Source organism: Paraburkholderia fungorum, assembly GCF_046027215.1.
GTDB lineage: Bacteria > Pseudomonadota > Gammaproteobacteria > Burkholderiales > Burkholderiaceae > Paraburkholderia > Paraburkholderia fungorum_D.
The window spans coordinates 2930448-3045790 of record NZ_JAQQEN010000001.1 but is presented as its reverse complement, the minus strand read 5'-3'; the positions used below and the strand labels follow the sequence as shown (position 1 = coordinate 3045790).

Genomic DNA, 115343 nt, shown 5'->3' with positions numbered 1-115343 from the left:
TGTCGCTTATTGCGACAGCCTGGGCGAGAAGCCGTTTCGCGCCAAGCAACTGCAGCGCTGGATTCATCAATACAATGCTGCCGACTTCGACGGCATGACCGATCTGGCGAAGTCCTTGCGCGAAAAGCTCAAAGGCCGCGCAACGATTTCGATGCCTGGCATCGTCAGCGACAATATTTCCACCGACGGCACACGCAAGTGGCTGATCGACGTCGGTAACAGCAACGCGGTTGAGACTGTTTACATTCCCGAAGAAACGCGCGGCACGTTGTGCGTGTCGTCGCAGGCCGGGTGTGCGGTCAACTGCCGTTTCTGCTCGACCGGCAAACAGGGTTTCTCCCGCAATCTCACCACCGGCGAGATCATCGGTCAGTTGCGCATGGCCGAGTTTGCGCTGCGCGCGACGCGCGGCGGAGATGGTGGTCGCGCCACGGGTGGCGACGGCAAGGGCGAGCGGGTTGTCACGAACGTCGTGATGATGGGCATGGGCGAGCCGCTGCTGAACTACGACGCGGTAGTGCCGGCCATGCGCCTGATGCTCGACGATAACGCGTACGGTCTGTCGCGTCGGCGGGTCACGCTGTCCACCTCCGGCGTCGTGCCGATGATGGACCGGCTCGGCGCCGATCTGCCGGTCGCGCTGGCAGTGTCGCTGCATGCGCCGAGTGATCCGCTGCGCGACATGCTGGTGCCGCTGAACAAGAAGTATCCGCTGCGCGAACTGATGGCTGCTTGCCAGCGCTATCTGAAAGTCGCGCCGCGCGATTTCATTACCTTTGAATATTGCATGCTCGACGGCGTGAATGACAGTGAGGCGCAAGCACGCGAATTGCTCGCCGTCACGCGCGACGTGCCGTGCAAATTCAATCTGATTCCGTTCAATCCGTTCCCTGAGTCGGGTCTCATCCGCTCGAAGCCGGAGCAGATCAAGCGGTTTGCACAAGTGTTGATGGACGCGGGCGTCGTCACCACGGTGCGCAAAACACGCGGCGATGATATCGACGCTGCCTGCGGTCAGCTGGCCGGTGCGGTGAAAGACCGCACGCGTCTTGCTGAACGCACCGGGAAGGCAGGGAAAATTATCGAGGTTCGCGCCGTGTAATCGCGCGGGCGACAGGGCGCCGGCGTTCGGCGGGAATCTCGCCGAACGTGCAGAAACCCTGCAAGCCGCGGGCGGTTGAAAAGAAAGTTTGCAGAAGCGATCGGAAGCGGCACACAAGGCCGCACATTTTGTTATAAACGGTCTGCGATTTGAATCAGAGGCTTCGGCCCGGCGAGTCGCACAAGTGAAAAAGAATCGACGCGAAAGGATTTGGGATGAGTGAGCCGCAGCACCCGCAGCCGCAGGACGACACAAATGAAGGCCATCCGGCGCCGCTCGCACAGGCGGTGGTGCAGTCTGTTGCGCAGCCCGGCGTGGACTCGTTGGCGGCAGTAGGCGCGCGCTTGACCCAATTGCGCGAATCGAAAGGCTGGACGATCGACGACGTGTCGGCGCGCCTGAAGGTGTCCGCAACCAAGTTGCGCGCGCTCGAGTCGGGTGACATCAGCCACCTGCCGGACACCACGTTCGCGCTCGGCGTCATGCGCAGCTACGCGAAGATGCTCGGCGCCGATCCCATGCCGTTTACGCAGGCGCTGCGTCGTGAGAAGGGTGTACCCGCGCCGGATCTGTCGATGCCGGCGTCGTCGGGTAAGGATTTGCCGCGTGGCAAGGTGTCGTTGTCGCTTGGCGGCAGTGGTCAAAAGAGCCGCTCGTGGCTGTGGGGCGTGGCGGCAGTGATCGTTGCGGTGATCGCGCTTGCCATGTGGCATACCAATGGCGGTGATTCGTCGGCATGGCTGGCGCGGCTGAAGGCCAGTGCGAACGGTGCCGCGGGCAGCGTGACCGGCGCGTCGGGCGCCGTGGCGCAAGGTCAGCCGGCAGGTTCAGAGGCGGCAGTCGAAGACGCTGCGTCCGTGCCGGAAACGCAGGCGGTGGATAACGCAGCGTCGGCTACGCCGATGCCCGCGCCGCTGGCGACCGGTACGGCGCCGTCTTCCGCGCCGGCGGTCACGGCCGCAGCAGTCGCGCCGAAGGCCGGCTCGCAGGTCCAGGCGGCCGCGCAAGGCGCGAGCGCGCCGGCGGCCATGGTGGCTGCGACCGCGGCTAGCGCATCGGCGGCTGACGTAGCTGCGGGTGAGGCGATCGTCGCGCTGCGTGTCACACAGGACAGCTGGTTCAGCGTGCGTGGCAAGGATGGCAAGGAGATATTCTCCGGCCTCGTGCATGCGGGCGATACGAAGGAAGTGACGGGCGTGGCCCCTTTCAAGGTCACGCTGGGCAACAGGGCAGGTCTCGAGTCGCTTACGCTCGATGGTCAGCCGGTCGACCCGTCGAAATATTCGGCCGCCAAGGGTAATGTGGCACGCTTCGCGCTGCCTTGATACGGTATGCGCCGCGGCCAACCGGGCTGCGGCGCTTTTTCAATTCAGGCGCTACGTCTTTTGTGTGGCGCATGCGGCGTAAATGGGTTTTTCGATGCAATCCGAAGCTCAATCCCAATCTGGTAGCAAGATAGTTTCAAACGAGCCGGTGTTCGGCGGTCAGGCCGCGCGGCGCCAGTCGCACGCGGTGGATGTCCGTTGGGGCGGCCAGCTCGTCACGATCGGTGGCGATGCGCCTGTGCGCATCCAGTCGATGACCAACACGGATACTGCTGACGCGATCGGGACCGCGATCCAGATCAAGGAACTGGCGCAAGCCGGTTCGGAACTGGTGCGCATCACGGTGAACACGCCGGAGGCGGCCGCGGCCGTGCCTGCCGTGCGCGAGCAACTCGACCGCATGGGTGTGTCGGTGCCGCTGGTTGGCGATTTTCACTACAACGGCCATTTGTTGTTGCGCGATTACCCCGCGTGTGCGGAAGCATTGTCGAAGTATCGGATCAATCCGGGCAACGTCGGCCATGGCGCGAAACGCGACACGCAGTTCGCGCAAATGATCGAAGCGGCTGTGAAGTACGACAAGCCGGTGCGTATTGGTGTGAATTGGGGCAGCCTGGATCAGGACCTGCTCGCCAAGATGATGGACGAAAACGCCGCGCGTTCCGCGCCGTGGGAAGCGCAGAGCGTGATGTACGAAGCGCTGATCCAGTCGGCGATTGGTTCGGCGGAGCGTGCGGTCGAACTCGGCCTCGCGCGCAACAAGATCATTCTTTCGTGCAAGGTGAGCGGTGTGCAGGACCTGATCGCGGTGTATCGCGAACTGGCGCGCCGTTGCGAATTCGCGCTGCATCTGGGTCTCACTGAAGCAGGCATGGGCTCGAAAGGGATCGTCGCGTCAACGGCCGCGTTGTCGGTTTTGCTGCAGCAAGGCATCGGCGACACGATCCGTATCTCGCTGACGCCCGAACCGGGCGCGTCGCGCACGGGTGAAGTGATCGTCGGCCAGGAAATCCTGCAGACCATGGGCCTGCGTTCGTTCACGCCGATGGTGATCGCGTGTCCGGGTTGCGGCCGTACCACCAGCACGCTGTTCCAGGAGCTAGCCTCGCAAATCCAGACCTATCTGCGCACGCAGATGCCGGTTTGGCGCGACCAGTATCCTGGCGTCGAGAAAATGCACGTCGCCGTGATGGGCTGCATCGTGAACGGTCCGGGTGAGTCGAAGCAGGCGAATATCGGCATCAGCTTGCCGGGCTCGGGCGAGAATCCAGCCGCACCGGTGTTTATCGACGGCGAGAAGGTCAAGACGCTGCGCGGCGACAATATCGCGCAAGATTTCCAGCAAATCGTGAGTGACTACGTCGAACGCACCTATGGCCGCGCCGAAGCTGGGCTCGCCTAAAGCCGGCCGCGCCTAAAGCCGGCCGCGCCGAAGCCGGCTGCACCGAAGCACTCAACTCAATACCGTCAATCGAAGACAGATGACTGAACAGAAGAAAAAGCTCGAAAAGCTGTCCGGCGTGAAGGGCATGAACGACATCCTTCCGCAGGAAGCCGGGCTGTGGGAATTTTTCGAAACGACCGTCAAGTCGATGCTGCGTTCGTACGGATACCAGAATATTCGCACGCCGATCATCGAGCATACGCAGTTGTTCAAGCGCGGTATCGGCGAAGTGACCGATATCGTCGAAAAAGAGATGTACAGCTTTACCGACGCGTTGAACGGCGAAAATCTGACGATGCGCCCGGAAAACACGGCGGCGGTGGTGCGCGCGGCGATTGAACACAATATGCTGTACGACGGCCCAAAGCGCCTGTGGTACATCGGCCCGATGTTCCGTCACGAGCGTCCGCAGCGCGGCCGTTATCGGCAGTTCCATCAGGTCGGCGTCGAAGCACTGGGCTTTGCCGGCCCAGACGCGGACGCGGAAATCATCATGATGTGCCAGCGTCTGTGGGATGACCTTGGCCTGATTGGCATCAAGCTCGAGATCAATTCGCTGGGTCTCGCCGAGGAGCGCGCGGCACACCGCGTCGAGCTGATCGCCTACCTCGAAAAGCATGTCGACGTGCTCGACGAAGAAGCCAAACGCCGCCTCTACACGAATCCGCTGCGCGTGCTGGACACGAAGAACCCGGCCATGCAGGAAGTCGCGCAGAACGCGCCGAAGCTGATCGATTTTCTCGGCGAGGAATCGCGCGCGCACTTTGAAGGCCTGCAGCGCATTCTGAAGGCGAACAACATTCCGTTCACGATCAATCCGCGTCTCGTGCGTGGTCTCGATTATTACAATCTGACCGTGTTCGAGTGGGTCACGGACAAACTCGGCGCGCAGGGCACCGTGGCTGCAGGCGGCCGCTACGATCCGCTGATCGAGCAACTTGGCGGCAAGCCGACCGCGGCGTGCGGCTGGGCGATGGGTGTCGAACGTATCCTCGAATTGCTGAAAGAAGAGCAGCTCGTGCCGGAAGACGAAGGGTGCGACGTGTACGTGGTCCATCAGGGCGACGCGGCACGCGAGCAAGCCTTTATCATCGCCGAGCGTTTGCGCGATACGGGCCTCGACGTGATCCTGCATTGCAGCACGGACGGTCAAACGGCCAGCTTCAAATCGCAGATGAAACGTGCCGATGCAAGCGGTGCGGCATTCGCGGTGGTGCTGGGCGAGGACGAGATCGCCAACGGCACGGTCGGCGTGAAGCCGCTGCGCGATACCGGGGCGAACGGCGGTAAAAACGAGCAACATAACGTGCCCGCCGAAGACTTGACCGAATTTCTAATCAATGCGATGGTTGCAACCGCCGAAGACGGCGACGACTGATCGCGATGTCGTCGAGCCCACGGCTCGACACGCACACGTATCACGAAAGAGGAAATCGCCGGGCAATGAGTTACCACGACGAACAGGAATCAATTGAAAGTCTGAAGGCATGGTGGACGCAGTGGGGCAATGCAACCACGTGGATCGTGCTAGTGGCATTGGTGGCCGCAGCCAGCTGGAACGGCTGGAATTTCTGGCAACGCCGTCAGGCCGCAGAAGCCGCGGTGCTGTACGACCAGGTGCAGCAAGCCGTTGCCTCGGGCGACAAGGCGAAAATCACGCGCGTCGCCACCGACATGGAAGACAAGTTCAGCCGCACCGCGTACGCGCAGATGACCGCGCTGGGCGCCGCGAAGGCGCTGTATGCTGCGGGCGACGAAGCCGCTGCGAAGACCCAGTTGCAATGGACCATCGATCACGCGAAGGACGACGAGTTCAAGCAGATCGCCAAGCTGCGCCTCGCTTCGCTGCTGCTCGACGACAAAGCCTACGATCAGGGTCTGGCGCTGCTTGCCGAGCCGCAGTCCGATGCGTTCAAAGGCATCGTGGCAAACGGTCGCGGTGACCTGCTCGCCGCTCAGGGCAAGCGTGACGATGCGCGTGCGGCTTACAAGCTCGCACTCGACTCACTGTCGAAGAACGATAGCTCGGCACGCCAGTTGATTCAGTTCAAGCTGGACGCGTTGGGCGGCTGATTGCCACGGGCAATGCGCCGCACCCACGACCAACCGGTCTCCTTTAAATAATTTCCTGAATGCTTCGTCCACCGATGAATCTGCTGAAACGTTACGCTGTGCCCGTTGCCTGTGCGATGACTGTCCTCACGATGGCGGCTTGCTCATCCACGAAAGACGAGCGCCGCGTGCCCACGCCGCTCACCGAGTTCAAACCCGTGCTCGACGTGCAACAGGCGTGGAAGGCGAGCGTGGGCAAGGCAGGCCGCTACCTGTTCTCGCCGGTCGCCGTCGGCAACGCGGTGTACGCGGCTGGCGCGAACGGCTCGGTGGCGAAGATCGATGCGCAAACCGGCCAGGATATCTGGCGCGTGAAGCTGCACGATGACCTGTCTGCCGGTGTCGGCAGCGACGGCACGCTGACCGCGGTCGGCGGACTGAAGGGCGACGTCTACGTGCTGGGCGCGGACGGCAAGCAATTGTGGACGGCCAAGGCGCCGGGCGAAATCATCTCGCCGCCGCTGGTCGGCAATGGTCTGGTGGTCGTGCGCACGGTCGACGGTCAGATCGTCGCGTTCAATGCGCAAACTGGCGAGCAGAAGTGGAATTACCGCAACCGCGCGGTGCCGCTCAATCTGCGCGTGTCGTCGGGTATGACCTTCGCGGGCGACGCGGCGGTGCTGGCCGGCTTCCCGGGCGGCTCCTTCGCCGCGATCAATCTGCAAACCGGCGACAACTACTGGCAGACGCCGGTGTCATACCCGAAGGGCGTGACCGAAGTCGAGCGTATCAACGACGTGACGGGGCCGCCCACGCTAATCGGTTCGGAAACCTGCGCCGTGACCTTCCAGGGCCAGATTGGCTGTTTCGACGCCAACTCGGGTCGCGCGGTGTGGGAAAAGGCGTTCTCCAGCACGAGCGGTCTGGCGCAGGATGACCGCGCCGTGGTCGCGAGCGACGACTGGTCGGTGGTGTCGGCGTTCGACGTCAACAACGGTGCGCCGCTGTGGAAGAACGACAAGCTGAAGAACCGCGACCTCGGCGTGCCTTACATCCTGGGCCACGCCGCTGTGCTGGGCGACTACCAGGGGTTCGTGCACTTCCTGTCGCGCGACGACGGCACGCTCGTGGCTCGCGTGAAAACCGACGGCAGCGCGATTACGGCAGCCCCGGTGCTGGCTGGCGAAACGCTGGTCGTGCAAACGCATGACGGCGACCTGTACGGCTACCGCCCGCGCTAAGCGCGCAGCCTGGCTCGAAGTCAAGCGTGCAGGCCGGCTTTGCCGGCCGCGCGCGTTTTTTTACAGAAATAAATTCTGCCGGACTGGCTGGTCCGGCAAGTCGGATCAGAAGCGGCCCACGTGGCCATCGGTGGCTGCTTGCGGCGCCATCGTCGACGGTCATCGCAGAACGGCGTATCGAACTGGCGTGCGAACCGTCGAACAAGACAGACTGAACCTGGCGGCCCTTTGGCGCCGCGCGATACAGCCAAACCCCCGTCCGCCCGGATGCGCATATCGACGGCACATCCGGGGCTGGCCGAATTCGTGATAATTTTCGTCAAACGCTGCCGTGTAGCGGCCGCATGGCGTCGCTACGCGGGCGGTCGATTTCGATCCCGCGTTTCACCGTGAACAACATCTGATGAAACCCGTTATTGCCCTGGTTGGGCGCCCCAATGTGGGGAAATCCACGTTATTCAACCGGCTCACGCGTACACGTGACGCGCTGGTTGCCGACCTGCCCGGTCTCACCCGCGATCGCCATTACGGCGAGGGGCGCGCTGGCGACCGGCCGTATCTGGTCGTCGATACCGGCGGTTTCGAACCGGTCGCCAAAGACGGCATCCTGCACGAGATGGCGCGCCAGACGCGCCAGGCGGTCGAGGAATCCGACGTCGTCGTGTTCATCGTCGACGGCCGCAATGGTCTCGCGCCGCAGGACAAGTCCATCGCCGACTATCTGCGCAAGACCGGCCGGCCGATCTTCCTCGTCGTCAATAAAGCCGAGGGGATGAAGTACAGCGCGGTGGCGGCCGATTTCTACGAACTCGGACTTGGCGACCCGCGCGCTATTTCGGCCGCGCACGGCGACGGCGTCACCGAAATGATCAACGAGGCGCTCGGCGTCGCGTACGCGGGTCAGCCGGAAGAGGGCGACGAGGAGAAGGAAGCGCGTGGCGTGAAGATCGCGATCGTCGGCCGGCCGAACGTCGGCAAGTCGACCCTGATCAATGCGCTGGTTGGCGAAGAGCGCGTGATCGCGTTCGACATGCCGGGCACCACGCGCGATTCGATCTATGTCGATTTCGAGCGTCAGGGCAAGCCATATACGCTGATCGACACGGCCGGTTTGCGGCGTCGCGGCAAGGTGTTCGAAGCGATCGAGAAATTCTCGGTGGTGAAAACGCTGCAATCGATCTCGGACGCGAACGTCGTGATCCTGCTGCTCGACGCGCGCCAGGACATCTCGGAGCAGGACGCGCATATCGCCGGCTTCGTGGTGGAGCAGGGCCGCGCGCTGGTGGTGGGTGTGAACAAATGGGACGGTCTCGATTCGCATGTGCGCGAGCGCACCAAGGCGGACCTCGAGCGCAAACTAAAATTTCTCGACTTCGCCAAATTCCATTTCATTTCCGCCGCGGAAAAGACCGGCATCGGGCCGCTGATGCGCTCGGTCGACGACGCCTACGCCGCGGCAATGGCCAAGTTGCCGACGCCGAAGCTCACGCGCGCGCTGATCGACGCGGTGGAATTCCAGCAGCCGCGCCGACGCGGCCCGGTGCGTCCGAAATTGCGTTACGCGCACCAGGGTGGACAGAATCCGCCGATCATCGTGATTCACGGGAATGCACTCGATGCGATCACGGAAACGTACAAACGCTACCTCGAAAACCGCTTCCGGGAAACTTTCAAGCTAACAGGGACTCCATTGCGCATAGAGTTCAGATCGTCGACGAACCCTTACGCGGACAAAGGCTAGACTCAGGCTGAAACCCGCGTGTGTGCTGGGTTTGGCCGGAAGGCCCGTCCCTCGCGCAAGAATGAAAATCGGCTATAGTGTAGCGGTTGACGGCGGATCTCTTTTTCTTCGTCGTCAATTCAGTCAACCTGCAAAAAAATACGGAGTTTGCTATGAGCAACAAAGGGCAATTGTTACAAGACCCGTTTTTGAACGCACTGCGTAAAGAGCATGTGCCGGTGTCGATCTACTTGGTCAACGGCATCAAGCTTCAAGGGAACATTGAATCGTTCGACCAGTACGTCGTGTTGCTCCGGAATACGGTCACCCAGATGGTCTACAAGCACGCCATTTCCACGGTTGTGCCCGCCCGTCCGGTGAATTTCCACCCGGATTCCGAACAGTCCTAACCCCCGTCGCGGCCGGCGTAGCGTCGCCCGTTGGCGATTACTCCCGGCCGCCTCATTTTGATACCGTCCAATTTGATCAATGCAGCGCTTGTCGGCATCGACTTCGGTAAGATCGATTTCGAAGCCAGCCTAGAAGAACTCAGCCTGCTCGCGCAAAGCGCGGGCGCGAATCCCTTGGTCACCCTCACCGGGCGCCGGTCCAGTCCCGACGCCAAGATGTTCGTCGGCAGCGGCAAGGCCGAAGAACTGCGTCTGGCGTGTGAGGCGAACGACATCGAACTCGTTATTTTCAACCACGCTCTGGCGCCTGCGCAGCAGCGCAATCTGGAGCAGGCGCTTAATCGGCGCGTGGTCGATCGCACCAGTCTCATCCTCGATATTTTTGCGCAACGCGCACGTAGCCACGAAGGCAAGCTGCAGGTGGAACTCGCGCAGTTGCAGTACCTGTCCACGCGACTCATCCGCGCATGGACCCACCTGGAGCGGCAAAAAGGCGGTATCGGTTTGCGCGGTCCGGGTGAAACGCAGCTCGAAACCGACCGTCGACTGATCGGCGAACGCATCAAGGCGCTCAAGACACGGCTGGAAAAGCTGCGCCGTCAACACGGCACGCAGCGCCGCGCGCGCAGCCGCAACCAGACCATGTCCGTTTCGCTCGTCGGCTACACGAACGCGGGCAAATCCACGCTGTTCAACGCGCTGACCAAAGCTCAGGCGTACGCCGCCGACCAGCTGTTCGCCACGCTGGATACCACGTCGCGCCGCGTTTATCTCGGCGACGAAGCCGGCCAGGTGGTGGTGTCCGATACGGTGGGTTTCATCCGCGAATTGCCTCACCAGTTGGTGGCGGCTTTTCGTGCCACGCTCGAGGAAACCATTCACGCCGACCTGCTATTGCACGTCGTCGACGCGTCGAGCGCGGTGCGGCTCGATCAGATCGATCAGGTGAACGAGGTGTTGCACGCAATCGGTGCGGATACGATCCGCCAGGTACTGGTGTTCAACAAGATCGACGCGGTGCCTGAGTTGGCGGCCCGTGGCGACGCGGTCGAGCGGGACGAGTATGGTAATATTTCGCGCGTCTTTTTGAGCGCGCGCACGGGGCAAGGGCTGGACACATTGCGCGCTGCCATCGCTGAAATCGCTACTGCCGAACCTCTTCCCGACCCGTTGGTCGATCTGTCGGAAGAAGACCGGTCGGCGGCACCGCGCGACGATCGCAAGGTCCCCGACACGGGCACTGACCCGTTCCAATTGCACTGACCCGCTGTCTACTCTGGTGAACGAACACAGGTGAACGATTACAACGAGCGGAGTATCTGGTTGCGCATGCGCGCCATGCTTTCACTGAACGATCCGCGCTGGGGCCGGGGCGATGGCAATGGCAATGGCGACCGCCAACGGCCCAACGAACCCAAGCGCCCGCCGACCAAGGACGGTGAAGGTCCGCCCGATCTCGACGAGATGTGGCGCGAGTTCAACCGCCGTTTGAGCCGGGTGTTCGGCCGCAAGGGCGGCGGCGCGGGAGGCGGGCGGCCGGATAACGGCCGGGGCGCGCGTATTGGCGTGGGCATCGTGATCGGCGTGCTGATCGCCATCTATCTCGGCAGCGGCGTGTTCGTCGTGCAGGATGGCCAGGCTGGCGTCGTGATGCAATTCGGCAAGTATCGCTACACTGCGGGGCAGGGCGTGCACTGGCGTCTGCCATATCCGTTCGAAGCGCATGAGCTCGTCAATATCGGCCAGGTGCGTCAGGTCGAGATCGGTCGCAACAACGTGGTGCGGCTGGCGAACGTGAAAGATGCGTCGATGCTCACACGCGACGCCGATATCGTCGACGTGCGTTTTGCCGTGCAGTACCAGGTGCGCAAGCCGACCGACTACCTGTTCCGCAGCGTCGATCCCGATCAGAGTGTGATGCAGGCCGCGCAGGCTGCGGTGCGTAGCATTGTCGGTGCGCGCAGCACGAAAGATGTCCTCGATCAGGATCGCGAAGCAATTCGTCAGCAACTGACGGCGGCGATCCAGCAATCCCTGGATGAATACCAGTCCGGCCTCGCCGTGACCGGTGTGACGATCCAGGGCGTGCAGGTCCCCGATCAGGTGCAGGCCGCGTTCGACGATGCCGCCAAAGCGCGTCAGGACAACGAGCGCGCCAAACGCGAGGCGCAGGCCTATGCAGCCGGGCTGCTGCCGCGCGCGCAAGCCGACGTCGCGCGCCAGATCGACGAAGCGAAAACGTACAGCGACAAGACCGTGGCCCAGGCACAAGGCGACGCCGATCGCTTCAAGCAGGTCTACGCGCAGTACTCGAAAGCGCCCGCCGTGATTCGCGAGCGCATGTACCTGGACACCATGCAGCAGATCTATTCGAATACGACCAAGGTGTTTGTGGACAGCAAGAGCGGCAATAACGTGGTGTATCTACCGCTCGACAAACTGGTCGAGCAGACGCGCCAGCGCGTTGCTGACGCTGCTGCCGCTTCCGGTGCTGCCGTTACATCGGCTGCCGCTGTCCCGCAAGCCGCGAGCAGCGCCGCCGCCGCGTCTTCTGCCGCTGCTTCGGCACCCGCTGCGGTCGCGACGCCGGCCAGCCAGGCTGCAGCCAGCAGCGACGCAATCCGTTCGCGCGACTCCTTCCGCAACCGTATGCGTGAAGACGACGTTCAATAAGGAGCGCACATCATGAACAAGATCATTGCGCTCGTCGTCGCCGTAGTCATCGTGCTGTTTGCCGCGTCGTCGATGGTATTCGTGGTCGATCAGCGGCACATGGCCGTGCTGTCTTCACACGGCGACACCGCGCCCAGCCTGCTCGGACCGGGTCTGCACGTGAAGCTACCGCCGCCGCTGCAAACGGTGACGCTGGTCGATAACCGCATCCAGTCGCTCGACGCGCCGGATGAAGACCGCTACGTCACGTCGGATAAAACCGATCTGCTGGCCAATCCGGTCGTCAAATACCGCGTGACCGATCCGCTGAAGCTGCTCGCCGAAACCAAGGGCGACGTGCAAAGCCTGCCCGACCGGCTGGCGCTGCTCTCGCGCAGCGCGCTGGGTGACGCTTTCGCGAAATACACGTTGACCGATGCGCTCGCCAAACAGCAGGCCGTCGCCGACGAAGCGCGCGGCGCGATGGACAAGGGCGCGGCATCGCTTGGCGTATCGGTGCTCGACGTGCAACTGACGCGCGTCGATTTCCCGGCGGCAATGGCCGACTCCGTCTACAAGCGCATGATCGCCGCACGCGAGCAGATCGCGGCCGACGAACGCGCGAAGGGCACCGCCGAGGCCGACCAGATCAAGGCAGACGCCGTCGCCCAGCAACAGGCGGTTCTCGCGGATGGCTATCGTCAGGCGCAGACCATCAAGGGCGAAGGCGATGCCAAGGCAGCGGAAATCGCGGCCGAGGCATATGGCAGCGACCCGCAGTTCTACCAGTTTTATCAAAGCATGCAGGCCTACAGGAACACCTTCAAGCCAGGCGACGTGATCGTGGTCGACCCGAGCAACGAGTTCTTCCGCTTCATGCATAGCCCGACCGGCGGCGGCGCCCCGGACGCTTCCGCGGCACCGCGCAAACACTGATAACCGGAACGCCGCGGCATCCGCATCGCGGCACCTTCATTCGCATGGACATAGCCGGCTCGTTACTGCTTGCGATCGCTTTGATGCTGATTATCGAGGGGATGTTTCCCTTCGTTTTTCCGAGCGCCTGGCGCGACACGTTCCGTAAAATAGCGGAACGGCCGCCGCACCAGATCCGCGTCGGCGGGCTGGTTGTGATGGTGCTCGGGCTGATCCTGCTGTTCATCGTGACCTGACGGGTCACGCTGCGCTGGCTGCCGCTGAGCGATCGCCGGCGGCTGCGAGCAATCGGCGCTGCACCGCGAAGCGGCTGACGCCGAAGGGCAGTTCAGGCGCCTTCCGCTAGCCGCCAAAATCGAGTCGCCGCCCGCCATTCACACTCACTTACCGGCGCCCCCAGCCGCCGTGTTCAACGTCGTAGGACTGTATCGATGTCGACCTGGTTACTTCCCGAGAATATCGCCGACGTGTTGCCGTCGGAAGCCCGCAAGATCGAAGAGTTGCGGCGCCGTCTGCTGGACCGTTTTCGCTCGTACGGCTACGAAATGGTGATGCCGCCGTTGCTCGAGTATCTCGAGTCGCTGCTCACGGGTGGCGGGCACGATCTGAATCTGCGCACGTTCAAGCTCGTCGATCAGATGTCCGGGCGCACGCTCGGTCTGCGCGCCGACATTACGCCGCAGGTCGCGCGTATCGACGCACACCTGCTGAACCGTCAAGGCGTGACGCGTCTTTGCTATGCCGGCAATGTCGCGCATACGCGTCCGCGCGGTTTGCACGCCACGCGTGAACAGATCCAGATCGGCGCGGAAATCTACGGCCACGCCGGCCTCGAAGCGGATCTGGAAATCCAGCAATTGATGCTCGACGCGCTACGTCTGGCCGGTCTCGCGAAAGTGCGGCTCGATTTGTGTCATGCCGGCGTGCTCGCCGCGCTGATCGAAGCGGAGCCTGCTGCTGCAGAGCTGGGTCAATCGCTCTACGACGCGTTGGCCGGCAAGGATGTGCCGCGCCTCGTCGAGTTGACCGCCAGTCTCACGCCGGTCACGCGAGACGCATTGCGCTCGCTCCCCACGCTCTATGGTGACGCGTCGGTACTCGACGAAGCCCGTGCACGCTTGCCGAATGCACCGGCTATCGCCCGCGCGCTCGACGACCTCGCATTCCTCGCCAGCCAGGTGGACGGCGCCGAGGTGATGATCGACCTCGCCGATTTGCGCGGCTACGCTTATCACAGCGGTGTGATGTTTTCCGCGTATGTCGACGGGGTGCCGAACGCGGTGGCGCGTGGCGGCCGGTATGACCACGTTGGCCAGGCTTATGGCCGGGCACGGGCGGCAACCGGCTTCTCGCTCGATCTGCGTGAAGTGGCGCGCATCTCGCCGGTCGAAGCCCGCAGCAGCGCGATTCTCGCGCCGTGGCAGCATGACGAAGCCTTGCGTACCAGCGTCGCCGCACTGCGCAATGCGGGAGAAGTCGTGATCCAGGCGCTGCCCGGTCACGAGCACGATCTGGACGAGTTTGCCTGCGACCGCGTGTTGGTCGAGCGCAACGGCGCGTGGGTCGTCGAAGCACGTTCCTGAGCGTTCGTCGATGACCGCCTGAGGATTATCCCGCAGGCATTTCAGAAGGCGTCCAAAGTGTCGCCGGACCCGGCGCGGCCCCCGGCCGCGCTATTTTCGATAGTCCCACCATAACGTGCATACCGTTGAGCGGAAACGGAAAAATTCGGAAGGTTCCGCGAACATAGGTAGAATACGTTTTTAACCAGCTTACGAAACAACATGTCTGCCAGCGCAGTGAATGTGAACCCCGGGCGCAACGTCGTCGTCGTGGGGACCCAGTGGGGTGATGAAGGCAAGGGCAAGATCGTCGACTGGCTGACGGACCACGCTCAAGGCGTCGTTCGCTTCCAGGGCGGTCACAATGCCGGTCACACGCTTATCATCGGTGGCAAGAAAACCATCTTGCGTCTGATTCCGTCGGGCATCATGCATCCCGGCGTCGCGTGCTACATCGGCAATGGCGTCGTGTTGTCGCCGGAAGCGCTGTTCAAGGAAATTGGCGAGCTCGAAGCCGCCGGAGTCGATGTTCAGAATCGCCTCTTCATTTCCGAAGCCACCACCCTGATCCTGCCGTACCACATTGCCATCGACCAGGGCCGCGAAGCGCGCCGTGGCGCGAGCAAGATCGGCACCACCGGCCGTGGTATCGGCCCGGCCTACGAAGACAAGGTGGCGCGCCGCGGTTTGCGCGTGCAGGACCTGTTCGAGCCGGAAACCTTCGCCGAACGTCTGCGTGAGAATCTCGACTACCACAACTTCGTGCTGACACAGTATCTGGGCGTCGCAGCAGTCGACTTCCAGCAAACGCTCGACACGATGCTGAGCTACGCCGATCGTCTGAAGCCGATGGTGACCGACGTGTCGCGTCGTCTGTACGACGAAAACGCGGCCGGCAACAATCTGCTGTTCGAAGGCGCGCAAGGCACGCTGCTCGACATCGACCACGGCACCTATCCGTTCGTCACGTCGAGCAACTGCGTGGCGGGTGCGGCCACCGCGGGTGCGGGCGTCGGTCCGCAAAAGCTGAACTACATTCTCGGCATCACCAAGGCGTATTGCACGCGCGTGGGTTCGGGCCCGTTCCCGAGCGAACTGTACGACGCGGATAACGCCGCCCGTCAGGAAGCGATCGGCCTCGAACTGGCCAAAGTCGGCAAGGAATTCGGCTCGGTCACCGGCCGTCCGCGCCGCACCGGCTGGCTCGACGTCGCCGCGCTGCGCCGCTCGATCCAGATCAACGGCGTGTCGGGTCTGTGCATGACCAAGCTCGACGTGCTCGACGGCCTCGACGAAGTGAAGCTGTGCATCGGCTACACGGTCGACGGAAAAGATGTCGATCTGCTGCCGCGTGGCGCATCGGAAGTCGCGCGTTGCGTGCCGGTGTACGAAACCTTCGCGGGCTGGAAGGAAAGCACCGTCGGCATCAAGGAATGGGACAAACTGCCGGCGAATGCGCGTGCGTATCTGTCGCGTGTGCAGGAAGTTGCGGGCATTCCGATCGACATGGTGTCGACCGGTCCGGATCGTGACGAAACCATTCTGCTTCGTCATCCGTTCAAGGTTTAAGCCATGGTTCAAGGTGTACCCATGATTGCGATGAAAGATCCGCGCAACGACGACAAGAACCTGTGGGTCGGCTGGGACGAATACCACCGGCTTATCGAACTGCTGGCGCTGTCGGTGCATGAGTCGGGCTGGAAGTTCGACAAGATCCTGTGTCTGGCGCGCGGCGGTTTGCGCGTTGGCGATCAGCTCTCGCGCATTTACGATCTGCCGCTGGCCATTCTTGCCACCAGTTCTTATCGCGAAGCGGCCGGCACGGAGCAGGGCGAACTCGACATCGCGCAATACATCACGATGACGCGCGGCGAACTCCACGGCAACGTGTTGCTGGTCGACGACCTGGTCGATTCGGGTGTGACACTGGCGCGTGTGCAACAGCATCTGAAGGAACGCTATCCGGCCATCACGGCGGTGCGCTCGGCGGTGCTCTGGTACAAAGGCTGTTCGAAAGTGAAGCCCGACTACCACGTGCAGTATCTGCCCACGAACCCGTGGATTCATCAGCCGTTCGAGGAGTGGGACACGGTTCGTCCGCATAACCTCGGCGCGTGGATCAAGCGCGGTATGCAGCAGGAGCAGGCGTCGTCAGATAAGTGAGGCGCGCGGCGGTGTACGTACTAGGCCATATCCAGAAGACGGAGCCCGATTGGGCTCCGTTTTTTTGTGCACGCAGCGCGCATATTACGCTTCGCCTGCGCGGCACTCGCGTTGTCGCAGGAAGCCCCGATGCAGCAGACGCGCCCATATCGCAGTGCTACACTGCGCGGACCATCCACGTGGTGTATCCACAACAAGCCGGGCGGCGCTAGGCGGGCAGTTTAGAATAGCGGTCGTTTTTTCCGCTCAGGGAACGGATTTCCTCGCGTTTATGACAGATAACAATCACGTGCACAAACAGCCCCTGCCTTCCCTCGCGATTGCCGCGATCGGTGTGGTGTTCGGCGATATTGGCACGAGCCCGTTGTACTCGCTGAAAGAGGCCTTCAGTCCCTCGCACGGCATTCCGCTGACAGACCAATCCATTCTGGGTGTGATTTCGCTGTTGTTCTGGGCGATCGTGGTCGTGGTCGGCGTCAAGTATGTGTTGTTCGTGATGCGCGCGGACAACAACGGTGAAGGCGGTGTCCTTGCGCTCATGGCGCTGGCGCTGCGCTCTCTCGATCAGAAGTCGAAGATGGCCGGCTTGCTGATGATGCTCGGCATCTTCGGCGCGTGCATGTTCTATGGCGACGCGGTGATTACGCCCGCGATTTCGGTGATCTCGGCGGTCGAAGGTCTGGAGATCGCCGCACCCCACCTGTCGCATCTGGTCCTGCCGCTGACGATGGTGATCCTCGTCCTGCTGTTCTGGATTCAGCGGCACGGTACGGCCACGGTGGGCCGCCTGTTCGGTCCCATCATGGTGGTGTGGTTCATCGTGCTTGCCGCGCTAGGCCTCTGGCATATCGTGCAATCGCCGAATGTGATCAGCGCGTTGAATCCGTACTATGCGTACACCTTTATGGCCGCGCATGTGTTGCAGGCCTACGTGGTGCTGGGTTCCGTCGTGCTGGTGCTGACCGGCGCCGAAGCACTGTACGCCGACATGGGTCACTTCGGTGCGAAGCCTATCCGCATGGCGTGGTACTTCCTCGTGATGCCTTCGCTGGTGCTGAACTACTTCGGGCAGGGCGCGCTGCTGATGCACGACCCGAAAGCGATCGAAAACCCATTTTTTCTGCTGGCGCCGGACTGGGCGCTTCTGCCGCTCGTCGTGCTGTCCACGGTCGCAACCGTGATCGCGTCGCAGGCGGTGATTTCCGGTGCGTATTCGCTGACAAGCCAGGCGATCCAGCTCGGCTACGTGCCGCGTATGAAGATCCTGCACACGTCGGAACTGGCGATCGGTCAGATCTATGTGCCGGTGGTGAACTGGATGCTGCTCTTCATCATCCTGTGCATCGTGATCGCGTTCAAGAGCTCGGATAACCTCGCCGCCGCGTACGGTATCGCGGTGACCGCAACCATGGTGATCACCACGATCCTCGCCTGCGTCGTAATGGTGAAGGTGTGGAACTGGAACAAGTTCCTGGTGGCGCTGATCATCGGTGTCTTCATGACGGTCGACCTGGGCTTTTTCGGCGCCAACCTGCTCAAGGTGGCCGAAGGTGGCTGGTTGCCGCTCGGTATCGGCGCGTTGCTGTTCTTCCTGCTAATGACATGGTTCAAGGGCAGGATGATCGTCAAGGAACGCACGGCTGCGGACGGTATTCCGTTGATGCCGTTCCTGCAGGGGCTACTCGCGCATCCGCCGCACCGCGTGTCGGGTACGGCGATCTATCTGACCGGTAGCGATTCGCTCGTGCCGGTGAGCCTGCTGCACAACCTGAAGCACAACAAGGTGCTGCATGAGCGCACCATCTTTCTGACTTTCGTCACGCGCGATATTCCGTACGTGAACGATGCAGAACGTGTGACAGTGAAGGGTATCGACGGCGGCCTGTACCTCGTCAAGGCGGCGTACGGTTTCAACGAAACGCCGGACGTGAAGGCGGTGCTGCACGAAGTGGGCCGCACGAACGACATGACCTTCGAGCTGATGGACACGTCGTTCTTCCTCGCGCGCGAAACGGTGGTGCCGACGCAGTTGCCGGGCATGTCGGTGTGGCGCGAGCGGGTGTTCGCATGGATGCATCAGAACGCCGCGAAGCCGACCGACTTCTTCAGCATTCCGGCGAACCGGGTGGTGGAGTTGGGCACGAAGATCGAGATCTGACGGACCCCGTACCATGCGCGCCTTGCATTACCGCGGCGCGATAAAAAAGCCCGCGCAATTGCGTGGGCTTTTTGTTTTGTGCGCGGGCGCGTGAAATTTGGCGCGTGAGTCGATCACGCGCCAACAGCGTAACGCTTACTTCTGCTTGAGCTTGGCGAATGCGGCTGCCATTGCGCCGCCGGCTTCCGGCTCGCGCGAGCGCTGTGGCTGCGCACCGCGCCCACCGCCGCCAGAACGGCTGAAGCCGCCACGGTCCTGCTGGGCGCTGCCACCGCTACGCGGCGCTGCCGCTGCGCCGAATTCGTCGTCAAGACGCATGGTCAATGCAATGCGCTGGCGCTTCACGTCCACTTCAAGCACCTTCACCTTGACGATCTGGCCCGCCTTGACGACTTCGTGCGGGTCTTTGATGAACTTCGTCGACATGGCCGACACGTGCACCAGACCGTCCTGATGCACGCCGATGTCGATGAATGCGCCGAAGGCCGCCACGTTCGTCACGACGCCTTCGAGCACCATGCCCGGCGTCAGATCGCTGACCTTCTCGACACCTTCGCGGAAAGTCGCCATCTTGAACTCGGGGCGTGGATCGCGGCCCGGCTTCTCGAGTTCCAGCAGAATGTCGCGCACGGTCGGCAGGCCGAAACGTTCGTCGACGAATTCCGCCGGCGACAGGCCGCGCAGTGCGTCACGATTGCCGAGCACTTCACCGACATGCTTGCTGATCTTCGCGAGCATCCGCTCGACGACCGGATACGCTTCCGGGTGAACCGACGAACGGTCGAGCGGATTCTCGCCGTTGTTGATGCGCAGGAAGCCGGCGGCCTGCTCGAACGTCTTGTCGCCCAGACGCGGCACCTTGCGCAGATGCTCGCGCGATGGGAACGGGCCGTTCGCATCGCGATAGTCGACGATATTGCGCGCGAGCGTCGCGTTCAGACCCGACACGCGCGCGAGCAGCGCAACCGACGCCGTATTCGCATCCACACCCACCGCGTTCACGCAATCCTCAACCACCGCGTCGAGCGAGCGGGCCAGTTCGCGCTGATTCACGTCATGCTGATATTGGCCGACGCCGATCGCCTTCGGCTCGATCTTCACGAGTTCCGCAAGCGGATCCTGCAGACGTCGCGCGATCGACACGGCGCCGCGCAGCGACACGTCCATATCCGGAAATTCTTTCGCCGCGAGTTCTGAGGCCGAGTACACCGACGCGCCGGCTTCGGACACGACGATTTTCTGCAACTTGAACTCCGGGTGGCGCGCGATCAGGTCGCTCGCGAGCTTGTCCGTCTCACGCGACGCCGTGCCGTTGCCGATGCTGATCAGCTCAGCCTGCGTCTGCGCGCAGATGCGCGCCAGTTTCGCGATCGAGCCGTCCCAGTCGCGGCGCGGCTCGTGGGGATAAATCACGTCGGTGGCGAGCACCTTGCCGGTCCGGTCGACCACCGCGACTTTCACGCCGGTACGCATACCCGGATCGAGGCCGATTACGGCCTTCGGGCCGGCGGGAGCTGCCAGCAGCAGGTCTTTGAGATTGCGCGCGAATACGCGAATGGCTTCGTGCTCGGCTTCGTCGCGCAGATTCGTCAGCAGTTCGTTTTCGATGTGCGGCTGCACTTTCACGCGCCAGCACCAGCGGCACACGTCGGACAGCCACTTGTCGGCCGGGCGGTTCTGATTCGCGATGCCGAAGTGGCGCGCGATCAGCGCTTCGCCCGGATGCGGCACCTGCGCGTCGAGCTCTTCGCCAAGCCCGAGCTTGACCATCAGCACGCCCGCATTGCGGCCGCGGAACAGCGCCAGCGCGCGATGCGACGGCACGGTCTTGATGGTTTCCGCGTAGTCGTAGTAGTCGCGGAATTTCTCTTCTTCCGCGTTTTCCTTGCCTTCGACCACTTTCGACGACACCACGCCCTGGCTGAACAGGTAATCGCGCAGCTTGCCGAGCAGATCCGCGGTTTCGCCGAACTGTTCGGAGAGGATGTCGCGTGCGCCGTCGAGCGCGGCTTTGATATCGGCGACGCCCTTCTCGGCGTCCACGTAGGCGGCGGCTTCGGTTTGCGGGTCGAGCAGGGGATTGGCCAGCAGCGCGTCGGCGAGCGGCTGCAGGCCGGCTTCGCGGGCAATCTGCGCGCGCGTGCGGCGCTTCGGCTTATAGGGGAGGTACAGGTCTTCCAGCACCTGTTTGCTGTCCGCGCCTTCGATGGCGGTGCGCAGCTCGTCGGTGAGCTTGCCCTGTTCGTCGATGCTCGCGATGATCGTGGCGCGCCGGTCTTCCAGCTCGCGCAGATACAGCAGGCGCTCCTCGAGATTGCGCAGTTGCGTGTCGTCGAGATTGTCGGTCACTTCCTTCCGGTAGCGGGCGATGAACGGAACAGTCGCTCCTTCGTCGAGAAGTTGCACCGCGGCCGCGACCTGGCGCGGCTGGACGGACAGTTCGGCGGCGATGCGCTGTACGATCTTGAGTGCTACGGTTTCCGTCATAAGGTCTTGGTGTTCCTGCTACTCAATCAAAGGCCGCGCGCCAACGGCACGTGGGGCACGTCGGGGCACGCCGGGCGTGCGCGCTGCGACCAGGTTGCTGGAGCGGGGCATTTTGCCATAAATGCCAAAGGGCTCAACCGCAGGGTGATAGAATTTCGGGCATGTTCCGCTGACCCTCTACGACGTTGCCGATCTCCCTGTCCCTCAACCGCCTGGGCTTCCGTTTGGTCTCTCGCTTGTCACAATTGCCGCTATTTTCATCGCGTTTGCCGCTCACATCGCTCAAATCGGCGGCGCGGTTCGTGCCCAAGTCCGCTTTCGTGTCCAATGGGACGTCCTTCGTGTCGTGCATGATTGCTGCTCTGGTCGCCATATCCGTCCCGGCCGCGGCGCAGCAGGCCGTGGCGCCGGCCAGCAGCAGCGCCGTAGCGGGCCATCTCGCGCCGGTCGCCGCATCGGGTACGCAGGCTACAGACACGACGGGTACGGCAGGTACGGCAGGCACGGATAACTCGGGCAATGCCGACTCGCTAAACAACGCATTCGACGCACGGCAAAAAGTCCTGGACCAGCGCACTGAGGAAAATAACTACCGCTACGCCGTCGCCGAACACGACTGCTACAGCAAATTTCTGGTGAATTATTGTCTTGGCAAGGCGCGCGACAGCATGCGCGTGGTGCAGGCCGACATTCGCAAGGAGCAGCTCGCGCTCGACGGCGAGCAGCGCGCGCAGCGCGCCCGCGAGCGTGACGAGCAGGCGGCGCTCAAACGCGCGCAGGACGAGGCGAGCGCGCCGCAGCGTGCCGCCGAGGATGCGCGTAACGCGCAGGCTTACCAGGACAAGCAGCGTCAGCATCAGATCGATCAGGCTCAGCGTAACGCCGAAGCGCCGCAGCGCAGCGCCAATGCCCAGGCCTATCAGGACAAGCAGCGTCAGCATGCGATCGATCAGGCGCAGCGCGGAATTAGCGCGCCGCAAGCCGCGGCGAACCAGCAGGCGTACGATCAGAAGCAGGCCGACTTTCAGCGCAAGTTGGACGAGGCGCATCAGCAGGGCGCGCAAAAGGCCCAGGAACGCGTCGAGAAGCAGCAGAGCTTCCAGAAGAAGCAGGCCGACGCGGCGCAGCACAAGGCCGATGTCGAGGCACGTCAGAAGCAGGCGGCCGAGAAAGCCGAGCAGAAGCGTCAGGATCAGTTGAAACAGCAGCAACTCGAAGAACAGCAGAAGCAGCAGCAACAACAGCAGTAATGGCGCTGTGGCTGGCCTGGGTAGGCTGGTAGCAGTGCTGTAGTGCCGTAACGCGTTTTAAGCCGGACAGCAACCTCAGGCATCGGTCTGCACGACGCAGATGGTGCCGCTTACGAGAGGAGGCGAGCATGCGCGATCAACATCACGTCATCACTGCGGACACACTTCGCGACCGCATTCTGCAGCTGGAATCGGAGCATAGTGGGCTCGATCGTTTGATCGACCGAATGTCGGATGAGCCCGGCATCGACGACTTCGAGATTCAGCGCCTGAAAAAGCGCAAACTCAAAGTCAAGGACACCATCATCTTGCTGCAGTTGCAGCTCGAACCGGACGCACGCGCCTGAGTTCGCGGCCTGGCAGGCGCCGGGTCGCGCCGCGCGCGCCGGACTTTGCAGGAAACGCTTGCCTTGAATTCACCGCTTGAACCTTCATCCCGTGCCACGGCGGCCGACGACGCTTCAGTACTGGGCGTGCCGGCGCCGCGTGCTCCTTCGTCCGCGCTGAGCGCGGCGCTGAATCCACGCCGCGTCGCGGAGCTTGACGACATCTTCGCCGACAATGGGCTGCTCGCCCGGCAGATCGACGGCTATCGCTCGCGCGCTTCGCAGATCGAAATGTCGCGCGCCGTCGCCGCGGCCATGGAAGCATCGGGCCGTGCGATGCCCGAGCCCGCCATGTTCGAGGCGCACAAGCGCCCGGCGCGACGATTGCCGTCCGCGGGCGCGGCGGACGCCGCCGTTGAAGCTTCCGCTGCTGAGGAAGCGACCGGCCTCGACGGCAGCGAAAATACGCTGATCGTCGAGGCGGGTACGGGCACCGGCAAGACCTACGCCTATCTGGTGCCGGCCATGCTGTGGGGCGGCAAGGTGATCGTCTCAACCGGCACCAAGCACTTGCAGGATCAGCTCTTTCAGCGCGACATCCCGACCGTGCGCGACGCGCTCGCCGTGCCGGTCTCGGTGGCGATGCTCAAGGGCCGGGCGAACTATCTGTGCCATTACTACCTGCAGCGCACCGCGGATAACGGCCGACTGCCATCGCGCCAGGAAACCTCGTATTTGCAGGACATCATCCGCTTCGCCAAGATCACGCGCACCGGCGACAAGGCCGAGTTGGCGAGCGTGCCGGAAACGGCGGCGGTATGGTCGATGGTCACCTCGACACGCGAAAACTGTCTTGGTCAGGAGTGCCCACATTACAAGGAGTGCTTCGTGATGCACGCGCGCCGCGAGGCGCAGCAGGCCGACATCGTGGTGGTCAATCACCATCTGTTTTTCGCCGACATCATGTTGCGCGATACCGGCATGGCTGAACTGCTGCCCACGGCGAACACCGTTATTTTCGACGAAGCGCATCAATTGCCGGAGACGGCGACGCTGTTCTTCGGCGAGACCTTGTCGACTACGCAATTTCTCGAGCTTGCGCGCGATTCCGTGGCCGAAGGTCTGGGCCACGCGCGCGAAGCGGTCGACTGGGTGACGCTGGGCTCGACACTCGAACGCGCTGCACGCGACGTGCGACTCGCCTTCAAGGAAGACTCGGTGCGTCTGTCGATCGGCCAGTTGCCCGACGACCACCCATTGTTCCCCGCACTCGAAACGCTCGAGACTGAACTCGATGCATTGTCTTCCGCGTTGGCCGGTCAGGCCGAGCGCGCCGAATCGCTTGGTGCGTGTTTGCGTCGTGCGCGTGAACTGCAAGGCGTGCTCGCGGGCTGGACCACGCCGCCCACTGAGGCCGAACGCGAAGCCGCTGAGGCGAGCGCGGCCGAGGCCAGGGCCGAACGCGCCGATCCCAATGAAAAGGTCCGCTGGATCGAAGTTTTCTCACATACCGTGCAACTGCACGAGACGCCGCTATCGGTAGCGCCGATCTTCGCGAAGCAGCGCGCCGGCGTGCCGCGCGCGTGGATCTTCACGTCGGCGACGTTGTCCGTGCGCGGCGACTTCACGCACTACGCTGCGCAGATGGGCCTGAACGCGAAGCGCTCGATGACGCTGCCGAGTCCTTTCGACTATCCGACCCAAGGGCTTCTATACGTGCCGCGTAATCTGCCGCAGCCGTCATCGCCCATGTTCACCGACGCCGTGTTCGACGCCGCGTTGCCCGCGATCGAGGCGTCCGGCGGCGGGGTGTTCATGTTGTGCACGACGCTGCGCGCGGTCGACCGCATCTCAAACAAGTTACGCGACACGATCGAAGCGCGCGGCTGGGATTACCCGTTGCTCGTACAGGGCGATGCGAGCCGCACGGAATTGCTCGATCGGTTCCGCTCATATGGCAATGCCATTCTGGTGGGCAGTCAGAGCTTCTGGGAAGGCGTGGACGTGCGTGGTGATGCGTTGTCGCTGGTGGTGATCGACAAGCTGCCGTTTGCACCGCCGGACGACCCGGTGTTGTCAGCGCGGCTCGATGCGCTCACCAAGAAAGGCTTGAGCCCGTTTGCCGTTCATCAGCTGCCGCAGGCCGTGATTACGCTGAAGCAGGGCGCAGGCCGTCTGATTCGCGCTGAGACCGATCGCGGCGTGCTGATGATCTGCGACACACGTCTCGTCGACAAACCGTATGGGCGCCGTATATGGCAGAGCCTGCCGCCATTCAAACGCACACGTGAGATCGAAGTGGTGCGTGAGTTCTTCGAAGAGAACGCAACGCCGGCTCAATGAACGCTTCAATACGCGCCGTTATAAAAGCGGCGCTTAAATGACAAAACGCCACGGATGTGAATCCGTGGCGTTTTGCTTTACTGCCCGGGAAATCGGAGTGATTTCCCGATGCAGTTCTCGCCCAGAGGCGAACCCTATGCGACAGCTTACTGGCTTGCGCCCGAAGCCGGAGCTGCGGTAGCAGCATCGCTCGCAGCAGCAGCTGCGCCCGAAGCAGCGTCCGTAGCCGAAGCAGCAGCATCGCTCGCAGCAGTAGCCGCACCCGAAGCAGCAGCAGCCGAATCCGAAGCTGCAGCAGCCGGTGCCGAAGCAGCAGCTGCGTCGCTAGCCGGGGCAGCGGCTTGATCGTTGCTCTTGTTGCATGCAGCCAGTGCCACAGCTGCCAACAGGGATGCTACGAGGAGGGATTTCTTCATGATCACGTCCTTTTATGGTTAAAGGTAAGCAACAGCGCAAATAATACCGGTAATGTGCTCCAACACCGACCAAGGCCGCTGGTGGAGGCGCTCTTTTTTAGCGAGCGCGAATCTTCCCTACGGCTTGGGCGGAAATTATATGCACTTTCGTACTGACAGTCGATCAATCCGGGGTCAATACGTTGTCTTTCTCATACAAAATTTCACAGTACGGTATAACACGCAGGCAGAGTTACGCAAGCTCGCCCACTTGTATCCAGCCCGCACAATACCACTCGTGCAGCAGTGCTGTCACCGACGAATCGTGTGAGAGTGTTACAAAGCGTTTCGCACTCATACACCGGTGGTCAGCGAGATCAAACAACCATTTTTTTGCGCCTGAAAATGATGTTTTCTCTCCATTTACGAAGAAAAAACGGCGGTTGTACAACAAATTGGTTTTGCGGTCCAGCCGCACGCCCGACTTCGACGCCTGGCTAATGAAACGGGCCTCGTTGAGCGGTCGCTGCGGCGGATCGAAGACGACGCTCGGCTTGGGTTCGCTGAGATACGTACCAAGGAACGACGCAATGTCCTGCTCATTCCATTTGACACCAGCAAGGATCGCGCCAACCCGTTCGACGAGCGCCGCGGGCAACTCCGCCGGATGGTCCACGGCAGGCTGCTGCGGATCGCGGTAGAGCGCGTCAGGGCGCACCGCCGCGTCGCCGCGCTCGGCCAGATGGTAAAGGAACTGGCCGGTGAGTTCGCCGGCCGACGGCGCGCGAAAGCCGATCGAGCAGGTCATGCATTCGCCTTCCGCCACACCGTCGTGGGCGATATGCGGCGGCAGGTACAGCATGTCACCCGGCTCGAGCAGCCATTCCTCTTCGGCTTCGAAATGCTGTAACACTTTCAAAGGCAATCCCGGTTGGAGCGACAGATCCTTCTGCGCACCGATTCGCCAGCGGCGCTTGCCTTTTACTTGCAAAAGAAACACATCGTATGAATCGAAGTGGGGGCCAACGCCGCCGCCATCGGTCGCGTACGAAATCATCAGATCGTCCAGACGCGCATCCGGCACGAAGCGAAAGCGGTCGAGCAAGGCGCGCGCACGATCGTCGTGGAGATCGACGCCCTGTACCAGCAGCGTCCATGCGCGTTGCTTGACCGACGGCAGTTCGTCGGGCGCAAATGGGCCGTGCTCGAGCTGCCATTTGTTGCGAAAGTGCGTGATCAGACGCGCCTCGACTTCGTCCTGATCGGCCAGTTCGAAAAACTCGTCGCGCGAGAGCGGCGCCTCGATGTTCGGGATTGCCTGACGAATGAGAAGAGGCTTTTTCTGCCAGTACCGGCGCATGAATTGCGACGGCGTCAGATTGCCGAGCAGCGCTGTGGGTGTGTCCGGCGAAGGCGGGCGAACCGGCGTGGAAGCCGACGAAAAATTCCGAGCCGAAGCTGCGTCGGCCGGGTGGTCAGTGGGCCGCTTGGGCATCGTATAATGTGAGTTGTATTCTGGAGAATCGAATGAAAATCGCAAAGAACACCGTCGTGTCGGTCGCTTACAAGCTGTCGGATGCGCAGGGCAATCTGATTGAAGAAAGCGACGAGCCGATGGTCTATCTGCACGGCGGCTATGATGGCACGTTCCCCAAGATCGAGGAAGAGCTCGACGGCCATGAGGCCGGCTTCGAGACCCAGATCCAGCTCGAGCCGCAAGACGCATTCGGTGAGTACGACCCCGACCTCGTGAAGATCGAGCCGCGTAATCGCTTCCCGGAACCGCTCGAAGTCGGCATGCAATTCGAAGGCACGCCGGAAGAGGGCGATGAGGATCTCGATTCGCTCGTCTACGTGGTGACCGACGTTGCTGAAGACAAAGTTGTGCTCGACGGCAACCATCCGCTCGCGGGCATGGCGCTGCGTTTCGCACTGACGGTCAAAGACGTGCGTCCGGCCACTGAAGACGAAATCCAGCACGAACACGCGCATGGCGCTGACGGCCTGGAAGTCCTCGACGAAGACGACGACGAAGACGAAGAGGACAAGTCAGGGCCCACGCTGCACTGAGCTTGCGGGCGCGCTGGGATTAGCAGCCGCTCCCGGCGCGCCCGGTGTAACAGGCATCAATGCGCCTGGCGCGCGCGGCAGCGTGGTTGAAGCGGGCACATTCCCGTTTTCGTCCAACGGCGGTTGCGTCGGCGTTTGCAGTAACGGTGGCAGCTCAGACGCAGGGCCGAGCGCCGGCACCGCCGGCATCGATGCTGCGGGTTCTTCGCGCGGCGCCGCCGGCTGCGTCGTCGGCATCGGCATTTGCTTCGGCACGTCGCGCATACTCACGCGGAACGGCGGTTTCCTGCCGAGATCCGCTTCAATCTGAATCCACTGGTTAAGACGGTCATGCGGCGCGAACGCGACCCGCGTGAGGTTCGTCACCAGCATCCCTTTGTCATTGCGCAGCGGCTGATCGATCACGAAGCCGGCGCTCGCGCGTTCGTCGTCGCAATGAATCACCAGCACCGGCCCGCGAAAAATCTGCGCGAGTTTGACGAGGCTGCGTTTGAATTCCAGAAAGCCGTCGCGACGCGTGTTGCGCGTAAAACGCAGCCATGCAAAACGGTCGGGGCGTTCGAAACGCTCCGGATCGAAGTCGCCTTGAATGAACACGACAATCGTGCGCGCGTCGCGGCGTTTCGCATATTCGCCGGCGTGTTCGAGCCAGAACGCATTGGCGATCACGCGATCTTCGAATTCACCGTTGCGGCCGCCCGCAGTCAGATAGTGATTATTCGGACTCGGCGCGTTCAGGCCGACGAATACGGTATCGCCGACTTGCCAGCGCACGTTCTCGCGAAACGGACGAAAGCGCGACACTTCACTTTCACGCGTCAAGGCAAGCGGGTTCTGACCCATGGATGTCGGGTCTGCGAACAGGGTCTGGCGCAATTGGTCGAGCCGCTCGACCGGATCGAAACCGCCTGCTTCTGTTGTGCCACAGTCGGCCCAGTCGTGCTGGCCGGGAATAAAAAAGAGCGCAGGCCGGGCCGTTTCGAGGAGCGTGTGGCGGCGCTCGTACAAGACGTCACGACAGGCTTCTTTGGCGCCCTTCAGGTTGCCGTCGTAGACGATGAACGACACGTCACGGTCGCGGCTGATCGCGTCGATCAGCCGTTGCGTGGGGGCTTCGTCGGCGGGGCTTTGCAGGGTGCCGGCGATGACCGCGAACACATAGCGCGGCGCTTCGGCATGTGCGGCGGGCGCGAACCATCCGGCACCGCCCGTGAACGTCAGGGCAAGGCTCAGCGCCGCGCAAAGTGTGCGCGGGCGCTGCGAAGGTCTGTGTGCGTCAATGATGCGCATCCGGCGCGGCGGCCAGCTCGTGCAGTTCGTACAGCAGATCGAGCGCTTCGCGTGGACGCAGATCGTTCGGATCGATGGCGCGCAGACGCTCGACGAGCGCCTGTATGGCTGGCGACGCCGCAGCCGCATCTGCGCTGGACTCGCGTTCGTCGTCGGCGTCTTCGAGCAGCATCGGCAGGGGCGCGGCGAACAGATCGAGTTGCGGCGCGGGTTGCGCTGCCGATTGCTGTTCGAGATGCGCTAGATGCTTGCGTGCCGCGCGAATCACCGCGTTCGGCACACCAGCCAGTTGCGCGACCTGCAGGCCGTAACTCTGATTCGCCGGACCTTCGCTGACGGCGTGCAGGAACACGATGCCGTGCCCATGCTCGACCGCGGAGAGATGCACGTTGGCCGCATGCGGAAACTCGGCGGGCAACTGTGTCAGCTCGAAGTAGTGCGTCGCGAAGAGCGTATGGCAGCCGTTGTGCGAGAGCAGATGCCGTGCGATCGCCCAGGCCAGCGCGAGGCCGTCGAACGTAGACGTGCCGCGGCCAATCTCGTCCATCAGCACCAGACTTTGTGGCGTCGCGTCGTTCAGAATCGCGGCGGCTTCCGTCATTTCGACCATGAAGGTCGAACGGCCACCGGCCAGATCGTCGGCCGCGCCGATCCGCGTGAAGATGCGATCGATCGGCCCGAACGCCGCGCGCTGCGCCGGCACATAGCTGCCGACATACGCAAGCAGCGCGATCAGCGCGGTCTGCCGCATGAAGGTGGACTTACCGCCCATGTTCGGGCCGGTGATCAACAGCAGTTTGCGCTCGGGTGTAAGCGTACAGTCGTTGGCGATGAACTGCTCGACCTGCGCCTCGACAACCGGGTGCCGCCCCTGTTCGATTTCGATGCCGGCGGTGGGCGAGAACGTAGGCGCGACCCAGTCGAGCGCGCGGGCACGTTCGGCGAATGCGGCCAGCAGATCCAGTTCGGCAAGCGCCGCGGCGACTCGCTGGCAATCCGCGATAAACGGCAGTAGCGCCTGCAGCAACGCGTCGTACAGCGAGCGTTCGCGGGCCAGCGCGCGTTCCTGCGCGGACAGCGCCTTGTCTTCGAAAGTTTTCAGTTCCGGCGTGATGTAGCGCTCGGCGTTCTTCAGCGTTTGACGGCGGCGATAGTCGTCCGGCACCTTGTCGGTCTGGCCGCGCGTGACTTCGATATAGAAGCCATGCACCTTGTTGTATTCGACACGCAGATTGCCGATACCGGTGCGCGCCCGTTCGCGGGTTTCGAGGTCGATCAGGAACTGCCCGCAGTTCTCCGAAATATCTCGCAACTCGTCGAGTTCCGCATCGTAACCACGTGCAATCACGCCACCGTCGCGCACCATCGCGGCAGGCTCCTGCGCAACCGCGCGCCTCAGCAACTCGACGCAGCCCTGCGGCGGCTCCAGCGACGCATCGATGCGCGCAAGCGAATCCGCACTCGAGGAAACCACGGCGAGTTGCGTGCGCAGTTCGGGCAGGGCGATGAACGTATCGCGCAGGCTCGACAGATCGCGAGGGCGCGCCGACAGCAACGCCAGGCGCCCGGTAATCCGCTCGATGTCGGAAATCTGCCGCAACGCGCCGCGGAGCGTTTCGACGCTCGCGCCCGGCGGCGCGTCGAGCAAGGCGCCGATGGCCTGTTGACGAGCCTGCGCCACTGCGGATTCGCGCGGCGGATGATGCAGCCAGTGACGCAGCAAACGGCTGCCCATGGTCGTGCAGCAGGTGTCGAGCAGCGAACACAGCGTGGGCGATTCGGTGCCGCGCAGCGTTTCAGTGAGTTCGAGGTTGCGGCGGGTGGCGGGGTCGAGGCCGATATATTCGGACTCGTACTCCACCTTCAGACTGCGCACGTGGCGCAACTGCTGGCCTTGCGTGGCCGCCGCATACAGCAGCAAGGCGCCGGCCGCGCCGCATGCGGCAGTCAGCGAATGCGCGCCGAAACCGTTGAGGCCCGCCACCTCCAGCTGATCGCACAGGCGCTGCGTGCCCGACGCAATGTCGAAGTGCCAGACCGGCACGCGGGTGAGGGCACCGGCATTGACCGGCGGCGTCCAGCTCGCTGAATCAGTGGGGGTATCGGCCACCAGAATTTCCGCGGGGCGAATCCGTTCGAGCGCGGCCGCCACCTGATCGGGGGCGACTTCCGCGAGACGCAATGCACCGCTCGCCAGATTCAGCCACGCAAGTCCGACGCTCGTCGCGACGCCGCGGCGGTTGTGCGCCACGCACATTGCCAGCAGATAGACGTCGTTCTTGTCGGACAGGAGTGCGGCATCGGTCAGCGTGCCGGGTGTGACGACGCGCATCACCTTGCGCTCGACCGGTCCTTTCGAGGTGGCCGGATCGCCGATCTGTTCGCAAATCGCCACAGATTCGCCAAGCTTGACGAGCTTCGCCAGATACTGCTCGACCGCGTGATGTGGCACGCCCGCCATCTTGATTGGATTGCCCGCGGACGCGCCACGCTGTGTCAGCGTTAAATCGAGCAGGCGTGCAGCTTTTTCCGCATCCTCGAAGAAGAGTTCGTAGAAGTCGCCCATCCGGTAGAACACCAGGGTGCCCGGATGATCCGCCTTGATGCGCAGATATTGCTGCATCATCGGCGTGTGTTGTGCGACGTCATTGGCCGCTGCGGTTTGAATGCCCATCCTCGGTGTCTTCTTGCGTTAGCTGTTCAGGGCGTGAGTTTAACCTGCCGGCGCGGTGAGCGGACCCTGGCCGGACGGACGATCCGTCAGGCCAACCACCCGCCGTTGCACAAAGCCTTGCGCGGGCGCAGCCACGCTCATTCTTCGACGAGCGCCCGCATATCCATCGTGCGTTCGTTCACCGCGCTGCGCCGTTTGGCGAGCCACATCATGAATGTGATGAAACTGCCGAACACGACGATGATCCACTGCGCCGGCATCTTCGCGGTCAGCAGTAGCGCATACACGCCGAGCATCAGGAGCACGGCCAGATTCTGGTTGAAGTTCTGCACCGCGATCGAATGCCCCGCGGAGAGCAGGGTCGCGCCGCGATGCTGGAGAATCGCGTTCATCGGCACAATGAAAAAGCCGGATAGCGCGCCAAGCAGGATCATCAGCGGATAGGCGAGCAGGATATAGATCGGCGCGACGTACGTGCCGATGCGAATGCCCGCGCCGGCCGGAAACAGATCCTTGTTGTAGAACGCGACCGCGATCGCCACCGCGCCCGTGAGGATGCCGACCGGCAGTACACGCAGTGAACTGCGCAACGGGATCAATGCCGCCGCGGCCGCCGCGCCGACCGCGATGCCCAGCCCTGTCACGCCCTGCATGACGGCCGCCTTCGAGAGCGACAGCCCGAGGTTCACATTGGCCCATTTGAGCACCAGCAATTGCAAGGTGACCGCGCCGCCCCACATCAGCGTCGTGACCCACAGCGCGATCTGCGCGAGCTTGTCGGCCCACAGCACGTTGAAGCAGTGATAGAAATCACCGACCAGCTTCTTCGGCTCGCCGAGCAGGTTCGGATAGCGCGCACCGGTGTCGGGGATAAAGATGTTGATCGCGGCGGCGATCGCGTAGGTCACCATCACCGCGAACATCGCCAGATCGGCGGAGGAGCGGATCAGCGGCAGATGCGCGTGGGCGACGAACTTATCGGCGAAGGTGCTGATCAGCGCGCCGCCGACCATCGTGCCGACAATGGTCGACAGGACAGTGGCCGATTCGAGCCACGCGTTCGCCTTGACGAGTTTTTCCGCTGGCAGCAGTTCGGTGAGAATGCCGTATTTGGCCGGCGAATACGCGGCCGCGCCGAAGCCGACCACGCCGTACGCGATCATCGGGTGGACGCCGGCGATCATCATCAGGCAGCCGCTCGCTTTCAGCGCATTGGAAACAAACATCACGTGCCGCTTTTGCAGCGCATCGGCGAATGCGCCGACGAACGGCGCGAGCAACACGTAAGAAACAGTGAAAAAGATCTGCAGGAGCGGCGTGACCCACGCGGCCGAGCGGATCACCGAAAGCAGCGCGATGGCGGCGATCAGCAGGGCATTGTCCGCAAGCGACGAAATGAACTGCGCCGCGATGATTATGTAGAAGCCTTTTTTCATGAAGCGGATTGGAGGCTGCGCGGAAATCTTGCGCGGAAATCCTGCACAGAGCAGGGCGCGACAGAAACGCGCGAAACACACCCCGCGAAGCGGGCGCGCGCCGACGCGGCTTCCCGCTTTGTAGCACGAACGCCCACGGCATGCAGGCTTGCAAACGAAAAAGCGGCCGAAGCCGCTTTTTTCCTGCGCTGCACGCTCCGGCCCGATGAACGCTGGCCGCGGACCTTAAGCCGATTGCTGACGGGTACGGCTGTAACGCGACAGGATCGGGATCATCTGCGCGTACACCTTCGGATTGCCCGCGACAATTTCGCCAATGTGCAGGAAGTCCGAATCACCCGTGTAATTGCCGACCAGGCCGCCCGCTTCCGTGATCAGCAGGCTGCCCGCGGCGACGTCCCACGGATTCAGGCCTTGCTCGAAGAAGCCGTCCATGCGGCCGGCCGCGACGTTCGCCAGGTCGAGCGCGGCCGCGCCCGGGCGGCGCAGGCCCGCGCAGGCTTCGGTCATTTCAGCGAACTGGCGGCCGTATGCCTCGATGCCGTCTTTTTCGCGAAACGGGAAGCCGGTGCCGATCAGGCCATCGGCCAGACGGTCGCGCTTGGCCACGCGGATGCGGCGATCGTTCAGGAATGCGCCACGGCCGCGCGACGCGGTGAACAGGTCGTTGCGGGTCGGATCGTAGACCACGGCCTGGGTGATGATGCCCTTATGCGCGAGCGCGATGGACACGCAGTAATACTGGAAGCCGTGGATGAAGTTGGTGGTGCCGTCGAGCGGATCGATGATCCACTGATATTCGGATTCGTTATCCGACTTGCCGGATTCTTCGGCGAGGATCGCGTGGTCCGGGTAGGCCGTCTTCAGCGTATCGATGATCGCCGCTTCAGACGCTTTGTCGACCTCCGTGACGAAATCGTTGTGCTGTTTCTTGCTGACCTGGAGCAGATCGAGGTCGAGCGACGCGCGGTTGATGATCTGCGCTGCGCGGCGCGCGGCCTTCACAGCGATATTGAGCATGGGATGCATGAGACTGGATCCTTGTGCCGGGGCAGCACGGCTGCGAACCGGTAAATGAGCGCCTATCAAGCGAGCGCGAAAACAGCACGGAACGCACGCCCGGCAAAGGACTCGGTGCGCATTCCGCCGACGGAGACGAATTGGATAAGAACGAGCGCCCATGCAAAGCCGGGCGCGAATATTGGTATTTTACCTGAGTCCGGGCGGCTCGGGCAGCGCCTGCTACCGGGTGCCGGGTAGCGCTGCGCTCATGGCGTGGTTTTGCGGGCCATCCGTAAGCAATTCGAAGCCGGCGCGGGGTTGGCGCTACCATACGCGTTCTTTAGCTTGCCGGATTCCACCGTGGACCACACCCACCACTCTTCCGACCCCACCGTAGCGGAACTGCGCGGCGGCTTTACCTCGACGCGCTTTGTGCTCGTCGAACCGAGTCATCCTGGTAACGTTGGCGCCACGGCGCGGGCGTTGAAAACCATGGGCTTCTCGCGCCTGGTGCTGGTGTCGCCACGCATCCCGCACGTGCAAACCGACCCGGAAGCCATCGCGATGGCAAGCGGCGCGGACGATGTGCTGGCGTCCGCCCATGTCGTACCGACGCTCGCCGACGCGCTGAGCGGCGTGCATTGGTCGATCGCGCTGACGGCGCGGCTGCGCGAATACGGGCCGCCGCAGTTGACGCCGCGCGCGGCGGCGGGCGTCGCGCGCGAGCAGGCGGTGCATGGCGAGATCGCGCTGGTGTTCGGCAACGAGCGCACGGGGTTGTCGAACGAGGATGTCGAGCGTTGCAGCGCGCTGGCGCATATTCCGGCCAATCCGGCCTACAGTTCGCTCAATCTTGCGCAGGCCGTGCAGGTTCTGTCGTATGAGTTGCGCACGATGTATCTGTCGGCGACCGACGCCGCGCCCGCAGGGAGCCAGGTCGCGCAGGCCGGCGCAGGGCAGGGCGAGCCGGTCGGCGCGCGGGCGGCGAGCGACGAAATCGAAAGCATGTATGCGCATCTGGAAAGCGCGCTGGTCGCACTCGAGTTTCTCGACCCGGCTAACCCGAAGAAGCTCATGTCGCGTTTGCGGCGCCTGTTCGCGCGTTCCGGCCTGGAGCGGGAGGAAGTGAACATCGTGCGCGGTATCGCCAAGCATATTCTGCTGAAGACCCAACGCCCAGGCGGTGACGCCTCCTAGCGCGCACGGGGGCACGGTCGCAAGGCGGCGCTGGCACAGGCGCCCCGGCCTGACGACCTTGCCGGCAGCGTGGGCTTCCGGCAGGTTTTCCGCAATCGCCCTACAATCGCTCGAAACGTTCTAAGCAAAGCTGCCGGTCTGCTATGCGGCAGTCATACGCCGCGCGTGGTTTGCCGCGCCGGCGGTGTTCACTCCCACAATCACGTCCCTGCCATGTTCACGAGACTTCGCGAAGACATCGCCACGATCCGCGAGCGCGATCCCGCCGCCCGCAGCGCCTGGGAAGTCCTCACGTGCTACCCCGGTTTGCACGCGCTCGTGCTGCACCGGCTCGCGCATGCGTGCTGGCGCGCGAAGCGCCGCTGGCTGGCGCGCTTCATTTCGCAGATGGCGCGCTTCATGACCGGTATCGAAATCCATCCGGGCGCAACGGTGGGCCGCCGCGTGTTCATCGATCACGGCATGGGCGTCGTGATTGGAGAAACCGCGCAGATCGGCGACGACTGCACGATCTACCAGGGCGTGACGCTCGGCGGCACGTCGCTGACGCGCGGCGCCAAGCGGCATCCCACACTTGAGCGCGGCGTGATCGTCGGGGCGGGGGCGAAGGTGCTGGGCGGCTTTACGATTGGCGCGGAAGCGAAGATCGGCTCGAACGCGGTGGTCACCAAGCCAGTGCCGCCACGCGGTACGGCCGTGGGCAATCCGGCGCGGATCATTGTCCCGGCCGCGGCGGCCTCGGGTTCAGCCATGCCTCAGACAGACGCGAGCGGTGCGCCGCGCGACGCGAAACGCGCGACCGAACGCAGCGCGTTCTGCGCCTACGGCATTACGCCGAATGCGGACGATCCGGTATCGCTGGCGATTCATGGCCTGATCGATCATGCCGCCACGCAGTCGAAGCGCATCGACGAAATCGTCGATGCAATGGAGCGGCTGGGCACGAGTCTGGAGGGGCTGCAAGGCGCCGATGCGGCGTTGCTCGATCTGCGGCGTCTGTCGGCCGCGATTGCGGGCAAAATGGAAGGCGTGGCGGCGGAGCGGTGATGCGCCGAAGCGCGCTGGCTCAATCCAGCGGCAAGGCGCGAATCCCTTCGGCGTCGATGCGCAGATAACCGCCACGGCGCTCGCCGTGGTCGAGATCCCAATCCGGCAAGACCCAGCGCGTGCCCGCTGGCTCGCGATGGCGTGCCGGCCGGTGCGTATGTCCGTGAATGATGGTCGCCGTTTTCGACGACTTGAACAGCGCGGCCACGCCCTTGGGTGTCACGTCATACTTTGACGATACCGGGCGAGAGCGTCCTTGCTCGCTTTTCGAGCGCATGCGCTCCGCGAGCGCCTGACGCCAGCGAAACGGCCATGCGAGAAACAGCATCTGCGCGAAACGGCTGCGCGCGAAGCGCCGGAAGCGCTGATAGCCGCGATCCTCGGTGCATAGTCCATCGCCGTGTGCGAGCGCGATGCGCGTGCCGAACGCGGTGATCACGAATGGATCGGGCAGCCAGATTGCGCCGGCCGCCTTCATGAAGCGCTTGCCCAGCAGAAAATCGCGATTGCCGTGCATGATGTAAAGCGCGATGCCGCGCTCCGTCAGCGTGTGCAGCAGTGCTGTCATGCGCGCGACGAACGGATCCGTGAGCATGTCGTCGCCGATCCAGTACTCGAACAGGTCGCCGAGAATGAACACCGAATCGGCCTGCCCAGCGGTGACGCGCACGAAGTGCTCGAACGCGGCGACCGTGTGCGGGATCGCCTCGCTCAGATGAATATCGGAGAGGAAAAAAAACGGGCGTGCGGCGTGCGGGCGTTTGCCCTCGCCAGGCACGCCCGCGGCGACGCTTCGCAGCGGCGTTTCTTGCAGCATTGAAGGTGCCTGATGTCAGTTCAAACGAGTCGGCGTTTAGTCGACGATCACGGCTTTTTCGATCACGACGTCGTCGGCCGGCACGTCCTGATGGAAGCCCTTCGAACCGGTCTTCACTTTCTTGATCTTCTCGACGACGTCCATGCCTTCGACCACTTTGCCGAACACGGCGTAGCCCCAGCCCTGCGGGGTCGGCGACGAGTGGTTCAGAAAGTCGTTGTCCTTCACGTTGATGAAGAACTGTGCCGTGGCCGAATGCGGGTCGTTCGTGCGAGCCATGGCGACCGAACCGTTGACGTTCTTCAGACCGTTGTTCGCTTCGTTGGTGATGGCTTCAGCCGTCGCCTTCTGCTTCATGCCCGGCTCAAAACCGCCGCCCTGGATCATGAAGCCGTCGATCACGCGGTGGAATACCGTGTTGTCGTAGTGGCCGGCCTTCACGTAGTTAAGGAAATTCTCAACCGACTTCGGCGCCTTTTCAGCGTCCAGTTCGAGTTTGATGATGCCGTGGTTCGTATGCAGTTCAACCATGATGGAATCCTTTGATGAACGAGGTGGGTAAAAGGCGCGGCAGGTCGTCGGATGGAATGACGGCGGGCCGCGCCGGGCATTGATTGCCTGCTGTTTCGCTTGCCTGTTGTGTGCTGCTGATGGCTGTCGCGTATGCGTGCTGCTGATGTATGTCGCTTATGTACGTCGCTTATTTACGTTGCTTACTTGCCGACCACCGTTGCCGACTCGATCACGACCGACTTTTGCGGCACGTCGCTCATCGGGCCACGCGTGGTGGTGGGCGTGCCCTCGATCTTCTTCACGACGTCCATACCGCCCGTGACCTTGCCGAACACTGCGTAACCGTTGCCGTCCGGATTCGGGTAGTCGAGGCCGGCGTTGTCAACCGTGTTGATGAAGAACTGCGCGGTGGCCGAATTCGGATCGCTGGTGCGAGCCATGGCCAGCGTGCCGGCCGTGTTCTTCAGACCGTTACGGCTTTCGAGCGGAATCGGCGCGCGCGTGGGCTTCTCAGCGAAGCTCTGCGTGTAGCCGCCGCCCTGAATCATGAAGCCACGAATCACGCGATGGAAAATCGTGCCGTTGTACTGGCCGGATTTCACGTAGTCGAGGAAGTTGGCGACGGATTTCGGCGCCTTCTCAGGATACAACTCGACGCGGATGTCGCCTTCCGATGTCTTGAACAGGACGGACGGATGCGCGGCTTGCGTACCGGACTGGGCAAATGCGGAGGCGTTTGCGATCAGGGCGGCGCTGCCGAGCGCCAACATCAACCATTTCATGAAGATCCTCGGGGTTGGAAAAAACAGTGTGGCGAAAACTGGCGCAGCTTTACTTCGACGGCGCCATGTAGGGCGGCATGGCGAGCGAGCCGTTCGCCCCGCCGTACTGGAAGCTCGGCGTTTGCGTCATGTTCGAGGTGGCGCGTGTCGTGTAGTCGTCTACCGGCGCGGCAACGGCTTTTTTCACCGGCGCCTTCGTGGCGGGCGGCGAGATGACCTTCTGGATGTCCGCGAGGCGCTGCGAGGTCGTGGCGCTCGCTTTGCCAAGGCCTTGCGCGCGTAGGTAGGCCTCATTGGCCATGCGCAGATACAGATCGCCGAGATTTTCGTAAGCGAGCCCGTAGCCCGGATTCACCTTGGTCGCGGTTTCGAGCGCGGCGCGTGCTTCGGCGTAACGGCCGTGCTTCGCGTACAGCGCAGCCAGATTGTTATACGGCTCGGGCAGTTCGGGATACAGCTGCGTGAGTTCGGTGAATGCGGCAATCGCGTCGTCGTCGCGGTTCAGGTGGGCCAGCACCGCGCCGCGCTTGAATTTGGCTTGCGCGTCGCGCGGGTTCGAGGCAATGCGCGCGTCGAGTTGCGTGAGGGCGGCCTGCCAGTTTTTCTGCGCGATCGACGCGTCGATCTCCGGCGTGTTGTCGCGCACAGCGGGGCCTGACGGCAACGGGGCGGCTTTCTGCGCGTACGCGGCGGCGCCCGGGAAGACCGTGAGGGCGACAGCGAGGGTGACGCTGCTAAAGGCCGTCGCGGCGAGGGCCGCAGCGCTGCGCGCGCGACCGCTGGAAGGTTTCATAGGCTCGGGTCTGGATGTTATACTCCGAGCCATTCTAACAAAAGGTCTGCGCGTTCCGTCGAACCGCTGACTGTCTTTTCGCCACTCGTGGTCGTCTCCGCCTTGATCGCAGCCTGATCGCCGCACCAGGTGCGCCGGTTTTGCTGTATGCAACGCGCCCGCCGTCTGTTGAACGGGGCGCGGCGCGCATGAAACACATTGCGGATTTCTTTCGGCCCACGCACCGCTCTCTATGGAATCACTGCGCATCTACAACACGCTCGCGCGTGACAAGCAAACTTTCGTGCCGCTGCAAGAAGGCGTTGTGCGGATGTACGTCTGCGGGATGACCGTGTATGACTATTGTCACGTCGGTCATGCGCGGGTGATGGTCGTGTTCGATATCGTGCAACGGTGGTTGCGCACGCTAGGTTATGACGTGACCTACGTGCGCAATATCACGGATATTGATGACAAGATCATCCGGCGCGCAGTCGAGAACGGCGAAACGATCAAATCGCTGACCGATCGCTTCATCAAGGCGTTGCATGAAGACGCGGACGCGCTCGGCATCGAGCGGCCTGATCTCGAGCCGCGCGCCACGGATTTCATTGCGCAGATGCTCGGCATGATCGAGAAGCTCGAAGCGAATGGCTATGCCTACCAGGCGAGCGATGGCGACGTGAACTACGCGGTGCGCAAGTTCGCGAGCTACGGCAAGCTCTCGGGCAAGTCGCTCGAAGATCTGCGCGCGGGTGAGCGCGTGGCCGCTAACGACGCGAAGCAGGACCCGCTCGACTTCGTGCTGTGGAAACAGGCCAAGCCGGGCGAGCCGGCGGACACCGGCTGGGACTCGAAATACGGCCGCGGCCGTCCGGGCTGGCATATCGAATGCTCGGCCATGGGCTGCACGCTGCTCGGCGATCAGTTCGACATTCACGGCGGTGGTCAGGACCTGCAGTTTCCGCACCATGAGAACGAGATCGCGCAGAGTGAAGGTGCGACCGGTCAACCATTCGTGAATTACTGGATGCACAACGGCTACGTCCAGATCGACAATGAGAAGATGTCGAAGTCGTTGAACAACTTTTTTACGATTCGCGAAGTATTGGCGCAGTACGATGCCGAGGTCGTGCGCTTTTTCATCGCGCGCGCGCATTACCGTTCGCCGCTCAACTACAGCGACGTGCATATCGACGACGCTCGCAATGCGCTCACGCGTTTGTACACCGCGCTGAAGGACGTCACGCCGGATAGCGCGGAACTCGACTGGAACGAAGCGCATGCGGAGCGTTTTCAGGCTGCGATGAACGACGACTTCAACACCCCGGTTGCAGTATCGGTGTTGTTCGAGTTGGCAACAGAAGTGAACCGTACGCGCAGCCCCGCGCTGGCCCGTCAATTGCGCTCGCTTGGCGCTGTGATCGGACTGCTCGGCCGCGAGCCGCGTGCGTACCTGCAGCAGGCTGCGGGCAGCGCAGCACAAGGCGCGCTCGATACCGCCGCGATCGAGGCAAAGATCGCCGCGCGCGTGGCGGCCAAGCAGGCGAAGGACTATGCGGCAGCAGACCGGATCCGGGCCGAATTGCTCGAGGCCGGCGTTGCACTTGAAGACAAACCCGGCGGGTTGACTGAGTGGCGGCGCGTGTGAGCGCACCTCGTACTACCCTTTGATCGATTCGCCAGGCAGGAGGCAGGATGGCAACGGCCACGAAGACGCCGGCTAAACGAGCCACGTCTCAAACAAACGCGGCAGCCGCGGCAAAGTCGACCCGAACGTCGGCTCGCGCGGGTAGCGGCGCGGTAAAGAAAACATCGTCGAAAGCCGCCGGGGTGGCGGCCAAGACAGGCTTGGGCGCGGCGAAAAAAGCCGTGGTCAAGCGCGCGCTCAACGGTGCGTCGGCGCACGCGCCCGCAGCCAAGCGCGCGAAAACGCCGCGCGCGAAAAACAATGGCGCATTGCCCGCGGAACTCGCTGGCGACGTGCAGGAACTCGCACGCAGTACGCACGAAGGACACGAAGGCGAAGTCGTGCGCAAGACACGCGCATCGGCGAGCGCAGGCGGCGAAGCCGCCGGCGATGCCGACGCCGCCGTGCCGGTGCAGATCGCCGGTCTCACGCCTGAAGTCACGCGCCCGGCCTATTGGGACAAGGCCTGTGCCGACCTCGTCAAGCGCGACCGCATTCTCAAGAAGCTGATTCCGAAATTCGGTCCGGTGCATCTGCTGAGCCGCGGCGATCCGTTTGTCACGCTTGCGCGTTCGGTGGTCGGGCAGCAGATTTCGGTGGCGTCCGCGCAAGCGGTGTGGGCGAAAGTCGAGGCAGCGTGCCCGAAGCTCGTGCCGCAGCAGTTCATCAAACTCGGTCAGGAGAAGCTGACCGCGTGCGGGCTGTCCAAACGCAAGGCGGAATACGTGCTCGATCTCGCACAGCATTTCGTCTCCGGCGCGTTGCACGTCGGCAAGTGGACGTCGATGGAAGACGAGGCGGTGATCGCCGAACTCACGCAGATTCGCGGCATTGGCCGCTGGACCGCGGAAATGTTCCTGATCTTCAACCTGTCACGCCCGGACGTGCTACCGCTCGACGATCTCGGTCTGATCCGCGCAATCAGCGTCAATTACTTTAGTGGCGAACCGGTCACGCGCAGCGAAGCACGTGAAGTCGCGGCGAACTGGGAGCCGTGGCGCACTGTCGCTACCTGGTATATGTGGCGTAGTCTCGATCCGTTGCCGGTCGACTACTGAAAAAGGATGCCGTCTCGAAAAACTATCAATTTCTGGAAGTTGATAGTTGCGAGGGGGTTTTGACATCGGCGCGCGCGGTTAGAATACGCGCTGCCGGTAAGTCCAAGGATTACAACCAATGAAGACCACCTTTCTGGATTTCGAACAGCCGATCGCTGAACTCGAAGCGAAAATCGAAGAATTGCGCTTCGTGCAGGACGATTCGGCCGTCGATATTTCGGAAGAGATCGAGCGGCTGTCCAAGAAGAGTCAACAGCTCACTAAAGATCTATACGCGAACCTCACCCCGTGGCAGGTTTCGCAAATCGCCCGACACCCCCAACGCCCGTACACGTTCGATTACGTGAACGAGCTGTTCACCGATTTCCACGAACTGCACGGCGACCGCAACTATGCGGACGACCTGTCGATCGTCGGCGGCCTCGCGCGCTTCAATGGCCAGGCCTGCATGGTGATCGGCCATCAGAAGGGCCGTGACACGAAGGAACGCGCGCTGCGCAACTTCGGCATGCCGCGCCCGGAAGGCTATCGCAAGGCCGAGCGGCTGATGCGTCTCGCTGAGAAATTCGGCTTGCCGATTTTCACCTTCATCGATACGCCGGGTGCTTACCCAGGCATTGGTGCGGAAGAGCGTGGCCAGTCGGAAGCGATCGGCCGCAATCTGTACGTGATGGCTGAACTGAAGACGCCGCTGATCGCTACGATTATCGGCGAAGGCGGCTCGGGCGGCGCGCTGGCCATTGCGGTTGGCGACAGCGTGCTGATGCTGCAATTCTCGACCTATTCGGTGATTTCTCCGGAAGGTTGCGCGTCGATTCTGTGGAAGAGCGCCGCGAAAGCGCCGGAAGCGGCGGAAGCGCTTGGCCTGACCGCGCATCGTCTGAAGGCGCTCGGCCTGATCGACAAGATCGTCAACGAGCCGCTCGGCGGCGCGCATCGCGATCCGAAGGGCATGGCTGCCATGCTGCGCCGTGCGCTCGCCGACTCGCTGCGCCAGTTCCAGGGCATGAGCATCAACGACCTGCGTCAACGCCGTTTCGAACGGCTGATGTCGTACGGCAAGTTCAAGGAAACGACGCCGGGTGCCTGAGCCCGCGCGCGTTTTCTTTCGTCCATCAGCGCTCCGCGCGCTCGCGACGTGACCCCCACCGCCGATTCGCCCGCCGACCGCCGCGTTCTCGAGGCGGTCGGCGTGGCGCTGTCCGCGTTGCCTGCGCACGCGCGGCTTGCCGTGGCGTTTAGTGGCGGCGTCGATTCGAGCGTGTTGCTCGATGCGACGGTGCGTGTCGCCGGTGCGTCGCGTTGTGTCGCGCTGCATGTCCATCATGGGCTGAGCGCGCACGCCGACGAGTGGCTCGCGCACTGCGAGGCGTTTGCACAGGATCGTGGGGTCGAATTTGCGGCGCAGCGTGTCGACGTGTCGCGCGAGCAGGGCGTGAGTGTCGAAGCAGCCGCGCGCGACGCGCGCTATCGTGCGCTGGATACGATGTGCGCGGCACGCGACGTTCACACGCTCTGGCTTGCGCAGCATACGGACGATCAGGCGGAGACAGTGCTGTTGCAACTGCTGCGCGGCGCGGGCCTCGCGGGCCTTGCCGCGATGGCGCCCGAGTACTTGCCGGCGGGTGCGTCTGCGGTGCGTGTGCGGCCATTGCTTCATCTGCTGCGCGCACAACTCGAGCAATATGCGAGCGCCCGCCATCTGCGCTGGATCGACGACGAATCGAACGCTGACATTCGTTACGCGCGCAATGCATTGCGCCATGAAGTGACGCCGGCACTGGCCGTCCACTTTCCCGGGTTTCGCGACGCGCTTGCGCGCACGGCGGCGCACGCGGCGTCGGCGCAGCGCTTGCTCGATGAACTGGCGCGCATCGATATGGGCGTGGTCGGAAGGGATGAAGGCCGCGCGTTATCGCACGACGCACTGCTGATCCTCGATGACGATCGCGCACTCAACCTGCTGCGCTACTGGATGCGTGCGCTTGGTCTCGCAGCCGCATCGACCGCGCGACTCGTCGACGCGTTGCGCCAGTTACGCAAAATCGGCGAAACAGGCGAGGGCCATGCTCTGCGCATCGATCACGCGGGACAGGCATTGCGCAGCTATCGTGGCCTCGTGTACTGGGAAGCGGGCGATAGCAGCGAACCCGCCGATGAAACCTCGCTCACCGTGCGGGCAGTCAGCGAATTTGCGTGGCAGGGCGAAGCCATCTGGTGGTTGCCGCAATGGCGCGGCACGTTCGTATTCGCCGCTGTCGGCGCAGTGGCGGACATAAACGCGGCCCCTGAGCATCACGATTCGATTCCTGTCAGCGTGCTGCGCCGTGCATTGTTGAGTGTGCGTTCGCGCAGCGGTGGCGAACGCATGCGCATGAGCGTCGGACAAAACAGTCCGAGTCGTACGCTGAAAAATCTGTTCCAGGAACGCGGCATTCCTGCATGGAAACGCGACGTGCCGCTGCTCTACGTGGGTGACGAACTCCTGTTCGTGCCCTTGCTCGGCGTGAATCGCGCCGCGCTGAGCGAACCGGTGGATGCGGCCGAACCGCACGTCAGGATCCTCTGGCGCGCGGACCTGCTGATCGCCTGACCGACCGGCCGGACAAGCTCCTCGGCTACCCGATGAATCCCTGAAATAGGGCGCAAAGCCATAACAGACAAGCCTTTGCAGGCGCAAATGCGGTCATTCTGGCTTGTTTTTTTGCGCTCGATCGGGTACGTTAACTTGTTTGCCCGACCCGATTTCGCCGTCGCTTTTGTCAATTTTGTCGGTTTGCGCTCGTGATCCGTCGTTTCCGGTAAGCCACTAGCGATCATTCCCGGGCAAATCCGCGCGTATTACGCGCGCGCTGCATCTACGCCGCCACACACTTTGCTGCCGTTCACAAGACGTTGCGCTTCTGTGCTTTTGTGCGGTTGTCTCCAGCGCGCCAGCGCGGTTTCTCCTTCAGTTCAGAACGACAATGGCACTCATCGTACATAAATATGGCGGCACCTCGATGGGCTCGGTCGAGCGCATCAAGAACGTCGCCAAGCGCGTCGCGAAATGGCACAAGGCTGGCCACAAGATGGTCGTCGTGCCGTCGGCGATGTCCGGCGAAACCAACCGCTTGCTTGGTCTCGCGAAAGAAATCACGAGCCAGCCGAGCCCGCGCGAACTCGACATGATCGCCGCCACAGGCGAGCAGGTCAGCTCGGGTCTGCTCGCCATCGCGCTGCAGGAAGCCGGCGTCGAGGCGGTCAGCTATGCCGGCTGGCAAGTGCCGGTCAGAACGGATAGCGCGTTCACCAAAGCACGCATCAGCGAAATCGACGGCGAGCGCGTGCTGCGCGATCTCGAAGCGGGCAAAGTGGTGGTGATCACGGGCTTCCAGGGCATCGATCCTGAAGGCCACATCACCACGCTCGGCCGTGGCGGTTCGGATACGTCCGCGGTCGCGGTTGCCGCCGCGCTGAAAGCGGATGAGTGCCTGATTTATACCGACGTCGACGGCGTCTACACGACCGACCCGCGCGTGGTGGAAGAAGCGCGCCGCCTCGATCGCGTGACGTTCGAAGAAATGCTGGAAATGGCAAGCCTGGGTTCCAAGGTGCTGCAGATCCGTTCGGTGGAATTCGCCGGCAAATATCAGGTAAAGACGCGCGTGCTGTCGAGCCTGACCGATCCGCTCATCCCGCTCGACGCAGAAATGAAGTCGGGCACCCTGATTACTTTTGAAGAAGACGAGACCATGGAAAAAGCAGTCATCTCGGGTATCGCGTTTCAGCGCGATGAAGCTCGCATCGCCGTGATGGGTGTGCCCGACAAGCCGGGCATCGCGTATCAGATTCTCGGCCCGGTGGCGGACGCGAATATTGATGTCGACATGATCATCCAGAACCAGAGCGTCGAGGGCAAAACGGCCTTCACGTTCACGGTCGGCCGTGGCGACTATCAACGCGCCATGGACATCCTCACGGGTCAGGTGAAGGGCCACGTGCAGGCCGAGCAGGTGCTGGGCGATCCGAAGGTGTCGAAGGTCTCGGTGGTCGGTGTCGGCATGCGCTCGCACGTGGGTATTGCGAGCACGATGTTCCGCACGCTGTCGGAAGAGGGCATCAATATCCAGATGATCTCGACCTCCGAAATCAAGATTTCGGTGCTGATCGACGAGAAGTACATGGAGCTCGCCGTACGCGCGCTGCATAAGGCTTTCGAACTGGATCAGGTGTAACTGGCATTAAGCGGCGGGGCGTACAAGAGCGCTCCGTTCGTGCTTCATTCGTTTCTGTGCGGCCAAGGTGAACAAATTGCGTCGTCAATGACAAAACTGGCACAAAAAGTGTTCGCTAGACATTGACCTCTGCGGTTCGGGCCGCTATTATCTTGGCTTCGTCGCGCTGACTCCCTGCGCGACCGAAAGTTTGGGAGACGTGGCCGAGAGGTCGAAGGCACTCCCCTGCTAAGGGAGCATCTGGGCCAAAACCTGGATCGAGGGTTCGAATCCCTCCGTCTCCGCCAGCAATGGCGGCAAACCCCGCAGAGTTTAGGCTCTGTGGGGTTTTGTTTTTTCGGCGCCGATTTTGTGTTGCTGCGACGTGTGAAGCCACGCTTAGGTAGGTTGGTAGGCAGTCAGATCAGGTCACGCGAAATTTGCTTCTTAGTTGGGATGACGAAGTAAATTTTCTGGCGACGCAGAGCGCTCTCTCGAACGGCAGGCACGCTGGCCCGTTTCGTTACAGACGCGCCGGTTTTTCACCGAAAGTCCGCCTAATGTAACGAGACGTAACGCAACGGCCAGACGTGCGATGTTATGCATCAGTTATTACAAAGTTGAAATACGCGGGACGCTGCCTTGAGCTATATTTCGGCCACAACACATTCTTCAAAAGGGTGATCGATGAAGTCCGCTCGTCTTGTTCCACTTCTGATCGGGGTTTTCGCGTTGGGTGCGTCAGGTGCTGCAATGGCCGGTGGGGTCAATATTGGCGTCAACATCGGTATTCCCGCGCCGATTTACGTCGCGCCGGCACCGGTCTATGCACCGCCGCCGCCGCCCCCGCCACCGGTCGTCTATCAACCGGCGCCGGTGTACTACGGCGGCCCGGCGATCGTGATCGGCTGGCACGGCGACCGCTATTGGGACGGCCGCCGCTACTGGGCGCGTGACGACTGGTATCGTCATCACCCGCCGGGCCGCTACAATTACAGCCACGATCATTACGACAATCATCGCGGCTGGCATTAAGCCGTTCATGCCGTAGTGGTTGCGCGCGCAGAATCAAAAAACCGCCCGGAAAAGGGCGGTTTTTTATTGCCCGCGCATTGTCCACGTAAGACACGGCGGGCGAGGTCAGTCCGCTCGCCATGCACGCGAACGTCGTGCACCGGGAGGTGCGGATGGCGCGGATTTATTGGGTAGAATTCTCTCACCTTGCAATTGCCCACTGACCAACAAGGCCCCTATGACAACTGGCTCGCGATGGGTTCAAACGCCTCGTGCACTCCGGAACAGCGTGATTCACAGGCTCTCGCGTGTCGCTCTACCGGTGGTGCCGCGTTCATGGGGTGTGGCGCTTTCCATCGCACTGTGTGGCGCGTCGGCATTGCTTGCCGCACCTCAGGCCCATGCGGTCTATGCGATCGCGCAGTACGGCGAGCCGAAATATCCGGCGAATTTCAAGCACTTCGACTACGTCAACCCGGATGCGCCCAAGGGCGGCACGCTGGTGCTGGCCAATCCGAGCCGGCTCACCAGCTTCGACAAATTCAATCCGTTCACGCTGCGTGGCAACACCGCGCCCGGCATCGGCCTGCTGTTCGAAAGCCTGACCATTGGCAGCAGCGACGAAGTGGCGTCCGCCTACGGCCTGCTCGCCGATGACATCAATATCGCACCCGACGGTCTGTCGACCACCTTCCATATCAATCCCCGCGCGCGCTTTTCGAATGGCGATCCGGTCACGGCCGAAGACGTCAGGTTTTCGCTCGATACGCTGAAAAGCCCACAGGCCGCGCCGCAATTCGCGGCGATCTTCGGCGAGATCACGCGCGCTGTCGTGATTGATCCGCACACGATCCGCTTCGAGTTCCATCAGCGCAACCGCGAGTTGCCCTTGCTGGCGGGCAGCATGCCAGTGTTCTCGCACAAATGGGGAATGAAGCCGGACGGCAGCCGGATTCCCTTCGACCAGTTGGGCTTCGAGAAGCCGATCGGCAGCGGGCCTTACCTGATCGAACAGTACGACAACGGTCGCACGATTACCTTTCGACGCGACCCGAATTATTGGGGCTCGGCGTTGCCGGTACGGGTCGGCACCAATAACTTCGACCGCGTTGTCTACAAGCTGTATTCGGATAATGTCGCGCGGCTGGAAGCGTTCAAGGCGGGCGAATACGACGCGATGGTCGAATACGTGGCGCGCAACTGGGTGCGGCGCGACGTCGGCAAGAAGTTCGACAGCGGCGAGCTCATCAAACGTGAGTTCGCGCAACATAACGGCACCGGCATGCAGGGCTTCATGCTGAACCTGAGACGGCCGCTGTTTCAGGACGTGCGCGTGCGCAAGGCGCTTGATCTCGCGCTGGATTTCCAGTGGCTGGACCGCCAGTTGTTCTTCAACCAGTACACGCGTATCGACAGCTTCTTCGCCAACACGGATTTGCAGGCGAAGGGCCTGCCTTCAGCGGGCGAACTCGCGCTACTCGAGCCGTGGCGCGCGAAGCTCGATCCGGCCGTGTTCGGCCCGCCGCCGAAGCAGCCCGACACTGATCCGCCAGGCTCGCTGCGCGCCAATCTGCTGGAGGCGCGGGCGTTATTGCAGCAGGCTGGCTGGACCTATCGCGACGGCGCATTGCGAAACGCCAAAGGCGAGCCGTTCCGCTTCGAGATTCTGGACGATTCGGGTTCGGCCGCGCAGATGGAGCCGATTGTCGCAACCTACATTCGCAATCTGCAGAAGCTGGGCATCACCGCGACGTTTCGCGTGTCCGACTTCGCCGTTTATCAGAAGCGCCTGGATGCGTTCGACTTCGACACGACCACGATCCGCATGCCCGATGTGCAGGTGCCGGGTTCAGAGGAAATCGACCGCTTCGGCAGCAAGGCCGCGGACACCAACGGCTCGGACAACATGATCGGCCTGAGGTCTCCCGTCGTCGATGCGATCCTGAGCGCGCTCGTGCATGCGCAGACGCGCGAGCAACTGGTCGACGCCACGCACGCACTCGACCGCGTGCTGATGCATGGCTACTATGTGGTGCCGCACTGGTACAGCGCGACTCACCGGGTGGCGTTCAGGCGCGGCCTCGCGTGGCCGAAAACGCTGCCGCTGTACTATGCAGCGGAAGGCTGGATCACGTCGATGTGGTGGTTTGAGGCGCCGCAACCGCAACCGCAACCGCAACCGCAACCGCAACCGCAACCGCAACCGCAACCGCAACCGCAACCGCGCTAACGCGTCCATTCATTCACCGCCTCCGGAATTGCTGCCATGTGGAGCTATATCCTCAAACGCCTGCTGTTGATGATTCCGACCTTGCTCGGCGTCCTCACGCTGACGTTCGTCGTGATCCAGTTCGTCCCGGGCGGCCCGGTCGAGCAGATGCAGCACGAGTTGCGCAAAGGCGCGGAGAACGGCGCGCCGTTCGGCCTGCGCGCGCATAACGGCGTGGACGCGCAACAGATCGCGCAACTGAAGGCGCTGTACGGTTTCGACAAACCGCCGCTGGAACGCTATGGCCTGATGCTCAAACGTTTCGCGACGTTCGACCTCGGGCAGAGCTATTTTCGTCATCAGAGCGTGTGGGCGCTGATCGTCTCGAAGCTGCCGGTGTCGATCAGCATCGGCTTGTGGACTTTCTTTCTGACCTACCTGATATCGGTGCCGTTGGGCATCGCCAAAGCGGTGCGCAACGGTTCGCGCTTCGATATCGCAACCAGTCTTGTCGTGCTGGTCGGCTACGCCATTCCGGGCTTCGTGCTGGGCGTCCTGTTGCTCGTGCTGTTCGGCGGCGGCACCTTCCTGCAACTGTTTCCGCTGCGCAATCTGACCTCGGACAATTGGGCGCAGTTGAGCTTTATCGGCAAGATCCTGGATTACCTGTGGCACATCGCGTTGCCGATCACGGCCTCGGTGGTAGGCAGCTTCGCGGTCGTTACGATGCTGACGAAAAACGCCTTCCTCGACGAGATCCGCAAGCAGTACGTGCTGACCGCGCGTGCGAAAGGGTTGTCGGAAAAGCGCGTACTGTGGAAGCACGTGTTTCGCAACGCGCTGTTGCCGCTGATCGTGGGGTTTCCGGCGGCTTTTATCGGCGCGTTCTTTACCGGCAGTCTGCTGATCGAGACACTGTTTTCGCTCGACGGTCTCGGCCTGCTGTCGTATGAATCGGTGGTGCGGCGCGACTATCCAGTCGTGCTCGGCACCCTGTATCTGTTCACGCTGATCGGTCTCGCGACCAAGCTGATTTCCGATCTTTGCTATGTGTGGGTCGATCCCCGCATCCAATTCGAACAACTGGAGCGCTGATGAATCGAGCCCGTCTTCCAGCCGATGCGGCAGCGCGCACCGAACCGGTTCGCGCGTTCGTGTCGCCTTCGCCCGCGCGCCGCGTCTGGCAGCGTTTTCGCCAGCAGCGGCTGGGCTACTGGAGCCTGATCGTGTTCGTGGTCGCGTTTGCGGCGAGCCTTGCTGGCCCGCTGTGGTCGAACGACAGGCCACTCGTGGTGCAATACGACGGCCATCTGTATTTCCCGATGTTCAAGACCTACCCGGAGACCACCTTCGGCGGCGACTTTCCCACGCCCGCCGATTATCTCGACCCGTATGTCAAAGACCGCTTCCATGCGCCCGGCAATTTCGCGCTCTATCCGCCGAATCGGTACTACTACGACACGCTGAATTACTTTTCGACGGCGCCGAACCCGGCGCCGCCGTCGCGCGACAACTGGCTCGGCACGGACGACCGTGGCCGCGATCTGTTCGCGCGCCTGCTGTACGGCTTTCGGGTGTCAGTCGAATTCGCGCTGGTACTGACCTTGATCGGCACCGTGCTGGGGATCGCCGCGGGCGCCGTGCAAGGTTACTTCGGAGGCCGTATCGATATCGTCGGGCAGCGGCTGATCGAAATATGGAGCGCGCTGCCGGAGCTTTATCTGCTGATCATCTTCGCGTCGATCTTCGAGCCGGGCTTCATTCTGCTGATCGTGCTGTTGTCGCTATTCGGCTGGATCGGTTTATCCGACTACGTGCGCGCGGAATTTCTGCGCAATCGTAACCAGGACTACGTGCGCGCCGCGCGGGCAATGGGTCTGTCTAACTGGCAGATCATGTGGCGGCACGTATTGCCCAACAGCCTGACGCCGGTGATCACGTTCCTGCCGTTCCGCATGAGCGGAGCGATTCTCGCGCTGACGAGCCTCGACTTTCTCGGTCTGGGCGTGCCGTCGCCGACACCGAGCCTCGGCGAACTGCTCGCCCAGGGCAAAGCGAATCTCGACGCGTGGTGGATTTCGCTGTTTACCTTCGGCGTGCTGGTCGCCATGCTGTTGCTGCTGACTTTCATGGGCGATGCGCTGCGCAACGCGCTCGACACCCGCATCTCCGATGCGATGCGCGCCGGAGGCAATCAGTGACTTCAGAAACAAAAGAAGCCATGACGCCGCCGCTGCTGGAACTCGATCGTCTGCATGTGACTTTCGGCGACACGGTCGCCGTCAAGGACGTCACGCTCGCGATCGAACGCGGCGAGCGGGTCGCGCTGGTGGGCGAATCGGGCTCGGGCAAGAGCGTGACCGCGCTGTCGATCCTGCGTCTTTTGAGCGATGCGCAAGTGAGCGGGGCAATCCGTTTCGATGGCCAGGATCTGCTCGCGAAAAGCGAGCGCGAGATGCGCGGCCTGCGCGGCTCGGACATCGCGATGATCTTTCAGGAGCCGATGACAGCGCTCAATCCGCTCTATACGGTCGGGGACCAGATTGCGGAAACTATCGTCGTGCACGACGGCGTGCCGGCCAATGAGGCGCGCAAGCGCGCCGTAGCCCTGCTGGGACGCACCGGTATCACGGAGCCAGGCAAGCGGGTGAACAGCTATCCGCATCAGCTCTCGGGCGGGCAGCGGCAACGCGCGATGATCGCGATGGCGCTCGCGTGCCGTCCCCGCCTTCTGCTCGCGGACGAGCCGACCACCGCGCTCGACGTCACGATTCGCGCGCAGATCGTCGATCTGCTGCTGGAATTGCAGCGCGACGAAGCGAAAAAGCGTGGCATGGCCGTATTGCTGATCACGCACGATCTGAATCTGGTGCGCCACTTCGCCCAGCGTATCGCGGTGATGGAGCGGGGCGTGCTGGTCGAGAGCGGGCCGGTCGAGCAGGTCTTCGAGTCGCCACAGCATCCGTACACACAGCGGTTGCTGGCGAGCCGGCCGCAGCGCACGGTGGTGCCGGTGCTGCCGATTTCGCCGGTGCTGCTGGAAGCGCGCGACGTCTCGGTCGATTTCAAAACGAAGCTGCCGGGTATTGGCGGCTGGTTCCGCTCGGGGCGCTTCCGCGCGGTTGCGGACGCGACCGTTTCGGTGCGCCAGGGCGAGACCCTGGGGATCGTGGGGGAATCGGGGTCGGGCAAATCGACGCTCGCGATGGCGCTGCTCGGTCTGCAGCGCACCGTCCACGGCGAGATCGAGTTTCAGGGCAGGGCGCTCGGCAGCTACCGCGGCGTCGAACAGACGGCGCTGCGTTCGAACATGCAGGTGGTTTTTCAGGACCCGTTCAGTTCGCTCTCGCCGCGCCAGACGATCGAGCGGATCGTCGGCGAAGGGCTTGCCCTGCACCGCCCGCAGATGACGCCGCAGGCGCGCCGCGACAAGGTGATGTCGGTGTTACGGGAAGTCGGCCTCGACCGCACGGTGCTGTACCGCTATCCGCATGAGTTTTCCGGCGGCCAGCGTCAGCGGATTGCGATTGCGCGGGCGCTGGTCCTGGAACCGCGCATTCTGATCCTCGACGAGCCGACCAGCGCACTCGATGTCTCCATTCAGCAACAGGTGCTCAAGCTGCTCGCCGAATTGCAACAGAAGTACAACCTCGGCTTCGTTTTTATCAGTCACGACCTCGCTGTAATCGGCGCGATGGCACACCGCGTGGCGGTCATGCAAAACGGTTCTATTGTGGAAAGCGGGGAGGTCGAGCAGATTTTTGCGACGCCGTCACATCCTTACACTCGGAAGCTTCTAAAAGCGGCGCTTGACCATTGATTTTTCACCCTTTCACCAATTGGGTGCGTATCTCGATTGTATTTTTCTATTTGTTTTGACACATGAATACTTACTAGCTAGTATCGACCAAACTTTTTTCCGTAGACCCCTGATTTTTAGGCAAAAAATACCGACCAATGCAGCACAGAAACCTCACCCAGGCTTGCACGCGCGTCGTCGCCGGGATGTTCATTGGCGTCTTGATGGCAGCAGCTCCCGGCGCGTTCGCCGACGAAGTAAGCAGTTTTAATCAGAATGCCTCATTTTCGACCTCTAACGGGTCGAATGCCTTGTCCTCCTTGAATTCGCAAACCGCCGCCGCCGATAGCGACGGCGGCGCCAAATCGTTCCTCTCCGGCATGGCCGGAAAAGCGGGCGACGTGGTCGTCGGCGCGCTGAACATGATCGGCGTTCGCTACCGTTGGGGCGGCACTACGCCCGATTCGGGGCTCGATTGCAGCGGCTTTGTTCGCTACGTCTTCCAGGACACGCTCGGTATGGCGCTGCCGCGCCGTGCTGAGGAAATGAGCCGCGTCGGCGAAAAGGTGCGCGTGAGCGACCTGAAGCCGGGCGACCTGGTGTTCTTCAATACGATGCGCCGCACGTTCTCGCACGTCGGCATCTACATCGGCGACAACAAGTTCGTGCATTCGCCCTCCACGGGCAGCACGATTCGCGTCGACGATATGGATAGCGGCTACTGGGAAAAGCGCTTCACGGGTGCTCGCCGGATCGAAACGTCCTACCAGGACAGTCAGGATCTGAAGAAGCGCGTGAATGCGGCAATCGGCGGCAATCAGTAACTAGTCCGTTGCGCGCGTCGGCGATGCTGACGCGATAAAAAAGCCTGCTTCTTTCGAAGCGGGCTTTTTGCGTTGGGACGCGCGCCCGGCGCTGAGATCGTTTGGCAGGCAACGCGCCGGCAGTCGAGACAGCCGGCGCGGCCTGGCTGGGTTACACCGCCGCGCGGCTCGCGGCCAGCTTGCGTTGTAACTCCGGCATCATCTTCGCCACCGCTTCCTCGCCGGCCAGAATCGCCGCGTTGCGTTGGGAAAAATCGCTGCCGCTCATGGCCGCCAGATTCGGCCGGATCACGACGTCTGCGTATTTGTCGAGTTCGTAAGCCTTGATGGTCTGGCCCATGATCGTGAAGGTCTGCATCAGCACGTCGAACGAACTGGCGGTGAGGCCGCTTTCCGGGCGCTGCGAGATATCCACGGCGATCACGAAATCCGCGCCCATCTTGCGCGCGAACGAGGCCGGCACCGGGCTGACCAGGCCCCCGTCCACATATTCGTGGCCGCCGATCTTCACCGGTTCGAAAATCGACGGCACGCTGCATGACGCCCGCACTGCGATACCGGTATTGCCGCGCTGGAACAGGATCGGCTGACCGGTCTTCAGATCCGTGGCGACAACGCCGAGCGGCTTGACCATCTTCTCGATCGGGCGATTGTTGAGCGTCGTGTTCAGGTAGTTCTGCAGGGCGATGCCTTGCAGGAAGCCCCGGGTGCGAAACGGCATCGCCCAGTCGCTGATCGACGCCTCGTCCATGGTCAGCGCGAGCTTGTTTAGCGCGAAGCCGTTCATCCCCGATGCATACAGCGCGCCAACCACCGACCCCGCACTGGTTCCGGCCACCAAATCGACCTGGATATTGCGCGCTTCGAGCGCCTTGATCACGCCGATATGCGCGAATCCGCGCGCGGCGCCGCCGCCGAGCGCGAGCGCGACACGCATCGGCCGCTGCGGCTTGTCGAGCGGCGGCGTGGTGGACGCAGGCGTGGCCGCGACCCGCGTGTTGTCGCTTTTGCTACCTGTGGTCGTGCAGGCGGCGAGGACGGCGGAGGCGGCCGCCAGCGAAAAATGGCGGCGGGCAAGGCGAGGGGTGGACGGTTTCAATGAGTTCTCCAGCAACGGCAGGGCGACGCGCTTTGGCGTCGCCGAGTGGCCGCGATCAGGCGGATAGGCAAACGGGCAGCATCGCCGATGGCGCTTGCAACGCTCGCAACGCTTGCAACGCGTATTGCGCGTAATGCGGCGTGGCGCGCTGCGCTCCTATCCCTGGCCGCAACGCGCGCACATCATAAATCAAAGCTTCCGGCGTGCGGCGCGCGCGTAATGAAACGTTGCAGAAGGAATCCTCGGGCGCCGCGCAGCGCGTGCCGTGCGCCGCGGCTGGCCGTTTGGACGAGGGCAGGCAAGCCGCTGCCGGAAGGTATAATTCGGCTCTCGCATTTTCCTTTGCGTCCGTGCACGGCGTCCTGTGCTGCGCGGATGCAGCTCCGCTGCCGCGCTGTGTGGGCGATGTTTGCCGCTGCGCTGGCGCCCGTCTTCCGAGTAACGCTAATGACCACCTCCGTTCGTACCCGCTTCGCACCGAGTCCCACCGGCTTCATCCACCTCGGCAACATTCGCTCCGCGCTGTATCCGTGGGCGTTCGCGCGCAAGATGAAAGGGACCTTCGTGCTGCGAATCGAGGACACCGACGTCGAACGCTCGACCTCCGAATCCGTCGACGCCATTCTTGAAGGCATGGCGTGGCTCGGCCTGGACTTCGACGAAGGCCCGTTCTACCAGATGCAGCGCATGGACCGTTATCGCGAAGTGCTCAAGGAGATGCAGGACGCGGGGCTGGTGTACCCGTGCTACATGTCGACCGAAGAGCTGGATGCGCTGCGTGAGCGCCAACGTGAAGCGGGCGAGAAGCCTCGTTACGACGGCACGTGGCGCCCTGAGCCCGGCAAGGTCTTGCCGCAGCCGCCGGCGGGTGTGCAGCCCGTGCTGCGCTTCCGTAATCCGCTCACGGGTGTGGTGGCGTGGGACGACGCGGTGAAAGGCCGTATCGAGATCTCGAACGAGGAGCTCGACGACCTCGTGATCGCACGCCCGGACGGTACCCCGACCTACAACTTCTGCGTGGTGGTCGACGATCTGGATATGCGCATCACGCACGTGATTCGCGGTGACGACCACGTGAACAACACGCCGCGCCAGATCAACATTCTGCGTGCGCTCGGCGGTGAACCGCCGGTGTATGCGCACCTGCCGACCGTGCTGAACGAGCAGGGCGAGAAGATGAGCAAACGTCACGGCGCGATGAGCGTGACGGCGTATCGCGACGCTGGTTTTCTGCCGGAAGCGGTGGTCAACTATCTGGCGCGTCTGGGCTGGTCGCATGGCGACGCGGAGATTTTCACGCGTGAGCAGTTCGTCGAATGGTTCGATCTGGAGCACCTGGGCAAGTCGCCGGCGCAGTACGACCACGACAAGCTGAACTGGCTGAACGCGCATTACATCAAGGAAGCGGACAATGCACGTCTTGCGGAGCTTGCCAAGCCGTTCTTCGCGGAACTGGGCATCCATGACGCTGCGATCGCGCAAGGCGCGGAGCTGAGCGCGGTGGTGGGCTTGCTGAAGGACCGTGCGTCCACGGTGAGGGAGATCGCGGAGAACGCGGCGATGTTCTATCGCGAGCCGGCGCCGGAAGCGGATGCGCTGGCGCAGCACATTACCGAAGCCGTGCGTCCGGCGCTGGCCGATCTGGCCGCCGCGCTGAAGACCGTGGAGTGGACCAAGGAGGCGATCTCGGCCGCCCTGAAGGCAACGCTCGGCGCGCACAAGCTGAAGATGCCGCAACTGGCCATGCCGGTGCGTCTGCTTGTGGCGGGCACCACGCACACGCCTTCAATCGACAGCGTGTTGATGCTGTTTGGCCGCGATGTCGTTGTGAGCCGTATCGAGAAAGCGCTGGCCTAAACGCATTCGCGCGAGCCTTGAGAGGGTTTGCATGCGACTTGCAAAAAAGTCGCATGCAATTGCTCAAAGGGTATTTACAAAGCGGAAATTGGCCTCTAGAATCTCGTTTCTGTTCTGCAAGGGGGGTATAGCTCAGCTGGGAGAGCGCTTGCATGGCATGCAAGAGGTCAGCGGTTCGATCCCGCTTACCTCCACCATCAGAGCAGAGTGAAGTCGTTCCGAAGTCTGGAGCTTGTAGCAAAAAAGACTTCACAAACAGTTGTAACGTAGTTAAAATAGCGGTCTTCGCAGTTGACGAAACGGAATAACTGACAAGTTAGCGTGAGTTAGCAGCGAGTTAAAGACAGATCTGAAAAGATTATGTCCCCTTCGTCTAGAGGCCTAGGACATCACCCTTTCACGGTGAGTACAGGGGTTCGAATCCCCTAGGGGACGCCAAACATCAGCGTCGCTTTAGTGTTCGAGTTGCAGTATCGATCGGCAGTAAAGTAGCGCAGCTTGCAGAGAAAAAACCAACGCTCGCAAGTCAAGATGGGCAAACTGGAGTGGTAGTTCAGTTGGTTAGAATACCGGCCTGTCACGCCGGGGGTCGCGGGTTCGAGTCCCGTCCACTCCGCCAGACAAAGCCCGTTCATATGAACTTGAACGGGCTTTTTCATTAAAGGTGTAAGCGTACGTTGTCCCCTTCGTCTAGAGGCCTAGGACATCACCCTTTCACGGTGAGTACAGGGGTTCGAATCCCCTAGGGGACGCCAAGACATCGGCATCGTTCGGTCAGCAGTGTGAGCGGTGCGTTGGCTGGTCAAATGAGCAAAGCTCATCAGCCATGATGTAAAGATCTGGAGCGGTAGTTCAGTTGGTTAGAATACCGGCCTGTCACGCCGGGGGTCGCGGGTTCGAGTCCCGTCCGCTCCGCCAGATTGCTCGAAACGTTCTGTTCCACGCTAGCTGTTCAGAACTGTCCAAAAAGATAGCGCAGAGCCTTTAGTCGAAGGTTCTGCGTTCATCGCCTCCGAAGTAACCTACCCAGTCCATTCTGATTCGTCCTGTTTAGCCATAATATTTTTGCTGGCTTGAATAATGTCATTCGAGGCGCGCGCACGAGTCTGATCGCCTCGCGTGGACGCGCCCAGATCCGCGTGTTCCGGGCATTCCCACGCAGCTCGTACAAGGCCGAGAAATTCGGCTTCCGCTTCGGAGATATGCCCGTCCGCGTGAATGGCTTCCTTGCATAGCCAGATGACGTCACGCCGCATTTGCCAGTCCTGCACGTCGGCCGCTAGGTGCGCGACGATGACGGGATCGAGCCTGCATGCGTCCGCCCAATTCAGATAGGCGGCGGAAGTCAGGTCTTCACACAGCGTCTGCACGACGGCCAGAAACTGACGCGGTCGCAACGACAATCGCTGCTCGATGTCATGACGATCGAGCGCTTCAATCTCGTCCATTCCTACGTGTCCGTCCGCCAGCAAGCAGGCGGCGACGATGCGGGCTGCGGCTTCAGGGCTGTCGTGTCGATAGTGGCGCATATCGGTTCTCCTTTCTGTTGAACTTCACAGTTCGTGGTCGCGCGGTGCGAGGCTCGAATGCAGACTGAACGGATAGTCGCTGCTGTCGAGATGACGCATGCGGCGTTCGAGATCCGCGAGATCGGACGATGACGCCAGATACGCGTCGCGTGCTTCGTAGTGAGAAGGCGAGAACCACGACCCCAGTTTTTCGGAAAGTGCGGCAAACATGATGTGCTCCTTGGGTGGCGCGACGCATATCGGGCCGGCGGTCCGCATCGTCGCTTCAGTCCAATGCGTGCCAAACGCGTTTTCTGCGCCTGACTGGCGGTTCGAACCTGAACCTGTGCATCGACGGAACAAATCGTAGGCGCCGTGAATTAGAAAGAAATGAGGCACCTGTGCCGCATTTCACACACGAATCACGTTGTGATTCGCCGCGCGTTTCATACGACAACAGCCGCTCATTCTTTCCTCATTCTCAGCGACCAGAATGCATCTCAACCGATGCAGCCAATGCGCTGCGCCGGAGGTCAAGGAGAAGAACATGAAATGGATTCGCCAGGCGGCCCTCGCCGCCGCATTAAGCATCGGCCTCGTGGGTGTTGCCGAGGCTCACGTGTTCGTCGGCGTCGGAGTCGGCATCGGGGCGCCGGTGATGCCGGTGATGCCGATGGTGGCCGCGGTGCCCGTCGCACCCGTGCCGGTCTACGCACCGCCGCCTGCGCTCGCCTATTACGCGCCGCCGCCTCCCGTGTATACGCCGCCCGTGGTTGTCGGTTATTACGGACACCCGGGCTGGCGCTACCGGCACTACGGATATGGCTACGGCTATTGGCGCTAACGCAGGGCCCGAGCCAGGCACCGAATCAATCGCCATGAGCATGGCGACATGCCCGGACACCGGGCGTTCATCACCTGAATGGAGCATGCAGCATGAAGCACAGACGTCTGACGATGGTTGCCGCGGCCGCCGTCGCGCTTTCCCTGATCTCGGGCTGTGCGGTCGCCGACGACGGCTATTTCATGAGCCGTCATCCGAACATCGAAGCCGCCGACTTCAACGCGCAGCAAGCCATCGAACGGATGCGCGCGGCGCAACGTGCGAACGGCTACGACATGGGCGGCCACGCCGGACGCGCGATCCAGCTGATGCGGGACGCGCGCTACGAAATGCAGGCCGCAGCCGAAGCCGCGACCCGCTGATCACGGCCACCCGACTCGTCATTCCTGGCTAATTCTTCTTCTTTACAGTGAAGTCAAAGGCAGAGAACGGCCGACTTACCGAATGACCGAAAACACCGGGCGGTGCTTGAATCAGTTCTCCATCGCTCGTTACAAACGGTAGGCGCGCAGCAAAGAGCTGCGCGCCGTTGCCGTCGTTTCGACGCCAGAACGCGCCCGGTCACGGGTGTAGAATCGCTTCACAAAAAAGCCTGTCTCGCCCGTCTCTCGCGTTGCACCGAGTGTCCCGGCGTCCACGAAGCACCGTTGGACGAAACACTTTTTCTGCGCCTCCATGATCAAGTCTCTAAGAAACCAGCTTGTCCTCGCGCTTTGCGTGCTGGTCAGCATCGTCGGCGTGGTGCAGGGCGTCAGTTCGTATCAGTTGTCGAAAGCGGGCATGAGCGCGTTGCTCGACCTTCGGCTCGAACAGGTTGCCGGCCGTATGCGCGGCGGATTCGCGGATTCGCTGCCCGCCATTCCCGCGCGCGGCTCGCAACCGGAGCGCGACGTGGTCATTACGATCTGGAAGGACGATCAGGCCACGCCTTACCGCTCGACCGAACCGTCCCTGGCGCTGCCGCGCGAGGCCCCGGCGGGTTTCGTGACGAAAGCCGTTGGCGGCGAAGAGTGGCGCATCTATACACTGCGTGAGCCGTCCATGGTGATTCAGGTCGCGCAACGCTCGGCGGTGCGGCACGAGCTTGCGGAAGATCGTGCGGTCAATACGCTTTGGCCGATGATCGTACTCGTGCCGCTGGTGTGGATTGCCGTGCTGCTTGTCGTGCGCCGCTCGTTGCGCAAGCTGAACCGTTTGGGCGCGCAAGTGCAGGCGATCGACGTCAGTCATTTTCAGCAACTTTCGACGTCGGGCGTGCCGATCGAAATACGTCCTTTCATCAACTCGATCAATCTGATGATCGATCGGCTCGCACAATCGATCGAGTCCGAACGAAAGTTTATTTCCGACGCCGCGCACGAACTGCGCACGCCGCTCACCGCGCTTCAATTGCAGGCGGACAATCTGCAGCCGCATATCGCGCCCGGCAACCAGGAGCGCTTTTGCGAGTTGCGCAGCGGCATCACCCGCAGCGGCGGGCTGATCGCGCAACTGCTCAGGCTTGCGCGTGCCGACGCGGCGCTGCAGGCCGATACGCTGACGCGCGTCGATGTGCCCAAGGTGGTCGTCGACGCCGTGGCCGAAGTATTGCCGATCGCGATGAAGCGCGGCATCGATATCGGCGCCGACGAAATGGCCAGCGCGTTTGTCCGCGCGGCCGAAGCCGACGTCTGCAGTGCCGTGCGCAATCTGGTCAGCAACGCGATCCGCTACACGCCGGACGGCGGCAAGGTCGATCTGAGCGTGCAGGTACGCGACGACATGGTCTGGATCGACGTGACCGACACAGGGCCCGGCATTGCGGAAGAACTGCTGCCGCGGGTGTTCGACCGCTTTTTCAGGGCGAATACGCAGATCGAGGGCAGCGGTCTCGGACTGTCGATCGTTCAGGCGATCGCGAGTAAATATGGCGGCCTGGCGAGTCTTCGCAATCGTCATGACGGCTCGTCGGGGATCGTCGCGTCGGTCGGTTTTCCGGCAGCACCTTAGGCCGCATCGACTCACTTATTGCGTCCGCCTTTTGGGCGGTGGCCGCGACAGGCACGCGTCAGTTATGATGCGTTTCTGACCCGTGTCCGTGTAGCGGCTACACCAGCGGCCTCCGGCCTGGAACGGTTCCCCGTGTTCCGTTCCTCGCGCCGTGGCCAATCACACTATTCGTTGCTGTGGGAACGACATCATGCGAGTTCTACTGGTTGAAGACGACCTGCAGATCGGACAAAGCCTGTTGCGCGCGTTGCAGGACGCGGACTACAGCGTCGATTGGGTGCGCGACGGCAACGCCGGCAGCGCGGCGATCGCGGCCGCTGAATACACGGTCGTGCTACTGGATCTCGGGTTGCCGGGCATGAGCGGGATCGACTTGCTGAAGGCCTCGCGAGCGGCCGGCAACAAGGTGCCAGTCCTGATCCTGACCGCGCGCGACGACCTGGAGGCGCGCGTGCAAGGCCTCGACGTCGGCGCCGACGACTACGTCCTCAAGCCCTTCGACGTTCCCGAACTGCTTGCCCGCATTCGCGCGGTAATGCGCCGCAAGGCGGGCTATGCGGTGTCGCGCCTCGGCGACGATTCCCTCAATCTCGATCTCGACAAGCGCACGCTATGCTGCAATGGCGTGACGGCGGTGCTATCGGCGCGCGAATTCGCGTTGATGCTGGCGTTTCTCGAGCGCCCCGGCACGATCCTGTCGCGCGATCAGCTGGAAGACCGCTTATATGGCTGGGGTAAGGAAGTGGAGAGCAACGCGGTCGACGTGCTGATTCATTCGGTGCGCAAGAAGTTCGGGCAGTCGGTTATCCGCAATGTGCGCGGCCTCGGCTGGACCGTCATGCTGGGCGATTCCGCCAAGGCTTGAAGTCGTTTCCTTATACGCCTTTTCCTCTCTTCTCATCTCCTCGCATGTCCGCGTCGCGCGGGATGGCGCGGCGCCTACCGCGACTCATCAGTGGCGCGCAAATGAATCGATCGCCCGCGCGAGCGCGACCGGGTATTGATACATCATCGCGTGTCCTGCGTGCTTAACCAGCAGAAGCTGGGCGTGGGGCAATAAGCGCATGAGCGCCGCGGCGTTCTCTTTGGCGACGACGGCGTCGTCGGTACCCGACAGCACCAGCGTATCGACACGCACCGGGCGCAGCGCGTCGGCGGCTTTATCGTCCGTTTCCCACGCTTTCAGCGAGGCGGATTGACCATTCGTGACCACGCCGGAAATGGCCGGCGACTGGTAGCCGGCCGGCTTGAACATATCCTTGGCGAAACACCGCTCGGCGTCTTGCACGCTCGATGCCGGGAACAGAACGGCCATGACGTCGTTGAACGTGACGCCAGGCTTGCCGGCCAGTGTCGCCATGATCTGCGCCGGCACCGGCACACCGGTTCGGCCTGGCGCCAACGCGCTCATCAGCACCATCTTGCCGATCGCCTGAGGCTTGTCGATTGCGAGCTGCTGCACGATCGAGCCGCCCATCGACCACCCGAGCACTGTCGTGTGCGTCAACCCAAGCGTGTCGATCAATGCGGCCGTATCGCTTGCCATGTCGTGGATCGTGAAGCTCGACGCGTTGGGCATCGACCGTCCGATGCCACGGTTGTCGAAGACGATGACGTCATGATGTTTCGCGAGTTCGGCGAGGAAGGCTGCGTCCCATTCGGACATCGTCGCGCGATAGCCGGTGACGAGCAGAAGCGGGCTGCCGTGACCGAACCGGTAGTAAGCGAGCGGGCCGCGCGACGTGTCGGCGATCTGTTCGCGATGCTCCGCATAGATCGATGACGTAGCGGGCGGCGCCACGCACGCCGCTTCATGCGGATAGCTCGCGGTTCGCGCCTGAGCGGCGCTCGATAGTGCGGCACTCGACAGTGCGGCACACGCCAATGCAATCGCGAGTGCCGTGGATCCTGGCGACTTCTTCATGTGACGCTCCCTGAATCGATGATAGTCGACGTAACGCTTCAAGCGTATCGCTCGACTATGAGCGCCGAATGAGGACGACGAAGTCTGGAAAGACGCCGTTCGGAGACTGCCCAGCGGCGCTCATTCATTGCTAAGTTTCGCGACCGATCATGCAGTCAACACACAACTGATTGATGGAGGTATCCGAAATGGTCAAGCACGTCCTGGTTGCGGTTGGCGCGGATCTGAGCGAAGGGGCATTGTCGGCGGGCATCGCCCGGGCGCGTGACAATGGCGCGCGGCTTACCTTGTTGCACATCGTGGACGCGATGCCGTGGTGGGCGCTGGCGACGGGCGAGCATGGCTGCGGCGACCTGCTCGTCGCGCTCGATCAGCATGAGCGCGAAGTTGAACAGCACTGCAAGGATGCAATCGAACGCGCCGCGCTCGACACGCCCGCGCAAACCGTTATCTTGCCGCTGCGAGACATGAGTATCGGCCGCGCAATCGCCAATGCGGCGAACGACCTCGACGCCGATCTCATTGTGATCGGTGCCGGACAGGAATCGAGCTGGTGCTTCTGGAAGCAGCGGACCAGCGACGCCGTTGCGCGTTGCACGAGCCGTGCGGTAATGGTTGCGACGACCTCGGAGCCCGCGAAGCAGGAGCGTACCCGTCAACAACCGGCGATTCGTACTCACGCAAGCCCATGACCGGCCGCGTATTACGCGGTGATCAACGTCAGGCCGACGGGTAACGAACCACCGAACCCGCGCCCCCGTATCGGTATCATTGCGAGGGCGCGGACGGCCTCAACGATGCTCGGAAACGAACTTCGTATTCAGATACGCCTCTAGCGCCTCGCTTCCGCCTTCCGATCCATATCCGGAATCCTTGATTCCACCAAACGGCGTTTCGGGCATTCCAAGTCCGTGGTGATTGATCGAGATCATGCCGCTTTCGATATCGTCGCCGAGCGACGCCACCGTGGCCGCCGAGCTCGTGTATGCATACGCAGCCAGGCCGAAGGGCAGGCGGTTGGCTTCGGCGATGGCTTCGTCGTAGGTGCGGAAAGTCGAGATGGCCGCGATCGGGCCGAAAGGCTCTTCGTTCATGATGCGGGCGGATTGCGGCACATCGATCAACAAGGTCGGCTCGAAGAAGTAGCCTTCGCGTCCCCATCGTTTGCCGCCCGTGGCGATCCTCGCGCCTTGCGCGAGCGCATCGGCGACGAGTTGCTCCATCGCGTGCAGACGCCGCTCGTTGGCAAGCGCGCCCATCTGTACGCCGTCATGCAGGCCGTTGCCAACGCGGATGGCTTGAGCCGCGATAACAAAGTGTTCAACGAACTCGTCGCTCACACCCTGTTCGACGATGAAGCGCGTCGGCGAAATGCACACCTGACCCGCGTTGCGAAATTTTGCGGCCGCAAGCAGTTGCGCGGCGCGCGGCACATTGCCATTGGCGAAGACCAGTGCGGGCGCATGACCGCCGAGTTCCATGGTGGCCCGCTTCATATGCACGCCTGCTTTCGCCGCTAGCAGCTTGCCGACCGCCGTCGAACCCGTGAACGATATCTTGCGGATGGCGGGGTGGCCGATCAGGTGGTTCGATATGTCGGCAGGTACACCGAACACGAGGTTGAGCACGCCGGCCGGCAAGCCGGCATCGGCAAACGCGCGAACCAGCGCGGCGCAACTTGCCGGTGTTTCCTCGGGGCCTTTCAACACGACGGAGCAGCCGGCCGCCAGCGCGGCGGAAATCTTGCGCACGGCCTGATTGATCGGGAAATTCCACGGCGTGAATGCGGCGACAGGGCCGACAGGTTCGCGCGTGACGATCTGCCGGACCATGTCGGCACGCGACGGAATCACGCGGCCATAGGTACGGCGCGCTTCCTCGGCAAACCATTCGATGACGTCCGCGGCAGCCAGCGTTTCGGTGCGTGACTCGGCAAGCGGCTTGCCCTGTTCCATGGTCATGACGACGGCGATGTGTTCGGCACGTTCGCGCATCAGCTGTGCCGCGCGGCGCATGAGTGCGCTGCGTTCAAACGCCGGGACCTTGCGCCAGATCCTGAAGCCGCGCAATGCGGCCTCGGCTGCCTCGTCAAGGTCGCTCGCTTGCGCCATCGACACATGACCGATTTCGATCTCCGTTGCGGGATTGACCACAGGCAGCATGCGCGAGGTGGTGCGCCAGGTGTTGTCGATGAAGAGTTGGGTATCGGAATAGGAAGGCGAGGCGCTCATTGAATGTTCACGTAGGTAGAAATAGAAAGGCCGGCGTGCGGTCGAGTTACCCGGCAGTCGCAATCTCGCGGCGCAGTGACGCGATATCGGGTGTGATACCGATGCCCGGTGCTTCGCCAAGACGCACGCGTCCGCCGACAGGTTTTTCGATCGGCCCCGATAACAGGGAACGCAGTGGGTTGGGATTGGCATCGACTTCGAGCAGACCGCGTCCGCCGCTGTCGCCCGCTGCAGCGAGCAGATGCGCCGACGCAAGCAGACCCACTCCCGCGCCGAGGTAATGCGGGCAATACGTGAGGCCCACCGCCTGCACCGCTTGCGTAACGGGCCAGTTGCCGGAAATGCCACCCCACTTGGCGGCGTCGGGTTGAATCACGCTCAGTGCGCCGCTGGCGATGCCAGCCTTGAACGCGGCGTCGTTCGCAAAGTTTTCGCCTGCCGCGAGCGGGGTGGCGATCCGCGCACTCAATGTCTGCCACTCGGTGATGGGGCGGTCGCAGCGCAGCGGCTCTTCGAGCCATCCGGGACGATAGCTGTCGAGCAGCTCGGCCATCGACAGTGCGGTGTCGAGATCCCACGCCTGATTGGCGTCGACCATCAGGCGGTGTTCCGGGCCGATGATCTCGCGCAGTACCTTCAGATTGTCCTCATCGCGCTGCCGTCCGAAGCCAACTTTCAGCTTGAAGGTGTCGAAGCCGCGCGCGAGGTGATCGGCCACGATCAATTCCGCGCCCGTCGGATTCAGGCCGCTTGCATAGACACCAATCTCGTCGCGCGTGCCACCCAGCAGTCGCCAGAGCGGCAGACCGGCGCGCCGGGCCTGCAGATCCCATAACGCGAGGTCGATGCCCGCGATGGCCTGTGCGATGGGGCCATGCTCGCCGGATTGCAGTGCGAGAACGGCCGTACGTTGTGTCAAATGTTCGAACATCGCGGCGGGATGCCCGACGAGCTGTCCTTCGAGCAGTGGGGCAAATACGGTCTGCACCAGCGCCGCGCGATGCTCGGCTCCGCAAGAAGGGAAGTTGCACCACACTTCGCCCCAGCCGGACGTGCCATCACGGGCGACGACCTCGACGAACAGCGCAGGGCGATCACGCATGACGCCAAACGAAGTCTGAACGGGTGTTGCGATCGGGCAGCGCAAAACGTAGGCCTCGACCCGCTCGATGGCGATGGGCGAGAGGTTCGGGTGGTCGTGCTGAGGGTAGGGCATCACTATATTTTCACGGGTCGTCGGACCGGTCGCAAACGTCGCAGCCGACATAAGGTTGTAAAGTATGGTTTATAATACTTTATAAGTTCGATCAACTTCAACATCAAATGTGGATCGGGCGAGATGGGGTACCGGCGTAAGATTCGGTTTTGTTCGTCCACAGCGCGTTAATCATGCGGTCATCCACATCCAGTCCGATCCCGCTCTACCTGCAGATTGCCGATGCCATGCGCGACCGCATTGCGCGCGGCATATGGCGCGACGGCGAACTGATCCCGACTCTCGAACAGATTGCTGCCGAATTCAGCGTGGCGCGCGTGACGGCCCGCCAGGCAGTGCAAATGCTGACGAAGGATGGCGCGTTGACGCCCATGCGAGGCCGCGGCACCTTCGTCAGCGCGCCGGCCGCGTCACTCCGATCCGTGCATGTGGTGACGAGCCTCGATGCGCTGGCCGATACCTATCGCGCGAGCACCCCCGAGTTGCTGACGATCGACGAAAACAGCCGGATGCCGCCGATCCGCGAAAGCGACGGCGCACTCGCTCGCGCGTACACCTACATGAAGCGCGTGCATTCGACCGGCAGCGAACCGTATTGCGTGATTGCGCTGTATCTGGACGAGCGGATTTTTGCGCGGGCGCGCGCGCGTTTTCGCAAGGAAACGGTCATTCCGATCCTGATGGAGATGAAGCCGAAGCCAATGAGCCGGGCCCATCAAACGCTGACTATCGGCACCGCCGACGCCGATACCGCGCATCTCCTGCGGATCCCCGTCGATTCGCCGGTCGCGCGCGTGCAGCGTGTGTTCAACGACGCGAACGGTGTCGTCGTCTACTACGCGGATGTGATCTATCGCGGCGATGCGGTCAAACTGGAAATGGACATGGGCGTGTGAACCGCACACGTCCTAATTGAAAGTGACGTAAGAGAGGAGCCCGAATCATGCAAACCTTCGAATGTGTATTGCCCGCTGCCGCCGCGCTCGGCGAATGTCCGCGCTGGGACGAGCGCCGAGCGAAGCTCTGGTGGGTCGATATTCAGGCCCCGGCGCTGCATTGCTTCGATCCTGCGACCGGGCAGGACACCGCGATTCCGACGCCCGAAAACATTGCGTGCTTTTCGCTGACCGAAGACGGCGGTTTTGTCGCCGGCATGCGCACGGGCATCTTTCTGCTCGATGCAAACGGGCAGGTGGTGCGCAAGCTCTGCGCGAATCCCGAGAATCCTGCGACCAGCCGCTTCAACGACGGCCGCTGTGACGCGCGTGGCCGCTTCTGGCTCGGTACGCTCGATGAGCCGAAGGCAGCCAGTGCGGCGGCGCTGTATCGCTACGCAAACGGCGCGCTGACAACGATCGACACGGGCCTGCTCACGTCGAACGGCATGGCGTTCAGTCCGGACTACCGGTGGTGTTATCACTCGGATACGCCGCGCTTCACGATCTACCGGCATGCGTACGATATCGAAACCGGCGAGGCCGGGCCGCGTGAGGACTGGGTCAAGTTCGAGCCGACGCTGACGGATCGCGGGCGTCCCGATGGCGCCTCGGTGGATAGCGAAGGGTACTACTGGTCGGCGTTGTATGAAGGCGGGCGGGTGGTTCGCATCTCACCGGAAGGCAAGGTGGTCGAGGCGTTTGAACTGCCCGCGCGCTGCCCGACCATGTGCACGTTCGGCGGCGACGACCTGCGCACGCTCTATGTCACCACCGCGCGCCAGGGCCGTCCCGCCAGCGAGATCGAACAGTATCCGCAATCGGGCGGCGTATTTGCGATGCGCGTGCCCGTGCCGGGGCTTGTCGAGAAACGCAGTGCGCCTGCCCCATCCGAATGAGCGTCACGCGCTTTCGCGCTGGACGATTTCATACGACAGCAGCGTGTTGCGTTCAATCGTATCGGCTGGCATGTCCTCGTCGAGCATGCGCAGCAATTCGATCACGCGCAACGCAGCGATCTTGCCCATTTCATAGCGCGGCGGCCGCACGGTCGTCAACGACGGCACGAGCTTATCGGCGATCGACAGATCGCCAAAGCCCATTACGGCGCAGGTCTGCGGGATTGCAATCTTCTGTCGCAGGCCGTGGAGCAGCGCGCCAGCGGCAAGGTTGTCGTTCGGAAAGATGATGGCTTCGGCCGGATTGCGGCCGCTCGTGAGCGTCTGGAACGCTTCAATGCCCGCGTCCAGCGGGATCTCGGATTGGGGGCGGAACGTGACGGGCGGCAGATCCAGCTCGCGCATCGCCGCTTCGTAGCCGTGTGCACGGTCGTTTGCGCCCACGTCGTCGGCGCGATGCGGATGCACGAACACGATGCGGCGATAACCGCGCTCGTAAAGATAGCGCGTGCTGTCCCGGCCCACCGCCGGATTCGAGAACCCCACCTGAATATGCTGCGGTTTGGCCTTGTGCGCCCATGTCTCGACGACCGGGATGCGGGCGTTCGCGAGCAGTTCGGTGGTTTTGCGCGAGCGCTTCTGCCCGGTGAGGATGATCGCCGCGGGCGCCCAGCCGATGAACGCGCGGACGGCCGCTTCCTCCTCTTCCGTCGAATAGTTGCTCGACGCAAGCAATAACTGGTACCCGAACGGACGCAAGGTGTCCGTCACGGCCTGAATGGTCTCCGCATACACGCCGCCTGCGATGTGCGGAATCACCATGCCGATCGAGCGGCCGCGCGCGGAAGCGAGCGAGCCCGCAAATACGTTGCGAACGTAGCCCGTCTGTTCGATGGCGGCGCTGATGCGCTTTTGCATGTCGGGACTGACGCTGTCCTTGCTGTTGAAGTATCGCGAGACCGACATCGCCGAGACGTTCGCCAGTTCTGCGACGTAATGCAGTGTGGTGCGACCGGACCCGCGCCGCTTGCGGACTGACTGACTCATGACCAGGGAAATCCTTAACGAGGTTTGGTTGACTTGGAATTAGCGCTAACTAATACTATCGCAAAGTAGCGCTAACATAAACGTAACAAGGACTCGACGATGTTCGCCGGGTCTCTTCAATCGAAGCAGGTCACAAGTGAAGAAAGAGCGAAAGCGTCTCGAAGATCTCCGTAGCCAGCGATGGCTCGCGCCCGACAACACCCGTTCGTTTGCTCACCGGCAGCGGCTGCAGCAGATGGGCTTACGGCGCGAAGAATTCATGTCGCGCCCCGTGATTGCAATCATCAATACGTGGAGCGATCTCTCGCCATGCCACGCGCATTTGCGCGAACGGGCGGAAGCGGTCAAGCGCGGCATTCTCCAGGCGGGCGGCATGCCGTTCGAGTTGCCGGCCATGTCGCTCGGCGAGGTGCTCGTCAAGCCGACGACGATGATCTACCGCAATTTCCTCGCGATGGAGGTTGAGGAACTGCTGCGTTCACTGCCCATCGACGGTGCCGTGCTGCTGGGAGGGTGCGACAAGACGGTCCCAGGCCTGCTGATGGGCGCGCTGAGTGCTGACCTGCCGTGTATTTTCGTGCCGGCAGGGCCGATGCTCAACGACCGGTATCGTGGCGAGAAAGTCGGCGCGGGCACGCATACGCGCAAGTTCTGGGACGAACGGCAGTCGGGACATCTGAGCGGGCGCGAGTGGATCGCACTGGAATCGCACATGTCGCGCACGCCTGGCACCTGCAACACAATGGGCACCGCGAGCACGATGACGTTGATCGCGGAAGCCATGGGCTTCACGTTGCCTAACGCGGCGAGCATCCCGGCAATGGATTCGGCGCATACGCGCATGGCGTCGAAAAGCGGCGCGCGTGTCGTCGACATGGTGTGGGAAGACCTGAAGCCCTCCACGTTCTTCAACGAAAAGACCGTCGCTAATGGAGTCGCCGCCTATATGGCGATCGGTGGCTCGACGAACGCCGCTATCCATCTGATCGCGATTGCGGGGCGGGGCAATGTGCCACTCACGCTCGACGATATCCAGCGGCTTGGCGCGGGCGTGCCGGTGCTGGCCAACGTGCTGCCGTCAGGCTCCAGCCTGATGGAAGACTTCTACTATGCAGGCGGCCTTCTGGCCCTGCTACAGCGCATTCACGACCGACTCTCGCTGGAATGCATGACGGTGAACGGCCATACGCTCGGCGACAACCTCGAAGGCGCGCTATGCGAGGACGACGACGTCGTTCGCCCGCTCTCGCAGCCCGTCAGCGCGGCACGCGCGCTTGCCGTGCTGCGCGGCAATCTCGCGCCGTCAGGCGCCGTGATCAAGCCGAGCGCCGCGAGCGAGCATTTTCTCAAACACAGTGGCCGCGCGCTGGTATTCGATTCCATGGCGGACCTGAATACGCGCATCGACGACCCCGATCTGGACGTCGACGAAAACACGGTACTCGTGCTGCGCAACGGCGGTCCGCTTGGCGGGCCGGGCATGCCGGAATGGGGCAATCTGCCGATTCCTAAAAAGCTGCTGAACAAAGGCGTGCGCGACATGGTGCGCATTTCGGATTCGCGCATGAGCGGCACGCACTACGGCACATGCGTGCTGCACGTAGCACCTGAGGCGGCAGTCGGCGGTCCGCTCGCCCTGATCCGCACCGGCGATGTGATCGAACTGGACGTCGCCGCCGGACGGCTGGACGTGCGTCTTTCCGACGAGGAACTGGCGCAGCGGCGCGCTCAGTGGCAGCCGGCCGTGAAAATGCCCCCGCGCGGCTACACGAAGATCTTTCTCGAACACGTCACCCAGGCAAACGAAGGGTGCGACTTTGATTTTCTGGCGGGCTGGCACGAGCCAGTCGAGCCCTCGATCTACTAATAGCAGAGGTTTCACGATGAGCAAGCACCCACCCGAAGTGAACGCGTTTCTGGCGTTGCTCGATCGCTCCACGCCGCCACTCGGTACCTGGTTGATGGCGGGCACGGCGAGCAATGCGGAGGCGCTTGGCCATGCCGGCTTCGACTGGCTACTGATCGATATGGAGCACGGCCCCATCGATTTTCGCGACGCATGGCAGATGCTGCAGGCCGTCGATTGCACGCCGGCCGTGCCTATCGTGCGCGTGGCGGGAAGCGACGATCCCGTGCTCGTCAAGCGGGCACTCGATCTAGGCGCGCGTACGTTGATGTTTCCGTACGTGCAGAGCGCCGACGAGGCGCGCCGGATCGTTGCGTCGGCGAAGTACCCGCCGCTCGGACAGCGGGGTTTTGCGGGCGTGCATCGCGCGAGCCGCTATGGCACGTTCAGCGATTACAGCAAGTTCGCCAACGAGCTCACTACATGTATCGTGCAGCTTGAAACACCCGAGGCCATTGAAAACCTCGAAGAAATTGCTGCAGTGGAGGGTGTCGACGCGTTGTTCATCGGCCCGGGTGATCTGTCCGCGGCGCTGGGCAGTATCGGCAACCTGCAGGACGAACGCGTGCAGGCGTTAATGCGATCGGCGGCGCAGCGTGCCCGCGCGGTCGGCATACCCATCGGTACCCTTGGCCCGACGCCGGAGATGGTCAAGGGTTTCGTCGAGATGGGCTACGACTACGTGGCCGTCGGCTCCGATCTCGTGTTCATGATGCAGCAGGCGAAGTCGGTGCTCGCCCGCATGAAGGGACACACCGACACGACGCCGATGGCGGTGGCCTACTGATGAGCACGATCTATTCTTCGCTGGAGAACACGGTTGTGTTCGTCTCGGGCGGCGCGTCGGGAATCGGCGCAACATTCGTGGATGCGTTCGTTGCGCAACGGGCGCGTGTCGCGTTCTGCGATCTCGATGAAGCGGCCGGTCTCGCCTTGTGCGAGCGATATCCGGCGGCATCGCGTCCGTGGTTCGCGCGTTGCGACATTCGCGATGTAGAGGCTTACAGGCAGACGCTCGACGCGGCCGCCGAGGCGCTTGGACCGATCCGCGTACTCGTCAACAACGCGGGTCGCGACGACCGGTGCGCGCTGCAGGATCTGACGCCCGAACGCTGGGAAGACATGATCCGCACGAATCTCACGCATCACGTGTTCGCGGCGCAGCGCGTCGCGCCAGCAATGGCCCGTGAAGGCGGCGGCTCGATCATCAACCTGGGTTCGATTTCGTGGTTGCGCGGGCGGCCTAATCTGATTGCCTATACGGCGGCGAAGGCGGCGATCAGCGGCATTTCGCGCACGCTCGCGCGCGAGTTGGGCGGCGACAACATTCGTGTCAACGCGGTGTTGCCAGGCCCCGTACTCACCGCGCGGCAAGAGGCGCTATGGTTCGATTCGGCTGACGCGAAGCGCTTCGTCGAATTACAGTGTCTGAAATTCCCGGTCCAGACGAAGCATATCGCCGACATGGTGCTGTTTCTTGCGTCGGACCAGTCGGCGGCCGTTACGGGTCAGAACATGATTGTGGACGCCGGCCTCGCGCAGGTGTCGGTGGTTGGATAGCGAGCAGGTTGCGGGACGGATAAGCGTAGTGTCCCCAATGCTTCTTTTCTGGAGGAGACCATTGCAGGTGCGGACCGCGCCTGGCGCGAGTAGAAAACTGCAGTTGCAGCGCATTTCAGGGGCGACGAGCCCACAAATAACATACGAGCGAGACAACAGATGGATACCGAAACGCTAGCTTATTTCCCGGCGAGGTCGCGCAGTCGCGCGCGAATTGCCTATCTATTCGGCGCCCTTGGCGGCATTCTTTTTGGCTATGACAGCGGGGTGATCGCAGGAGCGTTGCTGTTTATCCGCAAGGACATGACGCTCAATGCGCATCTGCAGGGCATGGTGGTGGGCGGACTGCTGCTCGGCGCGATGATCGGCGCGTTCGGCACAGGGCGGCTTGCGGATCGCCATGGTCCACGCAAGATGCTGATCGGCGCGGGTGTGATGTTCATTGTAACGTCGGTTCTGTCCGCGCTTGCGCCCGATCCGATGACGCTGATCATCGCGCGGGTGCTGATCGGCATTACGATCGGCGTATCGACCGTGCAGGTGCCGCTCTATCTGTCCGAAATTGCGCCGAAGCATATTCGTGGCGGACTTGCGTCGATGAATCAGTTGGCGATCGCGACGGGCATTCTGATTTCGTATGTGCTGTGCTATCTGCTGTCAGCACATGGACAATGGCGCTGGATGCTGGGTCTCGCGGCTGTGCCGTCCATCTTTCTGACAATCGGCATGATCTTTCAGCCGGACTCGCCGCGTTGGCTCGTGCGTCAGGGCCGCGTTAGCGAAGCGCGCCGTGTGCTGGAAATTACGAACACGCCGGAGGATGCCGCCGAATCGTTGCGCGAGATTCAACAGGCTAACGACACCTCGACCACGGTCCGTCTGATCGACGTGCTGAAATCGAAAGCACTCCGTCCGACACTGATCAGTGTGTTTGGATTGGCCATGCTGCAGCAGGCACTGGGTATCAACACAATCGTCTACTACGCGCCCACGATTCTGCGCGCAGCGGGCTTTGGTGAATCGGCGGCGTTGCTGAACAGCGTGGGGCTCGGGGTATTGTCGATCATCATGACGATCTTTGCGGCACGCGTGGTCGATCGTGTCGGCCGCCGGCCGCTTCTGATCGGCGGTGCGCTCGTAATGGCGCTGAGCATGGCTACGCTGGGTTGCGTATTCCATTTCGGCGGGCCGGCTACTGCAAGTGGCAGCGTTATCGCTGTAGCTGCGCTGGCCGTTTTCAAAGGCGCTTTCTCATTCAGCTGGGGCCCGCTTGTCTGGGTGATGATGCCGGAACTACTGCCGATGCGGATTCGCGCACGCACGATGTCTGCCGCCGCGCTTGCCATGTTCCTGGTGAATTTTATCGTCGCATCGACCTTTCCCGCCTTGCTCGAGATGGGCGCTTCGTCCGCGTTTGCCGTATTTTCGGGTTTCTGCCTGGTAGCATTCATGTTCGCGCTCTATCGTCTCAGGGAAACAGCAGGACTGAGTCTCGAACAGATCGAAAAAGAGGCGTGCTGATGGCTATCACACTCGTTCGGCATTCCGGATGCAATAGCGATACCTGAACCCTGACGTTTTTTTACGGCGATGTTTGGTAGCGCTACCTTAACAGTCGTCGTGCAAGAGTGAATTTCAAATGAGGTGCCGGCCGCAAAGCCGGCCCGACCAAAAAATAGCGATGGAGATTTTTTTGTGAACGCAAAGATTAGACTGTTTGCGGGTGTATCGGCACTGTGTGTCAGCGCTGTGCCGGGCATCACACATGCACAAAGCAGTGTCACGCTCTACGGCGTGATCGACAATGGTGTCGCCTACTCGAACAGCCAGACCTCACTGGGCTCGACGAGCGGAGGCGCGCACAACGTACAGCTCTCGCCGGGCCTGTGGGAAGGCAGCAAATTCGGCATGCGCGGAAGCGAGGACCTGGGTGGCGGCCTGTCCGCTATCTTCAACCTGATGTCGCGTTTCAATTCTGGAAATGGCAATGCGCAGTTTGCGGGTGCGATGTTCGCTCAACAGGCATGGGTGGGGTTGAAGGACCAGACCTACGGTAGCTTGACGCTGGGCCGCCAATATATGTCCTACTACTGGATGATCGCGCCGTATTCGCCGACCAACCGACTGACGGGCTTCTCCGGCGCCCACCCTGGAGACCTCGACAATTTCGATACGGACTACAAGACGAACAACACCGCCTTGTATACGACGCCGGACATCCACGGATTCACGGCCAGCGCTTCGTACGCGCTCGGTGGCACGCCAGGAAGCCTCAATACGGGTTCAAGCTGGAGTGCCGGTGCGAAATATCAAATGGGTCCGTTCGGAATCGGCGCCGGGTTTGAACGCTTCAACAGTTCAACGCTGGGCGGGGGAGCATGGGGCGCGAATTCCACCGCCACAAACAATGGCCAACAGGGGGTCTCGGCCGTCACAAATGGATACCAGACAGCCGCGGCGCAAAACCGCTTCGCTGTGACGGGGGGGTATGCCTTTACGCCTAACCTCGATCTTTCAGTGTCCTATTCAAACGTTCAGTACATTCCGGGAACTGGATCGGCATTCAAGTCGCAAGCAGTATGGAATACGTTTGGCGCAGTGGTGCACTACCGCGTGGGAGCGGAATGGGACTTCGCCGGTGGCTACAGCTACACGCGTGCAAGCAAGGCAAATGGAATCACGAGCGGCGCGCAGTATCAGCAAGGCTCGCTGGCGGAATACTATAGCCTCTCCAAGCGGACGGGTCTCTACATGGTGCAGGCCTATCAGAGAGCGAATGGACAAACTCTGGGTTCGAACGGCGTTGCCATCATTTCCGCGACGCCCTCCATTGGTGACGGATTCAATTCATCGCCGTCGTCGTCGCGCAGCATGGTGACGGTAGCGGGGGGCATCATTCACCGTTTCTGATTGCGACTGGTCAGCATAGCCGCCGCTGTGAACGCCCTGTTTGCTCCGGTACGCTGCGTACCCGTTTCACGGCGGCTTGTTGCAAGCTCGTTCGTTGCCAGGTTTGCAGGCGCAATCCTGGCTCGGCATCAGGCTAAGCTGACACTCTGCATTGCATAACACTGAACTGAACTGAAGTGCGCATTGGCACTTGCGTTGAGTGAAAGGCATGAGCGCATGAGCATGCGTTGCTCACTTTGACCTAATTCTCCGCGCTTACTATAGCTTTCATGGGCCACGGAGCCTCCGACCCAGATCGAAGCTAAATGTCCGCAGGAGAGTCATCATGAACACACTTTTTCGCTCCACACTACTCGCCGCCGTGTTTGTCTTGCCGACGGTGGCGTTTGCCGAACCGGTCGTGAATGTCACTGAGACGCAAGTTGAGACGATCGCGTATGAGGTTGTCGGTCCGGATTCCGCGCAGGTCCATACCAACCCGGCCCGCAATCATGTTGGCACGTACGCGGGCACGCTTTCCGCCACCGATCTGAATCCCGCAGCTAACGTGGGCTTGAAGTCGATTTACGTCGGTCACTAACGCGAGTCATTGCGAAGTGCGCTCCCAGGAGCGCACTTCGATTCTGTGTGATCGACGCGCGATCTTTAGTCGTCTGATCCAGGCATTTTCCTTCTTCGTTGCACCCAGGGAAACCCGTAGGCTTTTTCGTTTGACTTCATGGGAGCGCTAACAGAAACTTGCGTTAGCGCTAACTGATTGCCCGGTTACCCCGGGCAGGTTGGTTCCCACCCATTTCGAAACAGGTCAACGTGAAGAAGCGTCCCGAAGATCCCCGCAGCCCACTAACAGGGCGCGCGATTCCATGAAATTCCTCTCCCACGTTTCTGTCGGCCGCAAACTGCAGATCGTTTTGGCCGTTGCTCTGGGAAGTCTGCTGCTCGTCGGTCTATTTGCTGCGGGTCAAATCGCGCGTATTGCCTCCAACACAGAAGCGATAAGCGGGCGGTGGATGCCCGCGGCCCTCGACGCACAGCGAATTGCCGACCTCGCAGCAACGGTGCGCAACAAGGAGTTTGCTTATATCCTCGTGCGCTACGATCAACGCGATCAGATCCTGCCGGTATTGCAAAAGAGCATCGCCGATCTGTCCTCGCAATTGACGGCGTTCGGCACACGGCAATTCGCCGGCAACGAGCGCAGGATGTACGAGGACGTCATGGCCGAATGGCGCCACTATCTGGCGCTTGATGCTGCGATTCAGGACGAAGTTGACAATGCCTCGCCGAATGCGGCGCGCGCAATCATCATGCAGGACAGCGCGAAGAGCTTCGAGCGCCTGTCGGCAGCGCTGAGCGATTTGTCGAAAGCAAGCCAGACCGCTGCCACGAGCGCGGGAGACGATGCGACGAAGGCGGCCAACCGCTCAATGGTCATGATTGTCTCTGCCGCTGTGCTCGCGGGGGTAATCGCAGCGACGCTGATGACGATCGTGTCGCGTGCGATCACGGCGCCGCTCGATGAAGCCATGAATTTCGCTCAGGCCGTTGCGCGCGGCGACCTGACGTTGCACATAGACGTCCGCGGCAACGATGAAGTGGCACAGCTGATCAGATCACTAACCGAAATGTCTGGACACCTGAGCAAGCTGATATCGGAGGTGCGCGAAGGGGTGGAGTCGGTCAATGTCGCATCCGGAGAGATAGCGGCCGGCAACGTCGATCTAAGCACGCGGACAGAAACGGTCGCGTTCAGCGTGCAGCAGACCGCTGCTTACATGAACCAGCTCGGCAAGGCTGCGGCGCAGTCGGTCGCCACAGCGTCGCAAGTCAATGAACTTTCGCAACAGGCTTTTGTGGCGGCAGAACGGGGCGGCGAGGTGGTCTCGCATGTTGTCACCAGCATGGAGGGGATTACGGCATCGTCGAACAAGATCCGGGACATCATTGGGGTTATCGACGGCATTGCGTTTCAGACCAACATCCTCGCGCTGAACGCGGCAGTCGAAGCGGCGCGCGCAGGCGAACAGGGCCGGGGTTTCGCGGTGGTCGCGAGCGAAGTCCGCGGACTCGCGCAGCGCGTAGCGGCGGCCGCCAAAGAGATCAAGGACCTGATCGAATTCTCCGTCAAGAGTGTCGATGCAGGCGGGCGCTTCGTCGACGAGGCGAGGACATCGATGACGGAAATCATCGGCGCGATTCGCCATGTCAGTACCCTGATCGCCGAAATCACGTCGTCGTCGCAGGTCCAGCAACGGGACATGGAGCAGGTCCTCGAGGCTGTCGAGCACATCGACCAGACTACGCAGCAAAACGCAGCGCTCGTGGAAGAATCGGCCTCGGCCGCCTCGTCGTTGCGTGACCAGGCGGACAAACTCGCCGCACTCGTGGCCATTTTCAGTGTGCGGACGGCATGAAGCGCTTCCACCTTGTACTTGTCGTCACCGCCGTTCTGCTGGTTTGGAACGCGTGGGTTCCGCGCGCATTCGCGCAAACGACCGATGCCGCGAAGCCCAGATTGGGCGTGGTGATGGCCAGATTTGACGACAACTTCCAGACGCTGCTGCGTGAGGCCGTCTCGAAAGAGGCACGCAAGCGGGGATGGAAGCCAGTGTTCGGCGACGGGCAATCGGATCAGGCGCACCAGAATCAACTGGTTGCCTCGATGATCGCGAATGACCACGTAGCCGCGCTTGTCGTTGTACCGGTGACCGGGGCCGGGACATCGGAAATGACAGAAAAGGCGCGCGTTGGGGGCGTGCCGCTTGTCTATCTGAATCGCAAGCCGACGACAGAAGCCATCGACAAGGGGCTGGGTTACGTGGGCTCGAAAGATATCGTTGCCGGGCGTCTGCAAGGCGAATACGTGACGCAGCAGTTGGGCGGTAAAGGCAACGTGGCAATCCTGATTGGGCGCGTTGCGACGTCCGCGGCAGTGGAGCGCACACAAGGACTCAAGGACGTGTTGTCGCGTCAGCCGGGGATGCATATCGTCGCAGAGGACGTAGGCGATTGGTCAAGGGCGCGGGCGCTCGACATCACCAAGGCATGGCTCGCAGAAGGCAAGACGATCGATGCACTGGTTGCCAATAACGACGAAATGGCAATCGGGGCGATCATCGCGCTGCGCAAGGCAGGCCGAAATCCAGCCAGCATTTTCATCATGGGCGTGGACGCCACGCCTGACGGACTCGCGCAAATGGACAAAGGCGCCATGAAAGCGACGGTCTATCAGGACGCGGCGGAACAAGGGCAGTCAGCGGTGGATTTAGCGATCCGTATGAAAGCGGGCGAGACGTTGTCGGACACGATCGACGTTCCGTTCAAATTGATTACGCCGCAGAACTACAAGCTGCTCCTGGCCTACTGAATGTGAAACGAAGTGTTCGTCGCGTCGCACCGGTCGTGTTCGGCGGGTGAGAAGTGACGCTATAGCCAGCCGGGTTGGGCAGCTAATTGTGGAGTAGTTGATCAACGCACTGTGTAAGCAATCGCCTATAGGAGGTATTCATGCGTCTTAAGTCCATATCAAACACAATTGCCACGGTGGCAGTCTGCAACCTCGCAGCATGGTGTGGTTCGAGCTATGCGGCGACGTACTACGTGAGTTCAATCGGTAACGATGCGAACAACGGGACGTCAGCCAATACACCATGGCTGACACTGGCGCAGGTCAATCGCGGCGCTTTCAACCCGGGAGATCAGATCCTCTTTCGTTGTGGCGATACGTTTTCCGGTCAACTACTCGTATCCCGATCGGGTAGTCCGGGAAATCCCATCACCTTCTCGTCCTACAATCCCGGCCCGGGGGCTTGCACCCTTCCTGTTCTCGCAGGCGCGACCGGGCAAGCGAAAATGCTCCAGTCGGCCGTCCTTGTTCAGGACCAGGACAACCTGGTATTCACGAACCTTCACATCAGCAACAACAACACGGGTATCGCCGGGGCGGGCACGACGAATATATTCGGAATTCGGGTTGCGAATACTGGATTGCGAAATCTTTCCTACTACCGGTTCCAGAATCTGCTTGTCGACCAGGTGACGAACTATGCGTGGAATACCACTCTTGATGCCATTTATACGGCGGGCATCGGTGTAGTTGACACTTCGTCGCAATACCAGATCAGCGATATTGTCGTCAGTGGCAGTACCTTCACGAACAACGGCAGATACGGCGCGGTCTTCGGGGACATCTCAGCGGTCCCCAACTACAATATTAGTACTCCGGTCCTCGGGATTCAGAACGCCAGTTTTATCAATAACACCTGCACGAACAATGGCGGAAGCTGCTTGATGGGACAGCGGGTAAACAATCTTCTTATTCAAGGGAACAGCATTACGAATTCCGGAGCGGCGACACCTGTCAATACGACAGCCGCTGTCAACATGTTTAATCGCGGTAGCGGCGCATGGTTCGTTGGCAGTCAGCACGTAGCGGTTGAAAGTAATTTTGTGTCGGGATCTTATGGGGCGCTGGGCGACTCCTCGAATATTCACGTCGATGCAGCGAATAGCGATGTGGTCATTGAATACAACACCTATTACGGCGATTCAGGTGCCGGCTTCGAGGTGCTGGGTGGGAATCATCATGTGATTTACCGGTTCAACTACAGCGCAAACGACGGGCAGCGGAGCGCTGGGTCGGGCGTCATCTATTCGAGCACCTATGTTCCGGCGACGATGGGTACTATTGGCAACGCCAACAGCGACGACGTGTGGATCTATAACAACGCGTTCGTCGCGAACAGCACAGCCAGTCAGGCGATCTCGATTGCGGCGACCAATATGAGGATCTACAACAATATCTTCGCTTCCTTCGGCGCCCCACAGATTTCGCTTACAAGCGGCAGTTTGCCCGCCTCGTGGTCGAACAACGTCTTCTACGGCGCGGCCGCCTCTGCCTATCAGAACGACCACTACGCAATCCTTCAGGATCCGAAATTCGTCAACGAATCCGCTTCCGCATTCACGGCTACGCCGTCCTATGTGAACAACTTCAAGTTGCTCTCGGGTAGTCCGGCATTGTCATCCGCTTACATGGGATTCGCTCAACCGGTATTCCAGGCCGCGGGAACAGGCATCTTTGCCAATATCGCGCCGACTGCGACCAACGGTTTCTTCGGTCAACCCATTCAACTTTCTACATGGAACGTTGGCCCGTATCAGTGGACCGGCGAGTAACGGCACCGAACGACGCCGAACGGCGCCGCAGCGGGTGCGATGATCTTCATCGACCCGCGCGGGCCAGTTTTATCTCATCACACGCCGAAGTCGCGCGGCCATTGCGTCGATCCCATCGGGCACCGTCACGGCGCGTCCGAGCATCGCGGAGGTTGCCGTGCGCACCGTATCGGAAATCTCCCCATAGCGGTCCGATACGGGGCGTGCTCGCGCCGATTCGAGGACGGGCTTTGCAGACGTGAACCAGGGCGCCGACTGCAGCACGGCCTCGTCCTGAAAGACGCCCGGGTTAGCGGGCATCATCGCCGCCTTGACGGCAAGAAACTTCGAGACCTCGGGCGTCGCCATCCACCGCACCAGCGCCACTGCCTCCTTCTTATGCGTCGAGTACGCGGACACGGCCCATTGCCAGCCGCCAGCGCACGTATCGGTGCTGCCCCCAGCCATCGCGGGAATCGGCATGATGCCGACCTTGTCCTTCACTGCGGAATCGGGCTCCTGGAAGTGGCTCCACACCATGCCCCAGCTGACGGCGAATAGCGCCTTGCCGCTTCTGAAATCGGTTGTGGTGTCCTGGGTCTTCACCTCCGCGACGTTCTTCTTGACGACACCCTGGTCAACCAGATTGAGCCACATGTTCATGCCTTTCTCGGCGGCCGGCTTGTCGAGTGTGAGGCGGCCGCTCGCGTCGATCAAATCCTTGCCCTGGCTCCAGTACGGCGTGAGGAACGTACACACGGCGCCTTCGATCGGCGCACCCTGGATCGACAGTCCCTGTAGCGAAGCGTCGCGCTCACCCGCGAGCACGGTCTTCGCCTCCGACGCAAGCTGATCCCAGGTCTTCGGTTCGGGCAGGTGATACTTGGCGAGCAGGTCTTTGCGGTAGTACATGAACTGCGCATCCGCATAGGCTGGGAGCGACGTAATTTTCCCATCGACGACGCTCGCTTTCGCGTAGGCCGGCATATAGGATTTCATGATGGTCGTCGCATCGCTGCCCAGATACTTGTCCAGCGGTTCGATCCATTGCGCGTGCATATACTGCGCGGGATTCACGATATCAATCATCATCACATCGAGGCTGGAGTCGCGCGCGGACAGCACCGTGGAGAGGTATGCCCGCTGAAGCTCCGAGGTACTGCCGCCGGACTCGATCACGACCTTCACACCGGGCGTCTTCTGCTCGAACTGATCGAACATCTTGCGCATCAGGTCCGGGCGGTTGGCGCCGCCTACGTAGACGTGAAGCGTGGTATCGGCCATCGCGCCCTGCGCGAAAAGTGCCGCGACAGCGACGCATAGCGCCTTGCAATGTCTCGTTTTCACCTTGTCTCCTTTTCGTCTGTTCGTGTTTTTCGTCTCTTCGTCTCTTCGTCTCTTCGTCTTCTATCGATCGATGCTCGCCGGCAGCGACAGCAGATACTCTTCCCAGCGGCTTCCCTGCAACACAAAAACCGGCGGCTCGCCGAGTTCGGCACGGACTTCGACGCGCTCGCCGCCTGCAAACACTGCTCCCGACCACAAATGGATCCAGTGGGCGCCGGCGGGCAGATACGGATGCCAGGTACGGACATCGACGGTATGCACGGGCGCCACCAGCAGCGATTCGCCATACAGGTACTGGTCCTGGATGTCGTAAGTGTTGCGGTCGTCCGCATGGTGTAGAAACAAGGGGCGCTGCAGCGGCAAGCCGCGTTGTGCCGCTGCTTCGACCAGCTCGCGCACATACGGCGACAGGGCAACGTGCAGGCGCGTCATGCGCGCGAGATGCTGCAGCACGTCGACATCCTGATAGAACTGGAAGTTCTGCTCGGGCCGGTTGCCTTCGTGGGTGCGCATCATCGGGGTGAACGCGGCCATTTCGGCCCAGCGCTGAAATACCTCGGCCGTGCGCGTGTTGCCGAAGAGACTCGTATAGCCGCCAATATCGCTGTGATGATACGCGTTGCCGAGAAGCCCGGCGGAGAGTGCGGCGCAGATCACCGTTTGCAAACCGTCGTGACGGCTGAAATCGACCGACTGGTCGCCTGCCCACAGCATGGGGCAGTGCGACTGCACGCCGGTATAGCCCGAGCGCATGAAGAAGACGACCTCTCCGGTTTTACCCGCTGACGCGACCGCCTGCGCATTCGCCTCGGCCCACTGCGAAGGGAACGCATTGTGTGCCAGCATCGGATCCGCGCCGCTCGCGAGTTGCGCATCGACCGGCAGATACTCGCCGAAATCGGCCATCCAGCCGTCGTGGCCCTGATCCAGCATTTCGCGCACCAGAATCCGTTCGCTGAACCAGCGCGCGGCGGCGGGATTCGTGAAGTCCACGGTCGCGCACATGAACTCGCCGAAGTCGACGAGTTGCGTGGCGCCGCTCCTGTCGCGCACGAGATAGCCGAGTTCGCGGGCTTCCCTGAACAGCTTTCCGTCCTCACAGAGGTAAGGGTTCGCGTAGCCCATGAAACGGATGCCCGCGCCGTGCAACGCCTGCACCCAGCGCGCGTGATCCGGATAGCGCTCTTCGTTCCAATGCCAGTCCCAGAAGAGCCGCGTGCCGAACGATGTCATGCGCACCCCGGCCCAGTCCTCGCACCACAATGCGCTCACCTGCACGCCGTGTTCGAGCGCGAGCGCAAGCACGTGATCGGCATGACGGCGGCCGTTTTTCAGACCAAGCACCGCGCCCTGATGCAGCCATTCCGGCAGACGCGGCTGGCGGCCAAAGCGCGTCGACAAGTGCTCGACCAGCGTCGGGAAGTCATCCGCCAGCGTGAACTCCAGTTGTTCGGGTACGGCCCAGAAATGCAACTCGTGATACTCCGCGCGACGAAAATCGAAGTCGGCATAAGCGGTGGTCTGCGCATGCAACGCGTAGCGGAGCGAGGACACGAAAGTGGGTTGCGGATAGTAGGTCTTGTAGTAGTCGCCCCCGCCGCCGCCCGCGATTTCGGCCTGCCAGGTGATGTGGGTCGACTTGTCCCGTCCGACGCCCGGCTCCGAGGTCCAGAGCGGAAAATGCCGTCCGCGCAGATTGAAGTAGGAGAACTGCTCACCGCAGCCCCACACGTATTCATCGGCCTCTGCGGGTACGCGCCACCAGAGACGGTTGATACGCGCATCGTGCGACTGAAGGCGCAGGTGCACGCCTGTCTCGACGCGTAATATCTCGACGCTCAGAACGACCGGACCGTCCGCGGTCACCGAGAAATCGATGCACTCGCAACCATTGCGCCGCTGCAGCCGCGCGGCGCGCAGGGCGATCTTCTCCTCGAGATCGTCGCGCAGGTCGGCGTGACCCTTGCGCGTCTTCACGATTCCGGTACCCATGCCGATAAAGCAGCAAGGGCGGGTCTCCTGATGACTGAGCAATACCCGGCCTCCTGCCTTGAGGGTCAGGATCCCGTGTTCGAACTCCAGTGTCATTGCTGCGCTCCCGTCGTGGCGGGCTGGCCGGCGAGGCCTGGCCCATTGGGCAAGTTATGGCGCGTGTCTGGCATGACGCCACGCGCCTCGTTGTTGGAACAGGCGGTCCAGGTCTCGCGTAGCCAGCGCGCACAGGCCACGCTGTCGTCAAACAGCGAATAGCGTGAACCCGCGCCGTAGTCGTGAAACGGCAGGATTTCCGTGCTGATGTGGCCGAGCCGGCTCGACGGCGCGCGTGCGTGATGGGCAAGCAGCGTGCGCATCACATGCTTCCATGGTTCGAGTGCCGCTTCGTCCCAGGCGCTGTGCCAGGCGTCGGCGGGCGGGCGGCGAAACGGATACTGGATGCCGCGCCCTGGCCGGCCGTCGGGGCCGCTGCTCCACACGTTGACGGGATTGTTCGGCACGGCGGGGCGCGCATGCGCATGCCCGACGAGATTGCCGCTGATCCAGCGGTGGATCACGCTGTGTTTGTCAAAGGGATCGAGCCGCACGCGGCCCGCCTGCACGTCGGCGAGCATGCCTTGCACCTGTTGCTCGCCGGTATTGCCGATCTTGAAGATGACGTGCGACGCATCGAGCGTCATGTTGAACGGCACACCTTCGCGTTCCACGAGACGAGCCACTTCCTCAACGCGCCCGAAGTGCTCGGACCACATATCAACATGCACCTCGAAGCACGGCGTCACGCCCACTTTCGCACCCACTTCCGCGGCGTGCAGGTAGGCGGCCGCGACGCGGGCATTCGACACCGGCACGCCATTCGCATCGAGATGCCGCAACTGGATGTTCTGCACCTTCGCGCCGAGTTCGCCGCCGATGCGTAAATGCCAATCCAGCAGAGGCTCGTCGCGTTCGAGCGTATAGAAGAATCCGCCTGCCCGGATCGGCAGCTTGTAGCGCTCGCTCATCCGCAGATGAAGGTCGAGCTCATGCGGCGGCGGCGAGCGTTCGTAGTAGTCGAACACGCCTGCCTCGCTGACCATGCGAAAGCGGGTCTCGAGATCGAACGTATCGGCGTCGGTGTGCACCACGCTGTTGCCTGTGATGCCGATGAGAAGAGTGGCGGCGTTTGTCATGCATGCATGATCGCCGCTCGGCCGATCACGCGCTGCACGGATCGTGCTGAGGTGTCCTCACTTGCCGCTATGCCGCGTTATCGCCCAGCAGTTCGCGCGGCGTCACGCCGGTGGCGTCATAGAGTACGCGGGCAAATTGCGCATAGCTGCCGAAGCCCGCGTCGAACGCGGCTTGCGTCAGATTGCGGCAGCCGCCGAGTTGCAACTGTTCCTGAAAGCGCCGCAACCGGACATGGTTGCGATGGGCGGAGACGGAGCGCTCGACCTGTTCGGCGAACAGGTGGCTCAGGCGGCTCGGGCTCAGGTGAACCACTTGCGCGAGTTTGGGCAGTGGGGTCGACGGATCCGCATCGAGCAAGGCAAGTGCCTTGATGATGGCGGGATGCATCGGACGGCCGGCGCGGCCATTGTGCGCCTCCGTGATGCGGGCCGCGGCGTCGAACCACCAGGCGAGCCCATTGGCATGATGAGCCGGATCGTCTTCGCACTCGGTCAGCGATCGCAGCACTGAGGTCAGGTGGGTGCGCTCGCTTTCGCGCAGCCGATGCGGACGGGCAAACTGCTCGCGCTCGTGCGCGGAAGCCGGCACGCGTTGCGTGCGCGACGTGAGAAACCCGGGTCGGCCGAGGATCACCCACAGTGACATGTCGTCGCTCGCATCGATCAGCATGTGCGGCTGCTCGGGAAAGAGCCACAGCAAATCACCGCGCGTCAGGTTCTGGATGCGGTCGTCCACCAGATAACGGCAGGTGCCCGACTCGACCAGATTCGCCTCGATCTCGACGTGGCTGTGCGGACTGGTGCGGCGTTTGTAGCGCGGCTGGGCCGCGGGGCTCAACCAGCACATTCCGGATAGCGTGGCAGGGATGATGTCGATCTGAGCCATTTACCGAGTCCTCATTTTGTCCTAACAACAGCCAGATATGCTGTGCAGGGTTCATGGCGTGCGGGCCGATCTTGCGGCCCAACGCGGCGCCTGCGTGCGAGCCGCCATTGTTTGGGGGCGCCAGGTTTTCTGTCAAGAAGGGGAGTACGCGGATAGCGGCGCGACGAAACTCCGCCAGTCTCATGGCGATACGGGTACACCCTGAACTAGCACGAAATGCAGAAACGTCGGTTTGATCGGCAGAGATCGCGGCGAACGTTGAGCCTAATCTGAAGGCTCTTTGACGACAGGAGCGAGAAGATGCTCAGCCAGGATCAGATCGACAGTTTCAGGAAGAAGGGCTATTGCGTAATCGAAAATGCGATGTCGCAGCAGGAACTGGAGGGAGCTCGCGAGGCAGCCGACGCCCTCGTGGAAGCGGCAGTGAAGGGTCGGCCGTATCCGCCGTCCTTCCTGCGGGAAGGACAGGCGTACAGCGCCATCAGCAAGGGAAACCGGCACTTCTTTTCGAATCGCTGCGAGATCTTTCCCGCGCTCGAGCGCTTTATCAAAGGACAGATGATGGCGGAACTCGCCTCCGATCTGCTGGGGCCGAAGGTGTACCTGTTCAATGAACAGATCGTGGTGAAAGCGCCGCAGCATGGCGACAGTTTCGCCTGGCACCAGGATTCAGGCTATGTGCCGTTTGCGCATCAGCCGTACCTCACGGTGTGGTGCGCACTCGATCAGTCGATACGGGACAATGGCACGCTGTTCGTGATTCCGCGTGACATCTCTCAGGATCTCGCGGTGTCGAAACACGAGTGGGACTCGAACGGCGCCAATCTGGTGGGCTTTCGCGGCGACGAAGAAGGCGAGGTGATCGAAGTGCCGGCCGGCGCGGCGGTGGCGTTTTCCAGCCTCATGATGCACCGCACGGGCGCGAACCGCACTGCGCATCCGCGCCGCGCGCTGGTTTGCCAGTACACCGCCGAGCCATTGCTGCGTCCCGAAACAGGCCGGCCACATAACCGGGCCGTGCCGATGCCGTGCGCGGCCGGAACCGTGGATGCCTGAAGCACAGTGATCGCGTGAACGGAGGCACCGCCGCTTATGAACCGTAATCCGCCGCCGATGCCGGATTGGTTGGACGTGGCAGTCGGGCGAGTCGCCGGCGCTCGGCCTTGCGTGCCTCCCGGTCTGCGTCTTCGCTGTTGGCAGTCCGCACGGCTGAGGCGCCGTTCGGCGCAGCCGGCAAGCTTGTGGTGTTGTCGGCAAATGCGGCGGAGGCGGCGAGACCGAGCGCTGCCAATAGCACGCAAGAGGGAATGAGACGTTGTCTCGTAGTCATTTTGTGGGACTCCTTCTGGTAAAAGCCGATTTGAGCGGAGCGGCTCTTCGGACTTGTGTCGATTTATTAATCAGGTTAGCAATTTTCGTTATGCAAAGGCAAGGACGGGCTGTATGGGCGGGTGTAAAAGACTATTTCGATTCTTGAGCCTAATCAGATAGTTAGATTTGCCTGCATTAGCTGATGTGAATGATAAGACTTTAAATATTTTTTAGAGCGGAAGGTTATTGCGGCAAATCTTCCCGGTAATCGGATGCGAATGATCGGCAACACAATCCAAGTGACGGAGGGCGCGGCGCGCGCAAACCTCCTGGGAGACGGCTGTATGAAGGCATGGGTGGGTATCGATCTGAGTGGCACGTCGGTCAGCGTCGCGCCGTTGTCGGAGCTAGGGGACGTGCGGCCTGAATCAGCGCGTGCCGCGTGCCGGGCTCGTCATCCCTTTTTGATTTGCACACGGTGAGCCGCTTGGACAAGAAACTCGTACGACTCGAATCGTTGCGCAGTCAACGCTGGTTTGCTCCGGACGACATGCGTTCCTTCGCGCACCGGCAGCGTCTTCAGCAAATGGGGTTGCGGCGCGAGGAATTCATGGCGCGGCCGGTCATCGCCATCGTCAATACGTGGAGCGATCTGTCGCCGTGTCATAGCCATCTGCGCGAAACGGCAGAAGCCGTGAAGCGCGGGATCCTGCAGGCCGGCGGCTTGCCGTTCGAGTTACCGGCGATGTCGCTCGGCGAAGTCATGGTGAAGCCGACCACCATGCTGTATCGCAACTTTCTCGCGATGGAAGTCGAAGAACTGCTGCGCTCGCTTCCGGTCGACGGCGCGGTGCTGCTCGGCGGATGCGACAAGACCACGCCGGGCCTGCTGATGGGCGCATTGAGCGCAGACCTCCCGTGCATTTTCGTGCCTGCGGGACCGATGCTCAACGACCGCTACCGTGGCGTGCCGGTCGGCGCCGGAACACACACGAAGCTGTTCTGGGACGAATATCAGGCCGGCAATCTGCCGCAGACCGAATGGGTGGCGCTCGAAGCACGGATGACGCGTACGCCCGGCACGTGCAACACCATGGGTACGGCCAGCACAATGACTTCGATTGCGGAGGCGATGGGATTCGTTTTGCCGGGGGCGAGCAGCATTCCGGCGATGGATTCCGCGCATACCCGCATGGCGTCGGCAAGCGGGGCGCGCATCGTCGAGATGGTCTGGGAGGATCTGCGGCCGTCTACCTTCTTCGACGCGCATGCGGTTGAAAACGGCATTGTCGCGTACATGGCGCTGGGTGGCTCGACCAACGCGGCGATCCATCTGATCGCCATCGCTGGAAGGGGAGGCATCCCGCTTACGCTCGACGACCTCGCGCGCAAAGGCGAGGGCATTCCCGTGCTGGCCAACCTGTTTCCATCAGGCGACCGTCTGATGGAAGACCTCTATTACGCCGGCGGCCTGCCTGCTCTGTTGCTGCAGGTTCGCGACCTGTTGAATCTGGATTGCCGGACGGTCAACGGCCTGACGCTCGGCGAGAACCTGCAACACGCGCGTTGCATGGACGCGGAGACGGTGCGTCCGCGCGACAACCCGGTTACGTCCGCCGGCGCACTGGCGGTGCTGCACGGCAACCTCGCGCCGTCTGGCGCCGTCATCAAGCCCAGCGCCGCGAGCGAGAAGTTCCTCAAGCACGCGGGGCCGGCGCTGGTGTTCGATTCGATGGCGGAGATGAACGCGCGCATTCATGACGAGGCGCTCGATGTCACCGAAAACACCGTGCTGGTGCTGCGCAACGGCGGCCCGCTCGGTGCGCCCGGCATGCCGGAGTGGGGCAATCTGCCGATCCCGCGCAAGCTGCTGGCCGCGGGCGTGCGCGACATGGTCCGGCTTTCGGATGCGCGCATGAGCGGCACGCACTACGGAACCTGTGTCCTGCACATCGCGCCCGAGGCGGCGGCGGGCGGCCCGCTCGCGCTCATCAGAACCGGCGACATCGTGGAACTCGATGTGGCGGCGGGGCGCCTCGACATGCGCGTCAGCGAGGCCGAACTGGCACGGCGCCGCGCGGTATGGCAGCCCGCCGCACAGAGGGTCAGACGCGGCTATACGCGGATCTTTCTGGAGCATGTCACGCAGGCGCATGAAGGCTGCGACTTCGACTTTCTGATGGGGCGCGAAGCCCCGGTCGAACCAACCATTTTTTAAGGAACCAGCGGCATGGATAAAACCAGCACACACACGGACCTGAATAGTTTCAGGCGTGCCCTCGCGGCAGATGGCGTGCCGTTGGGCACCTGGCTGATGTCGGGGACGGCCAGCACCGCCGAGGCGCTCGGCCGCGCGGGCTTCGACTGGCTGCTGATCGACATGGAGCATGTGCCGATCGAATTCCGTGACACGTGGCAACTGCTGCAGGCGGTCGGCTGCACGCCGGCCACGGCCATCGTGCGACTGGCGGCGAACGATCCCGTGCTGGCCAAGCGCGCACTCGACATGGGCGCGCAGACCCTGATGTTTCCCTTCGTCGAAACCGCGGACGATGCGCGGCGCGCGGTGGCATCGACGAAATACCCGCCGCTGGGCACCCGGGGTTATGCCGCGATGCACCGTGCGAGCGGCTACGGCACGCAGGCCTCGTATAGCACCGAGGCAAATGAAACGACTGCGTGCATCGTGCAACTGGAAACCCCGGCGGCCATCGAACGGCTCGAACTGATTGCCGCGGTGCCGGGTGTCGATGCATTGTTCGTCGGCCCGGGCGACCTGTCCGCTGCCATGGGCAAGATCGGCAACCTGAAAGACGAAGCGGTGCAGGCGCTGATTCACGAGGCCGCGCAACGCGCGCGCCGTATCGGCATGCCGATCGGCATCGTGGGACCGACGCCGGAGATGGTCGATTCATTCGTGCGTGCCGGCTACGACTATGTCGCGATCGCGTCGGATATGGGAATGATGATGCGGCAGGCGGCGGCGTGGCTCGCGGCGATCAAGGGGCGTGCGGCGAGTACCGAAAGCGTTGGGCCGTATTGAGTGTTGCAGGCAGCACAACATTGATTCGCGTCCACGAGATGCGGACGCGCAATAAATTGCATGGGACCAGAGTAAGCGCTAAAGCGCTAACTCTGGTCGACAGGAGACATTTATGGCGACAGTGACCTTTAACCGTGTGGTCAAGGCGTATGACGGCAACGCGGCGGTATTGCACGACATTAATCTCGATGTGAAGAACGGCGAGTTCGTTGTTTTCGTCGGACCATCAGGCTGCGGGAAGTCGACACTGATGCGCATGCTCGCGGGGCTGGAAACGGTCACGCAGGGCGAGATCATGATCGACGGCAAGCGCGTGGATGGTCTCGCGCCGCGCGAACGCGAAATCGCCATGGTGTTCCAGGACTACGCGCTCTACCCGCACAAATCAGTCTACGAAAACATGGCATTCGGTTTGCGTCTGCGTAAAACGCCAAAACCCGAAATCGACTCACGCGTCAAAGCGGCAGCGAAACTGCTGCAACTCGATCATCTGCTCGAGCGCAAGCCGCGCAATCTGTCGGGCGGTCAGCGGCAGCGCGTGGCGATGGGCCGCGCGATCGTGCGCAATGCGAAGGTCTTTCTGTTCGACGAACCGCTGTCGAATCTCGACGCCAAGCTGCGCAATGAGATGCGCGTCGAGATCAAGAAGCTGCACCGGCGGCTGGGCGCGACGATGATTTACGTCACGCACGATCAGGTCGAGGCCATGACGCTCGCTGACCGCATCGCGGTTCTGTCAGCCGGCCGGGTCGTGCAATACGGCACTCCCGACGAAATCTATAACGCGCCGCGCACCACTTTTGTGGCGGGCTTTACCGGCTCACCCGCGATGAACCTGCTGGAGTTGGACATCGATCGGACGCGCGCGCGCGGCCAGGGTATCGACATCGAAATACCCACCGACGTACTGGCAAAACTGAAGCCAGGCGAGCGGCGCCTGACACTTGGCGTGCGGCCTGAATGCCTGCAGCACGCAGCTAACGCCGAGGCAGCCGCACAGGGCGGCGCGTGTCCGATCCGCTCGCGCGTGGTTGTGAACGAGCCCCTCGGCGCCGAGACACTGTGCACGCTGGATCTCGGCGGCCAGCCGCTGGTGGCGCGACTTGCCGCGGATGTCCGCTTGCCGCCCGGCGCCGAAGCCTGGCTTTCCGTGAAGCACGAGAAGACCCACTGGTTCGATGCGCAAACGGGCGCGTCCCTTCAGCATGCGGGGGCGCGATGAACAGCGTCAGCGTCACCGAGAAACACGCGCAGCCGGAACAGCGACGCTCGCGCTGGTTCGACCCGTCGGAAACGCAGCTCGCCGTCATCCTGCTCGCACCTGCCGCGTTGCTGTTGGGACTGATCGTCGTGTATCCGATCGGCAAGTTGCTGTACAACAGCTTCTTCGACATCCGCCTCTCGGGCGGCCTCGCGCCGAGTTTTACCGGTTTGCGCAACTACGCGGACGCATTGCACGATCCGGACTTCTGGAACGCGACGAAGAATACGTTGCTCGTTACGGTGATCACCGTGCCCGGCGCCTTCCTCGTCGGCCTGCCACTGGCGCTCCTCGCGAACCTGCCCTATCGGGTGCGCTGGCCGATCCGCCTCGCCTTGCTGTTGCCCTGGGCGTTGCCGCTGGCGTTCTCTGGTCTCATCTTCGCGTGGTTCTTCAATACGGACCACGGCATCGTCAACGATGTGCTGGTGAGGCTCGGCTTCGAGCCGGTGATGTTCCTGCTGAGTCCCGGCTGGGCATTCGCCGCAGTGTGCCTGACGACGGTCTGGAAAACCTCGTCTTTCGTGGCGCTGATTCTGCTCGCCGGGCTGCAGACGATCCCGCGCTCGCTATACGAAGCCGCGGAGGTCGACGGGGCAACCCGGCTGCAGAAGTTCTTTCACATCACGTTGCCGATGCTGGTGCCCTCGATCGTCGTGGCGATGATCTTCCGCACCATCAGCGCGCTGCAAACCTTCGACATTCCCTACACGATGGCGCACGGCGGTCCGGGGAACAGTACGACGACGCTGGCGATGCTGATCAATTCCACCATGATCGACTATCTCGACGTGGGCTATGGCGCGGCGCTGGCTGTGTTCATGTTCGCGATTTCGCTGGCGATCAGCGTGGTGTATCTCAAGTTCGTGCGAGGGGAGGGCAGAAAATGAATCAGCTACAGGGACTGTTTAGCGGCGCGAGATTGCGCTGGATCGCGGCTGCAGTGGTGGTGTTCAACGGATTTTTTCCGGCCGTATGGATTCTGCTGACCTCGTTCAAGAGCGAGGCGGAACTGGCACACACGCCGATCACCTATTTGCCGCATCACGCCACGCTCGCCAACTACGTGCACGCTTTCACGGATCAGCCGCTGCTGGTGTTTCTCGCCAACAGTTTCGTCGTGGCCTTCTGCTCGACGGCGATCGCGGTGATGGTGGCGGCGTGCGCGGCCTACGCGATCGCGCGCCTGAAACTGAAGTATCGCGGGTTGATCCTCTCGCTGATCATCGCGTCTTCGATGTTCCCACTCGTCACGTTGCTCGTGCCGCTGTTCGAGATCATGCGCACGCTGGGGCTGCTCAACACCTACCTCGCACTGATCATCCCCTATAGCGTACTCAGTTTGCCCGTCTGCACGCTCGTGCTGGTGAGCTTCTTCCAGGCGATCCCTGAGGATCTGGAAAGCGCCGCGTTGCTCGATGGTTGCACACGCATCGGTGCGCTGTTTCGCATCGTGCTGCCGCTGTCGGCGCCGGGCGTGTTCACGGCGGCGATCCTCGCGTTTGTGAACTCGTGGGACGAATTCCTGCTGGCGCTTTCGCTCAACTCGGCGCCGGCGTTTCGCACGCTCCCTGTGGGCATCACGCTTTACCAGGGCGAGTTCAGATTTCCGTGGCCATTGATCTCCGCTGCGCTCGTGGTCGCCATCGTGCCGGTGGCGGCGCTAATGGCGATCTTCCAGGAGCGGGTGATTGGCGGGCTCACCGCCGGAGGGTTGAAAGGATGAGCGCGACGCGGCACTACACGCTCTATCCGAGCCTGCATCGGAAGGCCGTCTTTGTCTCGGGTGGGGCATCCGGGATCGGCGCGGCACTGGTGGACGCTTTCGTTCAGCAGGGTGCGCGGGTGGCCTTCTGCGATATCGACGAAGCGGCCGGCGCAGCGCTGTGCGATACCTATCCCGTAGAGCGGCGTCCTTTCTTTGCGCGCTGCGACGTGCGCGACATCGCAGCGTTGCAGCAGGTGCTGGACCGCGCGGCTGACGTGACCGGCCCCATCCGCGTGCTGGTCAACAACGCGGCGCGCGACGATCGTCATGCGCTCGCGGATCTCAGCGAGGCGCGCTGGAATGAACTGCTGGCGGTGAACCTCACGCACCACGTGTTCGCTACGCAACGGGTTGCCCCGGGCATGGCCGGCGCGGGAGGCGGCGCGATCATCAACCTGGGGTCGATCTCCTGGCTGCGCGGACGGCCCAACCTGATCGGCTATACGGCCTCGAAGGCTGCCATCAGTGGCATCACGCGCACGCTGGCACGCGAGCTCGGTGAACTCAACATCCGGGTCAACGCGGTTTTGCCCGGTGCGGTCGTGACGGAGCGGCAACAGCGGCTGTGGCGCGACGCCAGTGCGGACCAGGCCTTTATCGAATCCCAATGCCTGAAGTTTCGTGTCGAGCCGCATCACGTGGCCAGCATGGTGCTGTTTCTGGCGAGCGAGGAATCCGCCGCGATTACCGGACAGAACCTGCTCGTCGACGCGGGGCTTGCGCAGACTTCGGTGGTTGGATGATACGGATAACCAGGCAATAGGGTGACGGAGACCTTCGGACTCGGGGCAATACCACGAGAGAGAAGAGGGCCGGCAGTACCGGTATCGACCTGTGCGGCAGCGCAGGCGAACCATGGCGGGTGGTTCAACGGCTGTGGCGAAAAAATCAGTACTTTTTCTCCCGACCGGTAGCGCTACCCTAAAACAGCAATGCGTGACAGGAGACATCGAATGAAACAGCACCCGCTGGGGCGTGCCGCGTTGGGGATGGGTTTGATGGTGTTTGCCGGGGCGAGCCATGCGCAGTCCTCGGTGACGATCTACGGCATTATCGACGCCGCAGTTCAGTACGTGAAATACGATCGCAACGTGAGTCCGGTTGCCCAGGCTGCCACGGGCAACCTGCAGGCATCGCGCTGGGGCTTTCGCGGCACCGAGGACCTCGGTGGCGGATACACCGCGAACTTCATGATGGAGACAAGCTTCAACACCTACACGGGTGCGGGTGGCGGGGCGACCTTGTGGACCCGCGGCGCTTCGGTCGGTTTGGGAAGCAAACAGTACGGTAACGTCGATTTCGGCTACATGTACCTGCCGATCTACTGGACCTACCTCGGCTCCGACGTCGGCACGTATGGGCTGGCCACCTATTCGGCCATCATTAACCTGGAGCATACGTACACGCTCGGCAAATCGGGCACGGGTGGCTTCTATCCGAATTCGGTGCGGTACCGGACGCCCAATTTCTACGGCCTGTCCTCGGAAATCGGCTACTCGTTCGGCGCGCAGAACGCGACCGGACAAACCGCCGCTGGCCGCAACATCGGCTTTAACGTCATCTACTCGCGCAGCAGCCTCTGGCTGGCGTACGGTTTCAATCATGACCAGTACTACGCCAACACAACCACGCTGTCAGCCTCAGCCCAGATTACCCACGTTCTGAGTGCCACATACAACTTTGGCCCGGTGATTCTCGGCGGCAACTATGTCTACACGAAGACCACCGACGGGACCAATTTCTTCGCCTCGGCGGAAATGGTCAACGCGAAGATTCCCGTCGGCCCTGGCGACGTGAACATCGGCGTGGCACGGCGCATCGAAAACAAAGACGCAAGGGCGATGGCCTACGACCTTGGCTATGTGTACTACTTCACCAAGCGGACGCAACTCTATGCGTACGCCGCGTACATCCAGAACAATTCGAAGTCGACGCAAGGCTTCGGGCTGCTGAATTCGAATTTCACGACGATTACGCCGGGCTTCAAACCGTGGGCCTTTACCGCGGGTCTGCGCACGTCGTTCTAAGTTGTTCGAGGCTGGTTTTCCGGGCCGGAACTTCATATTATTAAGTAAGGATTCCATATGAAAAGGGTAGTGATAAGCGAGTTCATGGACACCGCCGCAGTAGACAGGTTGCGAGATGAATTCGAAGTCCAGTACGACCCATCACTGGTCGATACGCCCGCGGCACTGCGCGAGGCGCTGGGGGATGCGCATGCGCTGATCGTGCGCAATCGCACTCAGGTGAGCGCCGCGTTGCTGGATGGCGCTCCCCGCTTGCTCGCAGTCGGCCGGCTCGGTGTCGGGCTGGACAATATCGATCTCGATGCATGCGCGGCCCGCGGCATGTCGGTTCATCCCGCCACGGGAGCCAACGCGCAGGCCGTGGCCGAGTACGTGATCGCGACAGCACTGATGTTGCTGCGTGGCGCCTATTCCTCGAGCGCGGAGGTGGCGAACGGAAGCTGGCCACGCACTGCGCTTTCGAACGGCCGCGAGTTGGCGGGCGCCACGCTCGCCGTGATCGGCTTCGGCGGCATCGGACAACTTGTAGCGCGCCTCGCGCGTGGCATGGGCATGCAGGTAGTCGGCCACGATCCGCAACTGGCGCAGGACGCGCCCTGCTGGCGCGAAACGGGGGCGCGGCCTGTCTCGCTGGACGACGCGTTGCGGGCGGCCGATGTGATCACGCTGCATGTCCCGTTGTTGCCGACAACGCGCAATCTGCTCGACGGTGCGCGGCTTGCCACGCTCAGGAAGGGCGCGGTGGTGATCAATACGGCACGCGGCGGCATTGTCGACGAAGCCGCACTGGCGGCGGCGTTGCACGCCGGGCACATCGCCGGCGCCGCGCTCGACGTGTTCGCCGATGAGCCGCTTGCCGCGGGTTCACCACTCGCTAACGCGCCCAATCTGATTCTGACGCCGCATATCGCGGGCTTGACCGTGCAGTCGAACGAGCGCGTCAGTTCGCTCGTTGCGGCGCGCGTTAAAGCGGCGCTGTGTGCTGCGGAACCCGTGTTGGCCGAGCGGGAGGAACGCGGGTAGTCGAGCGGGAGTCGACGCGTGGCGCGTCAAAGCGGAACTCGTCATGCCCGGGGCTCACCATACCAAGCCTCGGGCAGGTTGCTTCAGGGAACACCACCGTCGTAAGTCTGCGTCGGCAACGTGGACGCCCCAAGGTACTCATGCTTCGCCGTATTGGCACTCGAAGTGCGCAGTTCAACGGGCACATGCTGATACGAATACGCGACGCGCCGGATTTCGAGCAGCGGCGTGCCGACCGGGACGCCCAGCAACGGGGCCAGCGTGTGATCGGTCAGACGGGCACGCAGGCGCTCTTCGATGCCGGTGACGTAGACGTTAAAGACGTCCTGATAGAAGTTGTAGAGCGTGTTCGGCCGGTCGCGCAGTGCGTCTTCGCTCAAGCCTTGAAAGCGCGCTTCGGGCACGACGATGCGATCGATCATCACGACTTCGCCATCCAGTGCGAGGCTGTTCGAAAACCTGTAGACGCCTGCGCCGGGAGCAATGGCGAGGAGTCGCGCGACGCTGGGTGACGCCTTTGTCTGTTCGAACGATAACAGCTCGACGGTGGGATAACGTTTGTCACCCCCGACGCCGACGATACGAAAGAAGCGGAAGAAATGCCGGTCACGTTGATGATGAGCCACGAAGGTGCCGAGGCCTTGATGCCGCACGAGAACATTTTCGGCGACGAGTTCGTCGATCGCCTTGCGCACGGTGCCCACCGAGATGCCGAATCGCTCTGCAAGGCGCCGCTCGGACGGAATGGCCTCGCCGCCTTTCCACTCCTGCGCGGCAAGCGCTGCAAGCAGTGCGTGCTTGACTTCCTTGTAGCGCTTACCACCGATGCCGAGGCTGTCTATTGTCATCTCTGCCGCGCTCCCCGTCGCCGTATGCCATTGAAGGCTCGTGACGAAGAATTTTACGGCATATGGTTCATCTATAACATATAGATGAGTTATTTATTGCGTATGAGAAACCACGTTCTCACTACAAAGGTTGATCGTGTGACGATGACGGCCCCACGTACTCATAGCTCGCGGTATTGACATGCGAAACACGCCACTCGACAGGCATCTGATGATACGAGTAAGCAACACGCCGAACCTCGAGAAGCGGCGTGCCTTGCTCCACGCCGAGGAACTTCGCTTCGCCGGCGTTGGCGGTGGCAACGCGCAAGCGCTCTTCGGTGCCTACCACATTGATCTGGAAAGCGTCCTGATAGAAGTTGTACAAGGTACTGGGCCGCTCGCGCAGCATGTTTTCCGTCAGGCCGGGGAAGCGCGATTCGAGCACCGTGATGGTGTCGATCATGACTGTCTCGTCATGCAACGCAAGACGGTTGACGAACGTGAAGACCCGCGCGCCGGTTTCGACACCCAGCACAGCGGCCATCTCACGCGTGGCTTTAGCTTTGCGGAACGAGACGAGATTGACGGTGGGGTAGGTCTTTTCGCCGTCCTGGCGGACAACGCGGAAGAAACGGAAAAAATGCCGGTCGCGTTGATGTTGCGCGACGAAGGTGCCGAGCCCCTGGTGGCGCACGAGGATGTTCTCGGCCACCAGTTCGTCGATGGCCTTGCGCAACGTGCCGATCGACACGCCGAAGCGCTCGGCGAGACGTTTTTCAGAAGGAATCGTCTCACCGCCTTTCCACTCCTGCGCCGAAAGTGCAGCGAGCAGAGCCTGCTTGACCTCCTTGTAGCGCGTGCCGCCAATGCCCGGTGCGCCAGCTGTCTGCGCCTGTGATCCCGCTGCCGTGGTCTGCATAACTTCGTCCTCGATGAATGAATTGCCTGTCTGGAATTCTACTTCATCCGATTCATCCAAGACATATAGATGATATGGTTGACATGAATGTGTTGGATGCCTAAGATGTTTTCAGGTGCTGAAGGAAACCGTTGTTGCCAAACCCACAGGAGACGATCGATGAGTCATACCGCAGCAGGCGCGCCTCAGCAGTCCGGCGCAGGAGCATCCTCAAAGCCGGAGGAAGCGCGCAGAACCATTCATATCGTGATGCACGAGGCGAAGGACACCGTAGGCGTGGCAGTCGTCGAAGGAATCAGGGCGGGCACGCAGTTGAGCGCGTGGATCATGGATGACGACGAGATCATCACGGTCTCGGCGAAGCAGGACATACCGATTGGCCACAAGGTGGCGCTGCGCGACATGGCGGTCGGAGAGACGGTCTACAAATACGGGGTGGATATCGGCAAGGTGGTCGCGCCGATCAAGGCCGGCGAGCACGCTCATGTGCACAACATCAAGACCAAGCGCTGGTAGCCGGCGCAGGCCGATCCATGCGGACAACACGCTGCGCGCCACGGGTGCGCGGCAACCCCGAATCCTAGCCATACACGAGAACACACCATGAGCGTGATTGACCAGAACACTTCTTTCCGCGGCTACCGTCGCGCGAACGGCCGCGTCGGCGTGCGCAACCATGTGATCATTCTGCCCGTCGACGACCTGTCGAACGCCGCGGCACAGGCCGTGGAGAACAACATCAAGGGGACCATGGCGCTGCCCCACCCATACGGCCGCTTGCAGTTCGGCGCCGACCTCGATCTGCATTTCAGCACCTTGATCGGCGCGGGCTGCAACCCGAATGTCGCGGCGGTCATCGTCATCGGCATCGAGGAAGGCTGGACCAAGCGCGTGGTCGACGGCATCGCGAAGTCGGGCAAGCCGGTCATGGGTTTCGGTATCGAACTGCACGGAGACCACGACACCATCCTGCGCGCTTCGCGAGCAGCGAAAGAGCTGGTGCAATACGCCACTTCGCTCGAGCGCGAAACCTGTTCGATCGCGGAGTTGTGGGTCTCGACAAAATGCGGCGAGTCGGACACCACCTCGGGCTGCGGCGCCAATCCGACGGTGGGCAACGCATTCGACAAACTCTATGAACTCGGCACAACCCTCGTATTCGGCGAAACGTCGGAGCTCACGGGCGGCGAGCAGATCGTGGCGGCGCGCTGCGCCAACGACCAGGTGCGCGAGCGCTTCCAGTTCATGTTCGATCGTTATCAGGCGATGATCAACCGCTGGAAGACCGACGACCTGTCGGAATCGCAGCCCACCAAGGGCAATATTGCAGGCGGCCTCACCACCATCGAAGAGAAGGCGCTGGGCAATATCCAGAAGATCGGCAAGACGTGCCGCGTCGACGGCGTGCTCGACAAGGCCGAACAGCCTGGCGGTCCGGGACTGTGGTTTATGGATTCTTCGTCGGCGGCGGCTGAAATGGTGACCCTGTGCGCGGCCTCCGGGTTTGCGGTGCACTTCTTCCCCACCGGACAGGGCAATGTGATTGGCAACGCGATCGTGCCAGTGATCAAGATCTGCGCGAATCCGCGCACGGTGCGGACCATGGGCGAACATATCGACGTAGACGTGTCCGGGCTGCTGCAGCGCGAACAGAATCTCGACCAGGCGGGCGACAAGCTGCTCGAAACCATGCTTGCAACGGCCAATGGACGTTGGACCGCTGCTGAAGCGCTCGGTCATCGGGAATTCGTCCTGACGCGGTTGTTCGAGAGCGCCTGAACGCCGCCGTTTTCTCCTGTTAGCACGCACGGGTTGTGTGCCGGTGCGCCGGTGCGCCGGATTCGCGCGGTCGTCCGGCAAACCGATTACATGAAAGGAATTGCATCCATGACGCTCGTTTCAACCGCCGAGTTGCACGTGCTCGCCACGCGCGCACTGCGTCGGGCAGGCACCACTTCGGAGACGGCGACTGCCACGGCGAACGCACTCGTTTACGCCGACGCACGCGGGCTGGCGTCGCACGGCGTGTCGCGTCTGCCTATGTATCTCGCGCAGTTGCGCAACGGCCGCGTGAGTCCCACGGCGCAGGCCTTCATCGCGAGTTCGCGTCACGCGGCAGTTCTGATCGATGCGGACGACGGACTGGCGTTTCCCGCGTGCGAGCTGGCCGTGCAGACGCTCATCGGGCGTGCCCGGGAACATGGCAGCGCGGTCGCGAGCGTGCGCCACAGCCACCACTTCGGGGTCGGTGCGTATCACCTGGAGGCGCTTGGCAGAGCAGGTCTCGTGGGTCTGGCCTTCAGCAATTCACCGGCCGCCATGCCCGCATTTGGCGGACGTCGTGCGCTGTTCGGCACCAATCCGATTGGCGCGGTGTTTCCGCGCCGCTCGGGCGAGCCGCTGATGATCGACCTGTCGCTCTCGAACGTAGCGCGCGGCAAGATCATGGTGGCTGCGCGCGAAGGTAAGCCGATCCCCGAGGGCTGGGCCACGGCGCGCGACGGCTCGCCGACCACCGACGCGCGAGTCGCGCTCGACGGCATGATGCTGCCCGTCGGCGGCGCCAAGGGCGCCATGCTGGCATTGACGGTCGAATTGCTGGCGGCCGCGCTGGCGGGCGCCAATTTTGGCTATGAGGCGGGCTCCTTCCTCACGGAGGAGGGGGACAAGTCGCGCGTCGGCCATCTTTTCTGGGCGGTCGATCCGGGCGCGTTGGCAGGCAGCGATGTCTACCTTGCACGTGTCGAAGCCCTGATCGCGATCATGCTCGAGGACCCCGATGTGCGCTTGCCCGGGCAACGGCGGGAGTCGCTTGCGCAACAGGCTGAGCGTGACGGGATCGAGGTGTCTGACGTGCTGCTGGATCAACTTCAGGTGTTGGCGGGTTGAGAGTTCGCTTTATTAACATAGGAGACTTGAATGAAAATAATCGCTCGGAATGGATGGATTGTTGCCTGCCTGCTCGCAACGGCGACGATTGCACACGCGCAATCCGGCGGCAGCGCGGCTACGACCACGGCAGCGTCGGCGCCTGTGGCGAGCGCTTCACCGGTAAGTGCGAAGGCGCAGCGCGCGGCTAATCGCCAGCTCGCGAAAAATGTACGGCAGGCACTGGCGCGGAAAAAGAATCTGAATATCGTCAACGTGACGGTTCGGGCGAAGCAAGGTGCCGTGACGCTGCAAGGGTCGATGCCGGATAGCAGCCAGATCGAGCAGGCCGCGAAGGTGGCGAGCGCAGTGAGTGGCGTCGCCAGCGTCAGGAACGATCTGACGACAATCCGTCAGGCTCAGTGAGCCTGACAGCCAACGCATGCGCGAGACATCACAGCGATGACCACCAATCGAAACGTTATTCTCGCGATCGACGAAGGGACGTCCGGCACGCGCGCGGCAGTGGTGGCCGCCTGCGGGCAGGTCTCCTGCCTCGCGTATGAGCCGCTGCGGGTCGACAGTCCACGGCCGGGCGTCGTCGAGCAGGACGCGAACAGCATTCTTGAGAAAACGATCGCCGTGTGCCGTGCGACGCTCGCGCGCGCGGCCACCGAGCAACTGAATGTGGTTGCGCTCGCCATCGCGACGCAACGCGCGACCGCCGTGTTGTGGGATACCCGCACCGGACGCGCGCTCGTGCCCGCGATGGTCTGGCAGGACACGCGCCACGCAGGCGAACTGAACCGGCTCGGCGAAGCGTGGGACCGCACGCTGATTGAGCGGGTGGGCCGTCCGGCCGGCGTGCGCTCGCCTTATCTGTGGGCCGCCCATCATCTGCAAACGACGCCCGCGGTGATTCTCGCGAATCGCGAACGCCGTCTCGCGTTCGGCACCATCGACACCTGGTTGCTGTGGCATCTCTCCACCGAACGCGTATGCGTGACGACGCCCACCAACGCCACCTCCGCGAGCGCGTATCTGCTCGACGAACACCGCTATTGTCTCGACTGGATCGACGCGCTCGGTTTTCCGCAGAGACTGCTACCGGAACTTCGTCAGGATGCCGATGAATTCGGCCGTACACGTGCGGATGTACTCGGCATCGACGTGCCGATTCTTGCCTGCGCGGGCGACCAGCTCGCGGGTGCGGTCGGGCTCGGTTGCCTGGATCGCGGCCAGTCGATGTGCGTGCACGGCACGGGCAGCTTCGTCGATCTGCTGGTCGGCACGCAAGTCCCCCGCGCGACGGAAACCTCGCACGCCGGCACCTTGACCATGACCGCGCGGCGCCAGCACGACGTGTCGCACTTTTCACTCGAAACCTTCGTGGCAACGACCGGCTCCGCATTGAACTGGATCTGCGAGAAGCTGCACTGGTTCGACGATGCCACGCAAATCAGCGCGCTCGCCGCGACGCTCGATTCGTCGCGCGGCGCCACCTTCCTGCCCGCCTTGACCGGCTTGCGGGTTCCGCAATTGCAGCCCAACGCGCGTGCCTCGTTAAGCGGCATTTCTATTGCGACGACGCAAGCTGAAATCGCCTACGCGATTCTCGAAGGCATCGCGCACTCGGTCGCCTTGTGTATCGACGCGAACCAGGCGATCGCGGATGTCACGGCCTCCGAACTGGTGGTCGGCGGCGGACTCTCCGGCAGCGACACGCTGCTGCAGATCCAGGCCGACCTGAGCGGCATGCCGGTGCGTCGCATGCATGAAAGCGATCGCGCGAGTCTGCGCGGCGCCGCCTTTCTCGCGGGGTCGTCGGGCCTGCTGTGGGACTCGCTGCAACACGCACGCACGACGACCGTCACCGACGCGGTGTTCGAACCGTCGGCGCGATCCGCGGCGCGTGAGCAGCGGCGTGCGTCATGGCATGCAAGGGTCGAGGCGGAACTCGCCCACGCAAGTGCATTCGATAATGGTTGTGGGGACTGATACATGTTGTTTATTCCATCCAGAAAGACCTCGAAAGAACGCGCCGAGATGACCGGCACCGAGCCTTTGCGCATGGTGCGCGCCGAGCAGCTCGACCGGCTCGCCAGCGAGGCATTCGATATCGTGATCGTGGGGGGCGGCGTCACCGGCGCGTATGCGGCACTCGACGCGAGCCTGCGCGGCTATCGCGTGGCGCTGCTGGAAAAGAACGATTTCGCCTCGGGCACATCGTCGAAGTCGTCGAAGATGGTGCACGGCGGCTTGCGTTATATCGAGCAGGGCAATCTCGGACTGGTACGTCACTCGCTGCTGGAGCGGCAGCGTCTACGGCGAAATGCCCGGCATCTGGTGCAACGCCTGCCATTTCTGTTTCCCGTCATGGAGAAGGACGGCGTGTTCGACAAGCGCGTCGCCAAGGCCTTCGAGAGTCTGCTCTGGGCCTATGACATCGCCGGTGGCTGGCGCGAAGGCATCCTGCACCAGAAGCTGAGCAAGGCCGAAGTTCTGTCGCACTGCCCAACGTTCAATGAAGAGAACCTCACCGGCGGCTTCATGTATTTCGACGCCCGCGTGGACGACGCGCGCCTCACGCTGAATCTCGCCCGCACGGCGGCGTTTCATGGTGCGTGCGCCCTGAATCATGCGAAAGCCATCGAAATCACGCGCAATGGGCATGGCAGTGTCGACGGCGTCATCGTGCAGGCGGACCAGCGCGAAATACGTGTGCGTGCGGGCGTGGTGATCATGGCCACCGGCGTGTGGCTGCGCGACTGGACCGGCCGCAAGAAGGACGACCCGGCGGCGTTGCAGATTCGTCCCGCGAAAGGCGTGCACGTCGCGATTCCATGGCTGAAGGTTCGCAACGACTGCACGGTGACGATTCCCGTGCCGGGCCGCAGCCGTCGCGCGACCATCACGCGCTGGGGCAACGTCTCCTATCTCGGCACCACCGACGAAGACTACCGCGGCAACCTCGATGACGTGTGCTGCACGCGCCAGGAACTCGACTTCCTGATTGAAGGCGCGCGTTCCGCCCTGAAAACCGATTTGCGGGCCGAAGACGCGGTGGGCAGCATCGCCGGTTGCCGGCCGCTGGTCGGGCCGCCCGGCGGAAAGACGCTGGAAATGAAGCGCAATCATGAGATCCATATTGCGCCCGACGGCCTTGTCACGATCGTCGGCGGCAAGCTGACGACCTCGCGGCACATGGCCGAACAGACCATCGACGCCGCGCAAAAGGTGATCGGCAAGCGCGCGAAATGCCGCACGAAGTCCGCGTATCTGCTCGGCGCGGCGGGTTACGACTCGCAGGCGATCGTCGCGTCGGGTGGTTTGTCGGCGCAACTGGGCGAGCGCTACGGCACGGAGGCGCGTTTCGTCACCGACATTCTGGAAAGCGATGCGAGCTTGCTGAAGCCGATCGTCGAAGGCCTGCCGTACACCGAAGCCGAAGTCCTTTACGCCGTCAGACACGAACTCGCGTGCAGCGTCGACGACGTGCTGTCGCGCCGCATCCGCGCACGTCTGATGGCGCGCGATGCTTCGGCGCGCGCCGCCGCGCGCGTCGGCGAAATTTTACAGACGGAGCTCGGCTTGTCCGGGGCAGTCGTCGCCAGCCAGGTGAGCGACTACGTCGCCGCCGTCGAACATGAAAAGTCCGTTCTTATGGGAGAAACCGAATGATCAGCAAGGAAGCCGTCAAGCGTGGCTACAACCGTGGCAACTATGTGGTCGGCGCGCATACGCCACCGGCTTATGCGGCGGCGCTCAAGGACACGACGGGGCAGGCCGGTCTGCAACGCGATCCGGTCAAGGTGAGCGCGCAACAGATCGACGCGCTGCGCGCCGTAGCCGATGACGTGCTCACGCTCGCCCCGGACGTGGTGGCCTGGACGCGCGACTGGTGGGCCGGTTCGATGATGACTGAAACCGCCGGCAAGCCGGCCACCCCGCATGCGGTGATCGTGCGCGTGTCCAAGGTGGAACAGATTCAGGCGGTCATGCGCATCGCCAACGCGGCGTCGATCCCAGTGACCGTCTCCGCGGGCCGCAGCAACGTGACGGGAGCGGCCCTGCCGGTGCGCGGCGGGATCGTGCTGGACGTGTGCGAGCTGAATCGATTGATCGGCTTCGACAAGGAAAGCCAGATCGTGGAAGTCGAAGCGGGCATGTTCGGCGACATCTTCGAAGAAACGATTCAGCGCGACTACGGCATGACGATGGGCCACTGGCCGTCGTCGTATGCGATCAGCACGGTCGGCGGGTGGGTGGCGTGCCGCGGCGCGGGGCAACTGTCGACGCGCTACGGCAAGATCGAGGATATGGTGTTCGGCATGGACGTGGTGCTCGCCGACGGCAGTCTCGTCAGCGTGGGCGGTTATTCGCGCGCGGCGCTCGGCCCGGATCTGCAGCAGCTGTTCGTCGGCTCGGAGGGTACGCTCGGCGTGATCGTGCGCGTGCGTTTGAAGCTGCATCGCCTGCCGGACTACGGCCGTGCGATTGCTTATGGCTTTAAGACATTTGCGATCGGCCTCGAAGCGTGCCGCCAGATCATGCAGCGCGGCGCGAATCCGGCCGCCTTGCGTCTGTACGACGAACTCGAAAGCGGCGTGCAGTTCGGGCTGCCGGAATCGAACGTCCTGCTGGTCGCCGACGAAGGCGCGCGCGAAATCGTCGAAGCAGTGCTCACGATCAGCGAACGCGTCTGCGCGGAACTGGGCGAGCGCCTCGACGATAAGGTCATCTTCGAGAAGTGGCTCGACACGCGCTACCTCACGGGGAAGAGCGCGGAAGGTTTCAAGCGCAGCCCGGGCTTTGTGGCCGACACGCTGGAAATGGCGGGGCCGTGGAAAGACCTGCCGGGCATCTATACGGACGTGGTCAATGCGATCAACGCGGTGCCCGGCACGCTCGCCGGTTCGGCGCACCAGTCGCACGCGTATGTGGACGGCGCATGCCTTTACTTCTCGCTACGCGGCGAAGTCGAAGTGGAGAATCGCGCGAAGTGGTACCGCGCCGCGTGGGATGCCGCGAACGCCGTGCTCATCAAATACAACGCAGCGTTGAGCCACCATCATGGTGTCGGCTTGTTGCGCGCGCCGTATATGAGCGAATCGCTCGGTAGCGCATTTCCCGTTCTACAGGCCGTCAAGCGCACGCTCGACCCGAAGAACATTCTCAACCCCGGCAAACTTGGCCTGAGTGACGCGCAGGCTCAGGACGCGCAGCGGTAATCACACGGATTGGCCACCTGGGGCGCGCGCCACGCGCCCCGATTCCATTCGTACCGCTTCAGTCCGTGGCAGGCAGGTCCATCTTTACCGGACGGCAGATACATCAACGCAACGTGCGCCGGCACGACGCGAAGACCTCATGTCGGTCCTGTCCGCCGCGATCTGGATGGGCTTGCTGGAACAGCGCACCACGTCCAATGCCACGTCTTCACTCAACCAGCGCCACCGGAACGCACTCCGTTGGCCGAGAAGGATCAGGTCTGCACCCGTCTCGTCGGCAACGCTAGCAATCGCGGCACCCATTGTCATCCCGGAGGTTGGCAGCGTCAGCATGCGGACTTCCGCTGGATGCGTCTGACTGGCCAGCACGTTCCGGACGTGCGTGACCACTGTGCGTCCATGTGCCTTCATTTCGTCGACGATCAGGCCATAGTTGCAGTCGACGCCTCTCAGATAACAGTGCCGTGGATCGATGACATGCAGCGCGACAATTTGTGCGTCGTGCTTGCGTGCGGCTTCAATGGCAGATGCCAGGACAATGTCGGCAGAATTTGCACTGACGGCGACGAGAATCTTCGTGAACATTCTGAGTACCCCTAATAAAGTAGGGAAGTAAGCTACGACAGCAGGCTTTTGCTACTCGTGATCCATCGCCGCATCAGCACGTGGTAGAGCGAGGAGAGAAATTAGCCGGGGCGATCAATAAGACCAGTAGCCGTAGCGTTGCGGGTAGCCGTAAACGACGGCGGCCGGTGCGTACGCGACAGGCGGTGGGGCATAGACCGGTGCCGTGGTGTAGACGGACGGTGGGGAAATATTGTTGCCCTTCGAGGCCATGCATTGCGCGTAGGCGGCGTCGTAGCGCGCCTGCAGACTGGCTGAATTGGCTTGCGCGTGGTTGGCACCGACGGCGCCGCCAAACAGCAGGCCCACGCCCGCACCGATCGCGGCGCCCACGCCGGCGTCGCCTGCCGCGGCGCCGAGCAGGGCACCCGCGGCCGCGCCACCCGCTGTTCCGATCGCAGTGCTGCCGACGCCGTCCGGAAGGGCGCTATGTGCCGGCGCATTGGCATTGTCCGAGCGGAATGCGTAGTCGCGGCATGCGTAGTCTTCCTGCTGGAACACGCTTAGCGGTTTGCCATGCGGCGGCAATGCGACGACGGACGGGCCAGTCGGCGGAATGACCGCGCAGCCGGTGAAGGCAATGGTGATCAAGCCTAGGGGCAAGGCGATGCGTGTGATTCTTGAGAGCTTCATGACGTTGGTGTCCTCTGATCCGATGAGGCCATCATGAACACGCATAGTTAGCACTGAATTAGTTGTCTTGCTTCCCGTCGGCTCGCAAGCGTAATTTCCGCCTAAGTTTCGCCGGTTAATCTAGACATCATTTTCTGATTTCACAACAAGGGAAAAATCATGATTCGCAGATGCGCCGCTATTCTGACTGCAGTGAGCATGAGCGTGCTGATGGCCGCGTGCGCCACACCCGTGGAGCGAGCGAATCAGAAGAATGATCTGCTGGCCGCGGCGGGCTTCCATATCGTCCCGGTGACCACCGACCAGCAACGCCTGCAATTGCAGACCTTGCCACCGAATCGGGTCGTCCAGAAAGTCAAGGACGGTAAGGCCGTGTTTGTCTACGCGGACCCTTATGCGTGCGGCTGCCTGTATATCGGCGACGAAACCGCATGGGACAACTACAAACGCGAGCAAATCCAGCAGAGCCTCATCACTCAGGAGCGCATGAACGCTGAAATGAATGAAAACGCGGCCTGGAACTGGAGCATGTGGGGACCGGGATGGTGGGCGTACTGATCTTTCAGGCCGCATCACCGCACGGGTGATCACAGCGCGGCAGGTAGCATCGCGGAACTGATTGCGAGGATGCGTTCAAGATCGCGCAGGTTGCTGGTGTTGGTTTTCCGCAGGATGGCCTTGACCTGGCTGCGGATCGTCTCAGGCGATACACGCCTTATCCTTGCAACGTCCTCGGCAGTCGCACCTCCGCCAAACGAGAGCGCGACTGCCGCTTCGGCTTTTGTGAGTCCGTAGAGGTCGCACATCAGGCCGGGGTCGGGCAATGAAGTGTGGCTCAAGTGGCGCGCAACGATCATCGCGGTGCCCGGCTGGATGCGGCAGCCGGTTCCGGGGCCGGAGAGGAAGTGGGTCATTGCCGGAGAGACGAGGACGGCGAGCGAAGCCTGGCTCGCTGGTTCGTCGCGCCGATTGCGCATCCGTAGCGCACATCCGGAACTTCCATTGGCGACTGCGGCGACGAGCTGACTCAATCTTGCATGATCCTCGGGGTGGCGTGCCGCAAGTACTGTATTTCCCAGGCCCGGGTCCGGGCCGGTCCGGCTCACGGTGATGCCGCAGCCCTCGTTCGTGAGTGCAACTGCTGCGGCGTTTGCGTGTTTGACGCGCATATTCCCGTCCACAACGATCACGGCAATCGAAAGGGCATCCAACGCGCCGGCGCCGAGCCTGGAGGTATCCGGCTCGAATCGGTTCCGCAACTGAAGCGCGCGTTGCAAGTGTGGCATGAGCGATTGCAGCGTGCGCCGGTCGCGCTCTTCGAACGATCCCGCCGCGGCATCGCGCGTAAACGAGATCGTTGTGGCCGTTTCCGCGTCCAGCAATCCGCCAATCATGTGCCGGAAACCAGCATGGCGTCCGAAGTCGTTATAGAACTCGCTGTTCAGAAACTCAGTATCTGGCACGATATCTTCGCCGCGCACAACCCGCCCAACGATGGCGCTACCGTCGCGAATCCCGTTTTTCGCTTCCACGCGCCAAGGGGAGATTTCCCGGTAGTAATGGCGAAGCCGCTCGTCATACGTGCCGGGCTCCAGAAAGACATTACATTTTGTCCCGCTCGCATCCGCAACGATCAGGCTGGCTTGCTGCGCCCCTGTGAGTGCGTAAATGTGGCGCGCGACCTCGGGCCAGGTTGCGCCCTCAGCCAGGGCGGCCGCGTAGATAAGGTCAATAAGATCCGCAAGCTCGGACTGTGGCACCTTGCCCCCGTCGGCCGGAAGTGGGAATTCCGAAGGGAAATGACATCCCGGTAGTCAGACTATTCTAATCAATTCAACGGATATCGTCTGATGTGCGGCACTGCAAGACGATAACGCGATGGACGACGGGCTGGGTGCGTCCGCCCTTAACGGGGATCTAATTCTGCGAGGGAATAATGCATGGACTGGCGCGGAGCGTATTGGTTTGCGGCCCGGGTTTGCGGACCGGTTGAGCGCGCCGTTCGGCGCAACCCGTCAAAGCCAACAGTCAAGTGTGTTCCATGCCGCTTCAGCAAAAGTTTATCGATGCCCATTTTCGCCAGGAGAGCGATACGCCGACTGCGCCGGAAGCCGTCGAAACGCCTCTGCTGACGCAAGCTGTTCCGGCCGAGTGGGTGAACGGCAAGTGTGTCGAGCACGCTCCCGAACCGGGGTGGGACTACCGTCTCGACGGATTGGTCTGCGCCGGAATCGTCCCTTTCGCTGCTGATGAAGCGAGCGCACAAATACGGCAATGGCAACGGGGGCACGGATTACGCCAGGCTTTCGTCGCTCATGTCGATCTTCTCGATCCAGACATTGAAAAAGCACTGGACTGCTACGTTGGAATCGAACGGATCACCGGCGTGCGTCAATTGATGAGCTGGGATCAGGCGCAGCAGGCACGCCGTCCAGCAAGCCTCAATCTGTTGGCCGACCCGTCGTGGCGAAAACGGCTCGAACTGTTGAAACGCCATGATTTCAGGTGCGGTATTGAAGTCCTTGCCGATCAGTTGCCGGATATGCTCGCCGTCGTTCGGCAATATCCCGGGATCGGTTTCACGATCGAACCGATGGGCTGGCCGCTGAATGGAGATGCCGAACACTACGCCCGATGGAAACGCGGACTCGCTGATCTGGCCGATTGTGACAACGTGCGAGTGGACGTCTCCGCGCTGGAGCGGGTGTTTGGGGTGCGCTGGTCTTTCGAACTCGCAGCGACCTGGATCACCGCCGCCATTGACACGATTGGCGTATCGCGGTGCATGTTCGCCAGCCACATGACGGCTTACGAAGCAGCATCCGGGCTTGCGCCGATGCTTGCGCGCTACGGCCGGCTCATGCAGCAATACTCCGAATCCGAGGCGGATAGCCTGTTTTATCGTGTGGCGGACCTCTGGTACCGCCCGGTGTAAGTGCATCAAATAGAAGTACAACCGCACAACCGCGCGGGCTCGATTCATCCACGAAAATTTGCCGCTTTATCCCCAGTTCTGGTGATGGAAATGGCGGCGGTATTCAGCAGAATTCACTCACGCCAGATTCGCCGCACCGCGAACCCCCCCGTAGTCCTGCTCCAATGAATGAGCGGCGCTGGTTTGGCTTTGTCATCCAGTAGTCCGTTGCAATCAGCGGCCTCTGTCTGTTGCAACACGTTCGAGGCGTGTCCGCGATCGTTATCCGGTTCGGCTCATGCCTCGATCAATGGAGGTCAGGTAATCATGCGGGTTCTTTTGATTGAAGACGATTTGCACACGGGTCAATGCCTGCTTCGCGCATTGAAAGATGCCGGCTATAGCGTCGACTGGGTTCGTGACGGCGAGGCAGGAAGGCGCTCATTCAGCGCCGCTTACTACGCGCTCGTCATGGTGGGGCTCGATTTGCCGGGTGTGGGCAGCATTGACGTGCTGCGAATGATTCGTGCCGCGGGCGACAACGTGCCGGTTCTGATTCTGGCGGCGCGCGAGGACATGGAAACGCGCGTGTGCAGTCTCGACGGCGGCGCTGACGACTGTTTGCTCAAGCCACTGGAAGCGCGGGAAGTACTCGCGCGAATTCGCGCAATATTGCGGCGCAAGGCCGGGCACGCAACGTCTCGCATTGGAGGCTGCGCGTTGGCTCTTGATCTGGAGTCGCGCAAGCTGTATTGCAACGGCGCTGCGTCGGTGCTCTCCGCGCGCGAATTCGCGCTGATGCATGCGTTCCTCGAAAGGCCCGGCGCAATACTGTCGCGCGATCAACTCGAGGACAGGTTATACGGCTGGGGTAAAGAGGTGGAAAGCAATGCGGTCGACGTGCTGATTCACTCGATGCGCAAGAAGTTCGGGCAGTCGTTGATTCGAAATGTACGGGGTCTCGGCTGGACGGTGATGCCTGACGAGCTGGGGGCGGCCGCATTGGCCACACATGCGATCGCGCAACGCGAATTGACGACCTCTCTGGTCAGCTAATCCTGTGCTCATTTTCCGCGCGCATCATGCGTTGAACGGAAGGGCGGGATTGGGTCGCGGGAACGCGCGGGGCCGACGGCCGCACGCGCAGCGAGGCCCGCCACATGACTCAGGAAGGAGGATCGATCATGCCAGGTGTCAGCGACACAACCGAACGGCTCTATGTCGATGCATTGCTCGACCAGCTGGGCACACAGCCTGACAAACCCGTACTGCGCTATCGTCGTACTGACCTTACTGGCGGCGCGCTGCGTAGCTCGATTTTTCGCTACGCTCGTGCGCTCGAAGCACTCGGTATTGGCCGGGGTTGTCTGGTCGCATTGCTCGCGCCCAATTGTCCCGACGCGCTCGCGATCCGCTACGCGGCGAATCTTCTTGGTGCCGCGACGCTGTTCATGCCAGCGCTCGCGAAGCGCGATCAACAGAGCGCGCTGCTTGCCAGAATCCAGCCCACGCTCCTGGTCGTGTTCGGAGAAACCGCACACCTCGTCCCTGAAGGTGTGACGGCGCGCGTCGTGCCAGTGGGTTTCGGCGCCGATACTTTACGGCTCGATCAGCTTGCAGCAGCACATTCGGATCTGCCCTTGCACAGCAGTGCCATGCCCAATGAGCTCGCCGTGATCGTATCGTCCGGTGGCACGACGGGCGTGCCGAAATGCAGCCGGCGCTCGTTCACGGCGTATTCGGCGATGGTCCGGGCAGAGAAGGCTGAAGACAGGCGGCAACTCGTTAATGGCGCGCTCGCGTACATTTCACAAATCCTGGTGGACTCGACGCTGATCGGCGGAGGCACGGTCGTGCTCGAGCGCCAGTACGACCCTGCCGCCACACTCTCGATGATCGAGTCGGAACGCATCACCGACCTGCTTTTAGTCGAACCACAACTTTTCGAAACGATGGATCACCCGGATGCACGCTGGCGCGATCTGTCGTCGTTGCGTTCGATTGCGCACATCGGCGGCTCCGCGCCTGCGATTTTGCGGCAACGCGCCATCAGGCGTTTCGGCCCGGTGCTCAAGCATATGTACGGCGCGAGCGAGGCGGGCCTGGTGAGCATGCTTGCTTCGCCCAGGTACGAGGCAACGGTCAATCTGCCATTCAGCGCGGGGCGCATCGTGGACGGCGTCGAGGTACGCATTCGCGGCGCGGATGGACGGCTCCTGGATGTCGGGGAGATCGGCACCATCGAGACGAAGTCGGCTTTTGTGGCGCAGGGCTACTACAGGCAGCCGGAAGCGGTGTCCAGCAAGTTTCGCAACGGCTGGTGCCTGATGGGGGACACCGGCTTCATTGACGAGGACGGTAATTTGCATGTTCTCGGGCGAGCATCAGATGTGGCTGTGATCGATGGTGTTTTTATCAGTCCGACCAAGATCGAGGAAGTCCTCTGCTGGCTGCCTGATGTGCGCTATGCCGCGGCGTATGCATCAGCAAACGGCTCGGCGGGATATACATGGAATGCGCTGGTTGAGCCATGGGCAGGCAGGCAACTGGAGGTTGCGCGGTGCACGGGCATTCTCCAATCTGTGTTCGGCACTTCCGTTTCGAGGCGGGTGCGCATTGTCGAGGTAGATCGCGTGCCACAAACCGAACAGGGCAAAGTGGACCGCACGGCGATCGAGGCCATTCTCCAGGATGAAAGTCGTTTGCAGATGGCCGCGAACGCATAGGAAAGGCCCGGCGTCTTTTGCGCGTACCAGGTCGGTTCCGTGCATCACAGCGGTTGGATCGGTCAGATGGTGGGCTGAATGGTTAAATAGCCATTGTCCATGGTCAGGGATTAGTCGATAGCGGACAGCCGTCCGCCAGATTCTCAAAAGCCCACTTCTCAGGAAGGGGCTTTTTCATTGCCACGAGGAGGTCTGCCTGGGTATCGTCCGGGTATGCTCGGGACAAACAGCCATTGCCAGCGCGCGCGGCCTGTTTTACCGTTGAGCCGACTTCTCTTCGTCGTTCCGCCATGTTCGATCCAACCGAAGCTCCGTTACCGTTTTATCTGCGTAAGGCCGGCATGGACGATTTCGAGTTTGCCGAGGCGCTGACTCGCAACAACATGGGCGGCTACTATCACCGTCATCATCTGGTCTGGCGTGCCGATCTGTTTCTCGGCAGTTGGCGCGAGTCTGAGAATTTCATTCTCGAAATGGATGGCAAGCCGATTGGCGTGCTGCGCATTACCCAGGAAGGCGATTCCCTGCATATCCGCGACGTGCAGATTGCCGAAGGGCACCGGCGGCTGGGCGCAGGCACGTATCTGCTCGATATGTCGCATCAATGGGCGCGCGAACGCGGGCTGCGTGAATTGCAGTTGCGCGTATTCGTCGACAACCCTGCAGCACGGCTGTATCAGCGCAAGGGCTACAAGCTGACCGGGCCGCGTCTTGCGCAGCTCGGCGCGATCCGGCATCTGGCGCGGCGGGTCTGAGGCATTGCCGCCCGGCGGTGCTGCTCACTGACACCTTGCCGGCCGTGGGCCGCGTTGCCCTATGCGCGGGCTGCGCAAGGCAAGCGCTCGGTGCTCAACCGTTCTACTCATCCGCGCGCGCTCGCGCCGCCTCTTCGTCGACCTCGGCAGCCTCACGCTCGCCATTTTCCGCACGATGCTCAGAGCCGCGCTCGATGAACGCCCGTGGGCTCTCACCGAAGGCCCGCCGGAACATCGCCGAGAATGCGCTTTGACTCTGATAGCCCAGCTCCTGCGCGACCTGCGCGAGCGGCCTGCCCTGGCTCAGAAGCGGAATCGCGCGCGCCAGAATCGCCTGTTGACGCCATTGCGAAAAGCTCACGCCCAATTCCTGACGAAACAGCCGCGCGATCGTGCGCGTGCTGGCGCCCACACTCGAGGCCCACTGTTCGAGCGATTCACCATGCGTCGGGTCGGCGATCACCGCTTCGCACAGCGCGCGCAGGCGCTTCTCGCTGGGCATCGGCACGGATAGCGGTAGCGGCTCCGAGCGCGTCAGTTCGTCGAGCGCGAGCGCGCCCAGCAGTTGTTCGCGAGTCGCCGAGAGGCCGGGTGTATCGAGCGCCGCGATCACTTCGCGCAGCAGATCCGATACTTCGACCACGCGCGGCGTGTCGAGCCCGGGTGGCACTGTGCTTTCGGTGATGTAGAGCGTGCGCAGGAACGCATCTTCGACGGCGATCACTTCGTGCGTCACGTGCGGCGGCACCCAGATTGCCCGCGATGGCGGCACCATCCACGTCGTGCCGGTGGTCGCGACGCGCAGCACGCCGCGCGACGCGTAAGCCACCTGGGCCCACGCGTGCGTATGACGCGCGATGTGCCAGCCAGACGGCATCGGCCGCGAACGCACGCGAATCGGGTGCGAGGGCGTCGGCTGGAACTCAGGCGGAATGTCGGCAAAGTGGACGAGGCTGGACGGGGCTGAGTCGG

100 protein-coding genes and 6 tRNA genes (2 of these 106 cut by a window edge) are annotated in these 115343 nt (G+C 62.2%); 77 read left to right on the top strand and 29 right to left on the bottom strand.

Going from position 1 to position 115343, the window contains the following annotated elements; translation table 11 throughout:
- From rlmN to PQR27_RS13420, 16 genes are all read left to right on the top strand, one after another.
- Window positions 1-1102: the 3' portion of a dual-specificity RNA methyltransferase RlmN gene (gene rlmN / locus PQR27_RS13495; protein WP_408524132.1), read on the top strand. 50 nt of this gene lie to the left of the window's left edge; 1102 of the gene's 1152 nt are visible here — the last part of the coding sequence; its start codon lies beyond the left edge, outside the window; its stop codon occupies window positions 1100-1102.
- 215 nt (window positions 1103-1317) lie between these two features.
- A complete protein-coding gene (locus PQR27_RS13490) occupies window positions 1318-2427 on the top strand; it encodes a helix-turn-helix domain-containing protein (protein WP_408524131.1) in 1110 nt (369 codons plus the stop codon).
- A gap of 82 nt (window positions 2428-2509) precedes the next feature.
- Window positions 2510-3829 carry a flavodoxin-dependent (E)-4-hydroxy-3-methylbut-2-enyl-diphosphate synthase gene (ispG, locus tag PQR27_RS13485; protein WP_408524130.1) on the top strand — a complete coding sequence of 440 codons (1320 nt, stop codon included), beginning with the start codon at window positions 2510-2512 and terminating at the stop codon, window positions 3827-3829.
- Between the two features lie 79 nt (window positions 3830-3908).
- Window positions 3909-5249: a histidine--tRNA ligase gene (hisS, locus tag PQR27_RS13480; protein ID WP_408524129.1), complete on the top strand. Its 1341-nt coding sequence runs from the start codon at window positions 3909-3911 to the stop codon at window positions 5247-5249.
- A 65-nt stretch (window positions 5250-5314) separates the two neighbouring features.
- On the top strand, window positions 5315-5944 hold the full coding sequence (locus PQR27_RS13475; RefSeq protein ID WP_408524128.1) for a YfgM family protein: 630 nt from the start codon (window positions 5315-5317) through the stop codon (window positions 5942-5944).
- Between the two features lie 74 nt (window positions 5945-6018).
- Entirely contained in the window at window positions 6019-7164 is a 1146-nt protein-coding gene (bamB, locus tag PQR27_RS13470) for an outer membrane protein assembly factor BamB (protein WP_408524127.1), read from the top strand.
- Between the two features lie 403 nt (window positions 7165-7567).
- Window positions 7568-8905, top strand: a complete 1338-nt coding sequence (gene der, locus PQR27_RS13465) for a ribosome biogenesis GTPase Der (protein ID WP_408524126.1) — start codon at window positions 7568-7570, stop codon at window positions 8903-8905.
- A 152-nt stretch (window positions 8906-9057) separates the two neighbouring features.
- A complete protein-coding gene (gene hfq, locus PQR27_RS13460; RefSeq protein WP_006051315.1) occupies window positions 9058-9294 on the top strand; it encodes an RNA chaperone Hfq in 237 nt (78 codons plus the stop codon).
- A gap of 30 nt (window positions 9295-9324) precedes the next feature.
- Window positions 9325-10557, top strand: a complete 1233-nt coding sequence (gene hflX, locus PQR27_RS13455) for a GTPase HflX (protein WP_408524125.1) — start codon at window positions 9325-9327, stop codon at window positions 10555-10557.
- Between the two features lie 30 nt (window positions 10558-10587).
- The gene (gene hflK / locus PQR27_RS13450) at window positions 10588-11967 is read left to right on the top strand and encodes an FtsH protease activity modulator HflK (protein ID WP_408524124.1); all 1380 of its coding nucleotides are present in this window, start codon (window positions 10588-10590) and stop codon (window positions 11965-11967) included.
- 12 nt (window positions 11968-11979) lie between these two features.
- Window positions 11980-12882 carry a protease modulator HflC gene (gene hflC / locus PQR27_RS13445; protein WP_408524123.1) on the top strand — a complete coding sequence of 301 codons (903 nt, stop codon included), beginning with the start codon at window positions 11980-11982 and terminating at the stop codon, window positions 12880-12882.
- Window positions 12883-12926: 44 nt separating this feature from the next.
- Window positions 12927-13118 (top strand): DUF2065 domain-containing protein, encoded by a 192-nt coding sequence (locus tag PQR27_RS13440; RefSeq protein WP_054041860.1) that lies wholly within the window; start codon window positions 12927-12929, stop codon window positions 13116-13118.
- A gap of 195 nt (window positions 13119-13313) precedes the next feature.
- Window positions 13314-14465 carry an ATP phosphoribosyltransferase regulatory subunit gene (locus tag PQR27_RS13435; protein WP_408524122.1) on the top strand — a complete coding sequence of 384 codons (1152 nt, stop codon included), beginning with the start codon at window positions 13314-13316 and terminating at the stop codon, window positions 14463-14465.
- Between the two features lie 201 nt (window positions 14466-14666).
- Window positions 14667-16013, top strand: a complete 1347-nt coding sequence (locus PQR27_RS13430) for an adenylosuccinate synthase (protein ID WP_408524121.1) — start codon at window positions 14667-14669, stop codon at window positions 16011-16013.
- A 3-nt stretch (window positions 16014-16016) separates the two neighbouring features.
- Complete coding sequence (locus PQR27_RS13425; RefSeq protein ID WP_408524120.1) at window positions 16017-16607, top strand: phosphoribosyltransferase; 591 nt, start codon at window positions 16017-16019, stop codon at window positions 16605-16607.
- A gap of 271 nt (window positions 16608-16878) precedes the next feature.
- Window positions 16879-18765 (top strand): potassium transporter Kup, encoded by a 1887-nt coding sequence (locus PQR27_RS13420; RefSeq protein WP_408524119.1) that lies wholly within the window; start codon window positions 16879-16881, stop codon window positions 18763-18765.
- A gap of 135 nt (window positions 18766-18900) precedes the next feature.
- Here the strand turns inward: PQR27_RS13420 and PQR27_RS13415 are convergent, their stop codons facing one another.
- Window positions 18901-21252, bottom strand: coding sequence for a Tex family protein (locus tag PQR27_RS13415; RefSeq protein ID WP_408524118.1), 2352 nt, complete (start codon window positions 21250-21252; stop codon window positions 18901-18903).
- A 350-nt stretch (window positions 21253-21602) separates the two neighbouring features.
- Here PQR27_RS13415 and PQR27_RS13410 point away from each other — a divergent pair, with 350 nt between their 5' ends.
- From PQR27_RS13410 to yoaA, 3 genes are all read left to right on the top strand, one after another.
- A complete protein-coding gene (locus PQR27_RS13410; RefSeq protein ID WP_408525484.1) occupies window positions 21603-22502 on the top strand; it encodes a hypothetical protein in 900 nt (299 codons plus the stop codon).
- A 128-nt stretch (window positions 22503-22630) separates the two neighbouring features.
- Complete coding sequence (locus tag PQR27_RS13405) at window positions 22631-22849, top strand: DUF465 domain-containing protein (RefSeq protein WP_408524117.1); 219 nt, start codon at window positions 22631-22633, stop codon at window positions 22847-22849.
- Window positions 22850-22912: 63 nt separating this feature from the next.
- A complete protein-coding gene (gene yoaA, locus PQR27_RS13400; RefSeq protein WP_408524116.1) occupies window positions 22913-25171 on the top strand; it encodes a DNA repair helicase YoaA in 2259 nt (752 codons plus the stop codon).
- Between the two features lie 146 nt (window positions 25172-25317).
- On the opposite strand, the gene PQR27_RS13395 is transcribed toward yoaA, so the two are convergent.
- Both PQR27_RS13395 and PQR27_RS13390 read right to left on the bottom strand, forming a co-directional pair.
- Window positions 25318-25587: a hypothetical protein gene (locus PQR27_RS13395; RefSeq protein WP_408524115.1), complete on the bottom strand. Its 270-nt coding sequence runs from the start codon at window positions 25585-25587 to the stop codon at window positions 25318-25320.
- Window positions 25588-25819: 232 nt separating this feature from the next.
- Entirely contained in the window at window positions 25820-27061 is a 1242-nt protein-coding gene (locus PQR27_RS13390) for a JmjC domain-containing protein (RefSeq protein ID WP_408524114.1), read from the bottom strand.
- Window positions 27062-27093: 32 nt separating this feature from the next.
- On the opposite strand from PQR27_RS13390, the gene PQR27_RS13385 reads away from it, so the two are divergent.
- On the top strand, window positions 27094-27636 hold the full coding sequence (locus PQR27_RS13385) for an FKBP-type peptidyl-prolyl cis-trans isomerase (RefSeq protein WP_408524113.1): 543 nt from the start codon (window positions 27094-27096) through the stop codon (window positions 27634-27636).
- Here the strand turns inward: PQR27_RS13385 and PQR27_RS13380 are convergent.
- The 4 genes from PQR27_RS13380 to PQR27_RS13365 form a co-directional block, all read right to left on the bottom strand.
- Window positions 27616-28926: a hypothetical protein gene (locus PQR27_RS13380; RefSeq protein ID WP_408524112.1), complete on the bottom strand. Its 1311-nt coding sequence runs from the start codon at window positions 28924-28926 to the stop codon at window positions 27616-27618. The two genes, PQR27_RS13385 and PQR27_RS13380, sit on opposite strands and share 21 nt — an antisense overlap.
- Window positions 28913-31600, bottom strand: a complete 2688-nt coding sequence (mutS, locus tag PQR27_RS13375) for a DNA mismatch repair protein MutS (protein ID WP_408524111.1) — start codon at window positions 31598-31600, stop codon at window positions 28913-28915. The genes PQR27_RS13380 and mutS overlap by 14 nt, the downstream gene beginning before the upstream one ends.
- 137 nt (window positions 31601-31737) lie before the next feature.
- A complete protein-coding gene (lplT, locus tag PQR27_RS13370) occupies window positions 31738-33036 on the bottom strand; it encodes a lysophospholipid transporter LplT (RefSeq protein WP_408524110.1) in 1299 nt (432 codons plus the stop codon).
- Window positions 33037-33261: 225 nt separating this feature from the next.
- The gene (locus tag PQR27_RS13365) at window positions 33262-34065 is read right to left on the bottom strand and encodes an inositol monophosphatase family protein (RefSeq protein WP_408524109.1); all 804 of its coding nucleotides are present in this window, start codon (window positions 34063-34065) and stop codon (window positions 33262-33264) included.
- A 333-nt stretch (window positions 34066-34398) separates the two neighbouring features.
- On the opposite strand from PQR27_RS13365, the gene PQR27_RS13360 reads away from it, so the two are divergent.
- Entirely contained in the window at window positions 34399-35235 is an 837-nt protein-coding gene (locus PQR27_RS13360) for an RNA methyltransferase (protein WP_408524108.1), read from the top strand.
- A gap of 213 nt (window positions 35236-35448) precedes the next feature.
- Window positions 35449-36282: a serine O-acetyltransferase gene (gene cysE, locus PQR27_RS13355; protein ID WP_408524107.1), complete on the top strand. Its 834-nt coding sequence runs from the start codon at window positions 35449-35451 to the stop codon at window positions 36280-36282.
- A gap of 19 nt (window positions 36283-36301) precedes the next feature.
- Here the strand turns inward: cysE and PQR27_RS13350 are convergent, their stop codons facing one another.
- The 4 genes from PQR27_RS13350 to PQR27_RS13335 form a co-directional block, all read right to left on the bottom strand.
- The gene (locus PQR27_RS13350; RefSeq protein ID WP_408524106.1) at window positions 36302-37099 is read right to left on the bottom strand and encodes a UDP-2,3-diacylglucosamine diphosphatase; all 798 of its coding nucleotides are present in this window, start codon (window positions 37097-37099) and stop codon (window positions 36302-36304) included.
- A 36-nt stretch (window positions 37100-37135) separates the two neighbouring features.
- The gene (locus PQR27_RS13345; RefSeq protein ID WP_408524105.1) at window positions 37136-37630 is read right to left on the bottom strand and encodes a peptidylprolyl isomerase; all 495 of its coding nucleotides are present in this window, start codon (window positions 37628-37630) and stop codon (window positions 37136-37138) included.
- A gap of 182 nt (window positions 37631-37812) precedes the next feature.
- Window positions 37813-38394, bottom strand: a complete 582-nt coding sequence (locus PQR27_RS13340; RefSeq protein ID WP_408524104.1) for a peptidylprolyl isomerase — start codon at window positions 38392-38394, stop codon at window positions 37813-37815.
- A 49-nt stretch (window positions 38395-38443) separates the two neighbouring features.
- Window positions 38444-39187, bottom strand: coding sequence for a tetratricopeptide repeat protein (locus PQR27_RS13335; protein WP_408524103.1), 744 nt, complete (start codon window positions 39185-39187; stop codon window positions 38444-38446).
- Between the two features lie 232 nt (window positions 39188-39419).
- Here PQR27_RS13335 and cysS point away from each other — a divergent pair, with 232 nt between their 5' ends.
- The 12 genes from cysS to PQR27_RS13275 all read left to right on the top strand — a co-directional run bounded on the left by cysS (window position 39420) and on the right by PQR27_RS13275 (window position 53956).
- Complete coding sequence (cysS, locus tag PQR27_RS13330) at window positions 39420-40817, top strand: cysteine--tRNA ligase (protein WP_408524102.1); 1398 nt, start codon at window positions 39420-39422, stop codon at window positions 40815-40817.
- A 47-nt stretch (window positions 40818-40864) separates the two neighbouring features.
- Window positions 40865-41914 carry an endonuclease III domain-containing protein gene (locus PQR27_RS13325; RefSeq protein WP_408524101.1) on the top strand — a complete coding sequence of 350 codons (1050 nt, stop codon included), beginning with the start codon at window positions 40865-40867 and terminating at the stop codon, window positions 41912-41914.
- 118 nt (window positions 41915-42032) lie between these two features.
- Window positions 42033-43004, top strand: coding sequence for an acetyl-CoA carboxylase carboxyltransferase subunit alpha (locus PQR27_RS13320; protein WP_007181378.1), 972 nt, complete (start codon window positions 42033-42035; stop codon window positions 43002-43004).
- Window positions 43005-43052: 48 nt separating this feature from the next.
- Complete coding sequence (gene tilS, locus PQR27_RS13315; RefSeq protein WP_408524100.1) at window positions 43053-44507, top strand: tRNA lysidine(34) synthetase TilS; 1455 nt, start codon at window positions 43053-43055, stop codon at window positions 44505-44507.
- A gap of 373 nt (window positions 44508-44880) precedes the next feature.
- Entirely contained in the window at window positions 44881-46131 is a 1251-nt protein-coding gene (locus PQR27_RS13310; protein WP_408524099.1) for an aspartate kinase, read from the top strand.
- A 193-nt stretch (window positions 46132-46324) separates the two neighbouring features.
- Window positions 46325-46418, top strand: a tRNA-Ser gene (locus PQR27_RS13305).
- A gap of 379 nt (window positions 46419-46797) precedes the next feature.
- Window positions 46798-47145 (top strand): hypothetical protein, encoded by a 348-nt coding sequence (locus PQR27_RS13300; RefSeq protein ID WP_408524098.1) that lies wholly within the window; start codon window positions 46798-46800, stop codon window positions 47143-47145.
- Between the two features lie 217 nt (window positions 47146-47362).
- Complete coding sequence (locus PQR27_RS13295) at window positions 47363-49354, top strand: extracellular solute-binding protein (protein WP_408524097.1); 1992 nt, start codon at window positions 47363-47365, stop codon at window positions 49352-49354.
- 36 nt (window positions 49355-49390) lie between these two features.
- Window positions 49391-50428 (top strand): microcin C ABC transporter permease YejB, encoded by a 1038-nt coding sequence (locus PQR27_RS13290; protein WP_408524096.1) that lies wholly within the window; start codon window positions 49391-49393, stop codon window positions 50426-50428.
- Window positions 50428-51534 carry an ABC transporter permease gene (locus PQR27_RS13285; RefSeq protein WP_408524095.1) on the top strand — a complete coding sequence of 369 codons (1107 nt, stop codon included), beginning with the start codon at window positions 50428-50430 and terminating at the stop codon, window positions 51532-51534. Before PQR27_RS13290 ends, PQR27_RS13285 begins: the two co-directional genes overlap by 1 nt.
- A 20-nt stretch (window positions 51535-51554) precedes the next feature.
- Entirely contained in the window at window positions 51555-53153 is a 1599-nt protein-coding gene (locus tag PQR27_RS13280; RefSeq protein WP_408525483.1) for an ABC transporter ATP-binding protein, read from the top strand.
- A gap of 137 nt (window positions 53154-53290) precedes the next feature.
- Window positions 53291-53956 (top strand): C40 family peptidase, encoded by a 666-nt coding sequence (locus tag PQR27_RS13275; RefSeq protein WP_408524094.1) that lies wholly within the window; start codon window positions 53291-53293, stop codon window positions 53954-53956.
- 151 nt (window positions 53957-54107) lie between these two features.
- Here the strand turns inward: PQR27_RS13275 and PQR27_RS13270 are convergent, their stop codons facing one another.
- Complete coding sequence (locus PQR27_RS13270; RefSeq protein ID WP_408524093.1) at window positions 54108-55055, bottom strand: patatin-like phospholipase family protein; 948 nt, start codon at window positions 55053-55055, stop codon at window positions 54108-54110.
- A 447-nt stretch (window positions 55056-55502) separates the two neighbouring features.
- Here PQR27_RS13270 and gltX point away from each other — a divergent pair, with 447 nt between their 5' ends.
- From gltX to PQR27_RS13240, 6 genes are all read left to right on the top strand, one after another.
- Window positions 55503-56912 carry a glutamate--tRNA ligase gene (gene gltX / locus PQR27_RS13265; protein ID WP_408524092.1) on the top strand — a complete coding sequence of 470 codons (1410 nt, stop codon included), beginning with the start codon at window positions 55503-55505 and terminating at the stop codon, window positions 56910-56912.
- Between the two features lie 121 nt (window positions 56913-57033).
- Window positions 57034-57109 (top strand) — tRNA-Ala (locus PQR27_RS13260).
- A 165-nt stretch (window positions 57110-57274) separates the two neighbouring features.
- Window positions 57275-57350: transfer RNA gene (locus PQR27_RS13255), tRNA-Glu, on the top strand.
- Window positions 57351-57454: 104 nt separating this feature from the next.
- Window positions 57455-57531: transfer RNA gene (locus PQR27_RS13250), tRNA-Asp, on the top strand.
- Window positions 57532-57591: 60 nt separating this feature from the next.
- Window positions 57592-57667 (top strand) — tRNA-Glu (locus PQR27_RS13245).
- A gap of 86 nt (window positions 57668-57753) precedes the next feature.
- Window positions 57754-57830, top strand: a tRNA-Asp gene (locus PQR27_RS13240).
- Window positions 57831-57934: 104 nt separating this feature from the next.
- Here PQR27_RS13240 and PQR27_RS13235 read toward each other — a convergent pair.
- Both PQR27_RS13235 and PQR27_RS13230 read right to left on the bottom strand, forming a co-directional pair.
- On the bottom strand, window positions 57935-58360 hold the full coding sequence (locus PQR27_RS13235) for a TerB family tellurite resistance protein (RefSeq protein ID WP_408524091.1): 426 nt from the start codon (window positions 58358-58360) through the stop codon (window positions 57935-57937).
- A gap of 105 nt (window positions 58361-58465) precedes the next feature.
- Entirely contained in the window at window positions 58466-58651 is a 186-nt protein-coding gene (locus PQR27_RS13230; protein ID WP_408524090.1) for a DUF3563 family protein, read from the bottom strand.
- A gap of 316 nt (window positions 58652-58967) precedes the next feature.
- Between PQR27_RS13230 and PQR27_RS13225 the strand changes: the two genes are divergently transcribed.
- From PQR27_RS13225 to PQR27_RS13210, 4 genes are all read left to right on the top strand, one after another.
- Window positions 58968-59264 carry a hypothetical protein gene (locus tag PQR27_RS13225; protein ID WP_408524089.1) on the top strand — a complete coding sequence of 99 codons (297 nt, stop codon included), beginning with the start codon at window positions 58968-58970 and terminating at the stop codon, window positions 59262-59264.
- 92 nt (window positions 59265-59356) lie between these two features.
- On the top strand, window positions 59357-59626 hold the full coding sequence (locus PQR27_RS13220) for a hypothetical protein (RefSeq protein ID WP_408524088.1): 270 nt from the start codon (window positions 59357-59359) through the stop codon (window positions 59624-59626).
- Window positions 59627-59939: 313 nt separating this feature from the next.
- Complete coding sequence (locus PQR27_RS13215; protein ID WP_408524087.1) at window positions 59940-61253, top strand: ATP-binding protein; 1314 nt, start codon at window positions 59940-59942, stop codon at window positions 61251-61253.
- A gap of 190 nt (window positions 61254-61443) precedes the next feature.
- Window positions 61444-62118 (top strand): response regulator transcription factor, encoded by a 675-nt coding sequence (locus PQR27_RS13210; protein WP_408524086.1) that lies wholly within the window; start codon window positions 61444-61446, stop codon window positions 62116-62118.
- An 87-nt stretch (window positions 62119-62205) separates the two neighbouring features.
- On the opposite strand, the gene PQR27_RS13205 is transcribed toward PQR27_RS13210, so the two are convergent.
- Entirely contained in the window at window positions 62206-63177 is a 972-nt protein-coding gene (locus tag PQR27_RS13205) for an alpha/beta fold hydrolase (RefSeq protein WP_408524085.1), read from the bottom strand.
- Window positions 63178-63365: 188 nt separating this feature from the next.
- Here PQR27_RS13205 and PQR27_RS13200 point away from each other — a divergent pair, with 188 nt between their 5' ends.
- Window positions 63366-63869, top strand: coding sequence for a universal stress protein (locus PQR27_RS13200; protein ID WP_408524084.1), 504 nt, complete (start codon window positions 63366-63368; stop codon window positions 63867-63869).
- A gap of 99 nt (window positions 63870-63968) precedes the next feature.
- On the opposite strand, the gene PQR27_RS13195 is transcribed toward PQR27_RS13200, so the two are convergent.
- Together PQR27_RS13195 and PQR27_RS13190 are read right to left on the bottom strand one after the other, a co-directional pair.
- Complete coding sequence (locus PQR27_RS13195) at window positions 63969-65408, bottom strand: NAD-dependent succinate-semialdehyde dehydrogenase (protein ID WP_408524083.1); 1440 nt, start codon at window positions 65406-65408, stop codon at window positions 63969-63971.
- 46 nt (window positions 65409-65454) lie between these two features.
- Window positions 65455-66624 carry a mandelate racemase/muconate lactonizing enzyme family protein gene (locus PQR27_RS13190; RefSeq protein WP_408524082.1) on the bottom strand — a complete coding sequence of 390 codons (1170 nt, stop codon included), beginning with the start codon at window positions 66622-66624 and terminating at the stop codon, window positions 65455-65457.
- Between the two features lie 173 nt (window positions 66625-66797).
- On the opposite strand from PQR27_RS13190, the gene PQR27_RS13185 reads away from it, so the two are divergent.
- Complete coding sequence (locus PQR27_RS13185; protein WP_408524081.1) at window positions 66798-67520, top strand: GntR family transcriptional regulator; 723 nt, start codon at window positions 66798-66800, stop codon at window positions 67518-67520.
- Window positions 67521-67567: 47 nt separating this feature from the next.
- Window positions 67568-68458 (top strand): SMP-30/gluconolactonase/LRE family protein, encoded by an 891-nt coding sequence (locus PQR27_RS13180; protein ID WP_408524080.1) that lies wholly within the window; start codon window positions 67568-67570, stop codon window positions 68456-68458.
- Between the two features lie 3 nt (window positions 68459-68461).
- Here PQR27_RS13180 and PQR27_RS13175 read toward each other — a convergent pair whose 3' ends face one another.
- Entirely contained in the window at window positions 68462-69505 is a 1044-nt protein-coding gene (locus PQR27_RS13175; RefSeq protein WP_408524079.1) for a LacI family DNA-binding transcriptional regulator, read from the bottom strand.
- A gap of 136 nt (window positions 69506-69641) precedes the next feature.
- On the opposite strand from PQR27_RS13175, the gene araD (PQR27_RS13170) reads away from it, so the two are divergent.
- The 9 genes from araD (PQR27_RS13170) to PQR27_RS13130 all read left to right on the top strand — a co-directional run bounded on the left by araD (PQR27_RS13170) (window position 69642) and on the right by PQR27_RS13130 (window position 81059).
- On the top strand, window positions 69642-71372 hold the full coding sequence (gene araD / locus PQR27_RS13170; protein ID WP_408524078.1) for an L-arabinonate dehydratase: 1731 nt from the start codon (window positions 69642-69644) through the stop codon (window positions 71370-71372).
- A gap of 16 nt (window positions 71373-71388) precedes the next feature.
- Window positions 71389-72198, top strand: a complete 810-nt coding sequence (locus PQR27_RS13165; RefSeq protein ID WP_408524077.1) for an HpcH/HpaI aldolase family protein — start codon at window positions 71389-71391, stop codon at window positions 72196-72198.
- Complete coding sequence (locus tag PQR27_RS13160; protein ID WP_408524076.1) at window positions 72198-72971, top strand: SDR family NAD(P)-dependent oxidoreductase; 774 nt, start codon at window positions 72198-72200, stop codon at window positions 72969-72971. The genes PQR27_RS13165 and PQR27_RS13160 overlap by 1 nt, the downstream gene beginning before the upstream one ends.
- Window positions 72972-73130: 159 nt before the next feature.
- Window positions 73131-74492: a sugar porter family MFS transporter gene (locus tag PQR27_RS13155; protein ID WP_408524075.1), complete on the top strand. Its 1362-nt coding sequence runs from the start codon at window positions 73131-73133 to the stop codon at window positions 74490-74492.
- 174 nt (window positions 74493-74666) lie between these two features.
- Entirely contained in the window at window positions 74667-75881 is a 1215-nt protein-coding gene (locus PQR27_RS13150) for a porin (protein ID WP_408524074.1), read from the top strand.
- 325 nt (window positions 75882-76206) lie between these two features.
- On the top strand, window positions 76207-76461 hold the full coding sequence (locus PQR27_RS13145) for a hypothetical protein (RefSeq protein WP_408524073.1): 255 nt from the start codon (window positions 76207-76209) through the stop codon (window positions 76459-76461).
- A gap of 283 nt (window positions 76462-76744) precedes the next feature.
- Window positions 76745-78295 carry a methyl-accepting chemotaxis protein gene (locus tag PQR27_RS13140; protein WP_408524072.1) on the top strand — a complete coding sequence of 517 codons (1551 nt, stop codon included), beginning with the start codon at window positions 76745-76747 and terminating at the stop codon, window positions 78293-78295.
- Entirely contained in the window at window positions 78292-79248 is a 957-nt protein-coding gene (locus PQR27_RS13135) for a substrate-binding domain-containing protein (protein WP_408524071.1), read from the top strand. The genes PQR27_RS13140 and PQR27_RS13135 overlap by 4 nt, the downstream gene beginning before the upstream one ends.
- 140 nt (window positions 79249-79388) lie before the next feature.
- A complete protein-coding gene (locus PQR27_RS13130; protein ID WP_408524070.1) occupies window positions 79389-81059 on the top strand; it encodes a right-handed parallel beta-helix repeat-containing protein in 1671 nt (556 codons plus the stop codon).
- Between the two features lie 69 nt (window positions 81060-81128).
- On the opposite strand, the gene PQR27_RS13125 is transcribed toward PQR27_RS13130, so the two are convergent.
- The 4 genes from PQR27_RS13125 to PQR27_RS13110 all read right to left on the bottom strand — a co-directional run bounded on the left by PQR27_RS13125 (window position 81129) and on the right by PQR27_RS13110 (window position 86438).
- Window positions 81129-82385: an ABC transporter substrate-binding protein gene (locus PQR27_RS13125; protein ID WP_408524069.1), complete on the bottom strand. Its 1257-nt coding sequence runs from the start codon at window positions 82383-82385 to the stop codon at window positions 81129-81131.
- A gap of 60 nt (window positions 82386-82445) precedes the next feature.
- Window positions 82446-84473, bottom strand: coding sequence for an alpha-glucosidase (locus tag PQR27_RS13120; protein WP_408524068.1), 2028 nt, complete (start codon window positions 84471-84473; stop codon window positions 82446-82448).
- Window positions 84470-85552 carry an IolE/MocC family protein gene (locus PQR27_RS13115; RefSeq protein WP_408524067.1) on the bottom strand — a complete coding sequence of 361 codons (1083 nt, stop codon included), beginning with the start codon at window positions 85550-85552 and terminating at the stop codon, window positions 84470-84472. The genes PQR27_RS13120 and PQR27_RS13115 overlap by 4 nt, the downstream gene beginning before the upstream one ends.
- Before the next feature lie 67 nt (window positions 85553-85619).
- Window positions 85620-86438: an AraC family transcriptional regulator gene (locus PQR27_RS13110; RefSeq protein WP_408524066.1), complete on the bottom strand. Its 819-nt coding sequence runs from the start codon at window positions 86436-86438 to the stop codon at window positions 85620-85622.
- Window positions 86439-86738: 300 nt separating this feature from the next.
- Here PQR27_RS13110 and PQR27_RS13105 point away from each other — a divergent pair, with 300 nt between their 5' ends.
- Window positions 86739-87494 (top strand): phytanoyl-CoA dioxygenase family protein, encoded by a 756-nt coding sequence (locus tag PQR27_RS13105; RefSeq protein ID WP_408524065.1) that lies wholly within the window; start codon window positions 86739-86741, stop codon window positions 87492-87494.
- A 34-nt stretch (window positions 87495-87528) separates the two neighbouring features.
- Here the strand turns inward: PQR27_RS13105 and PQR27_RS13100 are convergent, their stop codons facing one another.
- Window positions 87529-87768 carry a hypothetical protein gene (locus PQR27_RS13100; RefSeq protein ID WP_408524064.1) on the bottom strand — a complete coding sequence of 80 codons (240 nt, stop codon included), beginning with the start codon at window positions 87766-87768 and terminating at the stop codon, window positions 87529-87531.
- A gap of 468 nt (window positions 87769-88236) precedes the next feature.
- Here PQR27_RS13100 and araD (PQR27_RS13095) point away from each other — a divergent pair, with 468 nt between their 5' ends.
- From araD (PQR27_RS13095) to PQR27_RS13060, 8 genes are all read left to right on the top strand, one after another.
- Complete coding sequence (araD, locus tag PQR27_RS13095) at window positions 88237-89967, top strand: L-arabinonate dehydratase (protein WP_408524063.1); 1731 nt, start codon at window positions 88237-88239, stop codon at window positions 89965-89967.
- A 12-nt stretch (window positions 89968-89979) separates the two neighbouring features.
- Window positions 89980-90792, top strand: coding sequence for an HpcH/HpaI aldolase family protein (locus tag PQR27_RS13090; protein WP_408524062.1), 813 nt, complete (start codon window positions 89980-89982; stop codon window positions 90790-90792).
- A gap of 112 nt (window positions 90793-90904) precedes the next feature.
- Complete coding sequence (locus PQR27_RS13085) at window positions 90905-92014, top strand: ABC transporter ATP-binding protein (RefSeq protein ID WP_408524061.1); 1110 nt, start codon at window positions 90905-90907, stop codon at window positions 92012-92014.
- Window positions 92011-92943 (top strand): carbohydrate ABC transporter permease, encoded by a 933-nt coding sequence (locus PQR27_RS13080; RefSeq protein WP_408524060.1) that lies wholly within the window; start codon window positions 92011-92013, stop codon window positions 92941-92943. Before PQR27_RS13085 ends, PQR27_RS13080 begins: the two co-directional genes overlap by 4 nt.
- A complete protein-coding gene (locus PQR27_RS13075; RefSeq protein ID WP_408524059.1) occupies window positions 92940-93779 on the top strand; it encodes a carbohydrate ABC transporter permease in 840 nt (279 codons plus the stop codon). The genes PQR27_RS13080 and PQR27_RS13075 overlap by 4 nt, the downstream gene beginning before the upstream one ends.
- A complete protein-coding gene (locus tag PQR27_RS13070) occupies window positions 93776-94564 on the top strand; it encodes an SDR family NAD(P)-dependent oxidoreductase (protein ID WP_408524058.1) in 789 nt (262 codons plus the stop codon). Before PQR27_RS13075 ends, PQR27_RS13070 begins: the two co-directional genes overlap by 4 nt.
- A 210-nt stretch (window positions 94565-94774) precedes the next feature.
- A complete protein-coding gene (locus PQR27_RS13065; protein ID WP_408524057.1) occupies window positions 94775-95848 on the top strand; it encodes a porin in 1074 nt (357 codons plus the stop codon).
- Window positions 95849-95905: 57 nt separating this feature from the next.
- Window positions 95906-96871, top strand: a complete 966-nt coding sequence (locus PQR27_RS13060; RefSeq protein ID WP_408524056.1) for a hydroxyacid dehydrogenase — start codon at window positions 95906-95908, stop codon at window positions 96869-96871.
- A gap of 83 nt (window positions 96872-96954) precedes the next feature.
- Here PQR27_RS13060 and PQR27_RS13055 read toward each other — a convergent pair whose 3' ends face one another.
- Window positions 96955-97719: a GntR family transcriptional regulator gene (locus PQR27_RS13055; protein WP_408524055.1), complete on the bottom strand. Its 765-nt coding sequence runs from the start codon at window positions 97717-97719 to the stop codon at window positions 96955-96957.
- Window positions 97720-97840: 121 nt separating this feature from the next.
- Entirely contained in the window at window positions 97841-98620 is a 780-nt protein-coding gene (locus PQR27_RS13050) for a GntR family transcriptional regulator (RefSeq protein WP_408524054.1), read from the bottom strand.
- Between the two features lie 249 nt (window positions 98621-98869).
- Between PQR27_RS13050 and PQR27_RS13045 the strand changes: the two genes are divergently transcribed.
- The 7 genes from PQR27_RS13045 (at window position 98870) to PQR27_RS13015 (ending at window position 106719) form a co-directional block, all read left to right on the top strand.
- Complete coding sequence (locus PQR27_RS13045; RefSeq protein ID WP_408525482.1) at window positions 98870-99136, top strand: UxaA family hydrolase; 267 nt, start codon at window positions 98870-98872, stop codon at window positions 99134-99136.
- Window positions 99137-99223: 87 nt separating this feature from the next.
- The gene (locus PQR27_RS13040) at window positions 99224-100399 is read left to right on the top strand and encodes a UxaA family hydrolase (RefSeq protein ID WP_408524053.1); all 1176 of its coding nucleotides are present in this window, start codon (window positions 99224-99226) and stop codon (window positions 100397-100399) included.
- 108 nt (window positions 100400-100507) lie between these two features.
- Window positions 100508-101509, top strand: coding sequence for an Ldh family oxidoreductase (locus PQR27_RS13035; RefSeq protein ID WP_408524052.1), 1002 nt, complete (start codon window positions 100508-100510; stop codon window positions 101507-101509).
- Between the two features lie 30 nt (window positions 101510-101539).
- Window positions 101540-101914, top strand: a complete 375-nt coding sequence (locus PQR27_RS13030) for a BON domain-containing protein (RefSeq protein ID WP_408524051.1) — start codon at window positions 101540-101542, stop codon at window positions 101912-101914.
- Between the two features lie 36 nt (window positions 101915-101950).
- Window positions 101951-103486, top strand: coding sequence for an FGGY family carbohydrate kinase (locus tag PQR27_RS13025; RefSeq protein ID WP_408524050.1), 1536 nt, complete (start codon window positions 101951-101953; stop codon window positions 103484-103486).
- A gap of 3 nt (window positions 103487-103489) precedes the next feature.
- Window positions 103490-105169: a glycerol-3-phosphate dehydrogenase/oxidase gene (locus tag PQR27_RS13020; RefSeq protein ID WP_408524049.1), complete on the top strand. Its 1680-nt coding sequence runs from the start codon at window positions 103490-103492 to the stop codon at window positions 105167-105169.
- On the top strand, window positions 105166-106719 hold the full coding sequence (locus PQR27_RS13015; RefSeq protein ID WP_408524048.1) for an FAD-binding oxidoreductase: 1554 nt from the start codon (window positions 105166-105168) through the stop codon (window positions 106717-106719). The genes PQR27_RS13020 and PQR27_RS13015 overlap by 4 nt, the downstream gene beginning before the upstream one ends.
- A gap of 84 nt (window positions 106720-106803) precedes the next feature.
- On the opposite strand, the gene PQR27_RS13010 is transcribed toward PQR27_RS13015, so the two are convergent.
- The gene (locus PQR27_RS13010; protein WP_408524047.1) at window positions 106804-107304 is read right to left on the bottom strand and encodes a universal stress protein; all 501 of its coding nucleotides are present in this window, start codon (window positions 107302-107304) and stop codon (window positions 106804-106806) included.
- Between the two features lie 114 nt (window positions 107305-107418).
- Window positions 107419-107976: a glycine zipper domain-containing protein gene (locus PQR27_RS13005; RefSeq protein WP_408524046.1), complete on the bottom strand. Its 558-nt coding sequence runs from the start codon at window positions 107974-107976 to the stop codon at window positions 107419-107421.
- Window positions 107977-108135: 159 nt separating this feature from the next.
- Here PQR27_RS13005 and PQR27_RS13000 point away from each other — a divergent pair, with 159 nt between their 5' ends.
- Window positions 108136-108534, top strand: a complete 399-nt coding sequence (locus PQR27_RS13000) for a hypothetical protein (protein ID WP_408524045.1) — start codon at window positions 108136-108138, stop codon at window positions 108532-108534.
- Window positions 108535-108563: 29 nt separating this feature from the next.
- Here the strand turns inward: PQR27_RS13000 and PQR27_RS12995 are convergent, their stop codons facing one another.
- Window positions 108564-109736, bottom strand: a complete 1173-nt coding sequence (locus PQR27_RS12995) for a hypothetical protein (protein ID WP_408524044.1) — start codon at window positions 109734-109736, stop codon at window positions 108564-108566.
- A 281-nt stretch (window positions 109737-110017) separates the two neighbouring features.
- Between PQR27_RS12995 and PQR27_RS12990 the strand changes: the two genes are divergently transcribed.
- From PQR27_RS12990 to PQR27_RS12975, 4 genes are all read left to right on the top strand, one after another.
- Window positions 110018-110911 carry an amidohydrolase family protein gene (locus tag PQR27_RS12990; protein WP_408525481.1) on the top strand — a complete coding sequence of 298 codons (894 nt, stop codon included), beginning with the start codon at window positions 110018-110020 and terminating at the stop codon, window positions 110909-110911.
- Window positions 110912-111217: 306 nt separating this feature from the next.
- Window positions 111218-111946 (top strand): response regulator transcription factor, encoded by a 729-nt coding sequence (locus tag PQR27_RS12985; RefSeq protein ID WP_408524043.1) that lies wholly within the window; start codon window positions 111218-111220, stop codon window positions 111944-111946.
- Window positions 111947-112074: 128 nt separating this feature from the next.
- Window positions 112075-113616, top strand: coding sequence for a class I adenylate-forming enzyme family protein (locus tag PQR27_RS12980; protein ID WP_408524042.1), 1542 nt, complete (start codon window positions 112075-112077; stop codon window positions 113614-113616).
- A gap of 290 nt (window positions 113617-113906) precedes the next feature.
- On the top strand, window positions 113907-114371 hold the full coding sequence (locus PQR27_RS12975; RefSeq protein ID WP_408524041.1) for a GNAT family N-acetyltransferase: 465 nt from the start codon (window positions 113907-113909) through the stop codon (window positions 114369-114371).
- A gap of 103 nt (window positions 114372-114474) precedes the next feature.
- Here the strand turns inward: PQR27_RS12975 and PQR27_RS12970 are convergent, their stop codons facing one another.
- Window positions 114475-115343, bottom strand: the 3' portion of a protein-coding gene (locus tag PQR27_RS12970) for an AraC family transcriptional regulator (protein WP_408524040.1). Its footprint extends 13 nt past the window's final position; 869 of the gene's 882 nt are visible here — the last part of the coding sequence; its start codon lies off the right edge, out of view; it ends in the stop codon at window positions 114475-114477.

What these genes read in the sequence shown, in the direction of transcription:
- cysS (WP_408524102.1), top strand. Translation starts at nt 39,420, where the DNA reads ATGGAATCACTGCGCATCTACAACACGCTCGCGCGTGACAAGCAAACT.
- PQR27_RS13175 (WP_408524079.1), bottom strand. Translation starts at nt 69,505, where the DNA reads ATGAGTCAGTCAGTCCGCAAGCGGCGCGGGTCCGGTCGCACCACACTG.
- PQR27_RS13200 (WP_408524084.1), top strand. Translation starts at nt 63,366, where the DNA reads ATGGTCAAGCACGTCCTGGTTGCGGTTGGCGCGGATCTGAGCGAAGGG.
- lplT (WP_408524110.1), bottom strand. Translation starts at nt 33,036, where the DNA reads ATGAAAAAAGGCTTCTACATAATCATCGCGGCGCAGTTCATTTCGTCG.
- PQR27_RS13020 (WP_408524049.1), top strand. Translation starts at nt 103,490, where the DNA reads ATGTTGTTTATTCCATCCAGAAAGACCTCGAAAGAACGCGCCGAGATG.
- PQR27_RS13045 (WP_408525482.1), top strand. Translation starts at nt 98,870, where the DNA reads ATGCACGAGGCGAAGGACACCGTAGGCGTGGCAGTCGTCGAAGGAATC.
- PQR27_RS13195 (WP_408524083.1), bottom strand. Translation starts at nt 65,408, where the DNA reads ATGAGCGCCTCGCCTTCCTATTCCGATACCCAACTCTTCATCGACAAC.
- PQR27_RS13440 (WP_054041860.1), top strand. Translation starts at nt 12,927, where the DNA reads ATGGACATAGCCGGCTCGTTACTGCTTGCGATCGCTTTGATGCTGATT.
- PQR27_RS13230 (WP_408524090.1), bottom strand. Translation starts at nt 58,651, where the DNA reads ATGTTTGCCGCACTTTCCGAAAAACTGGGGTCGTGGTTCTCGCCTTCT.
- ispG (WP_408524130.1), top strand. Translation starts at nt 2,510, where the DNA reads ATGGGTTTTTCGATGCAATCCGAAGCTCAATCCCAATCTGGTAGCAAG.
- PQR27_RS13215 (WP_408524087.1), top strand. Translation starts at nt 59,940, where the DNA reads ATGATCAAGTCTCTAAGAAACCAGCTTGTCCTCGCGCTTTGCGTGCTG.
- PQR27_RS13135 (WP_408524071.1), top strand. Translation starts at nt 78,292, where the DNA reads ATGAAGCGCTTCCACCTTGTACTTGTCGTCACCGCCGTTCTGCTGGTT.
- PQR27_RS13310 (WP_408524099.1), top strand. Translation starts at nt 44,881, where the DNA reads ATGGCACTCATCGTACATAAATATGGCGGCACCTCGATGGGCTCGGTC.
- PQR27_RS12980 (WP_408524042.1), top strand. Translation starts at nt 112,075, where the DNA reads ATGCCAGGTGTCAGCGACACAACCGAACGGCTCTATGTCGATGCATTG.
- PQR27_RS13225 (WP_408524089.1), top strand. Translation starts at nt 58,968, where the DNA reads ATGAAATGGATTCGCCAGGCGGCCCTCGCCGCCGCATTAAGCATCGGC.
- PQR27_RS13395 (WP_408524115.1), bottom strand. Translation starts at nt 25,587, where the DNA reads ATGAAGAAATCCCTCCTCGTAGCATCCCTGTTGGCAGCTGTGGCACTG.
- PQR27_RS13080 (WP_408524060.1), top strand. Translation starts at nt 92,011, where the DNA reads ATGAACAGCGTCAGCGTCACCGAGAAACACGCGCAGCCGGAACAGCGA.
- PQR27_RS13425 (WP_408524120.1), top strand. Translation starts at nt 16,017, where the DNA reads ATGGTTCAAGGTGTACCCATGATTGCGATGAAAGATCCGCGCAACGAC.
- PQR27_RS13205 (WP_408524085.1), bottom strand. Translation starts at nt 63,177, where the DNA reads ATGAAGAAGTCGCCAGGATCCACGGCACTCGCGATTGCATTGGCGTGT.
- PQR27_RS13060 (WP_408524056.1), top strand. Translation starts at nt 95,906, where the DNA reads ATGAAAAGGGTAGTGATAAGCGAGTTCATGGACACCGCCGCAGTAGAC.
- mutS (WP_408524111.1), bottom strand. Translation starts at nt 31,600, where the DNA reads ATGGGCATTCAAACCGCAGCGGCCAATGACGTCGCACAACACACGCCG.
- PQR27_RS13365 (WP_408524109.1), bottom strand. Translation starts at nt 34,065, where the DNA reads ATGCATCCCATGCTCAATATCGCTGTGAAGGCCGCGCGCCGCGCAGCG.
- PQR27_RS13475 (WP_408524128.1), top strand. Translation starts at nt 5,315, where the DNA reads ATGAGTTACCACGACGAACAGGAATCAATTGAAAGTCTGAAGGCATGG.
- PQR27_RS13235 (WP_408524091.1), bottom strand. Translation starts at nt 58,360, where the DNA reads ATGGACGAGATTGAAGCGCTCGATCGTCATGACATCGAGCAGCGATTG.
- PQR27_RS13165 (WP_408524077.1), top strand. Translation starts at nt 71,389, where the DNA reads ATGAGCAAGCACCCACCCGAAGTGAACGCGTTTCTGGCGTTGCTCGAT.
- PQR27_RS13430 (WP_408524121.1), top strand. Translation starts at nt 14,667, where the DNA reads ATGTCTGCCAGCGCAGTGAATGTGAACCCCGGGCGCAACGTCGTCGTC.
- PQR27_RS13285 (WP_408524095.1), top strand. Translation starts at nt 50,428, where the DNA reads ATGAATCGAGCCCGTCTTCCAGCCGATGCGGCAGCGCGCACCGAACCG.
- PQR27_RS13300 (WP_408524098.1), top strand. Translation starts at nt 46,798, where the DNA reads ATGAAGTCCGCTCGTCTTGTTCCACTTCTGATCGGGGTTTTCGCGTTG.
- PQR27_RS13035 (WP_408524052.1), top strand. Translation starts at nt 100,508, where the DNA reads ATGACGCTCGTTTCAACCGCCGAGTTGCACGTGCTCGCCACGCGCGCA.
- PQR27_RS13100 (WP_408524064.1), bottom strand. Translation starts at nt 87,768, where the DNA reads ATGACTACGAGACAACGTCTCATTCCCTCTTGCGTGCTATTGGCAGCG.
- PQR27_RS13320 (WP_007181378.1), top strand. Translation starts at nt 42,033, where the DNA reads ATGAAGACCACCTTTCTGGATTTCGAACAGCCGATCGCTGAACTCGAA.
- PQR27_RS13155 (WP_408524075.1), top strand. Translation starts at nt 73,131, where the DNA reads ATGGATACCGAAACGCTAGCTTATTTCCCGGCGAGGTCGCGCAGTCGC.
- PQR27_RS13210 (WP_408524086.1), top strand. Translation starts at nt 61,444, where the DNA reads ATGCGAGTTCTACTGGTTGAAGACGACCTGCAGATCGGACAAAGCCTG.
- hisS (WP_408524129.1), top strand. Translation starts at nt 3,909, where the DNA reads ATGACTGAACAGAAGAAAAAGCTCGAAAAGCTGTCCGGCGTGAAGGGC.
- PQR27_RS13290 (WP_408524096.1), top strand. Translation starts at nt 49,391, where the DNA reads ATGTGGAGCTATATCCTCAAACGCCTGCTGTTGATGATTCCGACCTTG.
- PQR27_RS13180 (WP_408524080.1), top strand. Translation starts at nt 67,568, where the DNA reads ATGCAAACCTTCGAATGTGTATTGCCCGCTGCCGCCGCGCTCGGCGAA.
- PQR27_RS13325 (WP_408524101.1), top strand. Translation starts at nt 40,865, where the DNA reads ATGGCAACGGCCACGAAGACGCCGGCTAAACGAGCCACGTCTCAAACA.
- PQR27_RS13000 (WP_408524045.1), top strand. Translation starts at nt 108,136, where the DNA reads ATGATTCGCAGATGCGCCGCTATTCTGACTGCAGTGAGCATGAGCGTG.
- PQR27_RS13335 (WP_408524103.1), bottom strand. Translation starts at nt 39,187, where the DNA reads ATGAAACCTTCCAGCGGTCGCGCGCGCAGCGCTGCGGCCCTCGCCGCG.
- PQR27_RS13105 (WP_408524065.1), top strand. Translation starts at nt 86,739, where the DNA reads ATGCTCAGCCAGGATCAGATCGACAGTTTCAGGAAGAAGGGCTATTGC.
- PQR27_RS13160 (WP_408524076.1), top strand. Translation starts at nt 72,198, where the DNA reads ATGAGCACGATCTATTCTTCGCTGGAGAACACGGTTGTGTTCGTCTCG.
- PQR27_RS13490 (WP_408524131.1), top strand. Translation starts at nt 1,318, where the DNA reads ATGAGTGAGCCGCAGCACCCGCAGCCGCAGGACGACACAAATGAAGGC.
- gltX (WP_408524092.1), top strand. Translation starts at nt 55,503, where the DNA reads ATGACCACCTCCGTTCGTACCCGCTTCGCACCGAGTCCCACCGGCTTC.
- PQR27_RS13410 (WP_408525484.1), top strand. Translation starts at nt 21,603, where the DNA reads ATGATTGCTGCTCTGGTCGCCATATCCGTCCCGGCCGCGGCGCAGCAG.
- PQR27_RS13390 (WP_408524114.1), bottom strand. Translation starts at nt 27,061, where the DNA reads ATGCCCAAGCGGCCCACTGACCACCCGGCCGACGCAGCTTCGGCTCGG.
- PQR27_RS13130 (WP_408524070.1), top strand. Translation starts at nt 79,389, where the DNA reads ATGCGTCTTAAGTCCATATCAAACACAATTGCCACGGTGGCAGTCTGC.
- PQR27_RS13085 (WP_408524061.1), top strand. Translation starts at nt 90,905, where the DNA reads ATGGCGACAGTGACCTTTAACCGTGTGGTCAAGGCGTATGACGGCAAC.
- hfq (WP_006051315.1), top strand. Translation starts at nt 9,058, where the DNA reads ATGAGCAACAAAGGGCAATTGTTACAAGACCCGTTTTTGAACGCACTG.
- PQR27_RS13025 (WP_408524050.1), top strand. Translation starts at nt 101,951, where the DNA reads ATGACCACCAATCGAAACGTTATTCTCGCGATCGACGAAGGGACGTCC.
- PQR27_RS13405 (WP_408524117.1), top strand. Translation starts at nt 22,631, where the DNA reads ATGCGCGATCAACATCACGTCATCACTGCGGACACACTTCGCGACCGC.
- bamB (WP_408524127.1), top strand. Translation starts at nt 6,019, where the DNA reads ATGAATCTGCTGAAACGTTACGCTGTGCCCGTTGCCTGTGCGATGACT.
- PQR27_RS13050 (WP_408524054.1), bottom strand. Translation starts at nt 98,620, where the DNA reads ATGCAGACCACGGCAGCGGGATCACAGGCGCAGACAGCTGGCGCACCG.
- hflC (WP_408524123.1), top strand. Translation starts at nt 11,980, where the DNA reads ATGAACAAGATCATTGCGCTCGTCGTCGCCGTAGTCATCGTGCTGTTT.
- PQR27_RS13380 (WP_408524112.1), bottom strand. Translation starts at nt 28,926, where the DNA reads ATGCGCATCATTGACGCACACAGACCTTCGCAGCGCCCGCGCACACTT.
- PQR27_RS13420 (WP_408524119.1), top strand. Translation starts at nt 16,879, where the DNA reads ATGACAGATAACAATCACGTGCACAAACAGCCCCTGCCTTCCCTCGCG.
- der (WP_408524126.1), top strand. Translation starts at nt 7,568, where the DNA reads ATGAAACCCGTTATTGCCCTGGTTGGGCGCCCCAATGTGGGGAAATCC.
- PQR27_RS13185 (WP_408524081.1), top strand. Translation starts at nt 66,798, where the DNA reads ATGCGGTCATCCACATCCAGTCCGATCCCGCTCTACCTGCAGATTGCC.
- PQR27_RS13385 (WP_408524113.1), top strand. Translation starts at nt 27,094, where the DNA reads ATGAAAATCGCAAAGAACACCGTCGTGTCGGTCGCTTACAAGCTGTCG.
- PQR27_RS13435 (WP_408524122.1), top strand. Translation starts at nt 13,314, where the DNA reads ATGTCGACCTGGTTACTTCCCGAGAATATCGCCGACGTGTTGCCGTCG.
- PQR27_RS13140 (WP_408524072.1), top strand. Translation starts at nt 76,745, where the DNA reads ATGAAATTCCTCTCCCACGTTTCTGTCGGCCGCAAACTGCAGATCGTT.
- PQR27_RS13295 (WP_408524097.1), top strand. Translation starts at nt 47,363, where the DNA reads ATGACAACTGGCTCGCGATGGGTTCAAACGCCTCGTGCACTCCGGAAC.
- PQR27_RS13145 (WP_408524073.1), top strand. Translation starts at nt 76,207, where the DNA reads ATGAACACACTTTTTCGCTCCACACTACTCGCCGCCGTGTTTGTCTTG.
- PQR27_RS13090 (WP_408524062.1), top strand. Translation starts at nt 89,980, where the DNA reads ATGGATAAAACCAGCACACACACGGACCTGAATAGTTTCAGGCGTGCC.
- PQR27_RS12975 (WP_408524041.1), top strand. Translation starts at nt 113,907, where the DNA reads ATGTTCGATCCAACCGAAGCTCCGTTACCGTTTTATCTGCGTAAGGCC.
- PQR27_RS13010 (WP_408524047.1), bottom strand. Translation starts at nt 107,304, where the DNA reads ATGTTCACGAAGATTCTCGTCGCCGTCAGTGCAAATTCTGCCGACATT.
- PQR27_RS13275 (WP_408524094.1), top strand. Translation starts at nt 53,291, where the DNA reads ATGCAGCACAGAAACCTCACCCAGGCTTGCACGCGCGTCGTCGCCGGG.
- PQR27_RS13415 (WP_408524118.1), bottom strand. Translation starts at nt 21,252, where the DNA reads ATGACGGAAACCGTAGCACTCAAGATCGTACAGCGCATCGCCGCCGAA.
- PQR27_RS13280 (WP_408525483.1), top strand. Translation starts at nt 51,555, where the DNA reads ATGACGCCGCCGCTGCTGGAACTCGATCGTCTGCATGTGACTTTCGGC.
- PQR27_RS13015 (WP_408524048.1), top strand. Translation starts at nt 105,166, where the DNA reads ATGATCAGCAAGGAAGCCGTCAAGCGTGGCTACAACCGTGGCAACTAT.
- PQR27_RS12985 (WP_408524043.1), top strand. Translation starts at nt 111,218, where the DNA reads ATGCGGGTTCTTTTGATTGAAGACGATTTGCACACGGGTCAATGCCTG.
- PQR27_RS13075 (WP_408524059.1), top strand. Translation starts at nt 92,940, where the DNA reads ATGAATCAGCTACAGGGACTGTTTAGCGGCGCGAGATTGCGCTGGATC.
- PQR27_RS13030 (WP_408524051.1), top strand. Translation starts at nt 101,540, where the DNA reads ATGAAAATAATCGCTCGGAATGGATGGATTGTTGCCTGCCTGCTCGCA.
- PQR27_RS13190 (WP_408524082.1), bottom strand. Translation starts at nt 66,624, where the DNA reads ATGCCCTACCCTCAGCACGACCACCCGAACCTCTCGCCCATCGCCATC.
- PQR27_RS13040 (WP_408524053.1), top strand. Translation starts at nt 99,224, where the DNA reads ATGAGCGTGATTGACCAGAACACTTCTTTCCGCGGCTACCGTCGCGCG.
- PQR27_RS13220 (WP_408524088.1), top strand. Translation starts at nt 59,357, where the DNA reads ATGAAGCACAGACGTCTGACGATGGTTGCCGCGGCCGCCGTCGCGCTT.
- PQR27_RS13070 (WP_408524058.1), top strand. Translation starts at nt 93,776, where the DNA reads ATGAGCGCGACGCGGCACTACACGCTCTATCCGAGCCTGCATCGGAAG.
- PQR27_RS13115 (WP_408524067.1), bottom strand. Translation starts at nt 85,552, where the DNA reads ATGACAAACGCCGCCACTCTTCTCATCGGCATCACAGGCAACAGCGTG.
- PQR27_RS12990 (WP_408525481.1), top strand. Translation starts at nt 110,018, where the DNA reads ATGCCGCTTCAGCAAAAGTTTATCGATGCCCATTTTCGCCAGGAGAGC.
- PQR27_RS13345 (WP_408524105.1), bottom strand. Translation starts at nt 37,630, where the DNA reads ATGGTTGAACTGCATACGAACCACGGCATCATCAAACTCGAACTGGAC.
- PQR27_RS13055 (WP_408524055.1), bottom strand. Translation starts at nt 97,719, where the DNA reads ATGACAATAGACAGCCTCGGCATCGGTGGTAAGCGCTACAAGGAAGTC.
- PQR27_RS13065 (WP_408524057.1), top strand. Translation starts at nt 94,775, where the DNA reads ATGAAACAGCACCCGCTGGGGCGTGCCGCGTTGGGGATGGGTTTGATG.
- PQR27_RS13350 (WP_408524106.1), bottom strand. Translation starts at nt 37,099, where the DNA reads ATGCTGCAAGAAACGCCGCTGCGAAGCGTCGCCGCGGGCGTGCCTGGC.
- PQR27_RS13120 (WP_408524068.1), bottom strand. Translation starts at nt 84,473, where the DNA reads ATGACACTGGAGTTCGAACACGGGATCCTGACCCTCAAGGCAGGAGGC.
- PQR27_RS13110 (WP_408524066.1), bottom strand. Translation starts at nt 86,438, where the DNA reads ATGGCTCAGATCGACATCATCCCTGCCACGCTATCCGGAATGTGCTGG.
- PQR27_RS13340 (WP_408524104.1), bottom strand. Translation starts at nt 38,394, where the DNA reads ATGAAATGGTTGATGTTGGCGCTCGGCAGCGCCGCCCTGATCGCAAAC.
- cysE (WP_408524107.1), top strand. Translation starts at nt 35,449, where the DNA reads ATGTTCACGAGACTTCGCGAAGACATCGCCACGATCCGCGAGCGCGAT.
- PQR27_RS13005 (WP_408524046.1), bottom strand. Translation starts at nt 107,976, where the DNA reads ATGAAGCTCTCAAGAATCACACGCATCGCCTTGCCCCTAGGCTTGATC.